The sequence below is a fragment of the Mycobacterium sp. GA-1199 genome, from assembly GCF_001500045.1.
GTDB lineage: Bacteria > Actinomycetota > Actinomycetes > Mycobacteriales > Mycobacteriaceae > Mycobacterium.
Window position 1 is genome coordinate 339505 of the sequence record NZ_LQIX01000012.1, and the last position, 113265, is coordinate 452769.

General features: G+C 66.4%; 115 protein-coding genes, 4 tRNA genes, 1 pseudogene and 1 riboswitch (2 of these 121 cut by a window edge). Of the genes and pseudogenes, 61 read left to right on the forward strand and 59 right to left on the reverse strand.

The features are described 5' to 3' along the window. The 3 genes in view from AU198_RS10675 to AU198_RS10685 are tightly spaced (each overlapping or abutting the next) and all read left to right on the forward strand, a layout consistent with a single transcriptional unit that may run on beyond the window. Positions 1 to 627, forward strand: the final stretch of a protein-coding gene (locus tag AU198_RS10675) for an alpha/beta hydrolase (protein ID WP_064348059.1). It extends 1098 nt beyond the left edge of the window; the window shows 627 of its 1725 coding nt (coding positions 1099-1725); its start codon lies off the left edge, out of view; the stop codon is at positions 625 to 627. Next, positions 627 to 1250, forward strand: coding sequence for an Rv0804 family intramembrane glutamic endopeptidase (locus tag AU198_RS10680; RefSeq protein ID WP_064348060.1), 624 nt, complete (start codon positions 627 to 629; stop codon positions 1248 to 1250). Before AU198_RS10675 ends, AU198_RS10680 begins: the two co-directional genes overlap by 1 nt. Next, positions 1247 to 2038, forward strand: coding sequence for an SDR family NAD(P)-dependent oxidoreductase (locus tag AU198_RS10685; RefSeq protein ID WP_064348061.1), 792 nt, complete (start codon positions 1247 to 1249; stop codon positions 2036 to 2038). Before AU198_RS10680 ends, AU198_RS10685 begins: the two co-directional genes overlap by 4 nt. 4 nt (positions 2039 to 2042) lie before the next feature. On the opposite strand, the gene AU198_RS10690 is transcribed toward AU198_RS10685, so the two are convergent. Then, positions 2043 to 3251 carry an MCE family protein gene (locus AU198_RS10690; RefSeq protein WP_064348062.1) on the reverse strand — a complete coding sequence of 403 codons (1209 nt, stop codon included), beginning with the start codon at positions 3249 to 3251 and terminating at the stop codon, positions 2043 to 2045. A gap of 16 nt (positions 3252 to 3267) precedes the next feature. Between AU198_RS10690 and AU198_RS10695 the strand changes: the two genes are divergently transcribed. Together AU198_RS10695 and purF are read left to right on the forward strand one after the other, a co-directional pair. Then, a complete protein-coding gene (locus AU198_RS10695) occupies positions 3268 to 3654 on the forward strand; it encodes a sterol carrier family protein (protein ID WP_064348063.1) in 387 nt (128 codons plus the stop codon). Between the two features lie 139 nt (positions 3655 to 3793). Beyond that, on the forward strand, positions 3794 to 5323 hold the full coding sequence (gene purF, locus AU198_RS10700; RefSeq protein WP_064348064.1) for an amidophosphoribosyltransferase: 1530 nt from the start codon (positions 3794 to 3796) through the stop codon (positions 5321 to 5323). 13 nt (positions 5324 to 5336) lie between these two features. Here the strand turns inward: purF and AU198_RS10705 are convergent, their stop codons facing one another. Together AU198_RS10705 and AU198_RS10710 are read right to left on the reverse strand one after the other, a co-directional pair. Beyond that, on the reverse strand, positions 5337 to 6293 hold the full coding sequence (locus AU198_RS10705; RefSeq protein ID WP_064348217.1) for an NAD(P)H-binding protein: 957 nt from the start codon (positions 6291 to 6293) through the stop codon (positions 5337 to 5339). Positions 6294 to 6318: 25 nt separating this feature from the next. Further along, positions 6319 to 6762 (reverse strand): cupin domain-containing protein, encoded by a 444-nt coding sequence (locus AU198_RS10710; RefSeq protein ID WP_064348065.1) that lies wholly within the window; start codon positions 6760 to 6762, stop codon positions 6319 to 6321. 108 nt (positions 6763 to 6870) lie between these two features. Between AU198_RS10710 and purM the strand changes: the two genes are divergently transcribed. Next, positions 6871 to 7944: a phosphoribosylformylglycinamidine cyclo-ligase gene (gene purM / locus AU198_RS10715; RefSeq protein WP_064348066.1), complete on the forward strand. Its 1074-nt coding sequence runs from the start codon at positions 6871 to 6873 to the stop codon at positions 7942 to 7944. Positions 7945 to 7947: 3 nt separating this feature from the next. Here the strand turns inward: purM and AU198_RS10720 are convergent, their stop codons facing one another. Both AU198_RS10720 and ygfZ read right to left on the reverse strand, forming a co-directional pair. After that, on the reverse strand, positions 7948 to 8127 hold the full coding sequence (locus AU198_RS10720) for a DUF3073 domain-containing protein (RefSeq protein ID WP_064348067.1): 180 nt from the start codon (positions 8125 to 8127) through the stop codon (positions 7948 to 7950). 122 nt (positions 8128 to 8249) lie between these two features. Further along, on the reverse strand, positions 8250 to 9323 hold the full coding sequence (gene ygfZ / locus AU198_RS10725; RefSeq protein ID WP_064348068.1) for a CAF17-like 4Fe-4S cluster assembly/insertion protein YgfZ: 1074 nt from the start codon (positions 9321 to 9323) through the stop codon (positions 8250 to 8252). A 51-nt stretch (positions 9324 to 9374) separates the two neighbouring features. Between ygfZ and AU198_RS10730 the strand changes: the two genes are divergently transcribed. Next, entirely contained in the window at positions 9375 to 10262 is an 888-nt protein-coding gene (locus tag AU198_RS10730; RefSeq protein WP_064348069.1) for an aminodeoxychorismate lyase, read from the forward strand. Between the two features lie 330 nt (positions 10263 to 10592). After that, the gene (locus AU198_RS10735; RefSeq protein ID WP_064348218.1) at positions 10593 to 11438 is read left to right on the forward strand and encodes an ABC transporter substrate-binding protein; all 846 of its coding nucleotides are present in this window, start codon (positions 10593 to 10595) and stop codon (positions 11436 to 11438) included. On the opposite strand, the gene AU198_RS10740 is transcribed toward AU198_RS10735, so the two are convergent. The 8 genes from AU198_RS10740 to lmeA all read right to left on the reverse strand — a co-directional run bounded on the left by AU198_RS10740 (position 11435) and on the right by lmeA (position 15713). After that, complete coding sequence (locus AU198_RS10740) at positions 11435 to 11746, reverse strand: hypothetical protein (protein ID WP_064348070.1); 312 nt, start codon at positions 11744 to 11746, stop codon at positions 11435 to 11437. The two genes, AU198_RS10735 and AU198_RS10740, sit on opposite strands and share 4 nt — an antisense overlap. Further along, complete coding sequence (locus AU198_RS10745) at positions 11746 to 12375, reverse strand: heme-binding beta-barrel domain-containing protein (RefSeq protein ID WP_064348071.1); 630 nt, start codon at positions 12373 to 12375, stop codon at positions 11746 to 11748. The genes AU198_RS10740 and AU198_RS10745 overlap by 1 nt, the downstream gene beginning before the upstream one ends. Positions 12376 to 12593: 218 nt before the next feature. Further along, entirely contained in the window at positions 12594 to 12896 is a 303-nt protein-coding gene (locus AU198_RS10750; protein ID WP_059098314.1) for a DUF1416 domain-containing protein, read from the reverse strand. 1 nt (position 12897) lies between these two features. Next, the gene (locus tag AU198_RS10755; RefSeq protein WP_064348072.1) at positions 12898 to 13731 is read right to left on the reverse strand and encodes a sulfurtransferase; all 834 of its coding nucleotides are present in this window, start codon (positions 13729 to 13731) and stop codon (positions 12898 to 12900) included. A gap of 36 nt (positions 13732 to 13767) precedes the next feature. Then, positions 13768 to 14259, reverse strand: a complete 492-nt coding sequence (locus AU198_RS10760) for a DUF4395 domain-containing protein (RefSeq protein ID WP_064348073.1) — start codon at positions 14257 to 14259, stop codon at positions 13768 to 13770. 97 nt (positions 14260 to 14356) lie between these two features. Next, positions 14357 to 14473 carry an Ms5788A family Cys-rich leader peptide gene (locus AU198_RS26895; protein WP_353612086.1) on the reverse strand — a complete coding sequence of 39 codons (117 nt, stop codon included), beginning with the start codon at positions 14471 to 14473 and terminating at the stop codon, positions 14357 to 14359. A 5-nt stretch (positions 14474 to 14478) separates the two neighbouring features. Then, positions 14479 to 14901 (reverse strand): thioredoxin family protein, encoded by a 423-nt coding sequence (locus AU198_RS10765; RefSeq protein WP_064348074.1) that lies wholly within the window; start codon positions 14899 to 14901, stop codon positions 14479 to 14481. Beyond that, positions 14898 to 15713: a mannan chain length control protein LmeA gene (lmeA, locus tag AU198_RS10770; RefSeq protein WP_231744627.1), complete on the reverse strand. Its 816-nt coding sequence runs from the start codon at positions 15711 to 15713 to the stop codon at positions 14898 to 14900. Before lmeA ends, AU198_RS10765 begins: the two co-directional genes overlap by 4 nt. Positions 15714 to 15873: 160 nt before the next feature. Here lmeA and AU198_RS10775 point away from each other — a divergent pair, with 160 nt between their 5' ends. From AU198_RS10775 to pstB, 6 genes are all read left to right on the forward strand, one after another. Beyond that, complete coding sequence (locus AU198_RS10775) at positions 15874 to 16653, forward strand: winged helix-turn-helix transcriptional regulator (RefSeq protein ID WP_064348220.1); 780 nt, start codon at positions 15874 to 15876, stop codon at positions 16651 to 16653. After that, positions 16650 to 17543, forward strand: coding sequence for a mycothiol synthase (gene mshD, locus AU198_RS10780; protein ID WP_064348075.1), 894 nt, complete (start codon positions 16650 to 16652; stop codon positions 17541 to 17543). The genes AU198_RS10775 and mshD overlap by 4 nt, the downstream gene beginning before the upstream one ends. Before the next feature lie 124 nt (positions 17544 to 17667). Then, positions 17668 to 18792 carry a phosphate ABC transporter substrate-binding protein PstS gene (gene pstS, locus AU198_RS10785; RefSeq protein WP_064348221.1) on the forward strand — a complete coding sequence of 375 codons (1125 nt, stop codon included), beginning with the start codon at positions 17668 to 17670 and terminating at the stop codon, positions 18790 to 18792. A gap of 48 nt (positions 18793 to 18840) precedes the next feature. Then, positions 18841 to 19884 (forward strand): phosphate ABC transporter permease subunit PstC, encoded by a 1044-nt coding sequence (gene pstC, locus AU198_RS10790; protein ID WP_064348076.1) that lies wholly within the window; start codon positions 18841 to 18843, stop codon positions 19882 to 19884. Beyond that, on the forward strand, positions 19881 to 20795 hold the full coding sequence (gene pstA, locus AU198_RS10795; protein WP_064348077.1) for a phosphate ABC transporter permease PstA: 915 nt from the start codon (positions 19881 to 19883) through the stop codon (positions 20793 to 20795). Before pstC ends, pstA begins: the two co-directional genes overlap by 4 nt. A 9-nt stretch (positions 20796 to 20804) precedes the next feature. After that, complete coding sequence (pstB, locus tag AU198_RS10800) at positions 20805 to 21581, forward strand: phosphate ABC transporter ATP-binding protein PstB (protein WP_064348078.1); 777 nt, start codon at positions 20805 to 20807, stop codon at positions 21579 to 21581. Between the two features lie 15 nt (positions 21582 to 21596). Here the strand turns inward: pstB and phoU are convergent, their stop codons facing one another. From phoU to AU198_RS10820, 4 genes are all read right to left on the reverse strand, one after another. Beyond that, positions 21597 to 22265: a phosphate signaling complex protein PhoU gene (phoU, locus tag AU198_RS10805; protein WP_064348079.1), complete on the reverse strand. Its 669-nt coding sequence runs from the start codon at positions 22263 to 22265 to the stop codon at positions 21597 to 21599. Positions 22266 to 22359: 94 nt separating this feature from the next. After that, entirely contained in the window at positions 22360 to 24462 is a 2103-nt protein-coding gene (locus AU198_RS10810; RefSeq protein WP_064348080.1) for an LCP family protein, read from the reverse strand. Positions 24463 to 24647: 185 nt separating this feature from the next. Continuing rightward, on the reverse strand, positions 24648 to 25808 hold the full coding sequence (gene dusB, locus AU198_RS10815) for a tRNA dihydrouridine synthase DusB (protein WP_082690954.1): 1161 nt from the start codon (positions 25806 to 25808) through the stop codon (positions 24648 to 24650). After that, on the reverse strand, positions 25805 to 26803 hold the full coding sequence (locus AU198_RS10820; RefSeq protein WP_064348081.1) for an acyl-ACP desaturase: 999 nt from the start codon (positions 26801 to 26803) through the stop codon (positions 25805 to 25807). Before AU198_RS10820 ends, dusB begins: the two co-directional genes overlap by 4 nt. A 211-nt stretch (positions 26804 to 27014) precedes the next feature. Between AU198_RS10820 and AU198_RS10825 the strand changes: the two genes are divergently transcribed. The 3 genes from AU198_RS10825 to AU198_RS10835 all read left to right on the forward strand — a co-directional run bounded on the left by AU198_RS10825 (position 27015) and on the right by AU198_RS10835 (position 28593). Beyond that, positions 27015 to 27473: a PASTA domain-containing protein gene (locus AU198_RS10825; RefSeq protein ID WP_231744628.1), complete on the forward strand. Its 459-nt coding sequence runs from the start codon at positions 27015 to 27017 to the stop codon at positions 27471 to 27473. Between the two features lie 123 nt (positions 27474 to 27596). After that, entirely contained in the window at positions 27597 to 28022 is a 426-nt protein-coding gene (locus AU198_RS10830; RefSeq protein ID WP_231744629.1) for a hypothetical protein, read from the forward strand. Positions 28023 to 28176: 154 nt separating this feature from the next. Further along, complete coding sequence (locus AU198_RS10835; protein ID WP_064348082.1) at positions 28177 to 28593, forward strand: hypothetical protein; 417 nt, start codon at positions 28177 to 28179, stop codon at positions 28591 to 28593. A gap of 7 nt (positions 28594 to 28600) precedes the next feature. Here AU198_RS10835 and AU198_RS10840 read toward each other — a convergent pair whose 3' ends face one another. Further along, positions 28601 to 29185 carry a TetR/AcrR family transcriptional regulator gene (locus tag AU198_RS10840; RefSeq protein WP_064348083.1) on the reverse strand — a complete coding sequence of 195 codons (585 nt, stop codon included), beginning with the start codon at positions 29183 to 29185 and terminating at the stop codon, positions 28601 to 28603. A 70-nt stretch (positions 29186 to 29255) separates the two neighbouring features. On the opposite strand from AU198_RS10840, the gene AU198_RS10845 reads away from it, so the two are divergent. Both AU198_RS10845 and AU198_RS10850 read left to right on the forward strand, forming a co-directional pair. Then, positions 29256 to 30287: an oxygenase MpaB family protein gene (locus tag AU198_RS10845; protein ID WP_064348084.1), complete on the forward strand. Its 1032-nt coding sequence runs from the start codon at positions 29256 to 29258 to the stop codon at positions 30285 to 30287. Positions 30288 to 30667: 380 nt separating this feature from the next. Next, entirely contained in the window at positions 30668 to 31108 is a 441-nt protein-coding gene (locus AU198_RS10850; protein ID WP_064348085.1) for a hypothetical protein, read from the forward strand. Positions 31109 to 31419: 311 nt separating this feature from the next. On the opposite strand, the gene AU198_RS10855 is transcribed toward AU198_RS10850, so the two are convergent. Then, a tRNA-Lys gene (locus AU198_RS10855) sits at positions 31420 to 31495 on the reverse strand. A 122-nt stretch (positions 31496 to 31617) separates the two neighbouring features. Here AU198_RS10855 and AU198_RS10860 point away from each other — a divergent pair. The 3 genes from AU198_RS10860 (at position 31618) to AU198_RS10870 (ending at position 31919) form a co-directional block, all read left to right on the forward strand. Further along, a tRNA-Glu gene (locus AU198_RS10860) sits at positions 31618 to 31690 on the forward strand. 33 nt (positions 31691 to 31723) lie between these two features. After that, a tRNA-Asp gene (locus AU198_RS10865) sits at positions 31724 to 31800 on the forward strand. 42 nt (positions 31801 to 31842) lie between these two features. Then, a tRNA-Phe gene (locus tag AU198_RS10870) sits at positions 31843 to 31919 on the forward strand. Positions 31920 to 31952: 33 nt separating this feature from the next. Here the strand turns inward: AU198_RS10870 and AU198_RS10875 are convergent. Together AU198_RS10875 and AU198_RS10880 are read right to left on the reverse strand one after the other, a co-directional pair. Continuing rightward, the gene (locus AU198_RS10875) at positions 31953 to 32717 is read right to left on the reverse strand and encodes an AmiS/UreI family transporter (protein ID WP_082690955.1); all 765 of its coding nucleotides are present in this window, start codon (positions 32715 to 32717) and stop codon (positions 31953 to 31955) included. Continuing rightward, the gene (locus AU198_RS10880) at positions 32702 to 33451 is read right to left on the reverse strand and encodes a cysteine hydrolase family protein (RefSeq protein ID WP_064348086.1); all 750 of its coding nucleotides are present in this window, start codon (positions 33449 to 33451) and stop codon (positions 32702 to 32704) included. Before AU198_RS10880 ends, AU198_RS10875 begins: the two co-directional genes overlap by 16 nt. A 247-nt stretch (positions 33452 to 33698) precedes the next feature. Here AU198_RS10880 and AU198_RS10885 point away from each other — a divergent pair, with 247 nt between their 5' ends. Beyond that, complete coding sequence (locus tag AU198_RS10885) at positions 33699 to 34538, forward strand: SDR family NAD(P)-dependent oxidoreductase (RefSeq protein ID WP_064348087.1); 840 nt, start codon at positions 33699 to 33701, stop codon at positions 34536 to 34538. Here AU198_RS10885 and AU198_RS10890 read toward each other — a convergent pair whose 3' ends face one another. The 3 genes from AU198_RS10890 to AU198_RS10900 are packed head-to-tail and all read right to left on the reverse strand — an operon-like array spanning position 34539 to position 36305. Further along, the gene (locus AU198_RS10890) at positions 34539 to 35327 is read right to left on the reverse strand and encodes an MBL fold metallo-hydrolase (protein WP_064348088.1); all 789 of its coding nucleotides are present in this window, start codon (positions 35325 to 35327) and stop codon (positions 34539 to 34541) included. Continuing rightward, positions 35324 to 35782 carry an ester cyclase gene (locus tag AU198_RS10895; protein ID WP_064348089.1) on the reverse strand — a complete coding sequence of 153 codons (459 nt, stop codon included), beginning with the start codon at positions 35780 to 35782 and terminating at the stop codon, positions 35324 to 35326. The genes AU198_RS10890 and AU198_RS10895 overlap by 4 nt, the downstream gene beginning before the upstream one ends. Before the next feature lie 28 nt (positions 35783 to 35810). Beyond that, positions 35811 to 36305: a DUF2834 domain-containing protein gene (locus AU198_RS10900; protein ID WP_064348090.1), complete on the reverse strand. Its 495-nt coding sequence runs from the start codon at positions 36303 to 36305 to the stop codon at positions 35811 to 35813. 72 nt (positions 36306 to 36377) lie between these two features. Here AU198_RS10900 and AU198_RS10905 point away from each other — a divergent pair, with 72 nt between their 5' ends. From AU198_RS10905 to AU198_RS10915, 3 genes are read left to right on the forward strand one after another with little or no spacing between them, the layout of a single operon-like run. After that, on the forward strand, positions 36378 to 36974 hold the full coding sequence (locus tag AU198_RS10905; RefSeq protein WP_064348091.1) for a TetR/AcrR family transcriptional regulator: 597 nt from the start codon (positions 36378 to 36380) through the stop codon (positions 36972 to 36974). Positions 36975 to 37022: 48 nt separating this feature from the next. Next, positions 37023 to 38585 (forward strand): phytoene desaturase family protein, encoded by a 1563-nt coding sequence (locus AU198_RS10910; protein WP_064348092.1) that lies wholly within the window; start codon positions 37023 to 37025, stop codon positions 38583 to 38585. A 40-nt stretch (positions 38586 to 38625) separates the two neighbouring features. After that, positions 38626 to 39609, forward strand: a complete 984-nt coding sequence (locus tag AU198_RS10915; protein ID WP_064348093.1) for an NAD-dependent epimerase/dehydratase family protein — start codon at positions 38626 to 38628, stop codon at positions 39607 to 39609. Between the two features lies 1 nt (position 39610). Here AU198_RS10915 and AU198_RS10920 read toward each other — a convergent pair whose 3' ends face one another. The 3 genes from AU198_RS10920 to AU198_RS10930 all read right to left on the reverse strand — a co-directional run bounded on the left by AU198_RS10920 (position 39611) and on the right by AU198_RS10930 (position 40689). Continuing rightward, on the reverse strand, positions 39611 to 39799 hold the full coding sequence (locus AU198_RS10920) for a hypothetical protein (protein ID WP_064348094.1): 189 nt from the start codon (positions 39797 to 39799) through the stop codon (positions 39611 to 39613). A 29-nt stretch (positions 39800 to 39828) separates the two neighbouring features. Further along, positions 39829 to 40182: a UBP-type zinc finger domain-containing protein gene (locus tag AU198_RS10925; RefSeq protein WP_064348095.1), complete on the reverse strand. Its 354-nt coding sequence runs from the start codon at positions 40180 to 40182 to the stop codon at positions 39829 to 39831. Between the two features lie 63 nt (positions 40183 to 40245). Continuing rightward, positions 40246 to 40689 (reverse strand): nuclear transport factor 2 family protein, encoded by a 444-nt coding sequence (locus AU198_RS10930; protein ID WP_064348096.1) that lies wholly within the window; start codon positions 40687 to 40689, stop codon positions 40246 to 40248. 32 nt (positions 40690 to 40721) lie between these two features. Here AU198_RS10930 and AU198_RS10935 point away from each other — a divergent pair, with 32 nt between their 5' ends. The 6 genes from AU198_RS10935 (at position 40722) to AU198_RS10960 (ending at position 48102) form a co-directional block, all read left to right on the forward strand. Continuing rightward, positions 40722 to 41162: an SRPBCC family protein gene (locus tag AU198_RS10935; protein ID WP_064348097.1), complete on the forward strand. Its 441-nt coding sequence runs from the start codon at positions 40722 to 40724 to the stop codon at positions 41160 to 41162. Between the two features lie 38 nt (positions 41163 to 41200). Further along, on the forward strand, positions 41201 to 41641 hold the full coding sequence (locus AU198_RS10940) for an SRPBCC family protein (protein WP_064348098.1): 441 nt from the start codon (positions 41201 to 41203) through the stop codon (positions 41639 to 41641). A gap of 91 nt (positions 41642 to 41732) precedes the next feature. Beyond that, positions 41733 to 44348 (forward strand): helix-turn-helix transcriptional regulator, encoded by a 2616-nt coding sequence (locus AU198_RS10945; protein WP_064348099.1) that lies wholly within the window; start codon positions 41733 to 41735, stop codon positions 44346 to 44348. Between the two features lie 99 nt (positions 44349 to 44447). Continuing rightward, positions 44448 to 44759, forward strand: a complete 312-nt coding sequence (locus AU198_RS10950; RefSeq protein WP_064348100.1) for a hypothetical protein — start codon at positions 44448 to 44450, stop codon at positions 44757 to 44759. 119 nt (positions 44760 to 44878) lie between these two features. Continuing rightward, complete coding sequence (locus AU198_RS10955; RefSeq protein ID WP_286141453.1) at positions 44879 to 45520, forward strand: ABC transporter ATP-binding protein; 642 nt, start codon at positions 44879 to 44881, stop codon at positions 45518 to 45520. Beyond that, positions 45520 to 48102: an ABC transporter permease gene (locus AU198_RS10960; RefSeq protein WP_064348101.1), complete on the forward strand. Its 2583-nt coding sequence runs from the start codon at positions 45520 to 45522 to the stop codon at positions 48100 to 48102. Before AU198_RS10955 ends, AU198_RS10960 begins: the two co-directional genes overlap by 1 nt. Positions 48103 to 48114: 12 nt before the next feature. On the opposite strand, the gene AU198_RS10965 is transcribed toward AU198_RS10960, so the two are convergent. The 5 genes from AU198_RS10965 to AU198_RS10985 all read right to left on the reverse strand — a co-directional run bounded on the left by AU198_RS10965 (position 48115) and on the right by AU198_RS10985 (position 60456). Beyond that, entirely contained in the window at positions 48115 to 49434 is a 1320-nt protein-coding gene (locus AU198_RS10965) for an acyltransferase (RefSeq protein WP_064348102.1), read from the reverse strand. 4 nt (positions 49435 to 49438) lie between these two features. Further along, positions 49439 to 50776, reverse strand: coding sequence for a cytochrome P450 (locus tag AU198_RS10970; protein ID WP_064348103.1), 1338 nt, complete (start codon positions 50774 to 50776; stop codon positions 49439 to 49441). 75 nt (positions 50777 to 50851) lie between these two features. Continuing rightward, positions 50852 to 54106 carry an AAA family ATPase gene (locus AU198_RS10975; RefSeq protein WP_082690956.1) on the reverse strand — a complete coding sequence of 1085 codons (3255 nt, stop codon included), beginning with the start codon at positions 54104 to 54106 and terminating at the stop codon, positions 50852 to 50854. 6 nt (positions 54107 to 54112) lie between these two features. Further along, the gene (locus tag AU198_RS10980; protein WP_064348104.1) at positions 54113 to 57274 is read right to left on the reverse strand and encodes an AAA family ATPase; all 3162 of its coding nucleotides are present in this window, start codon (positions 57272 to 57274) and stop codon (positions 54113 to 54115) included. 8 nt (positions 57275 to 57282) lie between these two features. Then, positions 57283 to 60456, reverse strand: coding sequence for an ATP-binding protein (locus tag AU198_RS10985; RefSeq protein ID WP_064348226.1), 3174 nt, complete (start codon positions 60454 to 60456; stop codon positions 57283 to 57285). Positions 60457 to 60598: 142 nt separating this feature from the next. On the opposite strand from AU198_RS10985, the gene AU198_RS10990 reads away from it, so the two are divergent. Both AU198_RS10990 and AU198_RS10995 read left to right on the forward strand, forming a co-directional pair. Further along, positions 60599 to 61681 (forward strand): CaiB/BaiF CoA transferase family protein, encoded by a 1083-nt coding sequence (locus AU198_RS10990; protein ID WP_064348105.1) that lies wholly within the window; start codon positions 60599 to 60601, stop codon positions 61679 to 61681. 55 nt (positions 61682 to 61736) lie between these two features. Next, positions 61737 to 62177, forward strand: coding sequence for an SRPBCC family protein (locus AU198_RS10995; protein ID WP_064348106.1), 441 nt, complete (start codon positions 61737 to 61739; stop codon positions 62175 to 62177). A 62-nt stretch (positions 62178 to 62239) separates the two neighbouring features. Here AU198_RS10995 and AU198_RS11000 read toward each other — a convergent pair whose 3' ends face one another. Beyond that, positions 62240 to 63412, reverse strand: a complete 1173-nt coding sequence (locus AU198_RS11000; protein WP_064348107.1) for a pyridoxal phosphate-dependent aminotransferase — start codon at positions 63410 to 63412, stop codon at positions 62240 to 62242. Between the two features lie 200 nt (positions 63413 to 63612). On the opposite strand from AU198_RS11000, the gene AU198_RS11005 reads away from it, so the two are divergent. The 4 genes from AU198_RS11005 to AU198_RS11020 all read left to right on the forward strand — a co-directional run bounded on the left by AU198_RS11005 (position 63613) and on the right by AU198_RS11020 (position 69786). After that, positions 63613 to 64824, forward strand: coding sequence for an acetyl-CoA C-acetyltransferase (locus tag AU198_RS11005; protein ID WP_064348108.1), 1212 nt, complete (start codon positions 63613 to 63615; stop codon positions 64822 to 64824). A gap of 21 nt (positions 64825 to 64845) precedes the next feature. Continuing rightward, positions 64846 to 66990 (forward strand): 3-hydroxyacyl-CoA dehydrogenase NAD-binding domain-containing protein, encoded by a 2145-nt coding sequence (locus AU198_RS11010; RefSeq protein ID WP_064348109.1) that lies wholly within the window; start codon positions 64846 to 64848, stop codon positions 66988 to 66990. Between the two features lie 96 nt (positions 66991 to 67086). Continuing rightward, a complete protein-coding gene (locus tag AU198_RS11015) occupies positions 67087 to 68295 on the forward strand; it encodes a cytochrome P450 (RefSeq protein WP_064348110.1) in 1209 nt (402 codons plus the stop codon). Positions 68296 to 68304: 9 nt separating this feature from the next. Further along, positions 68305 to 69786 (forward strand): class I adenylate-forming enzyme family protein, encoded by a 1482-nt coding sequence (locus AU198_RS11020; protein ID WP_082690958.1) that lies wholly within the window; start codon positions 68305 to 68307, stop codon positions 69784 to 69786. Here the strand turns inward: AU198_RS11020 and AU198_RS11025 are convergent. Continuing rightward, a complete protein-coding gene (locus AU198_RS11025) occupies positions 69783 to 70208 on the reverse strand; it encodes a pyridoxamine 5'-phosphate oxidase family protein (RefSeq protein WP_064348112.1) in 426 nt (141 codons plus the stop codon). The genes AU198_RS11020 and AU198_RS11025 overlap by 4 nt on opposite strands. A gap of 46 nt (positions 70209 to 70254) precedes the next feature. After that, complete coding sequence (locus tag AU198_RS11030; RefSeq protein ID WP_064348113.1) at positions 70255 to 70464, reverse strand: hypothetical protein; 210 nt, start codon at positions 70462 to 70464, stop codon at positions 70255 to 70257. Between the two features lie 314 nt (positions 70465 to 70778). Between AU198_RS11030 and AU198_RS11035 the strand changes: the two genes are divergently transcribed. Next, on the forward strand, positions 70779 to 71771 hold the full coding sequence (locus AU198_RS11035; protein WP_064348114.1) for an LLM class F420-dependent oxidoreductase: 993 nt from the start codon (positions 70779 to 70781) through the stop codon (positions 71769 to 71771). A gap of 21 nt (positions 71772 to 71792) precedes the next feature. Here the strand turns inward: AU198_RS11035 and AU198_RS11040 are convergent, their stop codons facing one another. After that, a complete protein-coding gene (locus tag AU198_RS11040; RefSeq protein WP_064348115.1) occupies positions 71793 to 72383 on the reverse strand; it encodes a hypothetical protein in 591 nt (196 codons plus the stop codon). Positions 72384 to 72526: 143 nt separating this feature from the next. Between AU198_RS11040 and AU198_RS11045 the strand changes: the two genes are divergently transcribed. Then, positions 72527 to 72871 carry a cupin domain-containing protein gene (locus AU198_RS11045; RefSeq protein ID WP_064348116.1) on the forward strand — a complete coding sequence of 115 codons (345 nt, stop codon included), beginning with the start codon at positions 72527 to 72529 and terminating at the stop codon, positions 72869 to 72871. An 18-nt stretch (positions 72872 to 72889) separates the two neighbouring features. Here the strand turns inward: AU198_RS11045 and AU198_RS11050 are convergent, their stop codons facing one another. Further along, positions 72890 to 74539, reverse strand: a complete 1650-nt coding sequence (locus AU198_RS11050) for a DNA repair helicase XPB (protein WP_064348227.1) — start codon at positions 74537 to 74539, stop codon at positions 72890 to 72892. A 113-nt stretch (positions 74540 to 74652) separates the two neighbouring features. Next, positions 74653 to 76911, reverse strand: a complete 2259-nt coding sequence (locus tag AU198_RS11055) for a helicase-associated domain-containing protein (protein WP_064348117.1) — start codon at positions 76909 to 76911, stop codon at positions 74653 to 74655. A 65-nt stretch (positions 76912 to 76976) separates the two neighbouring features. Between AU198_RS11055 and AU198_RS11060 the strand changes: the two genes are divergently transcribed. Genes AU198_RS11060 through AU198_RS11075 form a run of 4 tightly spaced genes read left to right on the forward strand, consistent with a single transcriptional unit; the run spans position 76977 to position 78546 of the window. Further along, the gene (locus AU198_RS11060) at positions 76977 to 77168 is read left to right on the forward strand and encodes a hypothetical protein (RefSeq protein ID WP_174523753.1); all 192 of its coding nucleotides are present in this window, start codon (positions 76977 to 76979) and stop codon (positions 77166 to 77168) included. Continuing rightward, positions 77169 to 77645 (forward strand): cyclic pyranopterin monophosphate synthase MoaC, encoded by a 477-nt coding sequence (moaC, locus tag AU198_RS11065; protein WP_082690959.1) that lies wholly within the window; start codon positions 77169 to 77171, stop codon positions 77643 to 77645. Continuing rightward, on the forward strand, positions 77645 to 78121 hold the full coding sequence (locus AU198_RS11070) for a MogA/MoaB family molybdenum cofactor biosynthesis protein (protein ID WP_064348229.1): 477 nt from the start codon (positions 77645 to 77647) through the stop codon (positions 78119 to 78121). The genes moaC and AU198_RS11070 overlap by 1 nt, the downstream gene beginning before the upstream one ends. After that, entirely contained in the window at positions 78118 to 78546 is a 429-nt protein-coding gene (locus tag AU198_RS11075) for a molybdenum cofactor biosynthesis protein MoaE (RefSeq protein ID WP_064348119.1), read from the forward strand. Before AU198_RS11070 ends, AU198_RS11075 begins: the two co-directional genes overlap by 4 nt. An 18-nt stretch (positions 78547 to 78564) precedes the next feature. Here AU198_RS11075 and AU198_RS26805 read toward each other — a convergent pair. The 4 genes and pseudogenes from AU198_RS26805 to AU198_RS11095 form a co-directional block, all read right to left on the reverse strand. Beyond that, positions 78565 to 79730 (reverse strand): annotated as a pseudogene (locus tag AU198_RS26805) (transglycosylase family protein). Positions 79731 to 79739: 9 nt separating this feature from the next. Beyond that, a riboswitch (cyclic di-AMP (ydaO/yuaA leader) is annotated at positions 79740 to 79923 on the reverse strand. Between the two features lie 250 nt (positions 79924 to 80173). Continuing rightward, the gene (locus AU198_RS11085; protein WP_064348120.1) at positions 80174 to 80443 is read right to left on the reverse strand and encodes a MoaD/ThiS family protein; all 270 of its coding nucleotides are present in this window, start codon (positions 80441 to 80443) and stop codon (positions 80174 to 80176) included. Positions 80444 to 80457: 14 nt separating this feature from the next. After that, entirely contained in the window at positions 80458 to 81510 is a 1053-nt protein-coding gene (gene moaA, locus AU198_RS11090; protein ID WP_064348121.1) for a GTP 3',8-cyclase MoaA, read from the reverse strand. Then, positions 81507 to 81911, reverse strand: a complete 405-nt coding sequence (locus AU198_RS11095) for a YccF domain-containing protein (RefSeq protein WP_064348122.1) — start codon at positions 81909 to 81911, stop codon at positions 81507 to 81509. The genes moaA and AU198_RS11095 overlap by 4 nt, the downstream gene beginning before the upstream one ends. A gap of 151 nt (positions 81912 to 82062) precedes the next feature. On the opposite strand from AU198_RS11095, the gene AU198_RS11100 reads away from it, so the two are divergent. Next, positions 82063 to 82473: a cold-shock protein gene (locus tag AU198_RS11100; protein ID WP_064348123.1), complete on the forward strand. Its 411-nt coding sequence runs from the start codon at positions 82063 to 82065 to the stop codon at positions 82471 to 82473. A gap of 87 nt (positions 82474 to 82560) precedes the next feature. Beyond that, positions 82561 to 83577 carry a glutathione S-transferase family protein gene (locus tag AU198_RS11105; RefSeq protein WP_064348124.1) on the forward strand — a complete coding sequence of 339 codons (1017 nt, stop codon included), beginning with the start codon at positions 82561 to 82563 and terminating at the stop codon, positions 83575 to 83577. A gap of 24 nt (positions 83578 to 83601) precedes the next feature. On the opposite strand, the gene AU198_RS11110 is transcribed toward AU198_RS11105, so the two are convergent. After that, complete coding sequence (locus AU198_RS11110) at positions 83602 to 84084, reverse strand: DUF2771 domain-containing protein (RefSeq protein WP_064348125.1); 483 nt, start codon at positions 84082 to 84084, stop codon at positions 83602 to 83604. Beyond that, positions 84081 to 85664: an MFS transporter gene (locus AU198_RS11115; RefSeq protein WP_197416092.1), complete on the reverse strand. Its 1584-nt coding sequence runs from the start codon at positions 85662 to 85664 to the stop codon at positions 84081 to 84083. Before AU198_RS11115 ends, AU198_RS11110 begins: the two co-directional genes overlap by 4 nt. A 211-nt stretch (positions 85665 to 85875) precedes the next feature. Here AU198_RS11115 and AU198_RS11120 point away from each other — a divergent pair, with 211 nt between their 5' ends. Beyond that, positions 85876 to 86637: a DUF3027 domain-containing protein gene (locus AU198_RS11120; RefSeq protein WP_064348127.1), complete on the forward strand. Its 762-nt coding sequence runs from the start codon at positions 85876 to 85878 to the stop codon at positions 86635 to 86637. Between the two features lie 57 nt (positions 86638 to 86694). Here the strand turns inward: AU198_RS11120 and AU198_RS11125 are convergent, their stop codons facing one another. After that, a complete protein-coding gene (locus tag AU198_RS11125) occupies positions 86695 to 87147 on the reverse strand; it encodes an SRPBCC family protein (protein WP_064348128.1) in 453 nt (150 codons plus the stop codon). 24 nt (positions 87148 to 87171) lie between these two features. Beyond that, positions 87172 to 87411: a DUF2530 domain-containing protein gene (locus AU198_RS11130; RefSeq protein ID WP_064348129.1), complete on the reverse strand. Its 240-nt coding sequence runs from the start codon at positions 87409 to 87411 to the stop codon at positions 87172 to 87174. 42 nt (positions 87412 to 87453) lie between these two features. Here AU198_RS11130 and AU198_RS11135 point away from each other — a divergent pair, with 42 nt between their 5' ends. Together AU198_RS11135 and AU198_RS11140 are read left to right on the forward strand one after the other, a co-directional pair. Further along, a complete protein-coding gene (locus AU198_RS11135; protein ID WP_231744632.1) occupies positions 87454 to 88305 on the forward strand; it encodes a TrmH family RNA methyltransferase in 852 nt (283 codons plus the stop codon). A 5-nt stretch (positions 88306 to 88310) separates the two neighbouring features. Continuing rightward, a complete protein-coding gene (locus tag AU198_RS11140; RefSeq protein ID WP_064348231.1) occupies positions 88311 to 88583 on the forward strand; it encodes a DUF2537 domain-containing protein in 273 nt (90 codons plus the stop codon). 15 nt (positions 88584 to 88598) lie between these two features. On the opposite strand, the gene sepH is transcribed toward AU198_RS11140, so the two are convergent. Both sepH and serC read right to left on the reverse strand, forming a co-directional pair. Beyond that, a complete protein-coding gene (gene sepH / locus AU198_RS11145) occupies positions 88599 to 89420 on the reverse strand; it encodes a septation protein SepH (RefSeq protein ID WP_064348130.1) in 822 nt (273 codons plus the stop codon). 187 nt (positions 89421 to 89607) lie between these two features. Then, positions 89608 to 90720: a phosphoserine transaminase gene (gene serC, locus AU198_RS11150; RefSeq protein WP_064348131.1), complete on the reverse strand. Its 1113-nt coding sequence runs from the start codon at positions 90718 to 90720 to the stop codon at positions 89608 to 89610. A 167-nt stretch (positions 90721 to 90887) separates the two neighbouring features. Here serC and AU198_RS11155 point away from each other — a divergent pair, with 167 nt between their 5' ends. The 3 genes from AU198_RS11155 to AU198_RS11165 all read left to right on the forward strand — a co-directional run bounded on the left by AU198_RS11155 (position 90888) and on the right by AU198_RS11165 (position 94211). Then, positions 90888 to 91349 (forward strand): CAP domain-containing protein, encoded by a 462-nt coding sequence (locus AU198_RS11155; RefSeq protein WP_082690960.1) that lies wholly within the window; start codon positions 90888 to 90890, stop codon positions 91347 to 91349. Positions 91350 to 91508: 159 nt separating this feature from the next. Then, positions 91509 to 92525, forward strand: a complete 1017-nt coding sequence (locus tag AU198_RS11160) for an AurF N-oxygenase family protein (RefSeq protein WP_064348132.1) — start codon at positions 91509 to 91511, stop codon at positions 92523 to 92525. A gap of 9 nt (positions 92526 to 92534) precedes the next feature. Beyond that, positions 92535 to 94211 (forward strand): FAD-dependent oxidoreductase, encoded by a 1677-nt coding sequence (locus tag AU198_RS11165; protein ID WP_064348133.1) that lies wholly within the window; start codon positions 92535 to 92537, stop codon positions 94209 to 94211. A 5-nt stretch (positions 94212 to 94216) separates the two neighbouring features. Here the strand turns inward: AU198_RS11165 and AU198_RS11170 are convergent, their stop codons facing one another. The 3 genes from AU198_RS11170 to AU198_RS11180 all read right to left on the reverse strand — a co-directional run bounded on the left by AU198_RS11170 (position 94217) and on the right by AU198_RS11180 (position 96600). Next, positions 94217 to 94672 carry a VOC family protein gene (locus tag AU198_RS11170; protein WP_064348134.1) on the reverse strand — a complete coding sequence of 152 codons (456 nt, stop codon included), beginning with the start codon at positions 94670 to 94672 and terminating at the stop codon, positions 94217 to 94219. 195 nt (positions 94673 to 94867) lie between these two features. Then, a complete protein-coding gene (locus AU198_RS11175; protein ID WP_082690961.1) occupies positions 94868 to 95485 on the reverse strand; it encodes a maleylpyruvate isomerase N-terminal domain-containing protein in 618 nt (205 codons plus the stop codon). Next, positions 95482 to 96600, reverse strand: a complete 1119-nt coding sequence (locus AU198_RS11180; RefSeq protein WP_064348135.1) for a citrate synthase 2 — start codon at positions 96598 to 96600, stop codon at positions 95482 to 95484. Before AU198_RS11180 ends, AU198_RS11175 begins: the two co-directional genes overlap by 4 nt. A 116-nt stretch (positions 96601 to 96716) precedes the next feature. On the opposite strand from AU198_RS11180, the gene pdxH reads away from it, so the two are divergent. The 5 genes from pdxH to AU198_RS11205 all read left to right on the forward strand — a co-directional run bounded on the left by pdxH (position 96717) and on the right by AU198_RS11205 (position 101528). Beyond that, positions 96717 to 97346, forward strand: coding sequence for a pyridoxamine 5'-phosphate oxidase (gene pdxH / locus AU198_RS11185; RefSeq protein ID WP_064348136.1), 630 nt, complete (start codon positions 96717 to 96719; stop codon positions 97344 to 97346). A 122-nt stretch (positions 97347 to 97468) separates the two neighbouring features. After that, a complete protein-coding gene (locus AU198_RS11190) occupies positions 97469 to 98119 on the forward strand; it encodes a TetR family transcriptional regulator (RefSeq protein WP_064348137.1) in 651 nt (216 codons plus the stop codon). Between the two features lie 97 nt (positions 98120 to 98216). After that, the gene (locus AU198_RS11195) at positions 98217 to 99524 is read left to right on the forward strand and encodes a citrate synthase (RefSeq protein ID WP_082690962.1); all 1308 of its coding nucleotides are present in this window, start codon (positions 98217 to 98219) and stop codon (positions 99522 to 99524) included. A 140-nt stretch (positions 99525 to 99664) separates the two neighbouring features. After that, complete coding sequence (locus AU198_RS11200; RefSeq protein ID WP_064348138.1) at positions 99665 to 101122, forward strand: MFS transporter; 1458 nt, start codon at positions 99665 to 99667, stop codon at positions 101120 to 101122. After that, a complete protein-coding gene (locus AU198_RS11205; RefSeq protein ID WP_064348139.1) occupies positions 101112 to 101528 on the forward strand; it encodes a MarR family winged helix-turn-helix transcriptional regulator in 417 nt (138 codons plus the stop codon). Before AU198_RS11200 ends, AU198_RS11205 begins: the two co-directional genes overlap by 11 nt. On the opposite strand, the gene AU198_RS11210 is transcribed toward AU198_RS11205, so the two are convergent. After that, positions 101525 to 103093, reverse strand: a complete 1569-nt coding sequence (locus tag AU198_RS11210; protein WP_082690977.1) for a phytoene desaturase family protein — start codon at positions 103091 to 103093, stop codon at positions 101525 to 101527. The genes AU198_RS11205 and AU198_RS11210 overlap by 4 nt on opposite strands. Next, the gene (locus tag AU198_RS11215) at positions 103090 to 103338 is read right to left on the reverse strand and encodes a DUF2630 family protein (RefSeq protein ID WP_064348140.1); all 249 of its coding nucleotides are present in this window, start codon (positions 103336 to 103338) and stop codon (positions 103090 to 103092) included. The genes AU198_RS11210 and AU198_RS11215 overlap by 4 nt, the downstream gene beginning before the upstream one ends. Before the next feature lie 22 nt (positions 103339 to 103360). Here AU198_RS11215 and AU198_RS11220 point away from each other — a divergent pair, with 22 nt between their 5' ends. Then, positions 103361 to 103744: an FKBP-type peptidyl-prolyl cis-trans isomerase gene (locus AU198_RS11220; protein ID WP_197416079.1), complete on the forward strand. Its 384-nt coding sequence runs from the start codon at positions 103361 to 103363 to the stop codon at positions 103742 to 103744. A gap of 1 nt (position 103745) precedes the next feature. Here the strand turns inward: AU198_RS11220 and AU198_RS11225 are convergent, their stop codons facing one another. From AU198_RS11225 to AU198_RS11250, 6 genes are all read right to left on the reverse strand, one after another. Beyond that, a complete protein-coding gene (locus AU198_RS11225; RefSeq protein WP_064348142.1) occupies positions 103746 to 105089 on the reverse strand; it encodes a HAMP domain-containing sensor histidine kinase in 1344 nt (447 codons plus the stop codon). Further along, entirely contained in the window at positions 105089 to 105799 is a 711-nt protein-coding gene (prrA, locus tag AU198_RS11230) for a two-component system response regulator PrrA (protein ID WP_197416093.1), read from the reverse strand. Before prrA ends, AU198_RS11225 begins: the two co-directional genes overlap by 1 nt. Positions 105800 to 106049: 250 nt before the next feature. Next, positions 106050 to 106850 (reverse strand): DUF4097 family beta strand repeat-containing protein, encoded by an 801-nt coding sequence (locus tag AU198_RS11235; RefSeq protein WP_156431554.1) that lies wholly within the window; start codon positions 106848 to 106850, stop codon positions 106050 to 106052. A gap of 65 nt (positions 106851 to 106915) precedes the next feature. Further along, a complete protein-coding gene (locus AU198_RS27015) occupies positions 106916 to 107446 on the reverse strand; it encodes a DUF6197 family protein (protein ID WP_502689278.1) in 531 nt (176 codons plus the stop codon). An 18-nt stretch (positions 107447 to 107464) separates the two neighbouring features. After that, positions 107465 to 108109: a response regulator gene (locus tag AU198_RS11245; protein WP_064348145.1), complete on the reverse strand. Its 645-nt coding sequence runs from the start codon at positions 108107 to 108109 to the stop codon at positions 107465 to 107467. Beyond that, the gene (locus AU198_RS11250; RefSeq protein WP_064348146.1) at positions 108097 to 109383 is read right to left on the reverse strand and encodes a sensor histidine kinase; all 1287 of its coding nucleotides are present in this window, start codon (positions 109381 to 109383) and stop codon (positions 108097 to 108099) included. The genes AU198_RS11245 and AU198_RS11250 overlap by 13 nt, the downstream gene beginning before the upstream one ends. A gap of 171 nt (positions 109384 to 109554) precedes the next feature. On the opposite strand from AU198_RS11250, the gene AU198_RS11255 reads away from it, so the two are divergent. From AU198_RS11255 to AU198_RS11265, 3 genes are all read left to right on the forward strand, one after another. Further along, positions 109555 to 110343 carry an alpha/beta fold hydrolase gene (locus AU198_RS11255; RefSeq protein ID WP_064348147.1) on the forward strand — a complete coding sequence of 263 codons (789 nt, stop codon included), beginning with the start codon at positions 109555 to 109557 and terminating at the stop codon, positions 110341 to 110343. A gap of 553 nt (positions 110344 to 110896) precedes the next feature. Beyond that, complete coding sequence (locus AU198_RS11260; RefSeq protein WP_064348237.1) at positions 110897 to 111319, forward strand: MmpS family transport accessory protein; 423 nt, start codon at positions 110897 to 110899, stop codon at positions 111317 to 111319. A gap of 1 nt (position 111320) precedes the next feature. After that, positions 111321 to 113265, forward strand: partial view of an MMPL/RND family transporter gene (locus AU198_RS11265; RefSeq protein WP_064348148.1) — the 5' portion only. 935 nt of this gene lie beyond the right edge of the window; only the first 1945 of its 2880 coding nucleotides appear in the window; its start codon is at positions 111321 to 111323; its stop codon lies off the right edge, out of view.

Genomic DNA, 113265 nt, shown 5'->3' on the forward strand with positions numbered 1-113265 from the left:
TGGGAACAGCTTCCGGAAGACCGGCGGCCCAAGCTGGTGCTCTACGGAGAGAGCCTCGGTTCGATGGCCGGCCAGGGTGCGTTCGACTGGCTCCCCGACATCTCGCGCATGGGCTTCTCCTCGGTGTTGTGGGTGGGCCCGCCGAACGCCAGTCCGCTGTGGAGGGCGATCACCGAGCGGCGTGATCCCCGAACCCCCGAAGTCGAACCGCGCTACGACAACGGCCGGACCGTGCGCTTCTCCCAGGCCACCGATCCCGCGCAGATCGCGAAGGTGGCCACCACGCCGTGGGTGGGCACGCGCGTGTTGTTCCTGCAGCACCCCTCCGATCCGATCGTGTGGTGGTCGACCGACCTCCTGTCCACCCGGCCCGACTGGTTGCGCGAACCGCCCGGCATCGACCGCACCGCATCGATGCGGTGGTATCCGATCGTCACCTTCGGGCAGGTCGCCGCCGATATGACGAATGCGAGTTCGGTGCCCGGCGGCCACGGCCACAACTACGGCGATCTCGTTCTCGACGGGTGGGCGGCGGTCGCGCCCCCGCCCGGATGGACTCCCGAGGACACCGAACGAATCCGTACCGCGCTGACCAAGACCGAGTCCGAGGACGGACCCGAATCCTGATGCGTAAGGCTGAGTTTCGTGCCGCCGCGATCGCGGTCGTGCTGGTGGTGTGGAGCTTCGTCGCGCCCAGGGTGCGATTCCACCCGATGTGGAATGCCGCGCTGGGTGCAGGCGTCTACGCGCTCGCGCGCCCGCCGCTCGGGTTGCGCCCGCCCGCGCTGTGGTCGGGCCTGCGCTACGGACTGGCCGTCGCCGTGCCGATCGCGCTGGGGGTCGCCGTCGCCACCGCGATCCCGTCGGTGCGGCGCGGAATGGCTGCCCGGGAACTGCCCGAGCATCCGGTGCGGTGGATGGCGCTGCACATCCCGATCGGCACCGTCTGGCCCGAGGAGGTCGCCTACCGCGCGACGTTGGGCAACGCCGCCGAGACCGCATTCCAGCCCGCAGGCGGGCGTCTGCTGCAGTCGGTGGCATTCGGTCTCTGGCACATCATGGACGCCCGCATCACCGGCAACCCGGTCCTGGGCACAGTCCTGTTCACCGGCGTCGCGGGCTGGTTGTTCGGCTGGTTGCACGCGCGGTCGGGCAGCGTTGTGGCGCCGATGCTGGCGCACTTGGCCGCCAACGAGGCCGCGGCATTGGCGGCGCTGACCGTGCAGCGGCGCATAGAGTCTCGGTCATGAGCACATCGGGGCGGGCCCGTTCACGGACCTTCGTCGTGACCGGTGCGGCGTCGGGCATCGGCCTGGCCACCGCGAGACGCCTGCTCGCCGAGGGCGGCACCGTGATCGGCACCGATGTGGTCGAGCCGCGACAGAACCCCGGTGACGGGTTCGAGTTCGTCGGCGCCGACGTCACCGACGAGCGCGCGGTCGACGGGGTCTTCGCCGCGGTGAGTGGTCGACTCGACGGTGTCGTGCACGCGGCGGGGGTGGCCGGCGGCGGGCCCGTTCACCTGCTCGACCGCGCCGAGTGGGACCGTGTCATCGCGGTCAACCTCACGGGGACATTCCTGGTGGCCAAGGCCGCCCTGGCGATGATGATCGAACAACCGCGGGCGGGCGGTGAGCGCGGGTCGATCGTCACCTTGGCCAGCGTTGAAGGGCTGGAAGGGACGGCAGGCGGCAGCAGCTACAACGCCGCCAAGGGGGGCGTCGTGATCCTGACCAAGAACATCGCACTCGACTACGGCCCCAGTGGTATTCGCGCGAACGCCATCTGCCCCGGTTTCATCGACACCCCGATGCTCGAAAGCGTGATGGGTCTCGAGGGTATGGAGGGACCGCTGCAGTCCATCACCGAAGAACATGCGCTGCAGAGACGCGGCAGACCCGACGAGATCGCTTCGGTCGCAGCATTTCTCGTCTCACCCGATGCATCGTTCGTCACCGGTCAGGCGATCGCGGTCGACGGCGGCTACACCGCCGGGCGCGACCACGGCGTGGTGAGACTGTTCGGATTCCCCGACTGAGTTCTCAGGGGTTGATGGTCAGATCTCCGATCTGGCGGCCCCACACGTACTCGATGAACATCGGCTGGCCGAGCTCGATGTGGTTGTACGGCGCGATGCTGGCGCCGGTGTCCATCACCAGGTAGGGCGTCGGATAAAGGTCGTGGGTGATGTCCTGCCAGCAGCCCGGGCGGCCTCCCGGTCCGCCTGTCGCGTTGATCCGCGGAAGGTTGTCCGGATAGATGTACGGGTTGCCGGCGCCGGCGAGGGCGCCACCGCCGCCGGTCAATGAATATCCATTGCCGCCCAACGTCTTCGCCACCCGAGGCTGCACTTCGGCGTACTTGCGGATGGAGCACAGGATCGCGGGGCTGTGGTGATCGAACAACTCCGCCGTCGGCACCAGATCCGCGGCGCCTCGCACGAGGTAAGGGCCGCCGCGTTCGATGGTGTCGGCGGCCACGTCGGCGAAGCCGAGCGCGGCCATCAGCGCGGTGTCGACGTCGGCGCGGTGCTCGTAGAATGTGCGCGCGGACGCTGTGGCGTCCCGCAGCCCGTCCCACAGGTCCACCGACGCGTCGGCGTAGACCTCGGCGAGATCGGCCAGCAGGCGAGTGTCCGTGCGGATGAGCGGCATCCGTGCGTTGAGGTCGGCGAGGATCCGGTCGCCGTTCAGCAGCGATTCACCGAAACCGTCGCCGCCGAGGCCGCTGAGCGCCTCCGCGGTCGCCGCCAACGTCTGGTTCAGCTTGATCGGGTCCACCTTCTCGGCCAGTGCGATGACCGTCTCGAACACCGTGTTGAACTCGGTGGTCACCGCGGACGCCTCGATCACGGCTCCGGCCGAGATATTTTGTGGGAAAGCATCGGTGGGTGATTCCAGCGAGATGTACTTGTTGCCGAACACGGTGGTGGCCCGAATCTCGGCCATCACGTTCGCCGGAATGCGTTGCAGGTAGCGCGGATTGACGTCCAACGACAAGTGCGCCAGCTTATCGTCAATGCTGTCGACATGGGAGATTGCGCTGACCCGACCGATCTCGACACCGTTGTAGGTCACCTTGGCTCCCCGTTCGACCACCAGACCCGCGCGCGGTGACACCACGGTCAGTTGCGCTTTGCGGCTCAGGTCGCCGCGGAACTGGAGGTAGAGCAGGCTCGCCGCGACCGTCGCCGCGAGCAGCAGCACCGCACCGGCCACCTTGTACGGCGGCTTGTGACGGTCGACAAACACTTTGAGACAGTAGGTTATGGCCGCCCGTCATACAGCCGATCCGGCGAAGACCCGCGCCGCGGTGGCGGCGCTGGCGGACTGGCTGCGCAATGACTCGCACGCTGCACCGTCGCGCACCGACCTCGGCGAGGCGGTCCGGTTGACGGCGCGCACGCTCGCGGCATCGGCACCGGGTTCCAGCGTGGAGGTTCGTGTGCCGCCGTTCGTCGCGGTGCAGTGCATCGAGGGCCCTGTGCACCGGCGTGGCAACCCGCCCAACGTCGTCGAGACCGATCCGCGAACCTGGCTGCTGTTGGCCGTCGGCCTGATCACCGTGGCCGACGCCGCCGCGGAGGGAACGCTGGTGATGTCGGGCTCCCGAGCCGGCGAGATCGCCGACTGGTTACCTGTGCTGCGGCTCTGACCGATGACGGTCACCGGAATTACGTCGGTCACGACCACGACATCAACGTGTCCCACGACACGCCCCACAACGTCGTTGCCGTTCACAGATGCCCGTAGACTCGTGGAATCAGCCACCCTCCCCTCGGAGCAGCCCTATCGTGACCGGCGAGCAGACGGATACGGATAACGAACCCCGCGAAGAGTGCGGCGTATTCGGCGTCTGGGCGCCGGGTGAAGAGGTCGCCAAGCTCACCTACTACGGCCTTTATGCCCTGCAGCATCGCGGTCAGGAGGCCGCGGGCATCGCCGTCGCCGACGGCTCGCAGGTGCTGGTCTTCAAAGATCTGGGCCTCGTGAGTCAAGTGTTCGACGAGCAGACGCTGGCCGCGATGGAGGGCCACGTCGCGATCGGGCACTGTCGCTATTCGACGACCGGGTCGACCACGTGGGAGAACGCCCAGCCGGTGTTCCGCAACACGTCGGCCGGCACCGGCGTCGCCCTGGGACACAACGGCAACCTCGTGAACGCGGCCGAGTTGGCGGCCCGGGCCCGCGAGGCCGGACTGCTCGACACCAGGGGCGCTCCGGTGGCGACCACCGACTCCGACATCCTCGGCGCCCTGCTGGCCCACGGCGCGGCCGATTCGACGCTCGAGCAGGCCGCGCTGGAACTACTGCCCACCGTCCGCGGCGCGTTCTGCCTCACGTGGATGGACGAGAACACGCTGTATGCGGCCCGCGACCCTTACGGGGTCCGGCCGTTGGCGTTGGGGCGGTTGGACCGCGGTTGGGTCGTCGCGTCGGAGACCGCGGCGCTCGACATCGTCGGCGCCTCCTTCGTCCGCGACATCGAACCGGGTGAGCTGCTGGCGATCGACGCGGACGGGGTGCGCTCCACCCGGTTCGCCAGCCCGGAGCCCAAGGGCTGCGTCTTCGAATACGTCTATCTCGCACGGCCGGACAGCACGTTGGCAGGCCGATCGGTGCACGCGACGCGCGTCGACATCGGGCGCAGGCTGGCCAGGGAGATGCCGGTCGAGGCCGACCTGGTGATCGGCGTGCCGGAGTCGGGCACGCCCGCGGCGGTGGGCTACGCGCAGGAGTCCGGAATCCCGTACGGCCAGGGCCTGATGAAGAACGCCTATGTCGGGCGCACGTTCATCCAGCCGTCCCAGACCATCCGGCAGCTCGGCATCCGGTTGAAGCTGAATCCGCTCAAGGAGGTGATCCGCGGGCGGCGACTGATCGTCGTCGACGATTCGATCGTCCGCGGTAACACCCAGCGCGCCCTGATCCGGATGCTGCGGGAGGCGGGGGCGGTCGAGGTGCACGTGCGCATCGCATCCCCGCCGGTGAAGTGGCCCTGTTTCTACGGCATCGACTTCGCCACCCCGGCGGAGCTCATCGCCAACGCCGTCGACGACGAGAACGAGATGCTCGAGGCGGTGCGTCACGCCATCGGCGCCGACACGCTCGGCTACATCTCCAAGCAGGGCATGATCGCGGCCACCGAACAGCCTGCCTCGCGGTTGTGCAGCGCGTGTTTCGACGGCAAGTACCCGATCGAGTTGCCGGGGGAATCGGCGTTGGGCAAGAACGTGATCGAACACATGCTCTCGACCGCCGCCAAGAGCGGTATCCCGCTGCAGTCCGGCAACGACAACGTCTCGGCGCTTCGCCGCCCCTGACTGCCGCCCGTAACTACCGCCCGACGTGTGCCCAGTGGGGATCGGTCGGTAACGGTCCGCGCTCCAAGGCTTTGGCCACCGCCTCCCGGTAACCGGTGAGACCACCGCTGGGCGGCGCGATGACGTCGTCGATGTCGTGCTCGGCCATCACCGCGTCACACTCCAACGACTCCACCAGCGGCCGGGCCAGCCCGCCGGGAAGCGGGGTCACCAACCCGATCCACCAGCTTGCGATTGTCGGTGTGAGCCAAGGCAATACGACCATCACACGGCGTCGCCGTCCCGACACCTCGGCGTAAACCTGCATCGCCTCGCCGTACTCGAACACGTCCGGCCCGCCGATGTCCCACGTGCGCGACGTGGGCACCGGCGCCGTGGCGGCCTCCGCCAGATAGTGCAACGCATCGTCGATTGCGATGGGCTGGATCTTGTTGTGCACCCACTTCGGCGTGGTCATCACCGGCAGGCGGTTGGTCAGGTGGCGGATCATCTCGAACGACGCCGAACCCGCGCCGATCACGATTCCGGCCTGCAGAACCACGGTCTCGATGCCCGAGTCGAGCAGGATCTGGCCGACGTCGGTCCGCGACTGCAGGTGCGGGGAGAGGTCGGCGCCCGCGGGGTGCAGCCCGCCCAGGTACACCAGTCGCTTGACGCCCGCATCGCGGGCCGCGGCCACGACGTTGCGGGCCGAGCGCGCCTCCTCCTCGACGAAATCGGGCGAACTGCCCATCGAATGCACCAGGTAGTAGACGACGTCGGTATCGGTGAATGCATCTCGCAGCGAGTCGGCGTCCCCGAGATCACCTCGCGCCACCTCGACCCGGTCGCGCCACGGAACGGCGTCGAGTTTGTCGGGGTTGCGGGCCAGTGCACGCACCACGTGGCCGCGGTCGAGCAACGCGGGCACCAACCGGCCACCGATGTAGCCGGTGGCTCCCGTCACCAAGCAACGGATGTCGTCAGTCACCTCGCCGGGATCGCCGGTTTGGACGTCAGGCAAACCCACAACCGGGATCGGGCATGTCCACCGACAGCGGGGTGCCCGTGGGTTTGATGTAGAGCACCCACATCACCAACGGCGTCGGGCCCAGGTTGCGGCCGATGTGCACGTTGCCCCGACCGCTGGCCTCGGTGATGGGCGCACCCGGCGGGTACACGCCGTCGGGCGCGCAGTTGGCCGCGGCGTCGTGGGTGAGCGTGCCTTCGCGGATCACCCCATACACCCGGCCGTCGTGATAGTGCCAGCCGGTGCTGCCGCCGGGCGCGATGGTGATCTCGCGGGTGACGTAGTCGACCCCGTCGACCGTCGCCTCCGACAGTGTCCTGGCCTGGACGCCGGACGCCGGTGTCGCCGACGCGGCGGCCGAACCGAACAACGCCGACGCGACCGTCACCGACGCGCACAGGGTGGACGCGGACCAGCGAACTGTTGTCATGAGCGGTCAGATTGGCACACCGCCGGGAATCGCGCGACATCGCGTCCGCAGCCGCGACGGCCGAAGGCGGTTACCGCAGCGCGGTGAACACCGGTAGCCTTTACCGCGATGACCGAACGTGCCGAACCTGCAGGCATCTCCTACGCGTCGGCCGGGGTCGACATCGAAGCCGGTGACCGCGCCGTCGAACTCCTCAAACCGCTCGCCGAGAAGGCGACCCGCCCCGAGGTGCGCGGCGGGATCGGCGGCTTCGCGGGACTGTTCGCGCTGCGCGGTGGCTACCGGGAGCCCGTACTGGCCTCGTCAACTGACGGCGTCGGTACCAAGCTGGCGGTGGCCCAGGCCATGGACAAACACGACACGGTCGGAATCGATCTGGTCGCTATGGTCGTCGACGATCTCGTCGTCTGCGGGGCCGAGCCGCTGTTCCTGCAGGACTACATCGCGGTGGGCCGCACGGTCCCCGAGCGGATCAGCGAGCTGGTGGCCGGCATCGCCAACGGCTGCCTGCAGGCCGGGTGCGCGCTGCTCGGCGGTGAGACAGCCGAACATCCGGGTCTGATGGCGCCCGACCACTACGACATCTCGGCGACCGGGGTGGGCGTGGTCGAGGCCGATGACGTGCTCGGTCCGGATCGGGTCAAGCCCGGCGACGTGCTGATCGCGATGGCCTCGACCGGCTTGCACTCGAACGGATACTCGCTGGCGCGCAAGGTGTTGCTCGAGATCGACCGGATGAACCTGGCGGGCCATGTCGAGGAGTTCGGTCGCACGCTGGGTGAGGAGCTTCTGGAGCCGACCCGGATCTACGCCAAGGACTGCCTGGCGCTGGCCGCCGAGACCCAGGTTCGCACATTCTGCCATGTCACCGGCGGCGGGTTGGCCGGAAACCTCGAGCGGGTGATCCCGCACGGGCTGGTCGCCGAAATCGACCGCGGCACCTGGACTCCCGCACCCGTGTTCGCGATGATCGGGCAGCGCGGTCGCGTCGAGCGCGTCGAGATGGAGCGGACGTTCAACATGGGTGTCGGCATGGTCGCGATCGTCGCGCCGGAAGACACCGACCGTGCTCTGGCGATCCTGACTGCGCGCCACTTGAACTGCTGGACGCTGGGAACGGTCAAGAAGGGCGGTAAGGACGGCCCCCGAGCCGAACTCGTGGGTCAACACCCACGTTTCTAGGGGTCAGCGGCGCCAGTCGTCCTCGTCGACCCAATCGTCGGCCACCGGATCGGTGCCGTTCAGGTCGTTCTCGGAAGCGCCCGACAGCTCTTGCTGAAGCCGCTTTAAATCGGTCTGCGGTGAGCTGTATTTGAGCTCACGAGCAACCTTGGTCTGCTTTGCCTTCGCCCGGCCGCGGCCCATGGGGGGACCCCCTCGCGCAATAACGGAGCGGCCCAATTGGTAGGCGGCTCCGATCTGATCTGTCTTTTATCGTCCTGCCGACACTTTACCGTGCCTGGCCCCGCGGCGCTGGCAGGCCCTCGTCACGGCCGTGCGCCGCCCCGCAGCTGTTCGACCGCTCGCCGCCCGGCACCTGCGACATCGGGCGGCGGCAGCGAGTCCGCATCGATGACGGCGGGCGAGCCGTCGACGGTCAATTCGGTGTCCGCCGGCAGGCCGCGTTTGAGCAGCGCCAACGCCACCGGCCCCTCGTCGACGTGGTCGACGACGGTGCCGAGGCGGCCGACGGCCCGGCCTCCGGCCAGCACCGGGTCGCCGGTGGCCGGTCGGTCGCTGGCACCGTCGAGGTGCAGCCGGACCAGCATTCGGGGCGGTTTGCCCAGGTTGTGCACCCGCGCGACCGTCTCCTGTCCGCGGTAGCAGCCCTTGTCCAGATGCACGGCCGGGCCGATCCAGCCGACCTCGTGCGGGATCGTGCGCTCATCGGTGTCGACCCCAAGGCGTGGCCGCAGGGCCGCGACACGGTGCGCCTCGTAGGCCCAGACTCCCGCGGGCCGGACTCCGGCATCGGTGAGCCGTCGCCACCACGGTTGCACCTGGACGCGGGGGATCACGAGGTCGAGTTCACCGTCGGCGAGCCGACGCAGGAAGCCACCGTCGGCGAGCGCGACGGCCGTCTGTTTCGCCGGTAGCGAATCGACGCCGAGCGCGTCGAGCAACTCCCGGTCACCCAGCCGCGGCCCGAGAAGGGACAACACCGCCATATCCGCGGCCTCCACCGCGACGTCGGACCAGAACACCATCTTGCGCAGGTAACCGAGCAGGGGCTCGCCCCGCGACGGTTCGGTGTCGAGATAGGTGATGTCACCGAGTTCGGTTTGTACCCAGTGATCTTCGACACGACCCTGCCCGTCGAGGCTGAGATTCTCGGTGACGGCGCCGTCGGGCAGCTCGCTGACGTGTTGTGTCGTGAGGCTGTGCAGCCACGTCTTGCGCTCGGCGCCCGTCAGCGTGAGCACGGCACGATGCGAGCGGTCCACGACGACGGCGTCCTCGGCGGCGGCCCGTTGTTCGCCCAGCGGATCGCCGTAATGCCATACGGCGCCGGCATCGGGTCCGGTGTCGGGAGCTGCGACGGCGGGTCCTGAAGATGTCACAGGTCAACTCTACGTTCGGCGGTGACCGGTCCGCGGCTACGCTGTGGGCCCATGGCTGGCGATTCCGGGGTCGTGGTGACCTTAGACGGGCGGTTGCACGACCCCGCGGCGCCGCTGCTGCATGCCGACGACCTGGCGGCGGTCCGCGGCGACGGGGTCTTCGAGACGCTGCTGATCCGCGATGGCCGGCCGTGCCTGCTCGACGCCCATCTGTCGCGGCTCACGCAGTCGGCGCGCCTGATCGACCTTCCCGACCCCGACCTGTCGCGCTGGCGTTCCGCGGTGTCGGTTGCCGTGGCCCAGTGGGCCTCGCAGACGGGCGAGGAGGGTGTGCTGCGGTTGGTCTACAGCAGGGGCCGGGAAGGCGGCTCGCCCCCGACCGCGTTCGCCACGGTCGGGGCGTTACCCGCGCGAGTGACCGAGGTGCGGCGAAACGGCCTCGCCGCGCTGACCCTGGCGCGCGGACTCGCGTCCGAGGGCACCGGCGAGATACCGTGGCTGCTCGCGGGCGCCAAAACGCTTTCGTACGCGGTGAACATGGCCGCGCTACGGCATGCCGAGCGCAACGGCGCGGGTGACGTGATCTTCGTCGGCACTGACGGTTTCATCCTGGAGGGCCCGCGCTCGACGGTCGTCATCGCTGCCGAGTCCGCTCCGGGCGCAGGCGATATCGCGTTCTTCACTCCACCGCCGTGGTTCCCGATCCTGCGGGGCACCACGCAGCAGGCGCTGTTCGAGGTCGCCCGCGACAAGGGTTACGACTGCGACTACCGCTCGCTGCGGCCTGCGGATCTGCTTGCGGCGCAAGGTGTCTGGTTGGTGTCGAGCATCACTTTGGCGGCCCGGGTGCACACCCTCGACGGCACGCCGTTGCCGCCGAGTCCGTTGGCGGGCGAGTTCGCCGAACTGGTCGACGCCGCTATCGTGCACGATCGCTGAACGCTGAATCGCCCGAAATCCGGTTGTCGCCGCTTGCCTGCGCGGGTAGCGTCGCCCGTACACAGGAGAGGAGGTGGTCCGAGATTTTGAGTGACTTATGGACTTGTGAGGTGGCTGCGAGCTAGCAGCGCCAGGGGATGAGCGCACAGCTCTTCGCGTCCTGCGCGCGCTGGCGAATTCCCCGCAGTCACCCGGCCCCCGAGCCCCTCGGTTTTGTCCGCCAGGAACACACGGCTCGGGGGCCGCCCCATTTCCTGATGGCCGAATCGGTAGCGAACCGTTGCACGCCTGGACTCGCGCTCATCCGGACACCGGGCGATGATGCGGCGCATGCGCATCGTCAAGAAGCTCGGCGTGCTGCTGGCGGCCCTCGCGACCATGACGGCATGTGCGCCCACAGCTGAGCCCTATAGCTCGGCGAGCCTGCAAACCTGTCACAAAGACAGACTGGCGACCCTGTACAAGGGAATCTTCACCTTCGGTACCGATCGGCCGGTGTACCCGCCGTGGTACATGGGCGACAACCCGGCCAACGGGGAGGGCTTCGAATCGGCGCTCGCGTACACCATCGCGAACCGGCTCGGTTACGCCGCGACCGACGTGCGGTGGGTGCGGGTGCCTTTCGGCGAAGCCATCGCCGCCGGCGCCAAATCGTTCGACGCCAACCTGAACCAGTTCTCCATCACCGAACAGCGCAGGGCCGCCGTCGACTTCTCGACGCCGTACTTCGACGTGAACCAGGCCGTCGTCACCGTCAAGGGATCGCCTGCGGCCGATGTGAGAAACCTCGACGACCTCAAGACGCTGCGGTTGGGGGCACAGGTCGCCAGCACCAGCCACACCGCCGCGCTGGCCGTCGGCGGTACGAAGGCGGTCGAGGTGTACAACACCAACGGCGATGCGAAGCTCGCGCTCTCGGACGGCGAAATCGACGCGCTGATCGCCGATCTGCCGACCGCGTTCGCGGTCGTCGGCGAGTTGCGCGACGGAATGATGGTCGGCCGACTACCCGCCGGCGACCAGGCCCCGGAGCAGTTCGGCCTGGTGCTCGCCAAACGCAGCGGCTTGACCGCCTGCATCTCCTCGGTCGTCGACTCGCTACGCGACGACGGCACGCTGGCGCAGTTGCGCAGCCAGTGGCTGGCCGAGGCGGTCAAGGCCCCGCAACTGGCTTAGCCGGCGGGCCCCGGCGCGAACGTCGCGCACGCCTGCATGGCCTCGTTCCAGGTCTCGGCATCGACGCCGGGAGGCGGACCGGCGACCGGCCCGGGCGCTGCCGGTACGCCGTGCTCGTCAAGACACTGCGCCAGCGAACCGTGACCCGCAGGAGCCTCGGACGTGGTGGGCTGGGCGGGGGCCCGGGACGTGGTCGTCTGGGCCGGGGCTTGTGAGGTGGCGGGCTGCTGCTCGGCCGGTTGCTCGGAGGCGCAACCTGCGAGGGCTGCGGTCGCGGCAAGGCAGGCGACGACCATGATGGCGCGCATCAGCCGGCGAACCTCGACAGCCGGGCCGATAGGTGGGGGACCAGGCCGCCGTCGGCGTCGACCCGCTCCTCGACGTACGCGAGATCGCCGCCCTCGACGATGCCGTACAGCCGTTTGGCGCCGCCGACCAGCATCCCGGACTTGCTGCGCGCCAACGCATCGGTGACCAGCTCCCACGACGACTGGGAAAGGGGGCGGCCATAGAACAGTTCGATATAACCCGCGGAATGGGCCAGCAGCAGTTCGATGGCCTGGGACTCGGAAGGATCTGCAGGATCGTTGACGAAGCGCCAGAAACCGGACTCGCGCAGTGTGTGCGCCTCGAAGTCGCCGGACTCGCTGAGCCGCCACGAGCGCGCTTCCCAGATCAGGTAGTCGCTGCCGTCGTGGGAGACCACGATCTGCTGGCCGAACCGGTAATCGCCGTCGGCGCCGCGGCCCTCACCCTCGCCGCGCCAGACACCGACGAGCGGCAGCAGCGCCAGAAGCGCATCGTTGAGGTTGGCGCCCTCGCGCAGATTGGCGGTGTCGGACGGCGCGGGAAGATCGCCGAAAACCGGGATGTTGCGCGCGGCCGTCGTTTTCGCTCGTTCTGCCGCGGCCGCTACTGCGTCGTCTCCGGACGTCACGACTCGTCGGTGATCAGCCGGTACACCGCGTACAACGCGAACCAGGTGATCACCAGGGTCGCGGCTACGAGCAGGAGTTCGAAGAACAGCACCACGGGCACGAGTCTAGTCGGCCGCGGTAGGCCGACTGCGTCGGCCCGGGGCGTCGAAACTGAACTCGTGTGCGAAGTCCGCGCGGGTCGTCGCCCACAAGTTCAGTTTTCGAGCTTTTTAAGGCGTCAGGCGACCTTGACGTCGACCTCGTGGATGCCCGCACCCGACGGCGCGACGACGGCATCGCCGTTGCCGACCTTCGACAGCGCGCGCAGCGTCCACGTGCCCGGCGCGGCGAAGAACCGGAAGTCGCCGGTGGCCGACGCGACCACCTCGGCGGTGAACTCGTCAGAGCTGTCCAGCAGGCGCACGAACGCGCCGCCGACGGCCTGTCCCGACCCGTCCACGACGCGGCCGGTGATCACCGTCTCCTTCTCCAAGTCGACGCTGGCGGGCAACGTCAGGCCTTGTTTCGGGGCAGAGCACATATCAATTTCCCAACTCGATCGGGGCCCCCACCAGGGAGCCGTATTCGGTCCAACTGCCGTCGTAGTTCTTCACGTTCTTGTGTCCGAGCAGCTCCTGCAGCACGAACCAGGTGTGCGACGAGCGCTCACCGATCCGGCAGTAAGCGATGGTCTCCTTCTCACCGTCCAGCCCGGCCTCGGCGTACAGCTTCTCCAGCGCCTCATCGGACTTGAAGGTGCCGTCGTCGTTGGCCGCCTTGCTCCACGGAACATTGATGGCGCCGGGGATATGCCCGGGTCGCTGGCTCTGCTCCTGGGGCAGGTGCGCCGGCGCCAGGATCTTGCCGGAGAACTCGTCGGGGGAACGCACGTCGACGAGGTTCTTGTTGTTGATCGCGGCGATCACCTCGTCACGGAAGGCGCGGATGCTGTTGTCGGGCGCCTTGGCGGTATAGGTCGTCGCGGGCCGGTTCGGCACCTCGGTGACGAGCGGCCGGCCGTCGAGCTCCCACTTCTTGCGGCCGCCGTCGAGCAGCTTGACGTCCTGGTGCCCGTACAGCTTGAAGTACCAGTAGGCGTACGCGGCAAACCAGTTGTTGTTGCCGCCGTACAGGACCACGGTGTCGTCGTTGGAGATGCCGCGCTCGCTCAGCAGCTTCGAAAACTGTTGCTGATCAACGAAATCGCGACGTACCGGATCTTGGAGGTCGGTCTTCCAGTCGATCTTCACGGCGCCCTCGATGTGGCCGCCGTCGTAGGCGCTGGTGTCTTCGTCAACCTCGACGAACACGATGTTCGGTGCGTTGAGATTGCTCTCGGCCCAGTCGGCCGTGACCAGGACATCGGAGCGTGCCATAGGGGAAATCCTTTCGGTTACTTCAGGTTTGGAGTTCTATGCGGGTGATGGTGCGCTCGTGTTCCTTCGGACGCGCGCGACGAATGGGTAGAGCCGGCAGCCCAGGCAGATGCCGAAGGCCGCATTGAGGAACGCCGCCACCAGCGCGAAGGCGGTGGCAACCAGACCGAGCAGCCCGAGGCCGGTCGCGAACCCGATGACGCCGGCCACCGCGAAGACCAGCCCGACGAACTGGGCGAACTTCAGCGGCGCCACCGGTTCCTTCTCGCTGACGGGCCCCAGCCGCGGCGCGACGAAACGGGCGAAGACCAGGCCGTAGGGATGCGACCGCGGCCCGCGCCCTGCCCCGATGGCGAACACCGCGGCCTGGGCGCCCAGCACAGCCGCCGAAGCCGCCGGGCTCACCGGCCACAGCAGCAGGGTCGCCACCAGCACGACGGTGGTGAGCCATGCGCTGAACCGCGGCCCACGCACATCCACCTGGTCGGGCGTTCGGGCTCGTGTCCTCGACGTATCTGTCGCTGGCATTCATGTGCTCCTGTTGCGGTCATCGGGTCGGGCTGGGCTGAGACAGGAAGGACCACATGGGTCGCTCCCGAGTGCGCGCGAAGAAGGGCGCGGCTACTCAGCAGCTGCAACAACAACAGCAAGAACCCGCGACGCGGCACAGATCGACTGCGCGGCGCTTGGTGAGCATCGGCTCGAGGCGGGCGGACACGCCGGACAGCTTACCAATGGACACGGTGATCAAGCCAACAGCGGTTCCAAAGCCGAGTGCAGGTCAGCGGCCTTGGGGACGCCGTGGGTCCGGTAGCGGGGGCGGCCGTCCCTGTCGAACAGGATGGTGGTGGGCAGCGAGAGCACCGAAAGACGCCGCGCCGCCTGCGGGTTGGCGTCGATGTCGATCTCGAGGTGCGCCACCGCGGGTAGCTCCGCGCAGACCTGGTCGACGACCCTGCGCACTGCGGCGCACGGCCCGCACCACTCGGCGGAGAAGTGCACGATCGTCGGTCCGGTCGAGGACAGGCCGAGGTCGCTGGTGTCGACGTTTGCCGCCTTCTCGCTCGCCGTACGCAGGCCCGATCGAAGCGCGAGCAGCCGCCCGATCACATAGGCGACGCCGAGCGCCGCAATGAGGACGGTGATCGCCAGCACCCAGGAAGAGCTCATGACAGATGGAACTCGGTGAGCGCGACGGATACTCCCTCGGCGATGCCCTCGATGATGATGTCGGAGCCTCGCGCCCCCTGCGCCGTCGGCGCCAGCCCGAACGGCAGCTTCTGACCGGGCAGGCTCGCGGTGAATGCGGCCAGGACGGCGTCCTTCTTGTCCTCGGGCACCTCCTGATCAGCCGTGCCAGGGCCGGTCAGCACGCCGGTTGCCGTCATCACCAGCGTCGTCTGGTCGGGCCCGGCGACCTCGAGGTCCACTGCGATGCTCACCCTGTCGTGGAAGTCGGCTTTGGCGGGTGTTCCGGTGAACACCACGCCCTTGTTACTGGAGATACCCGATTCGGTGGTGCCGCCCGTGGCGTCGTTGCTCTCTCCGGTCGGCGCCTCGACCAACAGGTCCGGGATGTCCATGAACCGGCCCAGATGTGTGGAGTCGATGATGATGCGGCTTTCGGCCTTGCCGACCTGCAGCGTGGCGTCGGGCCCGACGAGCCACGAATCGCCGGGCAGATCGATCTCGTGCAGCGTCGCCTCCAATGACGCCTTGCCCACCACGCGATTGTCGACCCCGTTGGCCCTGATCTCGACCTCGTCGTAGTGGCGGTCCATCGCCTGCGTGGTGAACGGGAACCCGAGGATCGCCACGGACGGGTCGTGTTGCAGGTCAGCGGCGGTACGCACGCTTCTGGCCAGCCGGTATTCGGCGTAGATCGCCGCACCGAAATCGGCCCCGACGGCGCACAGGGCGACCGCCAGCACCGTCGCCAACACCCCGAGCAGCAGCTTGCGCACCCGCACATTCTGGCCCACGGCGGGCTCAACGTGCCGTTCGACGCAGCTGATGAGCGGGTTGCGCGCTATCGTTAGAAAACCATCGTCCCGGTAACGGGCGTATGTCGAGCATGAATCTGGGAAGTCACCGACCGACAAAGATGTCCAGGCGAGGTCCCTATGGCTGTTGGAGGGCCAGTTGGATCTACTGCTACTGACAGTCGACCCACACCCTGAGTCTGTGCTGCCGTCGCTGTCGCTGCTCGCTCACACCGTGCGGACCGCACCGACCGAGGTCTCGTCGCTCTTGGAGGCGGGCAGCGCCGACGTCGCGATCGTCGACGCACGTACCGACCTGGCCGCGGCTCGCGGGCTGTGCAGGCTGCTGGGCACGACCGGCACCTCGGTGCCCGTGGTGGCCGTCGTCAACGAAGGCGGCCTGGTGGCCGTCAACGTCGAGTGGGGTCTGGACGAGATCATGCTGCCCAGCACCGGCCCCGCCGAGATCGACGCGAGGTTGCGGTTGCTCGTGGGCCGCCGCGGCGGGGCGGCCAATCAGGAGAACGTCGGCAAGATCAGCCTCGGTGAACTGGTGATCGACGAGGGCACCTACACCGCCCGCCTTCGCGGTCGCCCCCTCGACCTGACCTACAAGGAATTCGAGCTGCTCAAGTACCTGGCCCAGCACGCCGGCCGGGTGTTCACCCGCGCGCAGCTGTTGCAAGAGGTGTGGGGTTACGACTTCTTCGGCGGCACCCGCACGGTCGATGTGCACGTGCGGCGGTTGCGGGCCAAGCTCGGCCCCGAATACGAATCGCTGATCGGCACCGTGCGCAACGTCGGCTACAAGGCGGTCCGCCCCGCACGCGGTCGTGGACCCGCCCCGGACGTCGCGGTGCCCGACGACATCGACAGCGTGGGCCTCGAGACGCCGGGCGGTATCGCCGAAGCGTTGGCCGACCCGTTGCGAAGCCCGTGACGGAACTTGCCTGGCGAACCGCACTCTCCGGCGACGAGCAACGTCGCATCCGTGAACTGATCAAATCCGCCACAGCCGCCGACGGCGTCGCCCCGGTAGGCGAGCAGGTGCTGCGGGAACTGCCGCACGACCGCACCCGCCACCTGGTGGCCTCCGACGACGAGGACATCGTCGGTTATCTGAACCTCGCCGAGGACGGCGAGTCCGCGATGGCCGAGGCGGTCGTGGATCCGCGATCCCGGCGTCGCGGGATCGGCGCGGCGCTGGTGCGCACGGGTCTCGCCGAGGGCGGAGGCGACGCGCGAGTGTGGGCGCACGGCAACCTGGAGGCGGCGCGGGCGACCGCGGCCTCCCTCGGGCTGACCGTGGTGCGCGAACTCCTCCAGATGCGGCGTCCGCTGACCGGCCTGCCGCCGACACCGACACCCGACGGTGTCCGCATCACCACGTACTCCGGTCCGCAAGACGACGCCGCGCTGCTGCGCGTCAACAACGCGGCCTTCGTCTGGCATCCCGAGCAAGGCGGATGGACCGAGGCCGACATCGCCGAGCGCCGCGGCGAACCGTGGTTCGACCCGGAGGGGTTGTTTCTGGCTGTCGACGAGGACACCGACGAGGTGCTCGGATTTCACTGGACGAAAATCCACGACGCCGACCTCGGTGAGGTCTATGTCGTCGGCGTCGACCCGTCGGCCCAAGGGCGCGGGTTGGGTGCGGTGCTGACACTGACGGGGCTCCATCACCTCGCCGGGCGACTGTCGGGCAGTGCCGATCCCACCGTGATGCTTTACGTGGAGGCAGATAACTCGGCGGCGGTGAACACCTACCGAAAGCTCGGCTTCACGGTCTTCTCCGTCGACGCCGCATACGCGCAGCGCTCGGAGCGCTAGCTGGGAAACCACGGTGAACCAACTGAACGTGTTCACCGGCCGTTCACCTGTGATCCGCGAAGCGTCCACCGGCGCCGCATACGTTGCCAGGGAGTTCAAGCCGCCAAATTCGAAAGTGGGATTCGTGAAGCTCAACCTCGGCAAGACCCCGTGCAGCCCGCTGCTGACCACGCTTTCGGTGGCCGCGATCGCGGCGTTGACCCTGTCCGCGTGTGGCAGCGACAACAACGCTCCGACGACGGGCAGTAACGGGGCTGCATCCGCGGCCGAGTGCGGCGGCAAGAACTCTGTCACGGCCGAGGGTTCGACGGCTCAACAGAACGCCATCGCCGAGTTCAACAAGGTCTGGGGTCAGCACTGCCCGGGTAAGAACCTGTCGTACAACCCCACCGGATCGGGCGCGGGACGCGAGCAGTTCATCGCCGGTCAGGTCGACTTCGCCGGATCGGATTCGGCTCTGTCGGGCAATCAGGTCCAGCAGGCCGCCGAGCGCTGCGACGGCAACCCGGCATGGAACCTTCCGCTGGTCTTCGGTCCAGTCGCGTTGGCCTACAACATCGAAGGTGTCGACAAGCTGGTTCTCAACGCCGATGTGCTCGCGAAGATCTTCCAGGGACAGATCACCAAGTGGAACGATCCCGCGATCGCGGCACTCAACGACGGAACCAACCTGCCGGACCGCGACATCACGCCGATCTACCGGTCGGACTCCTCGGGCACCACCGACAACTTTCAGAAGTACCTCGCTGCGGCGGCCCCCCAGAGTTGGACCAAGGGCGATGGCAGCGAGTTCCAGGGCGGTGCCGGTGAAGGCGCCCAGAAGTCGGCAGGTGTCGTGCAGGCCGTGCAGGCGACCGGCGGAGCGATCGGCTACGTGGAGAAGGGTTTCGCCGAACAGGGTGGTGTGCCGTTCGCCCAAATCGACAGTGGGGCAGGCGCGGTCGAGCTGACCGACGAGTCGGCCAAGAAGGCGATCGATGTTGCGACGTTCGCCGCGGAAGGCAACGATCTGGCGTTGGACCTGGACTCGTTGTACGGGACGAAGGAGCCGGGCGCTTACCCGTTGGTGCTCGCCACCTACGAGATCGTCTGCTCGAAGGGCTACGATCCCGAAACCGCCGCGGCGGTCAAGTCGTTCCTCACGATCTCGGCCAACGACGGTCAGCAGAACCTCTCGCCCGCGGGCTACGTGCCGCTGCCGGACCGCTTCAAGGAGCGACTCCTGACGTCCATCGAAGCGATTGCCTAGTTTCGTGGCGCGCCGCCGGGGATACGGTGAGGATGGGTCCTTGGACCGATGACCGATAGGCTCGAGGTGACAATCCCCAATCCGTCCGACGCGGGATCGGGTGAAGCACTCGCTTCCCCCTTTCCCGAGCCGACTCCGATAAGCAGCGACCCGTCGAGGAACGCCAAAGAGCGTGTCGGCGACCGCATCTTCCGCGGGCTGGCGGAGGGCTCGGGCGCCTTCATCGTCGCGCTGATCGTGGCGATTGGAGCGTTCCTGCTGTGGCGGGCGATTCCGGCGCTGGCACGCAACGAGGAGAACTTCTTCCTCTACGGCGGCACCTGGAAGACCACCGACACGTCGGCGATGCACTTCGGCATCCTCGACCTGCTGCAGGTGACGGTGTTCGTGTCGGTGTTCGCGCTCGTTCTGGCGATGCCTGTGGCCCTTGGCATCGCGATCTTTCTGACCCACTACGCGCCGCGGCGGGTCGCGGGTCCGCTGGCGTACATGGTCGACCTCTTGGCGGCGGTGCCGTCGATCATCTACGGCGTGTGGGGACTCTACGTTCTGGCCCCGGTGTTGAAACCGGTTGCGTTGTGGCTGAACGAGAACCTCGGCTGGCTGTTCCTCTTCAAGACCGGGACGGCGTCGGTGGCAGGTGGCGGGACGATTTTCACGGCGGGAATCGTGCTGGCGGTGATGATCCTTCCGATCATCACCGCGGTCACGCGCGAGGTGTTCATTCAGACACCACGAGGCCAGATCGAGGCGGCGCTGGCCCTGGGTGCCACACGTTGGGAAGTGGTGCGCACGACCGTACTGCCCTTCGGGATGTCCGGGTATATCAGCGGGGGCATGCTCGGTCTCGGTCGTGCGCTGGGCGAGACCATCGCGTTGCTGATCATCCTGCGCGGAACGCAGCAGGCCTTCGGATGGTCGCTGTTCGACGGCGGCTACACCTTTGCGAGCCTGATCGCCGCCACAGCAAGCGAATTCAACGACCAGTACAAGGCGGGCGCCTACATCGCCGCCGGCCTGGTGCTGTTCGTCTTGACGTTCGTGGTGAACTCGCTGGCGCGTGCGGCGGTGGCCGGGAAGGCGCAGAAATGACGTCGACGCTGGACCGGCCGGTCAAAGCGACCACCTTCCAGGGGGTGAGCCTTCGCCGCAAGATGACCAACAACGTTGCGACGATACTGGTCACACTGAGCGTTCTGATCGCCCTGGTTCCGCTGCTTTGGGTGCTTTACTCGGTGATCGCCAAGGGGTTCAACGCGCTGACATCGCCGGTCTGGTTCACGAATTCACAGGCGGGCATGACGGCGTTCCAGGCGGGCGGCGGGGCGTACCACGCGATCGTGGGCACGCTTCTGCAAGGCCTGGTGTGTGCGGCCATCTCGATTCCGATCGGGGTGTTCGTGGGGATCTATCTCGTCGAGTACGGCGGCGGAACGCGATTCGGCAAGGTGACGACGTTCATGGTCGACATCCTCACCGGCGTACCGTCGATCGTTGCGGCGCTGTTCATTTACGCGCTGTGGGTGGCGACGTTCGGATTCCCGCGGTCCGGCTTTGCGGTGTCGCTGTCTCTGGTGCTGTTGATGATCCCGGTCATCGTGCGCGCGACCGAGGAGATGCTGCGCATTGTGCCGATGGACCTGCGTGAAGCCAGTTACGCCCTCGGCGTGCCGAAGTGGAAAACCATTGTCCGCATTGTGATTCCGACCGCATTATCGGGCATTGTCACCGGGATCATGTTGGCGCTGGCACGCGTCATGGGTGAGACCGCACCGTTGCTGGTCCTCGTCGGCTACTCGCAGGCGATGAACTTCGACATGTTCGACGGCTTCATGGGCTCGCTGCCCGGCATGATGTACGACCAGACCTCGGCGGGTGCGGGCGCGAATCCCGTTCCCACTGATCGGTTGTGGGGCGCGGCCCTGACCCTGATCCTGCTGATCGCCTTACTCAACGTCGGGGCGCGATTCTTGGCGAAGCTCTTCGCCCCCAAGAAGGTTTAGGAGTTTTCGATGGCCAAGCGCTTGGATCTCAAGGACGTCAACATCTTCTACGGGGCGTTTCACGCCGTGGCCGATGTCTCGCTAGCGGTTCCGCCACGCAATGTGACCGCCTTCATCGGCCCGTCGGGCTGCGGAAAGTCCACGGTGCTGCGAACGTTGAATCGCATGCACGAGGTCATCCCCGGTGCGCGGGTCGAAGGCTCGGTGTTGCTCGACGGCGAGGATATCTACGGTGCCGGCGTCGACCCGGTGGGTGTGCGCAAGACGATCGGCATGGTGTTCCAACGTCCGAATCCGTTCCCCACCATGTCGATTCGCGACAACGTGGTCGCGGGCCTCAGATTGCAGGGTGTGCGCAACAAGAAGACACTCGACGAGGTGGCCGAACGGTCTCTGCGCGGAGCCAACCTGTGGACCGAGGTCAAGGACCGGTTGGACAAGCCCGGCGGCGGATTGTCCGGTGGTCAGCAGCAGCGGCTGTGCATCGCCCGGGCGATCGCGGTGCAACCTGACGTGCTGTTGATGGACGAGCCGTGCTCGGCACTCGATCCCATCTCCACGCTGGCGATCGAGGATCTGATCGCCACGCTCAAGCAGGACTTCACGATCGTCATCGTCACGCACAACATGCAACAGGCCGCACGGGTGAGCGATCAGACCGCCTTCTTCAACCTCGAGGCGACAGGTAAGCCCGGCCGGCTCATCGAGATCGACGACACCGAGAAGATCTTCTCCAACCCGTCGCAGAAGGCCACCGAGGACTACATCTCCGGGCGCTTCGGCTGAGCCCCAACACCCGCGTCAGCGCGACGCCGGGATGTCCACTTCGGCGGGGTGCTTACCGGTGACCTGGAAGATCACCCGCCGGGCCACCTCGACGGCGTGGTCGGCGAACCGCTCGTAGAAGCGGCCGAGCAGGGTCACGTCCACCGCGGCCGCCACGCCGTGCTTCCACTCCCGATCCATCAACACCGTGAACAGGTGGCGGTGCAGATCGTCCATGGCATCGTCTTCTTCTCCGATGCGCGCGGCCTTCTCCGGGTCGCGGGTCACCAGGACCTCCTGGGCGCTGTTGCCCAATTCCACAGCGAGACGGCCCATCTCGGCGAAGTAGCCGTTCACCTCTTCGGGCAGCGCATGCTGAGGATGGCGGCGACGGGCGATCTTGGCGACGTGCAGTGCGAGCGCACCCATACGGTCCACGTCGGCGACGATCTGGATCGAGCCGACGATGGCCCTAAGGTCGCCCGCGACCGGCGCCTGCAGCGCGAGCAGCACGAACGCCGACTCCTCGGCCCGTGCGCTCATCGCGGCGATCTGTTCGTGATCGGTGATGACCTGCTCGGCCAGCACGAGATCGGCTTGCAGCAGGGCCTGGGTGGCGCGTTCCATCGCCGCGCCCGCCAGCCCGCACATCTCCCCGAGCTGGGTGGTCAGAGCCTCCAACTGCTCGTGATACGCAGTACGCATGCATCCACCCTACGGGCATCGTCACCGAAACGGCATGAAGCGAGCGGTGAACGAAAGGTGAACCCCACCTGCTGAAACGCCGTGACCGGCGCGATCACTCGCAGCTGGTGTCGGCTGCGTTCGTGACCGCGAGATCCTCAGGGAGCTGTGTCGGGGTGCTCCTGGTTCCGCGCACGACGTGTACCTGGACCGGAGACCCGCTCGGTGACGGCGGGGTGACGGTGCGGAAATCGCTGCCCAACACCACGCGCACGGTGTCGCCCATCCCCGCGGTTCGCTCCACCTTGGCGTTGGCGAAGGACGAGGCCACCGTCGCCGCCGCCTCTTCGTTGCCAGCTGAGAAGAACACGGTCGTCGAATCCAGCGGGCCGGGGTAGTCGTCGGGGGAGGTGACGTTGAAACCGTGGGTCTGCAATTCGCTGGCCGCCGTCGCGGCGAGACCGTTCTCCCCGGTTGAGTTGGACACCTGAACCGTGATGTCGGCCGGATCGGTGGTGACCGCGTCGACGAGCTCACCTGACGGTGCGGCGTCATGGGTCGGCGCGGCGGACTCGGGTTGGGCGGTGGTCGACGACTCGGGCGTCCCGGGCACCGGGGTGTTGTCCGCGTTCTTCTCCTCAGGCAGCGGATCGTCGTTGATGATCGCGTCGAAGATCGCCCGGGTGTCTTCCTCGCGCAGGTGCTCGTTGCCGTACTCGTCCATGTAGCCCGTCGTCGGGACGGTCAGGAATGTGATCCGGCCCGCGGCGATGCCCTGAACCGACTGGCCGAGCGTGACGAGGTCCTTGGTATCCATGTTGTCGACATAGCTGTCGTTGATGAACATGTTGACCACGTTGTTGAGCTTCGACAGCGAGAAGAACACCTCTTTGGAGATCATCGAGCGCATCAGCGACGACAAGAACAGCTGCTGACGTTTGATACGTCCGTAGTCGCCGTTGGTCTCGGTGGTCACCTGGCGGGCGCGCACGTACTGAAGAGCCGTGTGTCCGTCGACGATCTGCCGGCCCGCGTGCGGGAGTATCGTTCCGAGTTCGTAGTCCTCGAGCGGCATGGTGCTACACACCTCGACTCCGCCCAGGGCGTCTACCATCTTGGAGAAACCCGCGAAATCCACTGCCATGAAACGGTTTATCGAAAGGCCGGACATCTTCTGGATGACCTTGACCAGACACTTCGGGCCGCCGACGGCGTAAGCCGAGTTCAACTTGTACTCGGTGTAGACCTCCTCGGCCCCGTACATCGGCGAATCCGGGTCGGTGATCGGACCGTAGTTACCGGTCTGGGGATCCCACGGCTCGCACTTCATCGGTTCGATCGCGAGGTCGCGCGGGAACGACACCGCCACAACCCGTTCCCGGTTCGCCGGGATGTTCACCAGCATCACGGTGTCCGAGCGCGCCCCCGCAGCGTCCTCGGTGGTGCCGGCACCCATGTCGCTGTTCTCGCCGAGCCGGCTGTCCACACCGACGATCAGGAAGTTCTCGTCACCGAATTGCGCGTTGGGGTCGAGGATGTCGCGGGAATCGGGGTCCAGCGCGGAGATCCGGTTCATCATGTTGTTCTTCGCCGACTGCCACTGCCAGGCCCCGCCGGTCAGCGCGAGTGCGAGCACCGCGATCAGCGCGGCAAGCGCGCGTCCGGCGATCAGCGTGCGGCGCCGACGCCTACGGGGCTTCGATGGCCTGCGCGCGGTGACCGCATGGGCCGCGGGCACCCGCGCGGGCCTGCGCACGAGCGCCAGGTCGGGCAGTTCGGCATCGGCGTGCACGACAGGCAGGATCTCGGTGTCGCAGTCGTTGTCTCCGCTGTCGGCGGGCGGCTCCGACTCGTACAGCGGCTCCGGCTCGTACAGCTCCGCCTGTTCGTCGGGCACCGCCGCGATGATCTCGGTGGGCGGCGCCGGTGGTGTCGGCGGTTCGGGTTCGCGGCGGCGACGTCGACGGCGCAGTTCCGGCGGCACCGCGTTGTCGCCGGACAGTTTCGCGATGAGGTCGGCGACGGTCACGCCGTCGGTGTGGTTACCGGTGGACTCGGCCTCGTTGGCGTCGGCCTCCGACGAGTTGGGCCGGTGATGAATGTCCGCGCGCTCCCATGGCGCGGCGCCCGGAGCGGGCCGTTGGCTGCGGGTCAGCCACCGGTTGTCGCCGTCGGTGGGGTCGGGAGGGCCAGGAGTGGCGTTATCGCCGTCACTCATGTCCTACCGGCCTCCGACTCTTTGCATGTGCAGCTCAGGGGCGAACACGGTGCCGCGCGCCATTGCTACAGCACCTGGGTGACTCCGCGACGGGAGCGCATTACGAACGAGACTCATATCGTACTGAGACATCCTGAGAGATGTGATGTCAGAGTCGTCTCAGGACGGAGACGACTGGGAGACGGCTATCCACCGGAGTGCATGACCTCGGCACCGGCGGGCACTGTGCAGTCGTCGGGATCGGTCAACCAGCCCTCGGGCAGTGCTACCGCCGCGGCCGAACCCTGGCGCCCGCGGGGACCGGTCGCGGCGTCGGGGAAGGGCACATCGGCATCGAGTCTGCCGAGCAGTTCCTCGAGCTCGGCAAGCGATTTGACCAGGGCCAACGCCCGTCGGAGGTCGGCGCCGGCGGGAAATCCGTGCAGATACCAGGCGACATGCTTGCGGATGTCGCGCATGCCCTTGTCCTCGCCGAAATGGGCCGCCAGCAGTTCGCCGTGGCGCACGATGATCGACGCCACCTCGCCGAGCGTGGGCGGTTCGGGTGCGGGACGTCCGGTGAACGCGGCCGACAGTTCGGCGAACAACCAGGGCCTGCCCAGACAACCGCGCCCGATCACCACGCCGTCGCATCCGGTGGCCGACATCATCGCCAGCGCGTCGGAGGCTTCGAAGATGTCGCCGTTGCCCAAGACGGGCACGTCGGTGACGTGGTCTTTGAGCGCCGCGATCTGGTCCCAGTCCGCCTTGCCGGAGTAGCGCTGAGCCGCGGTCCTGGCGTGCAGGGCCACTGCCGCGGCGCCCTCCTCGGCGGCGATCCTTCCGGCGTCCAGATGGGTGCGGTGCGCATCGTCGATCCCAATGCGGAACTTCACCGTCACGGGAATGTCGGTGCCTTCGGTCGCGCGGACCGCCGCGGCGACGATCTGCCCGAACAGCCTGCGCTTGTACGGCAAGGCAGCACCCCCGCCGCGCCGCGTGACCTTGGGCACCGGGCAGCCGAAGTTCATGTCGATGTGGTCGGCCAGCCCTTCGTCGACGATCATCTTCGCCGCGGCGTAGGTGTTCTGTGGGTCCACCGAGTACAGCTGCAGCGAACGCGGGGTCTCGTCGGGCGCGAACGTCACCATGTGCATGGTCCCCGGATGCCGCTCGACGAGGGCGCGCGCGGTCACCATCTCGCACACGTACAAGCCGCTGACCGTGCCGGCTTTGGTCAGCTCGAGTTCGCGGCACAGGGTGCGGAACGCGACGTTGGTCACACCGGCCATCGGCGCCAGTACGACCGGGCTGGGGAGCCGTATCGGGCCGATCAGCAGTTCGCGCTCGTCGGCCAGGACCGTCATGAGGGCGAGGAGGCCAGGACCTTCTTCGCGGAGAGCTTCTCGGCCTTGCGCGCCTCGCGCTCGAGGCGACGCTGCTTGGATTCCTCGAACTTCTGCGAGGCCTCCTCCAGCTCCTCGACGAGCACACCGAGGTCGTCGCGCATGCGCGCGGCCTCGCCGGTGAAGTCTTCGCGTTCGAAGATCCGCCACTTCTTGAGCACCGGCATCACCACGTCATCGAGGTGGATGCGTGGATCGTAGACGCCGCCGACGGCGATGATGACGGCCTTGCGGCGGAACTCCGGAACCGTGTAGCCCGGCATCTTGAAGTTGCGCAGCACGCGGTGCAGGCAGTGCATCGCCTGGTCGGGCGCGATGTCGAAGCCGGCCTCACTGACGTCCCGGTAGAAGATCATGTGCAGGTTCTCATCGGCCGAGACCCGCGCCAGCAGCTGGTCGGCGACGGTCTCGTTGCAGGCCTTACCGGTGTTGCGGTGCGAGACGCGGGTCGCCAACTCCTGGAAGGTCACGTAGATGACCGAGTCGAAGAGGCTCTCCGCGAAGAGGTCGCCCTGCTGGTTCTGGCCGGGGGAGAAGCCGCGGGTGACCTGCTCGACGCGCAGCTGTTCCAGTTGTACGGGGTCGACCGAACGGGTGACCACGAGGTAGTCGCGCAGCGCGATGCCGTGCCGGTTCTCCTCGGCCGTCCACCGGTTGACCCACTGCCCCCAGGCGCCGTCCATGCCCATGTTCATCGCGATCTCGCGGTGATACGACGGCAGGTTGTCCTCGGTCAATAGGTTCTGGATCATCGCGACCTGCGCGACTTCCGACAGCTGAGACTGCTCGGGATCCCAATCCTGGCCGCCCAGTGCGTAATAGTTCTTGCCGTCGGACCACGGGATGTAATCGTGCGGATTCCAGTCCTTGCGCATCGACAAGTGACGATTGAGGTACTTCTCGACGACAGGCTCGAGCTCATGCAGCAGATGTAGGTCGGTCAAGTTCTCGTGCATTGATCCTTACTCCTTCTCGCGTGCGAGAGCCCCACCCAATTAATTATCTGTACCCGTTGGTTGCACTCAATATATCTGTGTCCCCCGGTGACATCAAGTTCCGGGAACGTGTCCCAACCGCCACTTGAGGCGCATCTGTCGTTGTAGTATCCCGGTCGGGCAAACATCTAGGCCCTGAATTCGGCATCACTGGAGACTCGGAGGACGGGCGTTGCTCAAGCTGCGGCATCTGTGGGCAGGCGCGGCGGTTGCCGCGGTAGCGGCGGGTACCGCACTGGTGGGAGCGGGCCAGGCAGTTGCGGTCCCCGACGTCGTCGACCGCCCCTATAAGGACGCCAAGAAGATCATCCAGCAGTACGGCGGCAACGCCGTGGTCGCGACGCGGGTCGGGAGCAGCGCCGACGAAGGCAACTGCCTGGTGACGAACGCGTGGGATGCCGCGGTCCGCCGGCCGAACTCGCGGGGCCGCCCGGTCTCCAACAGCGATGTCATGGTGGCGTTGAACTGCAATGCCGCGCTTGCCGCGCCCGGGGCGCCGGGCAACTCCGCGATGAGCCCGGTCGGCCGCGACGCCAAGGCCGAGCAGCAACGTCGGCAGGCGAAGGCGGCGCGCGAGGCGGCGATGCTGGAAGAACAGGAATTGGCCGCCCCCGTGACCCCGAACAACTGAGTCCTCGCAGGTCCGGGCCTTTAAAACCAGCGCTTCGCTCCGGTGGCGATGTATACCGAACCGCAATAGACTGCCACCAGCGTTAACGCGGCGGTCATCGCCCGGACACGGAGGTTGGGGCACGTGCAGAAGATCATCTCCATCGGTTTCACGTCGGCGATGGGTGTTGCCGCCGCATCGGCGGTTCTTTTCGGCTCGGGCACCGCCTCGGCCGCTCCCAGCGTCGTCGGCATGAAGTACTCCGACGCTCAGGAACAGATCGAGAACGCCGGTGGCAGAGCGGTGGTCGCCGCTCGGGTCGGTGACAAACTCGACCTCGGCGATTGCATCGTCACCAACATCTGGGACTCGTCGTTCCTGCGGATCAGCCAGGCCGACGAGAGCGAGATGTCTGTGGCGTTGAACTGCGCCGGCGAGTATGCGACCGCCACCAATCCTGGTGCCTCCGTTGCCAATCCGCTCGGGCGCGCGGCCAAGTCCAAGGCCGAAGAGGAAGCCGAGAAGCAGGAACTGTCAGAGCTGGAATCGCCCGTCACGCCCGACAATTAACGCAGTCTTCATAGTCCGCAACGGTTTTCACCCGGCGTCAACGTCAGCGCATCCCTCCGTTCACACAACCCCGTGAAGGTGGCGTGGAATCCACGCCCGGGGTGGACGCAGCACGTCATCCGCCCCGGAGCACACTCACAGAGGCGGGCGGACCATGCGAAGACGAATGTTGGGGATCGGCGCGGTCGGTGCCGCGGTGTCGGCGATGGCGCTGTTGGGCACGGCGACGGCGGTGGCCGCCCCGGACGTCGTGGGGCAGACCTACTCTGATGCGGTCTCGGCCATCGAGGAGGACGGTGACACGGCCGTGGTCGCCGCCCGGGTGGGGGACAAACTCGACCTCGGCGATTGCATCGTCACCAATGCGTGGGACGCGTCGTTCTTGCGCATCGCCGAGTCCGGCAGCCAGGTCCACCTGGCGCTGAACTGTGCGGGTGGGTATGCGACGGCGACGAATCCCGGTGCGTCGGTGGCCAATCCGCTCGGCCGGGAGGCCAAGTCCAAAGCCGAGGAGGAAGCTGCCAACGAGGAGCAGGAGGAACTGGAAGCGCCGGTCACGCCCGACGAGTAGCCCGGTCCTAGTAGCTCGACACCCGGCCGAGCAGCATTTCGACGCAGTAGTCGATGAAGTGCTCTCGCGTGGCGGTCAGCCTGCCGTTGAGGTAGGCGGTGAACAGCGCGGTCAGGGCCCCGATCAGCCCGGTGGCCACCATCGCCGCCCGGTCGGGATCGGTGATGCGGGTGAGCTTGCGCTGCAACAGCTCGATGAAGCTGGGCATCCACTCGGCACCTGAACGCGTCAGCACCGGTTCGCTGGCCGGCGCGAGCAGCAGCACCCGGCCTCGGGTCGGGTCGTCGACCATCAAGGCGACGAACCGCTCGACGGCGTCGCGCGGGGTTTCGGCCGACGTCAAGGTGGACATGGCTTTTGCGCAGACGTCGTCGTACACGGCACGGACGAATTCGTCGCGGTCGGCGAAGCTTTCGTAGAAGTAGCGCTCGGTCAACCCGGCTGCCCGGCACACGGCGCGGACGGTCAGGGACGGGCCCTCGGCGGCGCCGAGAAGCCCCACTCCTGCGGCGATGAGTTCGTCGCGGCGAAGCACCTGACGGTCCTGCAGCGGCACGCCCGACCATCGGCCCCGTCTTTGACCCGAAGGCACATCCCTCCTAAGCTCGGCATGACAACGCCCGTAGTCAGAAATCCTGCTACCTCCGGACGGAAGTACACCAGTGACTCAAGATACGTCTGAAACGTGCCCCGTGTCGCGGGAGCGCCAGCTGTCCGAAGGGCAGGGGGACGCGTCCTCGCTGGCGGCGGGCTGTCCGGTGACCTCAGGCGGTTACGACGCGCCGCCGCCGCTGGGCCCCGACTCGCTGACGTGGCGGTACTTCGGTCAGTGGACCGGCCTGTTTCAGGGCACCTGGGCGGGCTCGATGCAGAACATGCACCCGCAGTTGGGCGCCGCCGTGCAGGAGCACTCGATCTTCTTCATGGAGCGGATTCCGCGGCTGCTGCGTTCGATCTACCCCATCGGCGGGGTGGTCTTCGACGGCGATCGTGCACCGAAGACGGGCGCGGAGGTCCGCGATTACCACATCAGCATCAAGGGCACCGACGAGCGCGGCCGACGATACAGCGCGCTGAACCCCGATGTCTTCTACTGGGCGCACGCGACGTTCTTCAAGTCGACCCTGCTGGCCGCCGAGAAGTTCGGTGGTGGACTGACCGAGGACCAGAAGCGGCAGTTGTTCGACGAACACATCACCTGGTACCGCATGTACGGGATGAGCATGCGGCCGGTGCCCAAGACGTGGGAAGAATTCCAGGCGTACTGGGATCACATGTGCCACAACGTCTTGGAGAACAACTGGGCGGCCCGGGAGGTGATGGATCTCTCGACGATGCCCAAGCACCCGTCGCTGGAGTGGATCCCGGACCCGTTGTGGCGGCTGAACCTCCAAGTGATGCAGCGCTTTCTGACGTTCATGACCGTCGCCCTCTACGATCCGCCGGTTCGGGAGTTGATGGGCTATAGCTGGTCACCCCGCCAGGAGTGGCTGCACCGTCGTTTCTGCGATGTCGTGACGCTGGCCACCAAGGTGTTGCCCAAGCGGTGGCTGATGCACCCGCGCAAGCGTTCTGCGATCGACCGCGCGACAGGTCGGCTGCCGGTGGACGCCCCGCTGGTCGAGACGCCGGCGCGCAACCTCCCACCGGTCGAGTACCGCGGTCAGCCGCAGTTCTACTGTCCGCAGGTCTGATTCAGGCTCTGTGCTGCGCCGACTCCCGTCGGTGGTCCACCGTCAGCAGAAGTCTCTGCCTCGCCCGCTGTCCGGGTCACCCACACCGCTTTGAGTGGCGAAACGGCGCAATCACTGGGCGCGCCTCATCGGGTACTTGTTGTTGTGGAGTCGGGCTGACCGACCAACTTGCGCCGCCCTAAGTAGTCGGCTTGCTGAGGCCGCGAAAGTGCAGTAGTCCGATACTGCAGGCCACTCGCTCGAGTCACCGCACCATGACGTCTGTCGCAGTTTGATCGGCGTCAGGAGCGGTCCAGCAACGGTGATTCGTCATCGTCGGGATTGGGCGCTGCCGAACGAAATGCGCACCCTGCACACCAAGAAAGGTGACGTGAACCGACATGATGAAGAAACAAATCGCAGCCGCCCTGCTTGTGACGCCATTACTTTTCTCGGTCCCGGCGCAGGCGGAGCCGTGCGACGCTGGATGCACGTGGACCAATCAAGTCAATTCCCTGACTACGGCCTACAACGCGAAGATCATCGACCTGATCAAACAGCGTGACGCAGGAGTCATCAGCAAGACTGAATACGCCAGCCAACTTGCTGCTGCAAAGGCGACGTTCAAGGCAGATATAAAGGCAGCGAACAATCAGCTGACGGCAGCACTGAAAGCACAAATAAGCTCCGCCCCAGTCCCCAAGCTCGCCCCGGCATCCGAGCCCGCCCCCGCAGCCCCTGCCGACAAGCCCGACAAGGTGGACAAGCCGGCCAAGGCTGACAAGGTGGACAAGCCGGCCAAGGCCGACAAGGCCGACAAGGCCGACAAGGCTGACAAGTAACGAGCAGCCGCTGAACCGTGTCGGGTCGGGAACCGTCGCCAAGCCCACACGGGGAATCGGTTGGCTCACGGTGAGCGCTGGTACCAAGGTGGCCGGCGTGCCGTAGCGAGGATCGGTGCGCAAATTCAGGCTGATGTGGTCTGCCCCGTGAGTGGCACCTACTCCGACGGTCCGAGGGCTACGATTCCAGCGGTCCCTCGACACCAGCGCGCCACGGCGTTCCACCAGCCAATACTGGTCCGCTTGCGGACTGGAAGTATCTGCCCCTTGTCAAAGGGGAAGCCTCGAAAGGCAGTTTGAGGTAGGACTTCTGGTGCCCCCACTAGGACTCGAACCTAGGACCTGCGGATTAAAAGTCCGTAGCTCTACCAACTGAGCTATAGGGGCGCGATGGACAGGATACTGGGTGCCCCGCGTCGCCCTCGTTTGAGGATTCGGGTTCCGATAACCTAAGCTATCGAAGCTCCCAACGTCATCGCGTTGCGAGTACCCCGGAGAGATTCGGCTGGGCCCCCTTCGTCTAGCGGCCTAGGACGCCGCCCTTTCAAGGCGGTAGCGCGGGTTCGAATCCCGTAGGGGGTACACGCAGCGACCCGTACGATGGGACGCAAGCAAGGCCCTGTGGCGCAGTTGGTTAGCGCGCCGCCCTGTCACGGCGGAGGTCGCGGGTTCGAGTCCCGTCAGGGTCGCCATTGCGGCGAGGCATCTGGGTTACGCCCGAGCGGTGCCTTCCGGGCCAGGTAGCTCAGTTGGTACGAGCGTCCGCCTGAAAAGCGGAAGGTCGCCGGTTCGATCCCGGCCCTGGCCACCAACTCTCGTGAGCTCGTCGGCGACCGTTGGGTTGTCACCGCACAACGCGACCGGCGGCTCCGGTTTCCCGAAGCCGCCGGCTCTTCTCAGTTGCAGTTACACCGGTTGCGGCACGGTGGGCTCCCTGTCGGGCGGGCACGACCTCGACCGGGACAGGCGCAGAGACCGACGCGGGTTTGTCCGCCCGTGCGGTGCGCCTGGCAAGGACCGTCGACAGGGCGACGCCGGCCCCGAGGGCGGCAAGAGCCGCGACGCCGGCCACCGGTGACACCGACCAGGCGCCGTTCAACAGGAAGATCGCCGGCAGCGTGCACGTCGGGATCCCGAGCAGGATCAGCACCCACCCGGTGAAGTGGCCGAGGTCGAACGACCCGACCCGGCTGATCCCCAGACCGAGCAACACGAAGAACAGCGTCCACATGACTGCCCACGTGGCCCAGATGACCGCGAACACCGGATCGGTCCCGATGCTTTTGACCGCATGAAACAGTGCGATCGCGGCGACGAACGCGCTGTACCAGCCGAACCCCTGCGGCTCGAGATCGTAGATCTGGATGAGCCCGAACCACAGATAGGTGAACCCGAACAGCAGGCTTGGCCACGTCCCGTTGACGACACCCGCGTCGCCGCCGGCCTGCACCAGGATCAGCGTGGGCAGAACGACCTGCGCCGCGCCGACGAACAGGTTGAGCGGCGCGGCACTTCTGGGTTTGACGATCCCGATGGAGACCAGGCCGTTGACGAACAGGACGACGCCGACGAGGAGCAGGCCCACGTTGCCCATCAGCGGCCCACCCATCCCACGAACTGATCCGAGGAGATCACCGGCGCGAAGAATTCGTTGATGCGGCCGAACGCCGCCGGCTCCTGATCGGGACGCGCGGCACCGGTCGCGTCGCCGATGATGATGGGCAGCAACCCGTGGTCGCGCGCGGCGCGGGCGTTGCCTTCGATGCACCAGTCGAGGTGGATTCCGGTGATGACGACGACCTCGATCTTCTGCCGGATCAGCGCACCGGGCAGGTCGGTGCCGACGAACGCGGTCTGAAGCGCCTTTTCGTAGAGTTCGTTGTCACCGGGCTCCACCAATTCGCGCAGCTCGTCGACAAGGGCGTTGTCCCAGGCGATCTGCTCGGGTGTCGCGTCGATGTGGCCGGTCCAACTCTCGTACTGGACGCGGTCGAAGGCCGTCTGTGGATAGTCCTTGCGGAACACCGAGAAGCCGATCCAGTTGAACGACAGGAAGTTCGGTGCTTTGCGCGCCGCCCGTACGGCCTTCACCGTCGCGTCGAGACTGCCGCGCAGCGCGTGGCCTTCGGCGTACTGCACGCCACCCGGCTTGTAGAGGGAATTGGACTGGCTGACCGACAGGAAGGCCGCCGGTCGGCTCAGGATCTCGCGGAAGTCGAGCTTCTGCCAGTGTGCGGCCAGGGGAGGGATGGAGTCGACGTTGGTGGGCGGGAAGTCCGCGGGATCGAGCGGGACCGGCTCCAGGGGAGTCAGCCGCGAAGGGGTGTCGATGGTGGCGGTCAAGGTCTTTACTTTCTCGTGGGTGGACAGGTTCCGGGAGCGGTGAAATATCCACGGCCCCGGGCATTTACAACGAGGAAACGTGCGCACCGTGATCGTCCCACGGGGAGAAGCCCGGCCAGACACTTAGAATCGGCGCGAGTTCATCGCGTCTCGTCCGCGAATGCGCGAATGAACCGCCCTTGTCATATGCGGTACCTCCGCGTACCGTATCGGTACCTCGGTGTACCAGAAAGGCGGGCAGTCCACCATGAGCAAGCAGCGTAGGACGATCAGCGGTCGTACCGCGGTCATCACCGGCGCGGCATCCGGCATCGGACGCGCACTGGCGCAGCGGCTCTCGTCGCACAGCTGCCCGGTGGCCATCGCCGACGTCGACGAACAGGGCCTCAAGGAGACCGAGGCGTCGTTGCGGGGCCCGGCACTGTTGCGGGTTCTGGATGTCAGCGATGCCGAGGCGCAACACGACTTCGCCGCCGAGGTGCGGGCGTGGGCACCCGAACCGATCGGGGCGGTGTTCAACAACGCGGGCGTCGCGCTCGGATCAACCGTGCTCGACGCCGTGGTAGGTGACGACGACTGGTTGTGGAACATCAACTTCCACGGTGTCGTGAACGGCACCCGGGCGTTCCTGCCCATGCTCGTCGAGCAGGACGAGGGCGTGATCGTCAATACGTCGAGCGTCTTCGGTTTGGTTGGTATGCCCGGCCAAAGCGCATACTGCTCAGCGAAATTCGCGGTTCGCGGGTTCACGGACTCGTTGCGTCAGGAGCTGCGTGGGACCGGCGTGTCGGCGGTCAACGTACATCCCGGCGGCGTGAACACCAACATCGTGCGCAACGGGCGGTTCCACGAAGAGGCGGGCGGACCGACCAAGGAGCAGGTGGTCGAGGAGTTCGCGGCGATGACCAGAACCCAGCCCGACAAGGCGGCGGAGATCATCCACCGCGGTGTGGAGGCGGGTAAGGCCCGGATCCTCGTCGGTCCGGACGCCTACATGTTCGACGCGCTGGCCCGACTCGCGCCAACGCGCTACTTCGACGTGCTCGAGCGCCTGCAGGCATCCCTTCGTAAGCGCGCCGCCCGCTAGCTAGGCGGTCTTCTTCGCGTAGGCCAGCAGCCCCGGATCGTGCGCGCACAGCAGTAGCAGGTCGGGTTCGCCGCGGCGGTACAACTCGGCCAGCCGAGCGTGGTTGTCGCGCACCTGTTTACGGTCAAACGCTGCGACCTTCTCGAACGCGCCGAGGACAGGGGCGATCCGCCCCGGGCCGCCGATGGTGTCGGGATGGTAGAACGCGTCCCCGCAGTGCAGCAGCCAGCGATGACCCGCGTCGACGGCCACGCAGGCATGCCCGCGGGTGTGGCCGGGCAAGGACATCAGCACGATTCCCGGCGAGACTTCGGTCAGCTCCTTGGCCGCGGCGAACCCGCGCCACTTCTCCCCGGCGGGGGTGTGCTCGACGATCTTGGGACCGTGCTCCCACTGGGCCGATCGGAACCGGAAGCGTTCGCCCCGTGTCGGCGGGTGCATCGCCCCGAGTACTTCGGCTGCGGTGCAGTGGATTTCGGCGTGGGGAAAGTCGGAGATCCCGCCGATGTGGTCGATGTCAAAATGCGTGACCACGATGTGGCGGACGTCCTCGCGACGAAAGCCCAGTCGTTCCACCTGCCGGACGGCGGTCTCGTCGGGGTCGAAGAACGGCCGAAAGAGGCGGCGGGTGGGGCCGGTTCGGCGCGCCCGCTCCCGACAGTCGGCCAGCCCGTATCCACTGTCGACGAGCACCAGCCCGTTGTCGGTCTCGACGAGCAGCACATGGCAGACCAGCACGGGAACGCCCCATGGATGCATTGATCCACAGTTGAGATGGTGAACCTTCACGAAGCGGCTCCGGTGAGCAGCTCGGTGCGACCGATCTGGGTCACGAGGCTCGCGGAGTCGAAGTAGATTCGCTCGTTGACGATGCGGTCGTCCTCGAAGAAGAACACTGCGGCCACCGGTACGCGGAACGCCTTGCCCGTCGGTGGCAACCCGTAGAACTCGCCCAGATTCGTTCCGAGCAGGTCGAACTCGACGATCACGGCGTCGTCGGCGACATGGAACCTGACGTTGTCGTGGCGCTGATCGGGGAACGCCGTGCGTGTGCTCCGGTAGTAGGCCATGACCTCGTCGTCGCCGTCGAAGACTTGGCCGGTGGCCATGATCTCGTAGTGAGGCCGTCCCCCGGACTCGTTCTTGAACGTCGCGAGGGTGGCGTCGAACTCCTTGGTGACCTCGGTGTCCATGTGCACACGGATCACCTCGAGCCGTCGTTGGCGCAGCGCGTCGGTGACCATGCAACGCACTGTACGGCCGCGCGCGTCGTCAGGCTGGCGACTTGACCTTCGCGGCGATCGACTGATGCCGGTGTTGCCGCTCGATTGTCGCCAGATAGAACGCCCAGGCGAATGCCGAACTGGCGAACAGGATGAAGCCCAGATACAGCCAGGCGTGTTTGACGTCGCGCCTGCGACCGTCGACAAGCAACCACGCGGGGAACAACAGCAGGCTCATGATCGTGTAGTCCTGGCTGGCCGAACTGGCAGCCGGGTTGTCGTAGCCCAGCGCGATGAACTCCGACCAACTGCCGGGGCCCCATACGAAGTTGTGCAGCCCACCCGCCGGCGCATACTCGGCCACGAACTGGTTGTTGAAGTAGTAGCCGAGGATGACCGAGGCGACGCCGACGACGTAGTAGAACAACTCGAGCTTGGTGACCCGGGGACCCGACGGGTAGCGCGCGAAGATCGCGGGATTCGCCTTGACGATGACGGCCAGCGTGGCGAACCCGAGGACAAGGTGAATGATCAACGAAACCATGATCGGAGTTTCTCACCACCGGGCACAGTTTTGTCAATATTGACATAACTAGATTCGGGTACTTTCATGCACATGCCCCGTCCGGCCCAGACCGCGCGCAGTGAGCGCACCCGCGAAGCGCTGCGTAAAGCGGCGGTCGTACGGTTCCTCGCGCAGGGGGTCGAAGAGACGTCGGCCGAACAGATCGCGGCCGATGCCGGTGTGTCGTTGCGAACCTTCTATCGCCACTTCGCGTCCAAACACGATCTGCTGTTCGCCGACTACGCCGGGCTGGACTGGTTCCGCTCGGCGCTGGCCGCCCGCGACCCCAAGGAGCCGATCATCGAGGCGGTGCACAGCGCAATCATGGCCCGCCCGTATGACGACTGGGCCGTCGCGCAGACCGCCGCCCTGCGCGCACAAGAACTCGAACCCGGCCGGGTGGTGCGGCACATGCGCCAGGTGGAAGCCGACTTCGCCGAGGTCATTGCGGAGCACCTCGCCGAGGGTCTTCAATCCGACGTCTCCACCCACGAGCGGATGCGAATCACGGTCACCGCCCGGTGCATCGCCGCCGCGGTCTTCGGCGCGATGGAGGTGTGGATGCTCGGCGACGAGCGCTCGCTTCCCGAGCTGTCACGGCTGACCGGGGAGGCCTTGCGCGCCTTGGCCGACGGCATCGCCGGCTGACGTTTTGTCATTATTGACAAAACTCGGGAGGGGTGCCAGCCTCACCCCATGAGCGACTTCGACGCCATCGTCATCGGTGCCGGGCACAACGGATTGACCGCGGCCACCGTGCTGCAGAAAGCCGGTGTGCGCACCCTCTGCCTGGACGCGAAGCTGTACGCCGGAGGCATGGCTTCCACGGTCGAATTGTTCGACGGGTTCAAATTCGAGATCGCCGGCTCGGTGCAGATCCCGACGTCGGCGGTGGTCAGCCGCGAACTCGGGCTCGACTCTCTGCCGACCGTCGACCTCGACGTGATGTCGGTGTCGCTTCGAGGCGTGGGTGACGAGCCGTTGGTCTACTACACCGACCCGGTGAAACTCCTGACACACATCAACGAGGTACACGGCGCAGAAGCCGTCAACGGCATGGCCGGGTTGATGGCATGGTGCCAGGCGCCCACACGGGCGTTGGGCCGGTTCGACGCGGGCCGGCCCCCGAAGTCGCTCGATGAGATGTATGCCTGTGCGACATCCGAATTCGAGCGCTCGACGATCACCGACCTGTTGTTCGGCTCGGTCACCGACGTGCTCGACCGCTACTTGCCGGACAAGGAGAAGAACGGTGCGCTGCGCGGCATGCTGTCGCTGCTGGCATGCAACACCACCTACCGGGGGCCGGCCACCCCGGGGACGGCCGCGGCCCTCGCGTACGGCTTCGCCGTTCCCGACGAGAACGCGTTACTTGTCAAAAAGCTCCGAGGCGGTATCGGAGCCCTCACGTCGCATCTGTGCGACACATTCATCGCCAACGGCGGAGAACTGCGGTTGCGTAGCAAGGTCGTGGAGGTCACGGTCGCCGACGGCAGGGTCACCGGAGTGCGGCTCGAGGACGGCACATCGCTGTCGGCGTCGATCGTCGTCTCCGGCGTCGCACCCGACCTGACGGTCAACGGCCTCGTCGACCCCAACGCGGTCCCTGCGGATGTGCGGGACCGCTTCTCGCGCCTGGACCACCGGGGCAGCTATCTGCAGATGCACTTCGCACTCGACGGCATTCCGCAGTTCGCGCCGCCGTATGAGTTGCTGAACGATCCCGCCATGCAGTCCAACATCGGAATCTTCAGCACTCCCGAGGAACTCCAACAACAGTGGGAGGACGCCAGGCGCGGCGTCGTACCCGCGGACCCGGCGATCGCATTGCAGATCCCGTCGGTGAACGACCCCGGCCTGGCGCCGCCGGGCAAGCATGCGGCCTCGGCGTTCTCGCTCTGGTTCCCGATCTCGGACGGCGAGCACGGCTACGGCGAGATGAAGGTCGAGATGGGCCGACGTGTGATCGAGAAGATCACCCGGCTGACCCCGAACTTCGAGAGCCTCATCCTGCGGCACACGACGTTCACGCCCAAACACATGGGCACCATGTTCGGTGCGCCGGGAGGGGACTACTGCCACGGGCTGATCCATCCCGACCAGATGGGCCCGAACCGGCCGGGACCCAAAGGCTATGTCGACCAGCCCATTCCGATCGACGGGCTGTACCTGGGCAGCGCCGGTTGCCACGGCGGTCCCGGCATCACGTTCATTCCGGGCTACAACGCGGCCAAGCAGGCGCTGACCGATATGTCCTAAAGGCTGTTTCCGACCCGTCCGCACCGGGAATGCGGCGCGCATGGGAATCACGGTGGCGGTGACGGGGCCGACGGGTGAGATCGGCAAGTCGGCGGTGGAAGCACTGGAAGGCGTCGCGGAGGTCGACGAGATCATCGGGATGGCTCGTCGGCCGTTCGACCCGGCCGAGCACGGTTGGTCGAAGACGACGTACCTGCAGGGCGACATCCTCGATCGCGAGGCCGTCGACGCGCTGGTCGGGCGCGCCGACGTCGTGGTCCACCTCGCGTTCATCATCATGGGTTCGCGGGAGGAGAGCGCCCGGATCAACCTGGCCGGTACCCGCAATGTCTTCGAGGCGACGGTGGCGGCTGCGCGTCCGCGGCGGCTGGTGTACACGTCGTCGGTCGCCGCCTACGGATATCACAGCGACAACCCGGTTCCGCTCACCGAGGACGTGCCGCCGCGCGGGTCACCCGAGCACTACTACTCCGAGCAGAAGGCCGAGTGCGAGGCGGCGCTGGCCGACATCGTGGGCGGTTCGTCGTTGGAGGTGTATGTGCTGCGGCCCTGCATCGTCGCGGGACCGAAGGCGCCCGCATTGGCCGACAACATGCCGTGGACCCGGCTGCCCGGTCCGGTCAAGCGCCTATCCGACGCCGTTCCGCTGTTGAAGACACCGGTCCCGGATCCCGGCATCCCGTTGCAGCTGGTCCACCACGACGACGTGGCGGCCGCGATCGCGTTGGCCGCCACCACGTCTGCGGAGCCGGGCGCCTACAACATCGCGGGCGACGGGCTGATCACGGTGAGCGACGTGGCCCGCGAACTCGGCGCCCGCCCGGTACGGGTACCCAAGGTCGCCGCGACCGCAGCGTCCGGTGTCGTCGCCCGGCTGCCGTTCGTCCCGTCCGCGCTGGAGTGGGTGCACATCGGCCGCACGTCGGTGGTCATGGACACCAGCAAGGCGAAGAGTCAGCTCGGTTGGGAACCGAAATACACGTCAGCGCAGACGCTTACGGAGTTGGCCGACTCGCTGCGCTGAGTCACTGGGTGTGATCGCCGGTGTCGGCGGGGCCGCTCGGCATCGCGCCGCCCTCATCCGACCAGTCGACGCCTTCCTCTTCGGTGCCGTCGGTGCCCCTGGCCGGGTCGCTCTGCACATCGTCGTCGGCGTTGGCGGACCCGGCGTCGGTCTCGGCGGTGTCGGGGTTGTCCTTCTTGTCGTCGCTCACCGGCGTTGGATACCCGCCGAGCCGAGGTTTCAGTCTCTGCGAGCGCGCAGCTGCGCTGTCCAATCCGCGGGCACCCTCCCGCGTGGACCGGGGGCGGTTTGGTCGTGGGGCCGCGACTCGGGCGCGGCGAGTCGTGGCCCGTCGTAGTACTCGTTCGTGGCGTAGTTCCAGAACCAGTCCTCACCCGGTTCGAACGAGCGGATGACCGGATGTCCCGTCTCGCGCCAGTGCGCCGAAGCGTGCCGCGCCAACGAGTCGTCGCAGCACCCGATGTGACCGCATGCCGCACATCGACGCAGATGCACCCACCAGCCGCCCACTGCGTCGCACTCGGAACACCCGGTCCCGCTCGGCGGAACGGACGGGTCCACTGCAGCGTCCATGGCCGGAGCCTACCTACGATCGCATGCTCACAGCAGCCGAATTGTCTTGCGGTTGCGGCGATTCTAGCGGGCCATCGTCGAATTCGGTGCGCTCCAATCGGTGGACACGAACCGATGGCGGATCAACCAGTCGTCACCGACCGGCGCGAACACGTCGCGGTAGCGGCCGTAGTGGTCGAGGCCGATCTCGGTGAACACCGTGAAATAACAGGAGACCCGCGCCTCATCCGGCGTCACATCGGTGAATTGGACGTTCGTCACGTTGTGACGCACGATGCGCTTGACGTCCGACTTCGAAGCGGCCGCGTTCGGCGCCGCGACGGCACCGCCCAGATAGTCCACGATCGCGGCCCGGCCCCGCGCGGGTTCGGTGCCGCGCACCTCGAGCACGCCGTCCTCGCAGAAGGCGGCTGCGAGTTCGGGCAGCCTCATCGCATCGCCCGACCAGTTGTACCGGGCGAGGGTGTCCCTGATGCGTTCCCGTGCGCAAAGCTCCCAAAGTTCCATGCGGTCAACCGTAACCGGGCTAGGGTCGCGACATGGCTACCAGCGATTCCCGCGAGGTCGTGATCGACGCGAGCCCGGCCGAGATCCTCGACGTCATTGCCGACGTCGAGTCCGCCCCCGACTGGTCCCCCCAGCACCAGGGCGCCGAGGTCCTCGACAGAGACGCCGATGGACGGCCCGGCCGCGTACGGCTGAAGTTGAAGACCATGGGTATCTCCGACGAGCAGGTCGTGCAGTACACCTGGGGTGAGAACGCGGCCGGCTGGACGCTGATCGAATCCAGCCAGCTCAAGACGCAGAGCGCGTCGTACACCCTGACACCCGACGGCGACAAGACCAAGGTCCGGTTCGAGATCACCGTCGACCCCGCTGTACCGATTCCGGGCTTCGTGTTGAAGCGCGCGATGAAGGGCGGGCTGGAGGCCGCCACCGACGGTCTTCGCAAACAGGTCCTCAAACTCAAGCGGAGCTGACCGGTTTCGACGCGCGCAGGGTTGGCAATCAATCCGGCATGGCTGTCACCGAAACTCGCGAGGTCGTCATCGAGGCGACACCTCAGGAGATCCTCGACGTGCTGACCGACCTCGAATCGCTGACCGAGTGGTCCTCGGCGCATCAGGAGGTCGAGGTCCTCGAACGCGACGACGAGGGGCGGCCCAGCAAGTCGCGTCAGGTCGTCAAGATCGTCGGAATCTCCGACGAGCAGGTTCTCAACTACACCGTCCACGACGACGGTGTCGGCTGGACTCTGGAGAGTTCGAAACAGCAACGCGCGCAGCAAGGTCGGTACACGCTCACCCCCGACGGCGATACCACGAAAGTTCGCTTCGAGCTCATGGTCGACCCGCTGGTGCCGTTGCCCGGCTTTCTGATCAAGAAGGGCGCCAAAGGATTGATGGAGACGGCGACCGACGGACTGCGCAAACGAGTACGTCAGGTCAAGAGCCGTTGACCGGTCGAGCCGGCTGACCGAAGTCGGCCGTCGGGAGGCCGAACTCGCGAATTCTCCGCGTAGCGGGCTACACGGCTCCTAGGCTCATGGCGTGCGTTTGTCGTGGCCGTTAATTGGGCGCACACAGGAATTGCGAACGATCGCGACCGCTATCGCGGCCGCGGATGTTTCCGGGGTGCTCATATGCGGTTCAGAAGGGGTCGGCAAAAGCCGGATCCTCCGCGAGGCGTTGGCGGAAGCGGCGTCGGCAGGCTTTGAGACCTGCTGGACAGCCGGTGCCTCCTCGGCCAGACCCGTCCCGCTCGGCGCTTTCGCGGCCTGGGCTCCTGCGGGTACCACGGACACCCTTGCGCTTCTGCGTGGAGTCATCGAGGCCCTCGCCCCGGCTTCGCCCGCCCACACTTCGGTTCTCGGTGTCGACGACGCGCACCTGCTCGACGACTTGTCGACCTTCGCCGTGCACCAGGTCGTGCAGCGCGGCGCCGCCAAGGTGATACTCACCGTTCGCGACGGCCAACCTGTTCCCCCGTCCGTTCAAGAAATCTGGGCGACCGGCGAATTCGTGCGACTGGTTTTGCGGCATCTGTCGTTGGAGGAAACGACCACGTTCTTGACGGCAGTATTGGGGGGCCGGCTTGACCCTGATGCCGCTTCACGACTTTGGATGCTCACCCGCGGCAACGTTCTCTATTTGAGGAATATCGTCGAGCAGGAAGTTGCCGACGGCCGGATCCTGTCACGGGATGGGTCGTGGCGCTGGGTTGGTGATGCCGTCATTCCGGCGGGCTTGGCTGAGCTCGTCGAATCCCGCATCGGAGTCCTTCCTGAACCCGTCGCCGATGTGATCGACGTGGTCTCTGTGGCAGAGCCGATCGACCTGGGGGCGCTCACGCGGATCACCGATGTGGCGGCCGTCGAGGAGGCCGAAACCCGCGGGTTGATCGCGTTGGAGCCTGCAGGCGGTGACATCGAGGTAAGAGTTGCGCATCCGCTCTATGGTGAGGTCCGCCGAAGACGTGCCCCACTCAGCCGACTGCGGCGTTTGCGTGGTGCAGTGGTAGCGGAACTCGCGGCGTCGACGGACGCTGACGACATTCGCGTCGTCGTGCGCCGCGCCGCATTGAGCCTCGACTCCGACCTCGCGCCCGACCCCGCGCTACTGGTCAGGGCGGCGTACGGTGCCGTCTGGCTGGGTGACCTCGCGCTCGCGGATCGGCTCGCCGAAGCAGCAACTGACTGCGGAGCGGGGCCGGAATCGAACTTCGTTCGCGCGCACGCCCTGTCCTGGCTGGGGCGCGGTGAGGATGCAGAGGCTTTGCTTGCCGGAATCGACACCAGCCAACTGACCGATCATGACCGCGCCAAACTCGCCTTTCTTCGGTCCAGCAACCTTCTGTGGGCGCTCGGTGATCCCATTCGCGCGAAGGCACTCGTCGACGACGTGCCACCGAGTACGACTGCCGCCGCCCGCACGTACCTCGACGCCTTCCTCACCGTCTACTGGTTCGCAATGGATCAGCCGGAGAAGGCGCTGGACGCCTCGAAAAGGGTTGCGATACAGGATATCCCTGTTGTCGGCGCCGAAATTGCCTGGGCGCTTGCCCAGATCTGCGCGGACGCCGGACGGACCACTGAAGCGATCGCATACGCGGATGCCGGCTATGCGGTCGCGACTCGCACTCTCGACGCGCCACAGATGAGGTTCAACATCGCGGACGCAGAAGTCAGTGCGTTGCTTCTCGGTGGCCTCGTTCACGACGCGACGGCGGTAGCCGAGCGGACCCGCGAACAGGCTGCCGACCTGCCAGGCGTTGCTCAACTGCTTGGTGCCGCGGTGGCTGGCCGGGCCGCGCTCGGTGCCGGCGATCTGCACAGCGCATGTGCACTGCTGGAACAGGCCGTCGAAGGGCTGCGCGCAGTACACCCAAACGGGTGGGGGTACCGCTACCGCATCCCTCAGGTGACTGCACTGGCGATGCGTGGCATGGCTGCGGATGCCGGCGCTGCTTCGGCCACGTTGGCCACGATGCCGCGCCGCTTCCGCTTCCTGTATTACGACCAGGCTCTGATGCGAGCGTGGCTAGCCGCCAGCCAGGGCGCAGTCAGCGAGGCGATTGCAACGATGGTGTCAGCCGTCGAGCGGGCCTGCGTCGAGGGGCAGTTCGCCGCTGAGGTGCTGTGCCTTCAAACCGCCACGCAGTTCGGCTACCGCGGTGGCGGGCCACGGCTTCGCCAATTGAAGTCACTGGTTGAAGGACCTCGCGTCGGCCTCGCCGCGCGATTCGCCGAAGCCTTGGACAACGGTGATCCCGGCGAGCTCGCGTCGGTGTCAGAGAGTTTCGAGCACATCGGCGATCCCGTAGCCGCATTGGACGCGGCCGCTCACGCTGCCCTGGCATACCGTCGGGAAGACAAGCGCGGATCGGCGCTGAGCTGCGTGACGCGCGCCGCCGCACTGGCCGAGCGGTGCGGTGCGAGTACCCCCGCGTTTCGTCGGGCCGCCGAGCCCCTGCCTCTGACCGATCGCGAAGAGGAGATCGCGATGATGATCGGCGAGGGACTGTCCAACCGCGCCGTCGCCCAGCGACTGACCCTGTCCGTGCGCACCGTCGAAAGTCACATCTACCGGGCAATGGCGAAGACCGGAACCACCAGCCGCGAAGAGCTGGGCGCGCTGTTGTCTCGAGGCACGTCGTCTAAGTACTGACACTCGCGACCCCTGAAACTGCAGTGGCGATCTACTGCGCTCGTCATGACGCCGGGAGCCGACGATCGACTGAACACCACGCCGAGCGGGAGGCATGAGATGTCAGTTTTGTTCACAGCGACCGCCGAGTCCCGGAAAGAGATCAAGGCGATCGAGCATGTCGTCGACAAGACCGGCCACCCGCCGGTGATCATCACCGAGAGCGAAGTGGCCTTCAGCACGGCAGCCGCCACGTTGTTGCCACGAACAGAGCCCGCGCACGGCCTGGTCGCCTCCGTGCGAGCGATACTGTCGAGCCACGCGCACGATGTGGTGTCGGCAGAGGACCATCTTCCGCCGCGACACTATCCAGCCCGTCGCGAGGCTTTCCTCGAGTCCGCCGCGATGGCGCGTGAAATGCGAAGGCTGTGACTTTGTTCCGAAGCGGGCTCCCCGCAGACTCCGCCCCACGCGAATTTTGCGACGACCCGTTTGCGCCGGTACTGAAGCTGCAGGGCGTCACCAAGACTCACCGTAGGGGTGGCGAGTGGGTGCACGCGCTGCGTGGTATCGACTTGTCCTTGGCTGCAGGCGAATTCGTCGTGGTGACCGGACCATCTGGGTCTGGTAAGTCGACCCTCCTGCACGTCGCCGGTGGTCTGGACAGGCCCGACAGCGGCACGGTGGCCGTGGCCGGGGAAGATCTCTGGAAGATAAGGAGTGGTGCGCGCGCCGCCTTCAGGCGGCGCAACCTCGGATTCGTCTTCCAGTTCTTCAACCTCGTGCCGATGCTCACCGCGGTTCAGAACGTGTCCTTGCCGCTGGTGATAGACGGCATGGCGACCCGCGCCGCAGACGCCCGCGCAGAGGAGCTACTGCACAGGGTTGGACTCGGCGACCGGGCCGGGCATCTTCCGACGGAATTGTCGGGTGGGCAGATGCAACGCGTGGCCGTGGCGCGCGCCTTGGTGGCCCGGCCGTCCATCATCCTCGCCGACGAGCCGACGGGAAACCTGGATCGCCACTCGTCAACCGAGGTCTTGGAACTCATGCGCTCCCTGGCGGACGAAGATGGTGCGGCCGTCGTGATGGTGACACACGACCAGTCAGCGGCATGCTACGGCTCCCGCGAGCTACACCTTGTCGACGGCTGCGCCTACGCCGCCGACACCGCGTCCGACGGGAACGGGTGATGCGTCGGCTGGGCGCTGCGTGGGTGTCGTTTCGGCGGATTCACCTCGCCGCGTTGATAGCCGACTGGCGCCGGACGGTGTTGAGCGTGATCGGTGTCGCGCTCGGAGTGACGGTGGTTCTCGCCGTCCTGATGCTCAAATCGGAACTCCTGCGCCCATTCGAGGCATTCGGCCCGTCGCTCACTCATGCCGCCGGCGTCGAGGTGGTCGAAATCACGCCGAAGGTGAACGGGCGCTTGCCGATCGAGACGGTCAGCCGGCTGCGCTCGGAGGTGGCAGGTGCGGAGGCGGTCGTCCCGGTGGTCGCGGGCTTGACACCCGTGGACATCGCCACCCAGCTTCGCCCGCCCGAAACATCACCCCAAGGGTTCTTTCTGCTCGGTGGGTCGTGTCAGATCGAGCTGTTGGTCGGCTCATTCAATTGCGAGCAGCGGGCCCGTGATACCACCACCACAGACGGCCCAGGGGTGCCGTTGCAAATTCCGACGGTTATCGCCGAGCGGCATGGTTTACAGCTCGGTGATGAGTTGCGCATCCCGGGTCTGCCCCCGGGGTCCGCGCACCTCGCCTCGACGTTTCCGGAGTTCGACCGGGTCGAGGGCATCAACGACGGCTACGTGCTGTTCGCGCCGTCGGAGGAGATTGCCGCGCACCTGCTCGGCTCGCCCGGATACGCCACGGCCGCTTTCGTCCTACCGAGGCCGGGCATCGAGAGATCACAGATCATCACCGCGGTCGACCACGTGATCGCCGGCATCGCCACGGCTGGTCCGCCGCGGCCCCACCTCCCCGCCGTTTTTGAGAACGCCACGCAGACCTTCAACCTGACCGCGTTCGCCGGAATCCTGATCGGCCTGCTCATTTCGGTGAACACCATTCTGCTGGCCGTCGAGGACCGGCGGGCGGTGATGGGGACCATCGGCGCCATCGGCGCCAAGCCGCTCGGGTTGTTCGGGAGGATGTTGGGCGAGGGCGCCGTGGTGGGTTTCCTCGGGGGACTGGTCGGCGTTGCGCCGGGTTTCCTGCTGGGGACATATCTTGTGAACCGCTTCGGGCGGTCCATGCTGGCCGGTTCCGGTGGCACGATCGCTGCGCACTTCAGCCCCAGCATGATTGGGATCGGTGCCCTCGCCGGGACGGTCTCGGGCATCCTGGCGATGACCGGACCGGCCCTCAAATTGGTTCGCGAGGGACCGTTGGCGTCGATGGCGAGTGTCGGTGGGGCGCAGCGCGCCCGGACGGTCCCCAGGTGGCTGCTGATCGCCGGGGTGTGCTCGCTGGCGACCGCCATCGTCGTGTTGACGATCTTCGAGCGCGGATCACTGCCGCTCAACGCGGGCATCTACGGCATGACGATCGGCTTGTGGGGGGTGGTGTTGTTGACAGCATGGGCGGCTCCGCGTGGCGCAGGGCTGATGATTCCACTGCTTTCGAGCGCACATCCCGTTGGCGGGCGGCTGCTGGGAGCCGACATGCGGCGATACGCCGTATTGTTCGCACTGTCGGCCGCGCTCCTTGCGCAGGGCGCCAGTTCGGCCATCAGCTCACACAGCATGCAACTGCTCGGAACCACGCAGTTAGCAGAAGAAAAGGCCGACCGACTGCCCACGGCCTTGTTGATCGCTGCCCAATCGGTGCTCGATCAGCGGGACAGTCAGATCGCTGACGCAACCTTCGACCGGGTGACTCTCGCCGCCGACGGGCGAAGTGTGACATCGCGTTGGCGATCGACGATCTCGTCAGGGACACTGTCACGGCTGGTCATCGGCGTCACCCCAGGTGATTGGTACAGCAGGGCGCTGTATCAGCCGACGGGTGATGACTTCTGGTCGGCTCTACGCGACGGGGAGATCGGGCTGAGTCAGATTGCGGCCGGCCGGCTCGGTGCCGTAGCTGGCAGCATTGTCGAGTTGCCGACCGTCGCGGGGCCGAAACAATTCCGGGTCGCCGGGACTTTTCAGCCACGCATGGTGAACGACGCCGCGGTGGGCGACATCGTGCTGGTCTCTGACAGCGTGGCTCGTACGGATTGGGCAGCCGTGCGCGATCAGATCGCGGTGAACTATCCGTCCGCCGCCGCCGCAACCGCTCACCGCGCCGATGTGGTCGACGTCGGCGCCGGATTGCAGGTGTACGACAATCAGAAGTGGCGCTCGGAAGCCACAGCCGGTCTCACCCGATTCCTGAAGCCCTTCACGATCTCGGGATACGTCGTGATGGGTGCCGCCGGCTTGAGTTTGTTGAACGTGTTCGTGTTGGGACTCGTTCAGCGCAAGCGTGAGCGAGCTGCGTTGCGCGCGATCGGAATGACCGCCGGCCAGGAACAGACCGTGATCATCGCCAACGCCGGCCTGCTCGGCGTACTGGTCGCCGGGCTCGCCGTCCTCGGGGGAGCGGTCCTGACGTATCTGTGGTCGCTGGGCTCACCGGTGTACTACGGCATCAAGATCGAATGGGGCCTGCCGCCACTGGCGTCGGGGACCGGGGTAGCAGCAGTGTTTCTTCTCGTCATGGCGGCGGCGGTGTATCCCGTCATCCATGCGCGGCGGCTGGAGACGGTCGAGGTGTTGCGAAGCAGTTGACCGCGCCAGGCGCTAGCCGTGGACTTCGCGGTGCAATCGTGGAATGTCGTCGCAGATCCGCCGGAACCGGTGCATGTATGCCCGAATCAGGGGGCTTGACATTGCCTGAAACTCTCTGGGCGGCAAGCTCATCTGAAAGACCAGTCCGCGGCCGTCGATCCCTTCCATGATGGCGCCGAGTCCCGCAACGGGTAGTTCCATCAACAACGTGCAATAGGACGTGAAGGTGTCTTCGAACTGGATGCGATAAACGCCGAAGTTGCTCAGGTTCGTGATGAGTGGGTTCCACCGGGCCGGATTGAAGGCATTGGTGACACAACGAGCGGCCTGCCATGCGTTGGCGGCATCCAGGAACTGTTGGTTGATGCGCATATCGCAGTGTTCGTCGGCGAAGTGGTCCACGCTGTGGCGGATGCGCTCGGCAATTGAACGTGCGGCCTCTTCACGTCGTAAGTCCACGTTCAGCGTCGTGACGATATTACCGAGGAGCATGGGATCGAGGCCGCAACGATGCCGTGCATTCACGACGACCGCCAGAGTGCGGCGATCCACCGCGGGATCCGCCATCATGAGAGCTGCCGAGATATGTGCGCACACAACGTCGTTCGCTGACAGTCGCATGCATTCCCCATATTCGTCGCGCATGCGTACGACCTCGTCTTCTCCGAAGTAGAAGCCCACAGTCCGTTGCTTTCGCGCCTCCCTGGCCAGGTACCGCGCACTACGCGCTATTTCTGCCACCCCGAGACAACGCACCCCGGGCTCCCGAGCGCCATCGGCAGGCAGATGCTCGTCGAGGTAGGCAGCGCGGTCTTCTACGATCAACGGCTCAGCGAGGGGTTTGTCGGCGGCGGTGGCGGCCCAGGCATTCATGAAGTGCATCAGCGTCTGCATGTCGCCGATGGCGTGATGCCACGAGAGACCGATCGCAGTCGCATCGTCCGCAAGGTGGGTGACACGCACCCTGCAAAGCGGACCCCACCCCCAGCGAGCCGTAACGCCGTTCACCGGGTCGATGAGCCACCGTCCGTTGTCTGCTGACACCGAACCGATCGCCTGACGCAGCGTGCGGTCAGATGACACAGAGGTGACGGGCACACCCTGCCCCGAACATCGAATTCCCATCCGACCGTCGATCAGGGCGAGCCGCCCTGCGAAGAGCGGATAGCTCGTGAGCGCTTGCGCAAGTGCACGGGTGAGCGCAGTGGTGTCGAGAGCCCGCTCAAAGAAGAAGACGATATGGATAGCCAGGTTCGCCACAATGGCGTCGCCGACATTGCAGCGGATCTCGAACCGCTGTACGTACGTTGGTTTGATCAACTGTGTCGACACCGGTCTACGTTCGACGGTTCACAACCACGCGGCCGCCGCGCCTGGGAACATGGGCGACTCCACGGAAATACGACTTCTCATCGGCGGAGGCGTCGGTCTGTATCTGGAAGTGTTGCAGCACCGTCCGCAGCACGATGTCCATTTCGGTGATCGCGAAATCCGCGCCGATGCACCGGCGTGCGCCACCACCAAATGCCAGCCATTCGGGTGCCGCCGGCCTGGCGCCACCGAAGCGATACGGGTCGAAACGCTCGGCGTCCGAAAAGACGTCCGGATTCATGTGCAGGTCGGCAATGCGCACGAGCACCGTGCGACCAAGAGGAATCCGCCACTCACCGAGATCGAAGTTCGGCGCACTGACCCGGCGACCGATCACATCGAGCACAGTGCGGACTCGCAACAATTCGAGAATCGTGGCCCGACGAAAAGCGCTGCCCCCCTCGTCGACTTCTTTCACAAGATCAGCCAGCACGATCGGATGGCGCCGCAACCGCTCGAATGTCCAACTCAGCGCTGACGCGGTCGTTTCGTGGCCCGCGCCGATGAAGGCCAACAGTTCGTCGCAGATATCCTGCCGCGGCATCGCGGTTCCATCATCGCGCATGCTGCGCAGCAACAACGCCAGGGCGTCCGCCCGCTCGCCGAGACCCGGATCGGCCTCGGCTTCCTCGATCAGCGTGAATACGATCCGGTCGAATGCTTTGTGCAATTCATCGAGCTTGCCCCACGGAGTGTGGCGTCCAGTCCGAAATCGCGGTGCCGGCACGAATGCCACCCGTTGCCCTAGTTTCATGAAGGGCGGAACGATGTCACGAAGTTCGTCGAGTCCCGCCCCATCAGTGCCGAAGAGGGTCCGCAAGATCACGTTCAAGGTGATCCTGTTCATCGGTTCGAGGGTCCGGATTTCCTTGCCCCCAGGCCACGTCGCGATCTCACGCAGTGTTTCGTCCTCGATGACCTTCTCGTAGCTCTTGAGGCTCTTACCGTGGAAAGCCGGTGCGAGAAGCCGGCGGCGTTCGCGATGCCGACTGCCGTCGAGTGCAAATATCGACCCGGGTCCAAACAGATTACTCAGATTCGGCTGCACGTTGACCAGTCGATCGGCACTCGCAGTGCACACCGACCGCACCAGAGCCGGGTCTGACACGACGACGGACCGACCAAAGAATGGGACGTTCAATTCGAACAGGCGTCCGTGTTGTCTGATCCACTTGCGCATTGCCTTGCGCCGGAACACAGCGAATTCAAGGCCCTGCAGGAGTTTTGGTGAGCGGACCTGCGGTGGTTTCAACCGGTCCGGCGCCGCCGTTCCGATCGGGTCGGCCATGGCGAGGTCGGTCATGCGGCCCCCTGGTTCGATGAAGCTATCGTCAAGGGCAGCGTCGCTCGTGTGGGATGAAACGGTCGCAGTAGTGCACTACTGCACTGTGCCCCTGGCCGAAGTGGTACTACTTAGCCCGGAAACCGGATCTGTCACCGCTTTGTTGCCGACCGATTCCGCGGCATCCATCTCGTCGGCCCAGGCGAGGTGTCCTTCGAAGCCAAGCGATTCCGCAAGCCCCCGATAGCGATTCACCAAATCCCGGTATACAGCTTCATTGCCGTGGGCACGCGACAGCAGAGCCCGCAACCGCAACAGGGTGATGGCAATCATTGCCGAATCGTCGTCGGCCTGCCGGTCAGCCAATCGGTTTATCGCACGTTGGGCTTCGGCCAAATCGCCTTCGGCGCCACGCTCGACCAGCGCCTCCACTAGGAAGCTGGTCCCGAGGACGTCCCACCCGAATCGTCCTGCGTGGCGCAGCTCGTCTGCGGCTTGCCGGATCATCGGAATGGCGGCATCGCAATCGCCACGCCTGGCCCTTTCACGGGCAGCCAATACCTCGGCGACCGGGACCAGCGAGGGCGCGCGACGGGGCAGCCACACATCGCGGGCGTGCGTCAGCATTGCCAATCCGCGATGACGGTCGGTCGCGTCGTCCTGATACAGCAGCGCGACGCCTAGATTGAACTCGGCTCCGACCAGTGCGCGATCGTTGCCGGATGCCTCGGCGATCTGCACCGTTTCCTCGACCGCTCGCCTCGCGGACTCATCGGCTAGGAGGACGCCGTAGGGTATCGCCACAGCGAAAGTCCAGGCGACCACGAAGCCGAAAGTTGCTGGGTCGCTGTTTCGGCCCATCGCGAGGGCGTCGTCCAAGTCCTGCCGCCATCCGGCATGGCCCAGCCACCACCGGCTCAGACCGCGAAATGCCACCGCAATCGCCAGCGGTGATCCCAAACCAAAGGCGGCGCCTTTGGTGGGGTCCCCGGCAGCCAGGTTGATGACGGTTTCCGACCACCGCAAGATCTCGCCGAACTTGGCGACGTTGAACCAGTTGACGAACGCTACGAATGACAACCCGATGGTCAATGTGGGATCGCCGATCGACTCGAGCAGCGCCATCTGTTCAGACGCCAGTCGCGACCCTTCGTCAGGGCGCCCGGCGTACAGCAGTTCACTTTCCAGTCCGGTCATGGCGATGGCGAGCGACACTTTGTCTCCGGCCGCGTCGCACATCTCCCGCAGCTCCGCGAAGCGGCCGCGGCTCTCATCCACCGCTCGGGCTTGCCAATCGGTGGCACACAGCATTGTGGTGGGGGCGATGCGTTTCGACAGTTTCTCGGGTTCTTCGTCGGGTAAACGGTCGGCGATGCGGCGGGCCCGCTCCCAGCTGACTCGGGCGGCGTGGATGTCGCGGTTGGCTGACCATGCGGCAGCGCGCATGTGCCAGGCGTATGCGGCATGGACCTCGCCGGCGGCTTCCAGGTGTTCGGCGATCAGGGCAGCGTTCTGCTCGGTTGCTTCCGGGTTCCAGGATTCGAAGATCGTTGCCAAGCGCCGGTGCCATTGCGCCCGATTGGTTTTCAGCTGTGATTCGTAGGCCACCGCGTGAATCAGCGGATGGCGGAAGGCGTACTCGGCGCTCGGGGTGAACCGCACCTGATCGATGAGGTCGACCTTGAGGAGTTCGTCGAGCACCGCATCGATGTCCAACGCGGCGAGCAGGTCGGCGTCAAAGCGGACGCCGATCACCGACGCCGCATGGAGGGTTTCCTTCGCTCCGACCGTCAGCCGGTCGATGCGCGCTTCGATAGCCGCCTGCACCGTGGCAGGCACCGCGACCTCGTCGATATCCGTGTGACAGGAGTAGTCGCCGAACTCTCCGCTCAGCGCGCCCCTCTGCGCCAATTCGCGGACCATCTCCTCGGCGAAGAACGGGTTGCCCTCCGCGCGCTCGGCGATGATCGGGACCAGGTCGACGACCGAGGGATCCGAGCCCAGCAGCTCGTTGATCAGGGCCGCGCTATCCGAATCTCTCAATGAGCCAAGCGCTACAGTCTGCGCGCCGTGCACATGCATCAGCGCGCCGTCGTACTCGGGGCGTGCGGTGATCAGCACGACCGACGGTGTGCGCGGGATGACCGCGAGGAGATCGGCGATCAGCGATTCGCTGACGTCGTCGATCCAGTGCACGTCCTCGAGGACGAGCAGTGTCGGTTCGGTCCGCGTCAGTGACGCGGTGTTGATCAGTGCGGTCAGTCGGCGCCGACGCGCGTCCGGATCGATCTGGGGCGGTTGCACGTCCGGGTCGGCGATGCCGAGCAGGTCATCGAGCAGTAGCAGATCTTGCGGGTCGGCACCCGGAAATTGCGTCCGTACCTGGCTTCTGGCGGCATCACCTGTGAGGTCGGTGACCCCCATCTCTGCGCGCAATAGGTGGGCCGCCACATGGAAGGGCACGTCGCTGGTGTGTGACTCGCAGAAGGCCCACAGCACTTCGAGCCTGCGGGCGGCGGCCAGCGCCGCCATCTCCCGGGCCAGCCGGCTCTTGCCGATGCCCGGCGGACCAACAACAGACGCCACAACGCCGCGGCCGGCGATCGCGCGTTCCATGAGGGCGGCGAGAGCGGCAAGTTCCCAATCCCGCCCGACGAGTCTGGCCTCGGCGCGCGCGACAGCTCCGTCCCGCGGGTGGATCGCCAGCAGCAGCCGTGCGCGCACGGGTTCGTCAGCGCCTTTGATGTGCACGTACTCGGGATCGGCCAGCACCGTCGTGTGTTCGACCAGCCGGGCGGTCGACTCGGAAAGCATCACCCCGCCCGGGGGCGCCACCGATTCCATGCGCTGGGCCAGCCCGACATGTTCACCGGTCGCGGCATATCCCAAAGTTCCCGATCCGATGTCACCGGCGATCACCTCACCTGAATTCAGTCCTATCCGTACGCGCAGATCGACACCGTCGCGGTTCCGCACCTCGTCAGCCAGTCGCCTGGCTTCGTCCTGGATAACCAGTGCGGCCAGGCATGCGCGGAATGCGTGATCCTCCAATGCGATCGGGGCGCCGAAGATCGCCATCACCCCGTCGCCGGTGTACTCGACAATCCCACCGTAGCGGCGCACCACCGTCGCCGAGCGCTCTGCAAGCTCCGACATGATCCCGCGATATCGTTCCAAGTCAACGGTGGCCGCGATGACCATCGAACGCACCACATCGGCGAACAACACCGTCACCTGTTTGTATTCGGCCGTGTCGGTCGCCGGGGCAGTGGGAGCGCCGCATTCATCGCAGAACTTGGCGCTGTGCCGGAGTTCGGTCCCGCATGACTTGCATGCCACGTCCGTCGTCATGGGTTCTCACATCGCTTCGGCCATGGCGATATGTCCCTCGAAGCCAAGCGATTTGGCCATCGTCCGATAACGGCTCAACAGCTCTCGATAGCCGTCGTCACCCCGGGCGCGTGCTAGCAAGGTCCGCAGCCGCACCAGCGTGATCTCGACCATCGCCGAGCCGCGATCGGACCACAGCTCAGCCATTCGCTCGGTAGCTTTCTCGGCTTCGGCCGAATCACCCTCGGCGCCACGCTCTAACAGCGTCTCCACCAGTACGCGGGTGCTCCATACGCCATAGGAAGAGCCCGAAGGGAGCAGCTCATTGACTGCTTGGCGCATGGCTGCGATTGCAGCGTCAAGCTCGCTGTACCTTGCCATTTCCAGGGCGCTCCACAGCTCGGTGACCGGAACGAGGAAGGGAACGGATTGGCGCCACATGTCCCGGGTTTGAACCATTCGCTCCAATCCTCGGTGGTGATCAGCCGCGGTATCCCGGGTCAGCAGCGCGACCCCCAGCGTGTACTTGGCCATGCTGAGTGCGACATCGTTGCTGGTTCCCTCGGCTGCCCGCATTGCCTCGTTACTCGCTTGCAATGCGGCATCCTCGGATCGAAGCACCCCATGCTGTATCTCCAGACCGTAGGTCCACGCGACGACACACGCCAGGGTCGTTGGGTCGCTGTTCCGGGCCGTCGCGACGGCATCGCGGTGGTCTTCGCGCCAACCGGGAAGGCCCAGCCACCACCGAGCCGCGGCCCGCCATGCCAGCGCACCCGCCAGAGGTGAACCAAAACCGAAGGTGGCACCCTTGACGGAGCCACCGGCGGCAAGGTCGATGACGGTTTCCGACCACCGCAAGACCTCGTCGTATTCACCGGCAACGCCCCACACCGTCAACGCCATGACGGACAGACCAATGGTCAGGTCCGGATCGCCGATCGACTCGAGCAGTGCCATCTGTTCGGAAGCCAGACGCGACCCCTCACGCAAACGCCCGCTGTACACGCTCTCGGTGGACAGACCCGTCATGCCGATGGCGAGCGAAACCTTGTCCCCGGCCCCGCTGCACATCTCCCGCAGCTGTGCGAAGCGGCCCTGGCACTCCTGTACTGCTCGGGCTTGCCAGTCGGTGGCACACAGCATCGTGGTGGGGGCGATGCGCTTTGACAGTTTCTCCGGCTCGACGTCGGGCAACCGGTCGGCAATGCGGCGGGCGCGCTCCCAGCTGACCCGGGCGGCGTGGATGTCGCGGTTGGCCGACCACGCGGCGGCGCGCATGTGCCAGCCGTATGCAGCAACGAGTTCGCCGGCGGCCTCCAGATGTTCGGCGATCAGTGCCGCGTTCTGCTCGGTTGCCTCCGGGCTACACGATTCGATGGCGGCGGCCAGGCGCCGGTGCCACTGCACGCGATCGGTTTTCAATTGTGATTCGTAGGCCACCGCATGAATCAGCGGGTGGCGAAAGGCGTACTCAGCGCTGGGAGTGAACCGCACCTGATCGATCAACTGGACGCTGAGTAATTCATCGAGAACCGGATCGATGTCCAGCGCGGTGAGCAGGTCGGCGTCGAAGCGCGCGCCGATCACCGACGCCGCATGGAGGGTTTCCTTCGCTTTGGCCGTCAGCCGGTCGATCCGGGCTTCGATGGCTGCCTGCACCGTGGCCGGCACCGCAACCTCGGCGACATCCGTTCGACAGGCGTAGTCGCCGAGTTCGCCGGTGAGTGCGCCACGCTGGGCCAATTCGCGGACCATCTCCTCGGCGAAGAACGGGTTGCCGGTGGCCCGCTCGGCGATGATGGGAACCAGGTCAGCGACCGTGGGATCCGGACCCAGCAGCTCATTGAGGAGCGTCGCGGTGTCCGAGTAGTCAAGTGAGGCAAGCGCTATGGTTTGCGCGCCGTGCACATGCATCAGCGCGCCCGCGTACTCTGGGCGGGCGGTGAGCAGCACGACCGAGGGTGTGCGGGGAATGACTGCAAGGAGCTCGGCGATCATTGACTCGCTGACTTCGTCGATCCAGTGGACGTCTTCGAGGATTAGCAGTGTCGGTTCGGTGCGTGCCAGTGACGCGGTGTTGATCAGTGCGGTCAACCGGCGCCGGCGCGCGTCGGGGTCGATCGCGGGCAGCGGCGCGTCCGGGTCGGCGATTCCGAGCAGATCATCGAGTAGCAACAGATCCTGTGGGTCGGCGCCGGCAAACTGCGTGTGTGCACGATTGCGGGCCGCATCATCATCTAGGTCGGCCACGCCGGTCCCGGCGCGCAACAGGCGTGCCACCACACTGAATGAAATTTCGCTGGTGTGTGACTCGCAGAAGGCCCACAGCACTTCGAGTCCAAAAGCGGCCGCCTGTGCGGCGACCTCTCTGGCGACTCGGCTTTTGCCGATGCCCGGTGGTCCGACTACGGACACGACACTGCCGCGGCCCCCGATCGCTCGATTCACCATCGCTTCGAGCGCGGCCATCTCCCAGCCCCGTCCGATCAGGCTCGCCTCGGGACGTCTGATCACATCGTTGCGCGGGCTGATGCTCAGCAGCTGGCGTGCACGCACGGGTTCGTCAGCGCCTTTGATGTGTACCCATTCCGGTTCGGCCAGCACGGCGAGGTGTTCGACCAGGCGGGCGGTCGACTCCGAGACCATCACCCCACCCGGCGGTGCTACGGATTCCATGCGCTGGGCCATCCCGACGTGTTCGCCGGTGGCGGTGTAGCCCAAGCTCGCAGGTCCTGCGTCGCCGGCGATGACCTGACCCGAGTTCAGCCCCACCCGCAATCGCAGCTCGACACCATCATGGCTTCGCACCTCGTCCGCCAGTCGCTGGGCCTGTTCTTGGATGGCCAGTGCGGCCAGACATGCGCGAAACGCGTGATCCTCCAACGCGATTGGTGCGCCGAAGATCGCCATGACCCCGTCGCCGGTGTACTCGACGACTCCGCCGCCGTAGCGCTGCACCGCGGCTGCGGCGCGTTCGACCAGATCGGTCATGATCTCGCGCAACCGCTCCAAGTCCAGCGCGGCCGCAATGTGCATCGAGCGCACCACATCGGCGAACAACACCGTCACCTGTTTGTACTCGGCCGTGTCGGTCGCCGGGGCAGTGGGAGCGCCGCATTCATCGCAGAACTTGGCGCTGTGCCGAAGCTCGGTCCCACATGACTTGCATGCCACGTCCGTCGTCATGGGGGTTCTCACATCGCTTCGGCCATGGCGATATGTCCCTCGAAGCCAAGCGATTTGGCCATCGTCCGATAACGGCTCAACAGCTCTCGATAGTCGTCGTCACCCCGTGCTCGCGCCAGCAGCGTACAGAGCCGTAGTAGCGTGATCTCCCGCATCGGCGAACCGTCTTCTTCCCAGAAGGCCCTCAACCGATCGATCTCGTATTGGGCCTCGGTCAGATCAACCTGGGTGCCACGTTCCAGCAGCGTCTGCGCCAGAACGCTAGTGGCCCAGGCGCCATAGAAGAGGTGCTCTGCCTGGCGCAGCTCATTGACGGCTCGGCGCATCACCGGTATGGCTGCATCGCGGTCGCCGCGCCTGGCCGTCTCCAGGGCGTCCCACACGTCTGTGACCGGGATGAGGAAAAGGGCGCGCCTGCGCAGCCATATGTTGCGCGTCTGCGTCATCAACTCCAGCCCGCGCCGGCGGTCGGCCTCGGCATCCTGATTCAGCAGCGCGACAGCCAACGTGTACCCGGCCAAGCCCATTGCGCGGTCGTTGCTCGCCCCTTGAGCGCTGTGCACCGCCTCCTCGCCTGCCCGCAGCACGGAGTCATCGGCCCGAAGCACGCCGTACAGCATCGCGTGACTGTAGGTCCAGCACACGGCACCCGAGAGGGTTTCCGGGTTGCTGCGTCTTGCCATCGCGACAGCGTCGTGGAGGTCTTGACGCCATCCGGGGCGGCCCAGCCACCACCGAGCAGTGCCGCGCCATGCCAACGCGATCGCCAGCGGTGATCCCACACCGAATCCGGCACCCCTGGCCGGGTCACCGGCCGCCAGGTCAACGACCGTCTGCGACCATCGCAAGACCTTCCAGAATTCACCAACGCCGAACCAGTTCACGAACGCAATGGGCGCCAGACCCATCGTCGTGGCGGGATCACCGATCGACTCGAGCAGCGCCACCTGTTCAGACGACAGTCGCGCGGCCTCACGGTGGCGCCCGGCGTAGCAGAGCTCGGTGGCAGGCCCGCTCATGCCGATGGCGAGCGAGACCTTGTCCCCGGCTGCGTCACACAACTTTCGCAGCTCTTCGAAGCGGCACCGGCTTCCCTGAACCTCTCGGGCCTGTAAGTCAGTGGCACACAGCATGGTTCGCGGGGCGATTCGCATCGCCATTCTCTCGGGGTTGTCGGCCGGCAGAGTATCGGCGATCCGGCGCGCTCGTTCCCAACTGAGCCGCGCGGCGACCAGATCGCGGTTAGCGAACCATGCACCAGCACGCATGTGCCAGCCGTATGCCGCGTGCAGCTCACCAGCGGCCTGCAAATTTTCGGCGATCAGCGCCGCATCTTCGTCCACCGAACCCGACGCACGTTGCTGGATCGCGGTGGCGAGGCGTTGGTGCCATCGGGCGCGATCGGTTTTGAGCTGTGATTCGTATGCCACCGCGTGGATGAGCGGATGTCGGAAAGCGTATTCAGCACTGGGGGTGAACCGCACCTGATCGATCAGCTCGACGCCCAGGAGTTCCTCGAGCACCGCATCGATGCCCAGCGCATCCAGTAGTTCCGCGTCGAAGCGCGCGCCGATCACCGACGCCGCATGCAGGGTTTCCTTCGCTTTGGCCGTCAGCCGGTCGATCCGGGCTTCGATGGCTGCCTGCACCGTGGCCGGCACCGCGACCTCGGCGACATCTGCGCGACAGGCGTAGTGGCCGTGCTGGCCGGTGAGTGCGCCGCGCTGGGCCAATTCGCGGACCATTTCCTCGGCGAAGAACGGGTTACCGTCCGCGCGCGCGGTGATGATCGGAACCAGGTCAGCGACCGTGGGATCCGGACCCAGCAGCTCATTGAGGAGCGTCGCGGTGTCCGAGTAGTCAAGTGAGCCAAGCGCTATGGTCTGGGCGCCGTGCACGTGCGTCAGTGCGCCGTCGTACTCGGGGCGGGCTGTGATCAGTACGACCGAGGGTGTGCGTGGGATGACTGCAAGGAGCTCGGCGATCATTGACTCGCTGACTTCGTCGATCCAGTGCACGTCTTCGAGGATTAGCAGTGTCGGTTCGGTGCGTGCCAACGATGCTGTGTTGATCAGTGCGGTCAACCGGCGACGGCGCGCGTCAGGGTCGATCGCGGGCAGCGGCGCGTCCGGGTCGGCGATGCCGAGCAGATCATCGAGTAGCAACAGATCCTGTGGGTCGGCGCCGGCAAACTGCGTGTGTGCACGATTGCGGGCCGCATCAACATCATCTAGGTCGGCCACGCCGGTCCCGGCGCGCAACAGGCGTGCCACCACATGAAAAGGCACGTCGCTGGTATGCGACTCGCAGAAGACCCACAACACTGCAAGCCCTCGTCGCGCTGACGATGCCGCCACCTCCCTGGCCACTCGGCTTTTGCCGATGCCTGGTGTGCCGACCACGGCCACCACACGGCCGCGGCCCCCGATTGCACGCTCGACCATCGCCTCGAGCGCGGCCATCTCCCATCTGCGACCGACCAGGCTCGCCTCCGGACGTCCGAGCACACCGTTGCGCGGGCTGATGGCCAGTAGCCGGCGTGCGGGCACAGATTCTTCGGAACCTTTGATGTGCACATATTCCGGGTCGGCCAGCACCATGGTGTTTTCGACCAGGCGGGCGGTCGATTCCGAGACCATCACCCCACCGGGCGGCGCGACCGATTCCATCCGTTGTGCCATCCCGACGTGCTCGCCGGTCGCGGCGTAACCCAGAGTTCCCGACCCAATGTCACCGGCGATTACCTGACCCGAGTTGAGGCCCACCCGCAGCCGTAGATCGATGCCGTCGCGGTGCTGGACGTCGGCGGCCAGCCGACTAGTCTCCTGCTGAATTGCTAGTGCCGCCAGACATGCTCGAAAAGCGTGATCCTCCAACGCGATCGGTGCGCCGAAGATTGCCATGACCCCGTCGCCGGTGTACTCGACGACTCCGCCGCCGTAGCGCTGCACCGCCGCTGCGGCGCGTTCGACCAGTTCAGTCATGATCTCGCGCAACCGCTCCAAGTCGAGCGCAGCCGCAATGTGCATCGAGCGCACCACATCGGCAAAAAGCACCGTCACCTGCTTGTACTCCGCCGCCTCCGGCGCAGCCGATAGCCGTACCCCACACGCTGCGCAGAAGCGGGAACCGTCGTGTGGGACCGCCCCGCACGACCGGCATACCTCTGCTGCCGACGTCAATGCCACACCGCCGATCCGGGCGGTGCGGGATTCCACCGCCCGATTCGGAAAGCGTATGACCTCGCGTCGCCCGGATGCGGCGAAATTGACGTATGGGACAGTGACCTCGCTGCCATCGAGTACGCGAGTAGCCTGACCTGCCATGACGGTTGCGGGACCTCTTGTGGGGGTGAGGGTCATCGAACTCGGCGGCATTGGCCCTGGACCCCACGCCGGAATGGTGCTGGCCGATCTCGGCGCCGACGTGGTCCGCGTGCGCAGGCCCGGAGGCCTACAGATGCCGCCGGAGGACGTCGATCTGCTGCACCGCGGCAAGCGTGTCGTCGACCTGGACATCAAGAAGGACCCCGCTGCACTGCTCGATCTCGTCACGAGGGCCGACGTGCTCATCGACGCGTTCCGACCCGGCACTTGCGAGCGGCTCGGCATCGGGCCCGACGACTGTACGGCGGTCAACCCGCGGCTGATCTTCGCGAGGATCACGGGCTGGGGCCAGGGCGGCCCGCTCGCGCATACCGCGGGTCACGACATCAACTACCTGTCGCAGACCGGTGCGCTGTCGGCGATCGGATACCGCGACCGGCCGCCGGTCGTACCGCTGAACCTCGTCGCCGACTTTGGCGGCGGCTCGATGCTCGTGCTGCTGGGCATCGTGGCCGCGTTGTACGAACGGGAGCACTCCGGCCGCGGTCAGGTGGTCGACGCGGCGATGGTTGACGGCGTGTCGATGTTGGTTCAGGACATGTGGACTGTGAAGTCGATGGGCACCCTGAGCGACGAACGCGAGTCGTTCCTGCTCGACGGCAGCGCCCCGTTCTACCGCACCTACGAGACCGCCGACGGCAAGTACGTGGCCGTCGGCGCCATCGAACCGCAGTTCTACGCGCAACTGTTGACCGGTCTCGGCCTGAATGCCGATGCGCTCCCTGCGCAGATGGACAGAGAGGCGTTCCCAGAATTGCGCAGGCTGTTTGCCGAGCGCTTTGCGCGCAAGACCCGCGACGAATGGGCCGACATCTTTTCGGGCACCGACGCGTGCGTCACGCCGGTACTGACATGGACCGAGGCGTCGCGCAGCGACCACTTGCGTGCGCGGTCAACGTTGGTGCATGCCAACGGGGTCGACCAAGCCGCCCCGGCGCCCCGGTTCTCCCGAACCCCTGCCGGTCCTGTCGCGGCGCCTCCGCAGGGCGCGACTGTCCTAGTTGATATTGACTGGCAATAGTTATTTGCTAGAAAAGGCCATGCGCTAGGCAGTCGAGTTAGCTACGATTTGCCGCATGGCTGTGCAGGCTTCGAGGGAAGTGGTATTCGAGGCGCCCAAGGACGCGATCATGGACGCACTCGCCGATATCGACGCCGTGCCCACGTGGTCGCCCGTGCACAAGCACGCCGAGGTGCTCGACCGACATCCCGACGGCCGTCCGCATCACGTCAAGGCGACGTTCAAGATCATGGGCGTCACCGACAAAGAGTTCCTCGAATACCACTGGGGCGACGACTGGGTGGTTTGGGATGCCAAGGCGACGATGCAGCAACGCGGGCAGCACGGGGAGTACAACCTCACCCCGATCGGCGAGGACCGCACCCGCGTCCGCTTCGACATCATCATCGACCTGGCAGCGCCGATTCCGGAGTTTCTTCTTCGCCGCGCCAAGAAGATGGTGCTCGACGTCGCGACCGAGAATCTGCGGCGCCGGGTGATGGCCGCCGCCACGTGAGCCCAGTGTTGGGTTATGTCGCGCTTCTTGGCTCACCGCGTGACACAACCCGACATTCGCCGTTAGTGGCGGCGCAGCACCTGAAGCCGACGGATCGCCTCGTCGAGAGTGTCGTCGCGTTTGCAGAACGCGAAGCGCACCAGGTGGTTCCACGCACCGGTGTGTTCGGCGCCCGGATCGCAGAACGCCGACATCGGAATCGCCGCCACACCCGCACGATGCGGTAGGTCGGCGCAGAACGCGGCGCTGTCGCTGAATCCGAGCGGACGCGGATCGGCGCACAGGAAGTAGGTGCCGAAGCTCTCGTGCACCTCGAAGCCGAGGTCGGCCAGCGCTCCACCCAATCGGTCGCGCTTGCGCTGCAACGACTCCCGCAGCGCGGCGACCCACGCGTCCTCGTTGTCGAGCGCATGCGCCACCGCGGGCTGGAACGGTGCGCCGCCGACGTAGGACAAATACTGCTTGGCTGCGCGCACACCCGCGATGAGATCGGCTGGGCCACATGCCCACCCGATCTTCCAGCCGGTGACGTTGAACATCTTGGCCGCGCTCGAGATCGTGATCGTGCGCTCGGCCATGTCGGGGTAGTTTGCCAGCGGCAGATGCCGTCGGCCGTCAAAGACCAGATGCTCGTAGACCTCGTCGGTGATCACGAGCAGATCGGCCTCGACCGCCAGTTCGGCCAGCGCGCGCAGTTCGTCGTCGCCGGCCACCATCCCGGTGGGGTTGTGCGGCGAGTTGACGATCAGGGCTTTGGTGTTGGGTGTGACGGCCTTTCGCAGCCCGTCGACATCGATACGAAAGCTGTGCCCGTCCTGAATCATCGGAACGGCGCGGCGTTGGCAGCCCGCCATGGCGATGACCGGGGAGTAGGAGTCGTAGAACGGCTCGATCAGCAGCACCTCGGAACCCGGTTCCACGAGTCCGAGCACGGCGGATGCGATCGCCTCGGTCGCGCCGACCGTCACCAGCACCTCGGTGTCCGGGTCGTATTCGGTTCCGTACGCGCGCTTGCGCTGGGCCGCGATGGCCTCCCGCAGCGGCGCGATACCCAGGCCGGGCGGGTATTGGTTGGCGCCGTCGGCGATCGCTTTCTCCGCGATCTTGAGCATCTCGGACGGACCGTCCTCGTCGGGAAAGCCCTGCCCGAGGTTGACCGCGCCGATGCGCGCAGCCAGCGCCGACATCTCGGCGAAGATCGTCACCGCGTACGGCTGCAGCCGTCTGACTGTCACGGTTGTCGAGCGTAGTGCTGCGGCGAACGTGGGTTACCGGCACGCAATTCGCGAGGCGGATCGTGTGTCGGTAACCCACGTTCGGCGGGACGAGGCTGCCCAACCAACAGGTTGGCCGAGGCTGTTAGGCTGCGGGGCAGAGGACTACCGTCCGGATGGACAGGCATCCCCGCAACCCAATCTGAACAGGAAATATCTTCATGTCTGAAGAAGCCTTCATCTACGAGGCGATTCGTACGCCCCGCGGCAAGAACAAGAACGGCGCGCTCAACGAGGTCAAGCCGGTCAACCTGGTCGTCGGCCTGATCGAGGAGATCCGCAGCCGCTACCCCGACCTCGACGAGACGCTGATCAGCGACGTCATCCTCGGGTGCGTGTCGCCCGTCGGCGACCAGGGCGGCGACATCGCCCGGACCGCAGCGCTGGTGGCCAACCTGCCCGAGACCACCGGCGGGTTCCAGCTCAACCGGTTCTGCGCCTCGGGTCTGGAGGCCGTCAACACCGCCGCCCAGAAAGTGCGCTCCGGCTGGGACGACTTGGTGCTCGCGGGCGGCGTCGAGTCGATGAGCCGCGTCCCGATGGGCTCCGACGGCGGCGCGTGGGCCAGCGACCCCGAGACGAACTACCGCATCGGCTTCGTCCCGCAGGGCATCGGCGCCGACCTGATCGCCACGATCGAGGGCTTCTCCCGCGAGGACGTCGACCGCTACGCGCTGCGCAGCCAGGAGAAGGCCGCCGCGGCGTGGTCGGGCGGTTACTTCGCCAAGTCGGTCGTGCCGGTGAAGGACCAGAACGGACTGGTCATTCTCGACCACGACGAGCACATGCGCCCCGACACCACGCTGGAGGGCCTCGGCCAGCTCAAGACCGCGTTCGACGGCGTCGGCGCGATGGGCGGGTTCGACGACGTGGCGCTGCAGAAGTATCACTTCGTGGAGAAGATCAACCACGTCCACACCGGCGGCAACAGTTCGGGCATCGTCGACGGCGCCGCGCTGGTGCTCGTCGGCAGTGAAAGCGCGGGGACGTCGCAGGGCCTGACGCCGCGGGCGCGCATCGTGGCCACCGCCACCAGCGGCGCCGATCCGGTCATCATGCTCACGGGCCCGACGCCGGCCACCCGCAAGGTGCTCGACCGCGCCGGCCTCACGGTCGACGACATCGACCTGTTCGAGCTGAACGAGGCGTTCGCCTCGGTGGTGCTGAAGTTCCAGAAGGACCTCGACATCCCCGACGAGAAGCTCAACGTCAACGGTGGCGCCATCGCGATGGGCCACCCGCTGGGCGCCACCGGCGCCATGATCACCGGAACCATGGTCGACGAGCTCGAGCGTCGCAATGCGCGGCGTGCGCTGATCACGCTGTGCATCGGCGGCGGCATGGGCGTGGCCACCATCATCGAACGAGTTTGAGCGCGGGTTTAAGGAATAGACATGGCAGAGAACACCATTCAGTGGGATAAGGATGCCGACGGCATCGTCACCCTGACGCTGGACGACCCGACCGGCTCGGCCAACGTGATGAACGAGCACTACACCGAGTCGATGCACAACGCGGTCGAACGCCTTGTCGCGGACAAGGATTCGATCACCGGCGTCGTCATCACCAGCGCGAAGAAGACCTTCTTCGCCGGCGGTGACCTCAAGGGCATGATCAACCTCGGCCCGGACAACGCGGCCGAGGCGTTCGCCACCCCGGAGGCGATCAAGGCCGACCTGCGCAAGCTCGAAACGCTGGGCAAGCCGGTCGTGGCGGCCATCAACGGGGCCGCGCTCGGCGGCGGCCTGGAGATCGCGCTGGCCTGCCACCACCGGATCATCGCCGACGTGAAGGGCGCCGTCGTCGGCTTCCCCGAAGTGACGCTGGGCCTGCTGCCCGGCGGCGGCGGTGTCGCCCGCAGCGTGCGGATGTTCGGCATCCAGAAGGCCTTCATGGAGGTGCTGAGCCAGGGCACTCGGTTCAAGCCCGGCAAGGCCAAGGAGGTCGGCCTGGTCGACGAACTCGTGTCGTCGGTCGAGGAACTGGTGCCGGCCGCCAAGGCGTGGATCAAGGCCAATCCGGATAGCCACACCCAGCCGTGGGATGCCAAGGGCTACAAGATGCCCGGCGGCACGCCGACATCGCCTGGCCTGGCGAGCATCCTGCCGTCGTTCCCGGCGCTGCTGAAAAAGCAACTCAAGGGTGCGCCGATGCCTGCGCCGCGGGCGATCCTCGACGCGGCCGTCGAGGGTGCGCAGGTCGACTTCGACACCGCGAGCCGCATCGAGAGCCGTTACTTCACCCAGCTGGTGACCGGGCAGACCGCCAAGAACATGATCCAGGCGTTCTTCTTCGACCTGCAGGCCATCAACGGCGGCGCGTCGCGACCCGACGGTATCGAGCCGGTCAAGATCAACAAGATCGGGGTGCTGGGCGCGGGCATGATGGGCGCGGGTATCGCCTACGTGTCGGCCAGGGCCGGCTTCGACGTCGTGCTCAAAGACGTCAGCATCGAAGCGGCCCAGAAGGGTAAGGGCTACTCCGAGAAGCTCGAGGCCAAGGCGCTCGAGCGGGGCAAGACCACCCAGGAGAAGTCCGACGCGCTGCTGGCCCGGATCACGCCCACGGCGGACCCGAAGGACCTCAAGGGCGTCGACTTCGTGATCGAGGCCGTCTTCGAGGACCAGGACCTCAAGCACAAGGTGTTCCAGGAGATCGAGGACATCGTCGAGCCCAACGCGCTGTTGGGGTCGAACACCTCGACGCTGCCGATCACCGGTCTGGCGACCGGCGTGAAGCGTCAGGAGGACTTCATCGGCATCCACTTCTTCTCGCCGGTCGACAAGATGCCGCTGGTGGAGATCATCAAGGGCGAGAAGACCTCCGACGAGGCGCTGGCCCGGGTGTTCGACTACACGCTGGCCATCGGCAAGACGCCGATCGTGGTGAACGACAGCCGCGGCTTCTTCACCAGCCGCGTCATCGGCACGTTCGTCAACGAGGCGCTGGCGATGCTCGGCGAGGGCATCGCGCCGGCAAGCATCGAACAGGCCGGCTCGCAGGCGGGCTACCCGGCCCCACCGCTGCAGTTGTCCGACGAGCTCAACCTCGAGCTGATGCACAAGATCGCCGTCGCCACCCGCAAGGGTGTGGAGAGCACGGGCGGCACCTACGAGCCGCACCCGGCCGAGGCGGTCGTCGAGAAGATGATCGAGATCGGCCGTCCGTCGCGGCTGAAGGGTGCCGGTTTCTACGAGTACGCCGACGGCAAGCGCGTCGGGCTGTGGCCGGGGCTGGCCGACACGTTCAACTCGGGCAGCACCTCGATCCCGTTGCAGGACATGATCGATCGCATGCTGTTCGCCGAGGCGCTGGAGACCCAGAAGTGCCTCGACGAGGGCGTGCTCACCTCGACCGCCGACGCGAACATCGGCTCGATCATGGGTATCGGATTCCCGCCGTACACCGGTGGTTCGGCGCAGTTCATCGTCGGCTACCAGGGTCCCGGCGGGGTCGGCAAGGAGGCCTTCGTGGCCCGTGCCAAGGAGCTCGCTGCCAAGTACGGCGAGCGGTTCAACCCGCCGGCGTCGCTGACCTGACTCAAATGGGGCCGAGCGCTCACCCTTGTACGGTTTCCGCCGGAGGATTCGTACAAGCGTGAGCGCTCGCCGCTTTGACGGGCGTACTGTCCGGGCATGGCGCAGTCGACGCTGGTGTTCGACCCGTTCTCGCAGGCGTTCTTCGACGACCCTTATGAGGCCTATCGGTGGATGCGAACGGAAGCGCCTGTCTACTACAGCGAGCAGTACGACTTCTACGCGCTGACCCGGCACGCCGACGTCGCCGCCGCGTTCAAGGATCCCGCGACGTACTCGTCGGCCTACGGAGTCGACCTGTCGATGGTGCGGGCAGGCGGACCGCCACCAGACGTTCGGCTGCTGCAGTTCATGGACCCGCCCGAACACCGGCACATGCGCAGCGTGTTGAACAAACTGTTCACCCCGCGGGCGATCCAGGCGCAGCGACCTCGGATCACCGCGATCATCGACAAGTACCTGGGTGCCATCGACGGAGACGAGTTCGACATCGTCCGCGACTTCACCGCGCCGTTCCCCGTCGAGGTGATCACGACGTGGCTCGGGGTGCCCGACGATCACGTGCAGCACGCGCGTCTGTGGACCGACGCGTCGATGCGCCGCGAGCCCGGCCAGATCGAAACCGACGAGGCGGGCAAACAGGCGGTCGCCGAATCGGTGGCGTACTACTACGACTGCGTCCGACAGCACCGGGCGCATCCGCGCGACGATCTGTTCACCTTGCTGATCGACGCGGAGATCACGCGCGACGACGGCACCACGTCTCATCTAACCGACATCGAAATCGTCGGGTTTGCACAGCAATTGGGCGGAGCGGGCGCCGAGACCGTGACGAAGCTGCTCGCCAGTGCGGTGTACTTGTTCGCCCACCACCCCGAGCAGTGGGCCAAGCTGATCGACGACCCAGGGAAGATCCCCGCGGCGGTCGAAGAACTGCTGCGGTATGACAATTCGGTGCAGTACGACGTCCGCCGCTCGATGCGTGACGTCACGCTGCACGGTGTGACGATCCCGGCGGGCAAGCCGGTGTTTCTGATGCTGGCCTCGGCCAACCGGGACCCCGAGGCGTGGACCGACGCCGATACCTTCGACATCGACCGCAACCGCACGGAAGCGCAAAACCTCGGCCTCGGATACGGCATCCACAGCTGCCTCGGCGCGGCGCTCGCCCGGACGGAGAGCGCGATCGCGCTGGAGAAACTGCTCGCCTTCATGCCGCGGTACGAGGTCGACTACGACCGGTGCACCCGTGTGCACATGACCAACGTGATCGGCTGGAAGAACGTCCCTGTACGCGTGATTCGCTAGATTGGCGCCGTGTCGGAAAGCTTCACCGCCGAATTCGCGGCCGGGCTGGCCCGCTACGGCGACAACCCCTGTATCGAGTTCGAAGGACGCTGGTACAGCGGCGCCGAGGTGACGGCGTATGGCCGTGTCATCGCGCAGGCGCTACGAGACGCCGGGGTCGCCGACGACGCCCCCGTCGGCCTCGTGGTCAGGAACCGCCTGCCGCACGCGGCGGCGATCGTCGGATTCCTCGCCGCGGGGCGCACGGTGTCGATGATCTATTCGTTCCAGTCGCCGGAGTCCATCGGCCGCGACATCGAAACGCTCGGCTTGTCGGCGATCGTCGCCGACGCCGAGGACTGGACCGCGCCGGTTGTCGACGCCGCACGCCAGGCCGGCAGTGCGGGTCTGTCGATATCGGGGCGTCATCCGACCGTGACCGCAGTGCCAGGTCTGGAACGCCGCTCTCCCCAACGTACCCATGCTGAGGCCGAACCCGGTGTGGCACTGCAGATCTTGACCAGTGGCACGACGGGGCCACCGAAGCGGCAGTCGATCAAGACCGCGGTGCTCGAGCGTACGGTCTTCAGCGTCACCAGCGGGGAGGCCGCACCGGCCGAGGCCCCGCCGGAGCTCGCCTATTGGCAGTTCGGCGGCATCGGGGTGTGCCAACTGATCGCCGGGGTTTACAACGGCAGGCGCATCGCGATGCTCGAGCGGTTCAGCGTCGCCGACTACGTGGATCTGGTGAAGCGGCACCGCATCACGCGTTCGGGTGTGCAGCCCGCCGTCATCCGGATACTGCTCGACGCCGACGTCGCCAAGGAAGATCTCGCGTCGCTGGACTTCCTCATCAGCGCGTCGGGACCGCTGGATCCCGAGACCCGCGACGAGTTCGAGGCCAAGTACGGCATTCCGATTGTGCTGGCCTACGGCGCAACGGAATTCGCGGGCTCGCTGTGCGCGTGGACTCCGGAGATGCAACGTGAATTCGGCTCGGTGAAACGCAACAGCGTCGGCAGGGCCCTGCCCGACGTCGAGTTGCGCATCGTCGACCCGGAGACCGGGGGCGAGCTTGCCGCCGGCGAGCATGGCCTGTTGGAGGCCAAGGTCGCGCCGATCGGACCGGACTGGATCCGCACCACCGACATCGCCTCGATCGACGCCGACGGCTTCGTCACCTTGCACGGAAGGGCCGACGGCGCGATCAATCGGGGTGGGTTCAAGATTCTCCCGGAAACCGTTCGGCGCGTATTGATCTCGCATCCAGCCGTCCGCGACGCGTGTGTGGTCGGTGTGCGCGACGCACGCCTGGGCGAGGTGCCGGTCGCGGCCATCGAAGTGTCGCGGGGGCTGCCGGTGCCCTCCGATGATGAGCTCGCCGACCTGGTTCGCCGGTCGTTGCCGGTGTACAACGTCCCGGTGGCATTCGCGGTCGTCGACGAACTGCCACGCAATCCGGCACTCAAGGTGAGCCTGCCCGCCGTCGCCGCGCTTTTCGAACCGCGTTAGAGAGCCCCTAGATCGGCCGACAGCCAGTGCCGCGGCTTCATGAAGATCACCACGCTGTCGCCGTGCTCGCGGCGGGCGTATTCCAGGTACGCGTCGACCTTCTCGGGTGGCAGATAGCGTTTGGTGACTTCGACGAGTCGCTCGTCGGTGCCGGGTTCGATGCGGCTGACCGGACCGTCGACCGCCACGTACCGGACCGTCGGCTCGAGGCGCTGGACCATCAGCGTGAACTCGCCCTGGCTCTCGATGAGTCGGTGCTTACGAGAGCCGTCGCCGGTGAGCACCCACGCGTCACCGCCGGGCGAGTACTGGTACCAGACGGGAACCGTCAGCGGGCCACGCTTGTCACCCGCACCGACCGACAATGCGGCGACATGGGGTTCGGCCAGAAATTGTTCGCGTTCGTCTTTCGACAGGGCCATGACGTCAGGCTAACGCCGGCCTCCGACAGAATTCCGGGATCGAGCCTCAGGCCCCGACTCTGGAGAAGAACGCCATCGTGACGATGCCGATGGCGATCGCGACGGGCGTCTGGCCCATCGCTGCCGTGCTGACGATTCCCGCTATCGCGGCGATCGCGATGACCGCCAGTAGCAGAACAGTGAACCACCGAACATGCACCGCGCCGCCGGGACGCACGGGATGCGCCTTGAACCCGTCGATCGGGTCACGACCCACGACCGCCTCCTCATTCCTGTGTCTCACGTCACACGTTCCGCTCTATGTGAGCCACACCATACAACAGAAATCGGGGGTCGGCGAAGCGTGTCGAGCTTCCCGAGCGGCCTTCGGCGCTCAAGACGCCCGCCCCTTCTTCGTCGCGAGACGTTAACGCCCAGTACGGGACTCATGGTGAGCGCAGCTAACTGATGCCTTTCGCGCCCTGGCGGCAATGCGGTAACGAAGCCGCGTCCCGCGGCCGCACACCGCGACCGACGCGCTCTTCCGACCTGCTGCCCTTCCGGCCCCAGGTAGGCCTAGAGTCGGGTGCCATGCGCTTCGGACTGTTCATCCCGCAGGGGTGGCGACTGGACCTGATCGACATTCCTCCGGCAGAGCAGTGGGCGGTGATGCGCGATCTCGCCGTGTACGCCGACGGCAGCGACGCGTGGGATTCTCTGTGGGTTTACGACCACTTCCACACCGTTCCGGTGCCCACTGCGGAGGCCACTCACGAGGCGTGGACGCTGATGGCCGCTTATGCCGCGACGACCTCGCGCATCAAGCTCGGCCAGATGTGCACGGCGATGAGCTACCGCAACCCTGTCTATCTGGCCAAGGTCGCCGCGACCGCCGACATCATCTCCGGGGGCCGCATCCAGATGGGCATCGGCGGCGGCTGGTACGAACACGAGTGGCGGGCTTACGGTTACGGATTCCCCACGGCCGGGGTGCGGTTGGGGCGCCTCGACGAGGGCGTGCAGATCATGCGCGACGCCTGGCGCGACGGAACGGTCACCTTCGACGGCAAGCACTATCAAGTCGCCGGAGCGATTGTGCAGCCGAAGCCCCTGCAGGAGAACGGGATTCCGCTGTGGATCGCCGGCGGCGGGGAGAAGGTGACGCTGCGCATCGCGGCGAAGTACGCCCAGTACACGAACTTCACTTGCGAGCCAGGCGGTTTCACCCACAAGTCACAGGTGCTGGCGGACCACTGCCGTGACGTCGGCGCCGACTACAACGCGATCGTGCGCTCGGCGAACTTCAACGCGGTGATCGGCGATTCGGAGTCCGACGTCAAGGAACGCATCGCGAGGCTGCGCGCCCGTCAGGTCACCAGAGCCGATGAGGCAGCGGTCGACGCAATGCTGAACTCCGTGTCCGCGCCCGAATCGGCAAGCGGCACACCAGAACAGGTCGTCGAGAAATTGGAGACGATGCGCGAGCTTGGCTGTGAGTACGCCATCCTTTACTTCCCGGAAGCCGCGTACGACCGCTCGGGTATCGAACTGTTCGAAAAGCAGGTGATTCCCGCCCTGAGCTGAGGCACTACGGCATATGCCTGATCACGGCGTCGGCGGAATCGGACCCTCGGGTGGAACCGCCGGGTTGGGCGGGGGAGTGTCGTAGTACCCGGGCGGCGGTGGGCCGTCCAGTGGGTAGTAGCCGGGCGGCAGCGGTGGACCGCCTTCGGCCGGCGGCGCAACCGGCGGGCCGTTGGAGTCGGGGGCGTTCAGCGAGGTGTATCCCGGCGGTAACTGCGGTGCGGGTCCCGCGCTGGGCGGTGGCGGGGCACCGACCGGCGCCTGGCCCGGCGGCAGCTGGGCGAACCCATACGGGTCTTGGGCCTGGCGCCAGGCATCGCGGAGGAAACCGAGCGGACCCGGACTCGAACCCTGCCCGTACTGCGCGTTCGGAATCTCGGGAACGGGGGGCGCGCCGACGGGCGGAGGCGCGGGCGGCGGGTCGCCCGGGGCCACCGGTGCGGCGTAGGGCTGGCCCGGCGCCGGCGGCGCCCCGGGCGTCCCGGGAACGGGCGGGACCTCGGGGTCCGCACTGGCCAACCCGGCCGAAGTCAGGGCGCCCAGGCCGACGGCGACGCCGACGAGTCCGAACTTGACCGCCTGGACGGACATGGCGCGACGGCGTCTGGTCATGGGTAAGCAGGCTAGCGCCTCACGGCCTGGGGCGCTGATTTACGACGGTCCCGATGCGGCCGCTTGCGGCGGATGCGCCGTCACTAAGATTGGCATCTCTGCTGAATTGCGAAAATCGACCAGCCCTCGACAGGAAGCCCGCAATGAACAAGACCTCGCTGACCGCGCTCGCACGTGAGCAACTCGAGACGGCCCGCGCCGCCAGTAGCGGACGCAGCGCGCACACGGTCTACGGCGGCCACGAGCATTCGCTGCGTCAGACGCTGATCGCGTTGACCGGCGGCTCCGAGCTGGCCGAGCACGAGACGAACGGGGAAGCCACGCTGCAGGTTCTGCACGGCCGGGTACGGCTGACCCACTCATCGGCCAACTGGGAAGGCTCCGAAGGCGACCACCTCGTCGTGCCGAAGGACCGGCACGGCCTGCAGGCGATCGAGGACTCCGCGATCTTGCTGACGGTGTCGAATCCGGTGGGCCCGCATGTCTAGGGCGAACCCGCCGCGACTCTAGATGGCGGGGCCCAACAGGTCGTCGGCGTCCTTGATGACGTAGCCGTAGCCCTGCTCGGCGAGGAATCGTTGACGGTGCGCGGCGTATTCGGCGTCGAGGCTGTCGCGGGACACCACAGAGTAGAAGATCGCGCCGCCGCCGTCGGCCTTGGGCCGCAGCAGCCGGCCCAGCCGCTGCGCCTCTTCCTGGCGGGATCCGAAGGTCCCCGAAACCTGCACGGCCACACTGGCTTCCGGCAAATCTATCGAGAAGTTGGCGACCTTCGACACCACCAGCGTCGAGATCTCACCGCGCCGAAACTGATCGAAAAGCACCTCGCGCTCCGCGGTTTTCGTGGAGCCCTGGATGACCGGCGCGTCGAGCTCTCGGCCGAGTTCCTCGAGCTGGTCGAGGTAGGCGCCGATCACCAACGTCTGCTCACCCTTGTGCTTGTCGAGGATCGACTTGACCACCGCGATCTTGGTGTGCGCCGTCGAGCACAGCTTGTAGCGCTCGTCGGGTTCGGCCGTCGCATACAGCATGCGCTCGTTGTCGGTCATCGTGACCCGCACCTCGACGCACTCGGCGGGCGCGATCCAACCCTGCGCCTCGATGTCCTTCCACGGCGCGTCGTAGCGCTTCGGCCCGATCAACGAGAACACGTCACCCTCACGGCCGTCCTCGCGAATCAGGGTGGCGGTCAAGCCGAGTCGACGACGCGACTGAAGATCGGCCGTCATCCGGAACACCGGTGCGGGCAACAGGTGTACCTCGTCGTAGATGATCAGCCCCCAGTCGCGGCTGTCGAACAACTCCAGGTGCCGGTATTCGCCCTTGGTGCGACGCGTGATCACCTGATAGGTGGCGATGGTCACCGGGCGGATTTCCTTGCGCTCGCCGGAGTATTCGCCGATTTCGTTCTCGGTGAGCGAGGTCCGGTTGATCAGCTCCCGCTTCCACTGCCGCCCGGCGACGGTGTTGGTCACCAGGATCAGCGTGGTCGCCGAGGCCTTCGCCATCGCGGCGGCGCCGACGAGCGTCTTGCCCGCACCGCACGGCAGCACGACGACCCCGGATCCACCCTCCCAGAACGACTCGGTGGCCATCTGCTGGTAGTCGCGAAGGTGCCAGCCGTTCTCCGCGAGGCTGATCGGATGCTTTTCGCCGTCGACGTAGCCCGCGAGATCCTCAGCTGGCCAACCGATCTTGAGCAGCATCTGCTTGACCCGGCCGCGCTCACTGTTGTGCACCAGGACGGTATCGTCATCGATGCGCGCGCCCAGCATCGGCGCGATCTTCTTGTTGCGCAGCACCTCCTCGAGCACCGCGCGGTCCAGGCTGACCAGGGTCAGCCCGTGAGCCGGATGCTTGACCAGTTGCAGACGCCCGTATCGGGCCATGGTGTCGACGATGTCGACCAGCAGCGGCTGGGGCACCGCGTAGCGGGAGAACGACACCAGCGCGTCGACGACCTGTTCGGCGTCGTGACCCGCGGCACGCGCGTTCCACAGCGCCAGCGGGGTTATCCGGTAGGTGTGGATGTGTTCGGGCGCACGCTCGAGTTCGGCGAACGGGGCGATCGCGGCACGCGCCGCCCCCGCCTGCTCATGGTCGACCTCGAGCAGCACCGTCTTGTCGGACTGCACGATCAGGGGGCCGTCGGTCATTCCGTCCATTATCCAGAACCCCCGGACGCCCCACCCGCGAGCGACCGTGTCTGCCCGCCGACACACCGGCCGAGCTGGGCATTCCGCGGTCGCTCGCGACGGTGCGCGGTGCGCTACGACTCGTCGGTGGCTACCACGGAGGTGATGCGGTGGATCGCGAAATCGCGGACCCGCCCCGACGCCGGGTCGTAAGCCGTCAGCTGCCCGCCCCGCACGTTGATCGGCGCGACGACACGCTGGGTCGCCACTCCGGCGGGATCGACGTAACCGATCACGACGGAGGCCTGCGCAATGGCCGCATCCTGCAACTGGGTGATGGCGACGGCCGGGTCGAGTCGCTGATACGCCGACGGCATGGCGGCCACCTTGCGCAGCACGGCGACGATCGCGCCAAGCGTCTGGCTGGTGGGAGCGGGGGCGAGTCGGTAGCTGCGCCGTCGCCCCGCCGGGGCGGGTACCCGCGCGCCGCGGGCGCGGATGTCGACGATCGTGCCGGTCGAGTCCTCGGCCGCCGGCGCGAAGCCGGCCTGTCGCAGCGCCGCGAGCACGTCGGCGATCGGCGCCTGCGACACCGCGACGGTGGGCGCGAGCAGGCGCATCTCCAGCGACTCCGTCGCCGGTGCGCCCACCGCCTGCGCGAGCAGCGCCGCGTCCTCGCACCGCACGAACGACGCCGCCATGCCGACACGCAACTGACCATGCCTGCGGGCGACATCGTCGATCAGATACGTCAGGCCTTGCGGCACAGGCGTTTTCGAGTAGCGTTCGAAGAAGGCGTGCAGTTCGCCCGCGGTGCGGCCGGTGTCGAGCGCCCGGCGGATCGACGGCTCGCTGATCCGGTACACCATCGCCGCGCCCGCCGATTCCACGCTCGCCACCGCGGCCAGTTGTTCGGCCAGGTCTCGCTGCAGCGGGCCGGGAACGACCACCGTGAGGTCGGCCTGCAACAGGAAATGGTCGATCGGCGTGGGCAGCACCTTGTCCATCGCCTTGACCACGTCGTCGGGTGAAGCGTCGGCGAGCAATGTGCGAGCCGGGGTGGCGAGCGCACCACGGCCCACCAGGCCCAGCGCATGCGCCTCGGTCAGCAGGTCTCCGACCGGCCCCGGCTGCAACCGGGGCCCCCAGCGCGGCCTGCGCCAGATCATCGCCCGCGACGCTTCGGCTGCGTCGACACCCGCGCCGGGAGGCAGGCTTGCCAGCACCTCCAGGAGAAGTCGCCTGTCCAGCGGAGCGGCGGTGGAGAACAGCGAATCCGACAGCGCCGCATAGGGTTTGCCGTCAGGACCGCGGTTGCCGACCAGGCTCGGCCGCCCGGGCAGCTCCAGCCAGGTTGTCGCAAGCAGATGCCATTTGACCGCTGTCGGTGATTCGACGAACCGGTCGGATGAGACCGTCGGCGCCCAGTACGGGCCGTCACCGGCTTCGGGTTCGGGTTCGGGCATGCCCGCCGAGATGAGGCCTGCGCCCGCGGTCACTTCGAGGATCAGCCCCAGGCGGCGATCGTCGATGCCGGTGGCCTTGGTCAGCCGTTTGACGTCACGCACGCCGAGACCGCCGCTGCGCAACTCGGGAACCGGTGTGGCGCTGAGTGTTTCGAGAACCACCTCGACTTCCCGAAGAAGGTCGAGCGCGGCGCCCGCGGCCACCGCGTCGGCGTCGGCCGCCGTCGTCGTGGACACCACCGGGTCGGGTTCGGTCAGCTGCAGTGGACCCGGCAGTTCACCGCGCAACACCTGGCCGACGAGCCGCGGCAGGATCACGGTGTCCGCATCGACCTGGCGCAGCAGCCCGGCTGCCAGCAGCCGCTGCACCGGGCGATCCGGCGGCGTGCCGGGCGCGGCGTCGCGGGTGCGGCCCACGGGCGAGCCCTCGAGCAACTTCTGCAACAGCTCGGACTGCGCCTCGTCGAGCGCCTCCAGTCGGGCCGCGATGTCCTGTGGGTCCGCCGCGTTGTCTTCGACCGTGGCCTGTCCCGGATACCACGGCAAGGCCGCGACGGCTTCGCCCGCCACCCGGACCGCCGCCTCACCCCACACCAGCCCACGGTCGCCCAGGTCGTCGACGGCCTCGGCGACGGCCGCTTCGGGGGCTCGGTCGCCGATGAGCTCCAACAGTTTGGTGACCGGAACGGCGGTCGTGTCGGCGTGCAGCACCAGCAGCGCGTCGAGCACGGCGAGCCGCAGAAAGTCGAGGTCGTCGGTGGCGGCCTTGACCGACTGGCGGGCCTGTGCGCGGGCCGCCAGCGCAGCGATCGACCCCGGTGGCGGTTGGGTCAGGTCGGGCCGCAACTCCAGCAGCCGGATGAGCCGGTCGTCGGGGAGATCGGCCAACCAGGCGGCGAGGGGGAGGCCTGGTGCGTTCTCGGTCATTGCTGACCAGCGTAAAGGAGTGTGGCGGTGTCGCCACCGGCCGAGTCGTTTGCCACAATGTGGGCGTGGCAGACAACAAAGGGAAGAAGCGGTACGTCGATCCGGGCTGGCCAGAGATCGACGGTGACGACGACCACGCGGTGAGCGAGCTGGCCACCGACCGTACCGGCGCGCTGTCGCCCTTCGGCGAGATCACGTTCCCGCTTCCCGCGGACGAACTGCCGTACGTGCACGCGGTGACGGTCGTCAACAAGTAGGTGTCCGAACGCGCGCGCCTCTCACACGTCGACGAGACCGGCGCGGCGCACATGGTCGACGTCACGGCGAAGGACGTCACCAAGCGCACCGCCGTCGCGGCCGGAACCCTCCGCACCACGGCCGACGTCGTCGCGTTGATCGCGTCGGGAGGCCTGCCCAAGGGTGACGCGCTGGCCACCGCCCGCGTCGCGGGCATCCTGGCCGCCAAACGCACCAGCGACCTCATCCCGCTGTGCCATCAGTTGGCGCTGACGGGGGTCGACGTCGATTTCGAGATCGGCGACGCCGCGGTTGACATCACGGCGACGGTGCGCAGCACCGACCGCACCGGCGTCGAGATGGAGGCGCTGACCGCGGTGAGCGTGGCCGCATTGACGCTCTACGACATGATCAAGGCCGTCGACCCCGCCGCCCGCATCGACGACATCAGGGTGCTGCGAAAAGAGGGCGGCAAGACCGGCACGTGGACCCGCTGATGCCGTCGGGTCGGGTCGTCATCGCCTCCACACGCGCCGCCGCAGGCGTCTACGAGGACCGCAGCGGACCGATCGTCGTGGACTGGCTCACCGGCCGTGACATCGAAACCCCGGCGCCCGTGGTGGTGCCGGACGGCGACGCGGTCGCCGATGCCATCTCCGCGGCGGTCGACGACGGGGTCGACGTGGTGATCACGTCAGGCGGCACGGGGATCTCGCCGACGGACCGGACCGCCGAGGCCACCGCCGCGCTGGTCGACTACCAGATTCCGGGCCTGGCCGACGCGATCCGTCGGGCCGGTGAGGACAAGGTGCCGACGTCGGTGCTGTCGCGCGGAGTGTGCGGGGTCAAAAGCCGCACGCTGATCGTGAACCTGCCCGGATCGCCCGGCGGCGTCAAAGACGGGCTGGGCGTACTCGACCGCGTTCTCGAGCATGCGCTGGATCAGATCGGTGGAAAGGACCACTCGCGATGACGGCCGTGGTGCTGCGCGCGGACCTCTGCGACCAGACCATCGATCCCGCCGAGCACGAAGCCCTGGTCGCCAACGCCTCGGCTGGTGCGGTGGTGAGCTTCGCCGGCGTCGTACGCGACCACGACGGTGGGCGTTCTGTGCTGCGGCTGGAGTATTCAGCGCATCCATCGGCGCCGCAGACTCTTGCGGAGGTGGCTGCCGAGATCGCCGCGGATGCCGAAGGGGTACGGGCCATCGCGGTCAGCCACCGTATCGGAGCACTCGAGATCGGCGATGCGGCGCTGGTGGCCGCCGTCGCGGCCGATCACCGCGCGGCGGCGTTTAGGACGTGCGCACGACTGGTCGACGTCGTCAAGGAGCGGCTCCCGGTGTGGAAGCACCAGTTCTTCGCCGACGGCTCCGACGAATGGGTGAACTCCGCGTAGAAGCCGCTCGCGTGATGGTCAGGCAGGCGGCAGCGGTGCGTCGGGTGCCGGTGCAGCCGGAAGGTTCGGCGCCTGGCCGCCCGGCGCATCCGGTGTGGTGAGCGGACGCTGGGTCAGCGCGAGCAGCGCGTCCTTGCCGGTGATGTCCTGCGTCTGGATCGCGTGCCAGATCTCCTTCAAGTAGGAGACGTTGGGGCTGTCGGTCCCGGCTTGTGCACGGTCGACGGTGGTCCCCGCCGGCAGGTTCTCCGGGCTCGCGAGATGCGGAACGCCGGCGTCGGCCACGACTGGTTCGGCGGCCGGCGCGGGTGGGGCCGGCGGCATCTGCGGGGCGGGCTGCAGCGCCGCGTCGACGGGCAGCGACCACAGCTCCGGCTGCTGACCCGGCACCGGCATATCCGGTGCGACGTCCCAGTTGGCGACGGCCTGCGCATCGACCGGGGGCGCCTCGGGCACCGGTGGGGCCAACGGATCGAACGGCGCGGGCGGTGCCTCCGGAACGGGGGCGGCCAGCGCGTCGAACTGCGCGGGTGCGGGCGGCGCTTCAGGCGCGGGGGCCGGAGCGGGCGGTGCTTCGGGGACCGGGGCGGCCAACGCGTCGACCGGCGGTGTCGGGGACCGGGTGCGGCCAGCGCGTCGACCGGTGCGGGTGGAGGCGGCGGAGCGAACGGGTCGCCCGGAGGCGGTGGCGGAGGCGCGGGTGCGGCCAGCGCGTCGACCGGCGCGGGCGGCGGCGGAGCGAAGGGGTTGAACGGCGGCGGTGGCGGAGGGAGCACGTTGTTCACGGCGTCGATCGCGTCGTCAACGACGGTGCGCGGCGTCGCACCCGACAATCCCTTACCGCACGTCGGCCACGCACCCTTGCCCTGGCTGGCGAGGACGCGTTCGGCGACGGCGATCTGCTCTTCCTTGGTGGCCAGGTGCGCGGCGGGTGCGTACTCACCGCCGCCGTGACCGGTCCACGTGCTCGGCGCGAACTGGAGCCCGCCCTGGTAGCCGTTGCCGGTGTTGATGGCCCAGTTGCCGCCGGACTCACAGCTGGCGACTCGATCCCATTCGCCGTCGGTGGCGGCGTGGGCCTGGCTGGCGAGAGCAAGGCTTCCGGTTCCGAGTACAGCGCCCGTGAAGGCGACTTTCGCGACGCTTACAGCCGATGAAGCGGGCTTGCGGTGCCGTCCACTCATAGGTGCGTTCGGTCCTCTCTTCGGCGCCCACGAGGTCAGCTGTCGGGTTCGGGCTGGAGAGGTATTGCCCGGCCGTGTCGCACAACGCGATTCGGCTTCACCCCAAGGAACCGATCGGCTCCAGGTCCGTCTTTGACTCGGCGGACCGGTTGGGTCCCCCGCCTCCATCCAAGTTGTTCGTCGGTATCCCGTGCGCCAACGGATGGAGCTCGGCGCGGTTGGCCACGGCGGGCCAGTCGGTGTGAGGTCGACCGGCTTGGGACTGAACCGTAACGGCTCGTATTGACCGCGTCATCTTTTGCCGATTACGGCGTTTTCCCCTCCGGCAAATCTTAAAAATCCTCTAAATGCCCAGCAGTTTTCGGCGTTCCCGCAGGACTAGCGGGCGCTCAATCGCGCCGTAGCCAGGTTGTGATCATTCCGTGATGTGACGGAAATCACCGTTATCCGCCGGCGAATGGGGGAAGAACATCGACGGTTTGAGCGTCGCGAAGCGCGACGTCGTCATCGCGCACGGCGATGCCGTCGCTCAGAAAAGAGCAGCGTTTCAACACTTTCGCGAGATTCTCGTCGCGCTCACTCAGTTGCCCGACGAGTTCGGCGAGCGTCGTTCCGGGCCGAAGCCGAATCGTCTCCTCATCGTTACCGGCGGCGGCCCTCGCGGCCGCGAAATAGCGGACGTTCACCGCCACCGTGGTTGTTGTCGCCGTCATTGCTTCCTTTTGACTCATCCGCCGATCGCACTCATCGGCCGATCGGGCTGTACGAAGTTCGGATCGTTGATGCCGTGGCCCGCCGCTTTGGCCCACATCGCCGCGCGCCACGCGGCCTCGACGTCGGCGTCGTCGGCGCCCGCGCGCATCAGCCGTCGCAGGTCGGTCTCCTGCTGCGCGAACAGGCAGTTGCGGACCTGGCCGTCGGCGGTCAGCCGGGTGCGGTCGCATGCGGAGCAGAACGCATGTGAGACCGAGGCGATGATGCCGACCTTGCCCACGCCGCCGTCCACGCGCCACAGCTCGGCCGGCGCCGAGCCGCGCGGGGCGGTGTCCGGGGTGAGGTCGAAATGCTGTCGCAGGGCGGCCAGCACATCGTCGGCGCCGATCGCCTTGCCGCGCTGCCACTCGTGGCCGGCGTCCAGCGGCATCTGCTCGATGATGCGCAACTGATAGCCGTGGTCGAGGCAGAACCGCAATAGCCCGACCGCGTCGTCAAGGCCGGTGACCGGGTCGAGGACGGCGTTGACCTTCACCGGGTCTAGGCCCGCGGCCTTCGCGGCTCGCAGACCGGCCAGCACATCGGGGAGCCGGTCTCGACGGGTGATGGCGGCGAACCGCGAGGAGTCGACGGTGTCCAGTGACACGTTGATGCGGTTCAGCCCGGCCCGCTTGAGTCGTTCAGCCCGCTTGTCGAGGCCGATGCCGTTGGTGGTCAGCGTGATCTCGGGCCGGGGTTGCAGCGCAGCCGTCGCGGCGACGACGTCCTCGAGGTGGCGGGCGACCAGGGGTTCGCCGCCGGTGAAGCGCACGCTTCTGACGCCGAGCCGCGTCACCGCGATGCGCAGCAGGCGGGTCAGCTCTTCGGGCCGCAGCAGCCGCTCCGAGGGCAACCAGTCCAGGCCTTCGGCGGGCATGCAGTAGGTGCACCGCAGGTTGCAGCGGTCGGTCAACGACACCCGCAGGTCGGTGGCGACCCGACCGAAGGTGTCGATCAGCGGTCCGTCGGCGGGTGCGGGAGAGGACTGTGCGGCGGCAGAGGGCACACCGAGATCGACGACGGTCACGCGAACGCCCGCTCGGGGTTATTCGCGGCGTCGACGGGCACGATGTCCTTGCCTAGCGGCATCAACGAGACCGGGATCAGCTTGAGGTTGGCCAGCGCCAGCGGGATGCCGACGATCGTGATCGCCATCGCCACCGCCGTGATGATGTGTTCGAGCGCCAACCAGACGCCGAACAGGATGACCCAGATGACGTTGCCGACCAGTGCGCCCGGACGTGGCCCCGGTTTGTCGACGACGGTGCGACCGAACGGCCACAGCGTGAACGCCGCGATGCGCAGAGCAGCGAACCCGAACGGGATCGTGATGATCAGCACGAAGCAGATCAGCGCCGCCAGCAGGTAGCCCAGCGCCAGCCACAGGCCGCCGAACACCAACCAGATGATGTTGAGTATCAATCGCATATGCGCGCTTCTTCTCCTCCAGCGGTGGTCTTCAGCCTACCGATAAGGGGGTGCTGGCGAGGTAGAGGTCAGAGTAGGATCGAGCAGCACGCGTCCCGGCGCATTCGGGGCGCTTTCCTTTTGTAGGTACAACGACGAGCGGGTGAGACCAGTGCCGACCGGCAGGGTTAAGTGGTACGACGCCGAAAAGGGCTTCGGGTTTTTGTCCCAGGAGGACGGCGAGGACGTCTACGTCCGATCGTCGGCGCTTCCCTCCGGTGTCGAGACCCTCAAGGCCGGGCAGCGCGTGGAGTTCGGCATCGCCGCGGGCAGACGCGGGCCGCAGGCGTTGACGGTGACGCTCATCGACCCGCCGCCGAGCCTGTCGCGCACGCGCCGGGAGGCTGCCGCCGCCGAGCGCAAGCACTCACCCGACGAGTTGCACGGCATGATCGAGGACATGATCACGCTGCTCGAGAGCGCTGTGCAGCCCGAACTGCGCAAGGGTCGCTATCCGGACCGCAAGGCCGCCCGCCGGGTGTCCGAAGTGGTACGGGCGGTCGCCCGCGAACTCGAGAATTAACTCTCTTAAGCGCCGAGTGTCGGGTTGATCGACACCTGAGCCGCGACTGCGTGCATCAACCCCACTCTCGGCGGGCATGCTGGTGCCATGGCATACGTCGCCGACAAATCCGACTCGGGTGGCGAGTTCAACCGCGACACCAAATACATCGGCACTCGTATCACCGCCGATGGCCGCGACGGGTATCCCGTGGAACCCGGCCGCTATCGGCTCGTCGTCGCGCGGGCCTGCCCGTGGGCCAACCGCACGATCATCGTGCGACGGCTGCTCGGACTCGAAGACGCGCTGTCGATCGGCTTCTGCGGGCCCACCCACGACCAGGACAGTTGGACGTTCGACCTCGATCCTGGCGGCGTCGACCCGGTTCTCAAGATCCCCCGGCTCAAGGACGCCTACCTCAAACGCTTCCCCGATTACGACAAGGGCATCACGGTCCCTGCGATCGTCGATGTGCCGACCGGTGAGGTCGTCACCAACGACTTCCCGCAGATCACGCTCGACTTCTCCACCGAGTGGACGCAGTACCACCGCGACGGCGCCCCGCAGCTCTACCCCGAGAAGCACCGCGACGAGATCGACGAGGTGGCCCAACGCATCTACACCGAGATCAACAACGGTGTGTACCGGTGCGGGTTCGCGGGCTCTCAAGAGGCTTACGACAAGGCCTACGACCGCCTGTTCACAGCGCTCGATTGGCTCGAGGACCGGCTGGCCGACCAGCGATACCTGGTGGGCGACACCATCACCGAGGCCGACGTGCGGCTGTTCACCACGCTGGCGCGCTTCGACCCCGTCTATCACGGGCACTTCAAGTGCAACCGTCAGAAGCTTTCCGAGCTACCCGCGCTGTGGGCCTACGCCCGCGACCTGTTCCAGACACCGGGTTTCGGCGACACCGTCGACTTCGTACAGATCAAGCAGCACTACTACATCGTGCACACCGACATCAACCCGACGCAGGTCGTGCCGAAAGGACCGGATTTGTCCAACTGGCTGACACCGCACGGTCGAGAAGCCTTGGGCGGCAGGCCGTTCGGAGACGGGACACCGCCCGGCCCGACGCGCGAGGGCGAACGGGTGGAGCAGGGTCACGGCGCCGAGTGACGCCGGCTCAGCACCACGGAAGGCTCAGGACCAGACCGTGCGCACCGACCACTCGGCGTGCGGAGCCGGCACCTCTTCGTCGTCGATGCGGACCAGCGTGGGCAGCAGCACGGCGAGCCCGGTGAGTTTGCCGCGCCGCGGGTCGACGGTCGGAATGGTCACCGCCAGTCGCGTTCCCGGGCGAAACTCCTCGACGACGTCGCCGCCCTCGTACTGACGCAGCAGCACCCACGGCGCCCGAGCGATCGCCGGCGGCAAAGACAGCTGCACCGCGTCGCTCTCGATGACCGGCAGTTCGCCCTGGTCCTCGAAAACCTCACACTTGGTGGGGTTGAGCACCTCGCAATAGCGGTACGGGCCCACCCGCACGAGGGTCCCATGCGAATACGCGCTGATCTCAGGGTATTTCGGCGCATCGTCGTCGCTGCTGAGCCACCAGACGAGGACACCGGTACCCACCGACGCGAGGATCACCACCGCGACGAGCGCGGCGATCATGCGTTTCACTCGTGCGCCACCGCCGCGGTGTTCGTGCGTGCGCCCTCCTGCTCGGCCAGCACGGGTCGGTTGCCGCCCAGACCCGGAATGAGCGAATCGCCGCGATAGCTCACCACGGTCTGCGCCAGGCCGAGAATCAGCACCGAGGTGATCGCCGTGAAGCCCACCCACAATTCGGTGTAGACCAGCACGCCCACCGCACCGCCCGCGACCCAGGCCAACTGCAGCACCGACTCCGAGCGGCCGAACGCCGAGGCGCGCGACTCCTCGGGCAGGTCGTCCTGCAGCGACGCGTCCAGCGAGGCCTTACCGATCGCGCTCGCCCCCGACGTGAGCAGCGTGGCGATCGCCGCCACCAGCAGATCGCCGGCCAGCGCGGCGGCCAGCGCCGCGAGGGTGACGACGATAGTGCAGCGCACCACCACCTGCGCCGGACGGCCCAACTTGAGGCGCGCGCTGGTGAAGTTGCCCGCGAAATTGCCGACGGCCGCGGCCGCGCCGATCAGTCCGAGGATGCGCAGCTGCTCCCACCCGCTGGCGTCGTGAGACTTGGCGACGAACGCCGGATACAGGAACAGGAAGCCCACCATGACCTTGATGGTGCAGTTACCCCACAGTGCGGCGATAGTGTTGCGGCCCAAGGGTTGGCGCGCCGATTTCGTCGGTGGCACGTGATCGCCGCGCCGCAGTTCGCCCGTGCGGCCGTGGTAGCTCAGCGTCGCGGGCACCTCGCCCTCGGTGACCTCGACCCATTTCGGAATGCGCATCGACAGGGCCACGCCGGCCACCGACACCGCGACGATCACGTACAGCGCGCCCGGCATCTCGAACAACTTGAACAGGTACTCCGCACCCGCGGCCACCGCGCCGCCGACCATCGTACCGCCGAGTAGGCCGAAGGTGGTCAGCCGCGAGTTCACCCGCACCAGGTCGATGGTCGGCGGCAATACCCGCGGGGTCACCGCGCTGCGTAAGACGCTGAAAGACTTGGACAGCACCATCATTCCGAGCGCGCACGGGTACAGCACCCACGAGGGGAAGCTTCCGGTGACACCGTCGTAGTTGGCGATCAGCACCACCGCGAGCGCCGTGCGCAACCCGAACGACGTGGCCAACGCGACGCGGCGGCCGTGCTGCAGCCGATCCAGCGCCGGTCCGATGAGCGGGGCGATCACGGCGAACGGCGCGATCGTGATCAACAGATACAGCGCGACCTTACCCTTGCTCTCCCCGGAGGCCGCCGCGAAGAACAAGGTGTTGGCCAAAGCGACCGCCATCGCGGCGTCGACGGCGAAGTTCGCGACCACCGGCCACGTCAGCGCGGTCAGCCCGGACTTGTCGGCGCCGTCCGCGGTCGCGGCCCGGTGCACCAGTCCGTACATCCTGGAGCCCATCTCGCGGCTGCGCTGGGCGGCCACCCGTGTGACGGTGACCTTTTCGCCTGCGGCGCCGCCCATCCTGTGCGGGGATGGCATGGCACCGAATTCGCGGGTGGGCTCATCGAGCGGAGGCAACCAGCGGTTGGCGCTGGGCGTCGGTCCGCTGCGCCGGGGTCGACGGTAGCTCGGATCGCTCGGGTAGTTCGCCATCCCCGGGTGTTCATCGCTCCACCGGTCGTCACCCCAGCGGTCGTCGGCGGGCGGTCGTGGTGGGTGGTACCGAGGGTCGCGCCGACCCGCAGAGTCTCGGGGGTCACGACGCGGTCCGGTCACGATGTCGATTCTCCACCATCGAAGCGGTAGCGGGCGTGCAGCCAACCGGTGTGGCTGCCGGTTAGCCGGTCAGGCAGTATTGAGGGCGATGGAAAGCGTGACCGAATCCGCCGAGCGGCCGGATCTGGAGGCGGTACTCCTGGGCGCCGTCGACGACGCACGTGCGGCGATCGTCGAGTTCAGCGGCGAGGACACCGTCGGTGAATACCTGGGTGCCAGCTTCGAGGACCCGACCGCGGCCACGCACCGCTTCCTCGCCGACATGCCCGGTTACCGCGGCTGGCAGTGGGCGGTCGTCGTCGCCGCGTGGCCCGGCGCCGACCACGCCACCATCAGCGAGGTGGTGCTGGTGCCAGGGCCGACGGCGTTGCTGGCGCCGAAGTGGGTGCCGTGGCAGGACCGTGTTCAGCCCGGCGATCTGGGCCCGGGCGATCTTCTCGCCCCGCCCCCGGACGACGCCCGTCTGGTGCCCGGCTACCTGGCGACCGGCGACCCGCAGATCGACGACGTAGCTCTCGAGGTGGGTCTGGGCCGTCGACAGGTGCTCAGCCAGTGGGGCCGCATCGATGCGGCTCAGCGCTGGCACGACGGCGACTACGGTCCCGGTTCGGCGATGGCGCGCTCGACACGGCGCGTCTGCCGCGACTGCGGGTTCTATCTTCCGCTGGCCGGTTCACTGGGCACGATGTTCGGCGTCTGCGCGAACGAGTTCTCCGCCGACGGTCACGTCGTGGACTCCGAATACGGTTGCGGCGCACACTCGGACACGCCGCAACCCGCGGGTGGCGGATCCCCGCTCTACGACCCGTACGACGACGGCGTGCTCGATCTGACCGAGCCGGCCGACTGACGTTATTCGTCGGACTTCTCAACGCGGCTCGTTCCTCGCCGCTTGATCGTCGTCCGACTAGCTTTCGGCCGCGGCCTTGATCCGCGCGAGCGACTCGTTCATGCCCTCGACGAGTTCACGTTCGAAACTGGGCACGCCGCCCATCACCGCGTTGACCAACATCGTGGACACCGGCTTGACCCCGTTCTCCGCATGGCGGGTCTCCACCAGCCGGGTGCCGGTCTCGGTGGGTTCGAGTTCGTAGCTCCACACCGTGTTGTTCTCGTTGACCCGGAACGCCAGCTTCTTCTCCGGGATCACTTCGATGATCCGGCTGGTGGTGGGCCACACCAGGAACTTGCGCCGATTGAGATTGATGGTCCGCGCGCCCGGCTGCAGCGGACCGAACGTCTTCATGAGCCGGCACTGCGGGCTCCATCGCGGCATGTTCTTGAGGTTCGAGACCAGTTCCCACACCTTCGACACCGGGGCGTTGATCGTCGTCTCGGCCTGCAACAGCGGCGCTGCCATTGCGCCCTCCCGTCTCATCCTGTTTTACGTGAGTCCGCTCTGAGCCCCGCGCGATCCGCGACGCACGGCGTGACGTTGCCACAACCAGATCCCCGTGCCAAGGGCGCCGACGCCCAGCCCGGCCACCGTGTACGGCCGCCACTCGTGTAGACCGGTCACCGTGAACGCCAGGATCGCAGCGACGACCCAACCCGCCGCGATCGCGACGATGACGGGCCACGGCTTGAGCAGCTTGCCGGGCAGCGGGGGCGGTTGCGGGGTCATCGCTATGAAAGGTAGCCCACCGCGCGGGGGTGCCGGCCAAGCGTGACCGTGACAGCCACCGTGATCGACGTCGCCGATCCGTCCGATCCGCGACTCGACGACTTCCGCGATCTCAACAGCGTCGACCGCAGGCCCGACCTGCCCACCGGCAAGGGGCTGGTGATCGCCGAGGGCGTGCTGGTGGTGCAACGCATGCTGGCCTCGCGGTTCGTCCCGCGCGCGATGATGGGCACCGACCGCCGGCTGCAGGAACTCGGGGCCGATCTGGCCGGTGTCTCCGCCCCGTACTACCGCGTGCCCGCCGACGTGATGGCCGAAGTGGTGGGTTTTCACCTCAACCGCGGCGTACTGGCGTCGGCCTCGCGGCCGGGGGAGTTGACGGTCGCCGAGGTGCTCGATGGAGCGCGTACCGTCGCCGTCCTCGAGGGCGTCAACGACCACGAAAATCTCGGCTCGATCTTTCGCAACGCGGCCGGTCTCGGTGTCGACGCACTCGTGTTCGGCACCGGCTGCGCCGATCCGTTGTATCGGCGCGCAGTCCGGGTGTCGATGGGACATGCGCTGCTCGTGCCCTATGCATGGGCGCAGTCGTGGCCGGATGATCTGGAGTTGTTGCGCGACAATGGGTTTCGACTGCTGGCGATGACGCCCGCCGCTACCGCACGCATCCTGGCCGAGGCGATGTCGGACGTCGTCGACGACAAGGTGGCGATCCTCGTCGGCGCGGAGGGTCCGGGGCTCACGGAGCGGACGATGCGTGCCGCGGATCTTCGGGTGCGGATCCCGATGTCGCGGGGAACCGACTCGCTCAACGTCGCGACAGCCGCCGCCCTGGCGTTCTATGAGCGAGTTAGATTGGGCACCGGCGACATTGAGCGGAGCGACGCGGAGTGAATGAGATGGCCGACGACTCGACACCGTGGGCGATGGGGCTGACGGTGGCCGGATTCGTGGCGGCGGTGATCGCGGCCGCGATCGTCGTGCTCAGCCTCGGATTGCTGCGATTACACCCATTGCTGGCGATCGGACTCAACTTGGTCGCGGTCGGCGGCCTGGCCCCGACGGTGTGGGGGTGGCGTAACCGGCCGGTGTGGCGATGGTTCGTGCTGGGCTCCGCTGTCGGGGTCGCCGCCGCGTGGCTAGTGGTGCTCGCCGTCGCGCTCAGCGGCTGACCTGGGCGTGGAAACTCAGCGCTGACCGCTGGACCGAACGCCCAGCAGAACGTCCTCCCACGCCGGGACCGCCGGCTTGGCCTTACCTCTGCGAGCCTTGGCCGGCTTCGGTGCGACGGGCTCCGGCTCGGGCTCCGCTTCGGGCTGCGGATCCGGAGCGGTGACCTGCACCGGCGGCTCGATCGGAAGCGTCGGTTCCTCGACCTCGGCCGCAGGCTTTGGCAGCGCGGCGACCGGGCGCAGTGGGCGCGAGAAGTTCGGATCGATCAGCTCGGACGCCGCGTCGTCGAACGCCGTCACGGTCCCACCATGGGCGCCGGGGGTGAACCGGAAATGCGCGACGTTGTCGGACATCCCCGCCTGCCACGCGAGCTGTACGGTCCAGCGGCCGTCCTCGTTTCGCCACGCATCCCACGTCGGGGCGTCGGGGTCGAGCCCGCGCGCGATCAACGCCGTCGTGACGGTCTCCAAGAGGGTCAGCACCGACGGACCGTCGGGCAGCACCGGGTGCGCGGCCGTTGCCAGTTCGGCGGCGCGCGAACGCTCGAGCAACACCGGGTGTGCGAATCGCTCGACACGGGCCACGTCGACGCCCGACGCCTGGGCGACCTGCTCGACGGACGCGCCCGCCCTGATGCGTGACTGAATCTCTTTGGGGCGCAACACGTTGTGAACCTCGGCCTCGTCTCGTATCTGGCTCGAACCCATCTGGTCACCTCGAACGGCGGCCCGCAACCGGTCGTCGCGCCGCAGCGTGAATTTCTCGCCGGAGCCGTCGGCCTCGCAGATGATTCGTTTGCCGTCCACATCGAGTCCGACGACTTTGAGTTCTCGCATGGCGACCTCCTCCGGGCTAGCGCAAAGCCCGATCAACCGGACACTACTGCGTTATCCGCTCGTTACCTGGTAGGACACGCGGAGACAGGAAGCCGGCTAAAGCCGCGCCCCGGCTGTCGGTCGCGGCTAAAGCCGCTCCCCGGCCTGTTGGTCGCGGCTAAAGCCGCTCCCCTGCTGTCGGTCGCGGCTAAAGCCGCTCCACCACCCAGTCGATGCACGCGGTGAGCGCGCTGACGTCCTCGGGATCGACGGCCGGGAACATCCCCACCCGGAGCTGGTTGCGGCCGAGCTTGCGATAAGGCTCGGTGTCGACGATGCCGTTGGCTCGCAGCGTCTTGGCAACGGCGCCGGCATCGATGTCGTCGTTGAAGTCCACGGTGCCGACCACCTGCGAGCGCAACCCCGGATCCGCGACGAACGGCGTGGCGAACGCCGCGGCCTCGGCCCAGGAATACAACCGCTGCGACGATTCCGCCGTGCGCTTGACCGCCCAGTCCAGGCCGCCGTTGTCCAGCAACCAGTCCAGCTGCTCGGCCAGCAGGATCAGCGTGCCGATCGCCGGGGTGTTGTACGTCTGGTTCTTGAGGCTGTTCTCGATCGCGATCGGCAGCGACAGGAACTCCGGAACCCAGCGCCCCGCATCCGCGATGGCCTCGACGCGGGCGAGCGCGGCCGGCGACATGATGGCGATCCACAGGCCGCCGTCGCCTGCGAAGTTCTTCTGCGGAGCGAAGTAGTAGACGTCGGATTCGGCGATGTCGACCGGGAGCCCACCCGCCGCCGACGTCGCGTCGATCGCGATCAACGCATCACCCGACCCGTCGGGGCGCTGCACCGGGACCGCGACACCCGTCGAGGTCTCGTTGTGCGCCCAGCCGATCAGGTCCACCGAAGGATCCGACGTCGGCTCCGGTGCGCTGCCCGGGTCCGCCTTGACGACGACCGGATCGCCGACAAACGGGTTCTTGGCGACGGCCGAGGCGAATTTCGCGCTGAACTCCCCGTAGGTCAGGTGCAGCGAGCGCTTGTCGATCAGACCGAACGCCGCCGCATCCCAGAACGCGGTGGTGCCGCCGTTGCCGAGGATCACCTCGTAGCCGTCGGGCACCGAGAACAGCTGGCGCAGCCCGTCGCGCACCCGGCCGACCAGATTCTTCACCGGCGCTTGGCGATGCGACGTACCGAACAGGTCGCCGGCGGCGGCCAGCGCCGCCAGCTGTTCGGGCCGCACCTTGGAGGGGCCGCAACCGAAGCGGCCGTCACGCGGTTTGAGGTCGGCGGGAATCGTCAGCTGGCCCATGCGGTCAACAGTAATGACCGCGCCGGTGCTCTTGCCGCGGGGATGGAAGGCAAGAGAACTCTAAAAAGTGGGTAAACGGCCGATATAGAGACCTCGCCGTGTCCATACTGTGACCTGTCGGGGACTGCGGATCGAGCCGGGGGCACGTGGACAGTCGAAGCAGAAGCATGAAGGTGATACCGGCCTGCGCAGCAGCGTTGGCGCTATTCAGCCCGGCACTCGCGATCCCGGCCCACGCTGACGACGGCGACGCGCTGTTGGGCGAGGTCAACGCCGCCCGCGCGGCCAACGGCTGCGGCCCCGTCGCAGCCAACCCACAGCTGACCGCGGCCGCCGCGCGTCAGGCCAACGACATGCTGGCCAACAACGTACGCAGCCACACCGGCTCGGACGGGTCGTCCGTCGGCCAACGCATCACCGCGGCCGGCTACACGCAGTACGAGAACGTCGGCGAGATCATCTTCTGGAGCACCGGTGTCAACGGTGTCCCGGCCGCGGCCGTCAACTGGTGGATGAACAGCCCGGGACACCGCGCGATCATCACCGATTGCGGCATGACCGAAGCCGGGTTCTCGGTGGCGCGCGCCGGTAATCGGGCCACCGCAGTGGGCGAATTCGGCACCAAATAACCCCCAACCCTTCTTCCCGATATGTGAGCGCGATCACACGTCGCGTCGAAACGGCCGGTGTGACACATCTCGCTTCCGGGTATGTTCAGTACGTAGTACCTGCGGTACCGTTGTTGGACATCAGAGGCGCGAATGTAAACCTCAAAGGGGAGGCTGAGAATGGCCCGGACTCGTATGGTCAGGCGCTGGCGTCGCAACATGGAAGTCAGCGACGACGCCGAGTACGTCGACACGCTCATGACGCTGTCCGAAGGTTCGGTGCGGCGCCACTTCAATCCGTATACCGACATCGACTGGGACTCCCCGGAGTTCGCGGTCATTGAGAACGATCCGCGCTGGGTGTTGCCCGCTACCGACCCGCTCGGTGGACATCCCTGGTATCAGGCCCAGCCGCTCGAGCGGCAGATCGAGATCGGGATGTGGCGGCAGGCCAACGTCGCCAAGGTCGGGTTGCAGTTCGAGATCATCCTCATCCGCGGCCTGACCAACTACGCGTTCTGGGTGCCCAACGGCTCACCCGAATACCGGTACTGCCTGCACGAGTCGGTCGAAGAGTGCAACCACACGATGATGTTCCAGGAGATGATCAACCGCATCGGCGCGGACGTGCCCGGCATGCCGCGGATGCTGCGCTGGCTGTCGCCGTTCATCCCGCTGATCGCCGGGCCCCTGCCGATCCCGTTCTTCTTCGGCGTGCTCGCCGGCGAGGAACCGATCGACCACACCCAGAAGAACGTGCTGCGCGAGGGCAAGGAACTGCATCCGATCATGGAGCGGGTGATGGCGATCCACGTCGCCGAGGAAGCGCGCCACATCTCGTTCGCCCACGAGTATCTGCGCAAGCGCCTGCCGCATCTGAATCGCCGGCAGCGGTTCTGGCTGTCGTGGAACGTGCCGATCATCATGCGGGTGCTGTGCCAGGCGATCATCGTGCCGCCGCGGTCGTTCTGGCGTGAGTTCGACATCCCGCGCTCGGTGCGCAAGGAGCTGTTCTTCCGCGCGCCCAAGTCGCGGCAGTTCCTGCGCGACATGTTCGGCGATGTCCGGATGCTCTGCCACGACACCGGACTGATGAACCCGTTTGCGAAACTCGTGTGGCGGCTCTGCAAGATCGACGGTCCGCCCAGTCGTTACCGCAGCGAACCGGCTCGCCAGCACGTGGTCGCTGCCGCGTAGGGAGCGCCTGTGCCGCATGTGATCACCCAGTCGTGTTGTAGCGACGGGTCCTGTGTCTACGCGTGCCCGGTGAACTGCATCCACCCGACGCCCGACGAACCCGGCTTCGCGACCGCCGAGATGCTCTACATCGATCCGGTGGCGTGCGTCGACTGCGGTGCGTGCGTGTCGGCCTGTCCGGTCGGCGCGATATCGCACGATTCGAAGTTGACGCCTGCGCAGCTTCCGTTCGTCGAGTTGAACGCCGCGTTCTACCCCGAACCGGACGGAAAGCTGCCGGCGACGTCGAAGCTGGCGCCGGTGATCGAGGCGCCGGTGGTCTACCCACGCTCATGCGGACCGCTCACCGTGGCGATCGTGGGATCGGGACCGGCGGCGATGTACGCCGCCGACGAGCTGCTCACCCAAAAGGGTGTGCGGGTCAACGTCTTCGAAAAGCTGCCAACGCCATACGGTTTGGTGCGCGCCGGCGTCGCACCCGACCATCAGAGCACCAAACGCGTGACCAAACTGTTCGACAGAATCGCAGCCCAACCGGGATTCACCTTCTACCTCAACGTCGAGGTCGGCACCGACGTCACTCACGACGAGCTGCTCGAGCACCACCACGCCGTGCTCTATGCGGTCGGAGCGCCCAACGACCGCCGGCTCGACATCGCGGGAATGAACCTGCAGGGCACGGGCACCGCCACCGAGTTCGTTGCGTGGTACAACGGCCACCCTGATTTCGACTGCCTACCGGTCGATTTGAGCCATGAGCGGGTTGTCATCGTCGGCAACGGCAACGTCGCTCTCGATGTCGCGCGAATCCTCACCACGCCACCCGACATCATTGCGGCCACCGATATCTCAAATCACGCGCTCGCCGTGCTCCGCGACTCGAAGGTGACCGAGGTCGTGATCGCGGCGCGGCGCGGGCCCGCGGACTCGGCGTTCACACTGCCCGAGCTGATCGGATTGACTTCGACATGCGAGGTGGTGCTCTCGCCTGAGGACCACGAGTGGGTGGAGCGCGAGATGGCCACCACCGAGGATCGCCTGACCCGCAACAAGTTGGAGGTATTGAGCAAGCTCGGCGACACGTCCGCACCGGTGGCGCGGCCGCGTATCCGGCTGGCCTATCACCTGACGCCGAAGCGCGTCATCGGCGACGCCCGCGCCGAGGCGATGGAGTTCACCGTCACCGGCGCCGACGAGGTTCGGCGGGTCGACACCGGGCTGGTGTTGACCTCGATCGGCTACCGCGGCAGGCCGATTCGCGGGCTCCCCTTCGACGAGTCAGCGGCGATCGTTCCCAACGACGGCGGCCGGGTAGTCGACCCGCAGGCAGGTGTTTCCGTGCAAGGCAGCTACGTCGCGGGATGGATCAAACGCGGGCCGACGGGGTTCATCGGGACCAACAAGTCGTGCGCCGCTCAGACCGTGCACAATCTGGTCGCCGACTACAACGACGGCAGGCTGCGCGACCCCGCGCACAAGCCGGCCGCCCTCGACAAGCTGGTTCGCAGCAGGCGACCCGACGTGGTCGACTCCGCGGGGTGGAAGGCGATCGACGCCGCCGAGGTCGCCCGCGGCGGTGAGGAAAGGCCGCGCGTCAAGTTCACCGCGGTCGCCGACATGTTGACCGCCGCGGCCGACGCCCCGGTGCCGCTCGGCCGACGCCTATTTGCCGGCCTGCGCCGCTAGCTCCGTCACTGGTGCTGCTTGATCGCCTCGTCGATCTCCTCCTGGCTGACCTCGCGCATCGGCTGGCCCATCGACCACAGATGCCCGAAGGGGTCCCGAAGCTCGCCGTAACGGTCCCCCCAGAACATGTCGTCGAGCGGCATGACGACCGTCGCGCCCGCGTCGACGGCCCTCTGGAACCTGGCGTCGACATCGTCGACCGTCAAGTGAATGGTCACCGGCGAGCCGCCGAGCGCTTCCGGCGTCACCGACTTGCCGTCGTTCATCTCCGGGAAGTCGTCGTTGAGCATCACCAAGGCCCCGTTGATGCGCAGCGCGGCGTGAAACAGTCGCTTGCCGTCGGGTCCGGGTACGCGGCCGAGTTCCTCGGCGTCGAACGCCTTGACGTAGAAGTCGATGGCCGCAGCGCCATCGCTGACCGTGAGCATGGGCGACACCGTGGGCTGAAAGTCGATAGCCATCAGAAGAGCTCCTCTCGAATAGGTTGCGTCCCGCGAACGGGGTCGTCAGTACCGACCGGGCGCGTGCACGCAATTCATCGGTACACCGGCCATGCAACCACCGCCCACCGACAAGCCTTAGCGGGTTGATCGCACGCATGGCATGAGGGCAATCAACCGCTTAGTGCGCCCAGCCCCCGCCCCTGGGACGCGAAATCAGACGATCGAGAACGACGGCGGCAGGCTGTCGCGGCCCGTCAGCGCCATCAGCACCGTCTCACCCTGCTGCTCGGCCGCCATGCGCGCCGCCAACACCAACGCCTCCTCCAGCACCGAACCCGGCAGCGTGAACGAAAGATCAACGGCGCGTGCGATGTCCAGGCTGTGCACGGCCAGCTCGAACGTCCGCGTCGGCAGATAGGTCCGCAATCGGATGCCCAACCCGCCGAGCACCCGGATCAACGGGTCGCCCACCGTCTCCAGCCGCGCGAGCGCTCGGGAGACGAGGTCGGCCACGGCTGCCGCCGGGTCCTCACCGAGGTTGCGTCCGGCTTGCCGCCCGCGCTCGGCCACGTCGGCGGGGTCCAACCCCAGCGCCGTCGGGTTCACCCGCGCGTAGTACTCCTGCGGCGTGGCGATGTCCTCGCGGTCGGCGGGCGTCTCGAGGTAGGTGAGCACCGTGGTCAGCGAGCGCGACGTGTGCCCGACAAGCGAGCGCAGATCCCAGTCGCCCAGACCGGGACCCGACCACGCGTCGGCGGGAATGCGGCCGACCAGGTCCGCGAAACTGTGCGCCGCCGAGGCGAACGTCTCCAGGATCGAGGGCGCAGTCACGACCGGACGACTTGGTCCCAGCCCTCGACCGACTCGGGGCTGCGCGGCTCCGGGCCGACGTAGATCGCCGACGGACGCACCAGCTTGCCGAGCCGCTTCTGCTCGAGGATGTGTGCACACCATCCGGCGGTGCGCCCGCAGGTGAACATCGCCGGCATCATCTTGGTCGGCACCTGGGCGAAGTCGAGGATCACCGCCGCCCAGAACTCGACGTTGGTCTCGATGGCGCGGTCGGGTCGCCGCTCCCGCAGTTCGGCAAGGGCGGCCTGCTCGAGCGCGGCGGCGACCTCGTAACGCGGCGCCTCGAGACGCTTGGCCGTCGCCCGCAGCACCCGGGCCCGCGGATCTTCGGCGCGGTACACCCGATGCCCGAAGCCCATGAGCTTCTCGTTGCGGTCGAGGATGCCCGTGACGACCGAGCGGGCGTCGCCCGTCTTCTCGGCCTCCTCGATCATCGGGATCACCCGAGCCGGTGCGCCGCCGTGCAGCGGCCCGCTCATCGCGCCGATCGCGCCTGACAGGGCGGCCGCGACGTCGGCGCCGGTCGACGCGATCACGCGGGCGGTGAAGGTCGAGGCGTTCATACCGTGCTCGGCGGCGCTGACCCAGTAGGCGTCGATGGCCTCGACGTGACGGGGATCCGGATCACCCTGCCAGCGAGTCATGAATCGCTCTGTCACCGTGGAACATTCGTCGATGGTGCGCTGCGGGACCGCGGGCCGATAGATCCCGCGCGCGGACTGCGCGACGTAGGAAAGCGCCATTACCGAGGCCCGCGCGAGGTGCTCGCGGGCCGTCGCGTCGTCAATGTCGAGCAGCGGGGGATAGCCCCAGATCGGGGCCAACATCGCCAGACCGGCCTGGACGTCGACGCGCACGTCGCCGCTGTGGATCGGCAGCGGAAACGGTTCAGCGGGCGGCAGACCGTTGCCGAACTTGCCGTCGACCAGCAGCGCCCACACGTCGCCGAAGGTCACCCGCTGGTTGACCAGATCCTCGATGTCGACGCCGCGGTAGCGCAGTGCGCCGCCGTCCTTGTCGGGTTCGGCGATCTCGGAAGTGAAGGCGACGACGCCTTCGAGGCCGGGTACGAAGTCTTCGGGCACCGCGCTCATGGCCAGATTCTTGCACCTCTCGATCGGTGCTCATCTGGCGGTTGCTGACACGACGGCAGCCGATGTGGGCGTAGCGTTGTCGCGTGGCGGAGGTAGGCCCAGAACACTTGGCGAGGATGCGGGTGGAATACGGTTCTGCGGAAAAGGACGGCAGTCCCGATCTGGATGTCGATTGGTTGGCCGACGGCTGGGTTACGTTGCTGCGCAAGTGGTTAGCCGATGCCGAGCGCGCCGGTGTCGCAGAACCCAACGCCATGGTGGTCGGCACGGTCGACAGCCGCGGGCGGCCCGTCACCCGGTCGGTGTTGTGCAAGAGCGTCGACGACACGGGCATCACGTTCTACACCAACTACGACTCCGACAAGGGCGAGCAGCTGGCGGCGACGCCGTACGCGTCGGCCACCTTCCCCTGGTATCTGACCGGGCGCCAGGTCCACGTCCGCGGACCGGTGAGGAAGGTGTCGGCGGAGGAGACCGCCGAATACTGGTCGAAGCGACCGCGTGGGTCGCAGTTGGGTGCCTGGGCGTCGTACCAGTCGAAGCCGATCGCCTCGCGCGCGGCACTGCTGGAGCAACTGGCCGAGGTGACGCGGCGCTTCGAAGCCCACGACACGGTGCCTGTGCCGCCGAACTGGGGCGGCTATTTGATCGCCGCCGACGTCGTTGAGTTCTGGCAGGGCCGGGAGAACCGGGTGCACAACAGGATTCGCATTCAGGACGGCCGCATCGAGCGGCTGCAGCCGTAGCGCCGAGCCGATTCCATTGATTCGCTGTGCCTTTTACAAGATCACAAACATTCACGTCGTGGGTCTATCTCATTGGTCAATTTCTTAGCTCACTCATAGGTTCGACCGTTAGGATCGCGTTCGTGCCTGACGGTAGGGGGGCGCGGACTATCGGGCTGCGCGAGCGCAAGAAGCAGCGCACGCGTGCGACTCTCATCGACGCCGCCGTGGAACTGTGCAACGGGCAGGGTTTCGACAACACCACCGTCGACCAGATCGCCGCGGTAGCCGACGTCTCACCGCGCACCTTCAGCAGGTACTTCCCGACCAAGGACTCCATCGCACTGGCTCTGGTCGATGAAATCGTCGACCAAGTCGCCGTCGAGCTGGCCCGCCAACCCCCCGAGCTGAACCACTTCGAGGCGATCCTGCGCGCCTACGTCGCAATGGCTCGGGCGTCGAAACATGCCAGGCCTGGCGAGCTGACGGCCGAGCGGGTCTTGTGTATCACCCGGCTCGTTCTGTTGTCGCCGGCGCTGCGGCAGGTCACCGTTGAGTTCCGCGGCAACGCCGTTGAAGCCGTGTTGGCCAAGCGGATGGGCGTCACCCTGGATGATCGCCGAGTCCGGTTGGCATCTTCGACCTGGGGAGCGGTGATCGTTACCGCGCTCAATGATGCGGTGCAGTTCAGCGGGGATCCGTCACAGGTGACCATCGACGACCTGATCGAGCGCTTGGAGACGGTCTTCGCGGAGTTCACCGGCCTGTTGGGTAATCTGCGGCTGCCCGTCTGAGCAAGTGACCGCCCCCGGCGGGGCACGCCTGCCGGAATGGGACTACCTTTTGTAGGAGCAATGTCCGAATACTCCCAGCAGCGACGAAGGGAACCTCGTGGCCGATAACGCGAAGAGTGGGGAAGGGCAAGCCACCCTCTCCTACCCCGGTGGCACGCTCGACCTTGACATCGTTTCCGCCACCGAAGGCGCTGATGGCATCGCGCTGGGGTCACTTCTGGCGAAGTCCGGTTACACGACCTTCGACGAGGGCTTCGTCAACACCGCATCGACCAAGAGTGCGATCACCTACATCGACGGCGACGCCGGCATCCTGCGTTACCGCGGCTACCCGATCGAGCAGCTCGCCGAGAAGTCGAATTTCATCGAGGTCAGCTACCTGCTCATCTACGGTGAGCTGCCCACGAAGGAAAAGCTCGCGGAGTTCACCACGCGGATTCAGCGGCACACGCTGCTGCACGAGGACCTCAAGCGGTTCTTCGACGGCTTCCCGGCCAACGCCCACCCGATGCCGGTGCTGTCGAGCGCGGTCAACGCGCTGTCGACGTACTACGAGGATTCGCTCGACCCGTTCGACGACAACCAGGTAGAGCTGTCGACCATCCGGCTGCTGGCCAAGCTGCCGACCATCGCGGCCTACGCCTACAAGAAGTCCGCGGGCCAACCGTTTCTGTACCCGGACAACTCGCTGACGCTGGTCGAGAACTTCCTACGGATGACGTTCGGCTTCCCCGCCGAGCCCTACGAGGTCGATCCCGAGATCGTCCGCGCGCTGGACATGTTGTTCATCCTGCACGCCGATCACGAGCAGAACTGCTCGACGTCGACGGTGCGGCTGGTCGGCTCGTCGCAGGCCAACCTGTTCACGTCGATCTCCGGTGGCATCAACGCGTTGTGGGGCCCGCTGCACGGCGGCGCCAACCAGGCGGTCCTGGAGATGTTGGAGAAGATCCGCCAGGCCGACTTCGACGTCCACGAGTTCATCAAGAAGGTGAAGAACCGCGAGGACGGCGTGAAGCTGATGGGCTTCGGTCACCGGGTCTACAAGAACTACGACCCGCGCGCGCGCATCGTCAAGGAGCAGGCCGACAAGATTCTGGGCAAGCTCGGCGGCGACGACGAGATGCTGGACATCGCACGGACTCTCGAGGAAGCCGCGCTCACCGACGACTTCTTCATCGAGCGCAAGCTCTACCCGAACGTCGACTTCTACACGGGTGTGATCTACCGGGCGATGGGCTTCCCGACGCGCATGTTCACCGTGCTGTTCGCGCTCGGCCGGCTGCCCGGTTGGATCGCGCACTGGCGGGAGATGCACGACGAGGGCAGCGGCAAGATCGGCCGCCCGCGCCAGGTCTACACCGGTTACACCGAACGCGACTACAAGGACGTCAACAGCCGCTAGGTGAGCGGCCATCGTCGGCCGAACGTGGGTTACCCGCACGTTCTGGACGCCCGGAGCGTGACGTAACCCCACACTCGACGTCGCGTATCTCACTGGCAGATGCCTTGCCGGCCGAACAGTTGTAGTTTCACAATTGTTGGGTGAATGAAACCGTCGTCCGGTCATCCCCCGCTTCGCGGGGGCCCAGAGCGGCTCGGCGTAAGGCCATCATCTTGGTGACCTGCTGCCTGAGCCTGCTGATCGTGTCGATGGACGCGACCATCGTCAATGTCGCGATTCCCAACATCCGCGCCGACCTCGACGCCACCGGGTCCCAGCTCCAATGGGTGATCGACATCTACACGCTGGTGTTGGCCTCGTTGTTGTTGTTGTCGGGAGCGGCTGCGGACCGGTTCGGTCGGCGGGGCACGTTCCAGCTCGGGCTGACGGTGTTCGCGGTCGCGTCGCTGCTGTGCAGCCTGGCGCCGAACATCGAGACGCTGATCGCCGCACGCTTACTACAGGCGATCGGAGGATCCATGATGAACCCGGTCGCGATGTCGATCATCACGCAGGTGTTCACCGGGCGGGTGGAACGAGCGCGAGCCATCGGCGTATGGGGTGGCGTGGTCGGCATCTCGATGGCTGCGGGGCCGATTGTCGGCGGTGTGCTCATCGAGTGGATCAACTGGCGCGCGGTGTTCTGGATCAATCTGCCGATCTGCGCGGTGGCGATTCTGCTGACCGTCATCTTCGTCCCGAGATCCAAGTCGCTGACAATGCGCGACGTCGACCCGGTCGGACAGGCCCTCGGCATGGCGTTCCTGTTCGGCCTCGTCTTCGTACTCATCGAAGGCCCGGTCATGGGGTGGGCAGATGTTCGTACGATCGCCGTGACGGTCGGCGCGGTCGCCGCCTTCGTTGGCTTTCTGGCTTACGAAGCGCGCAGGCGGGACCCGTTCATCGACCTGAGGTTTTTCCGGAGTATCCCGTTCGCGTCGGCGACCATGATCGCGGTGTGCGCGTTCGCGTCGTGGGGTGCCTTCCTGTTCATGATGTCGCTGTACCTGCAGGACGAGCGTGGCTTCTCGGCGTTCCACACGGGGTTGATCTATCTGCCGATAGCCGTTGGGGCGCTGGTGTTCTCGCCACTGTCGGGCCGGATGGTGGGGCGGTTCGGCGCGCGGCCGTCGCTGTTGATCGCCGGGACGCTCATCACGGCGGCGACGGTCATGCTCGCTCAGCTGTCGGCGTCGACGCCGGTGTGGCAACTGCTGGTGATCTTCGCGGTCTTCGGTATCGGGTTCTCGATGGTCAATGCGCCGGTGACCAATGCGGCGGTCAGCGGAATGCCGACCGACCGGGCGGGCGCCGCGTCGGCGATCGCGTCGACCAGCAGACAGGTCGGAGTGAGTGTCGGTGTGGCGCTGTGTGGTTCGGTTGCGGGCGGCGCGCTGGCCGCGACGGGTCCCGGCTTCGCCGAGGCCGCCCGCCCGCTGTGGCTGATCTGCGCGATTCTCGGGGTGGTGATCATCGTCCTCGGCTTCTACTCGACCTCCAGACGAGCGTTGCGGTCGGCCGATCGGCTGGAACCGTTGGTGGCGACCGATGTCCGGTAAGCGTGTGGCCGACGAGGCGTGGCGGGCGATGGCGGCCTTCGTCGTCGAGAACCACGACAGCTGGAAGCGGGCGGTCGTCGAGCAGTCCGGGCTGCCGTTCAGCAGGGTGCGCATCCTGCGACGGTTGAGCCGACGGCCGATGACCGTGAAGGAGTTGGCGCAAGCGGCAACCGTCGACGCGCCGGCCGCGACCGTCGCGGTCAACGACCTTGAAGGGCGCGGGCTCGTTGTGCGTCAAGTTGATCCGGCCAACCGCCGGTGCAAACGGGTGTCGCTCACCGATGCGGGACGCGCCATGGTGGCCAGGATCGACGCGATCGACGACCCGGCGCCCGACGCCATGGTGAACCTGGACCAAGCTGATCTCGAGGCGCTGCGTCGCATTGTGACCAAGATGCGGTCTTAGCCCTCCAACACCGCCATCGCGGCATTGTGCCCGCCGATCCCCGATACTCCGCCACCCCGACGTGATCCCGACCCGCACAGGAGGATTCGGTCATGCGCGGTCGCCACACCCCACCGTTGAGCCGGGGTGTCGAGTGGCTCGTCATTCTCGGCGAACGGCCACGCCAGCCCACCGTGAAAGATGTGCCCACCAGTCATACCGAGCGAGTGTTCGAGGTCGACGGTGGTCTTCGTCTCAATGCACAGCCGGCCCGCCGAGTCCTCTATCAGCACGTCCTGAATGGGTTCGGCCAGAACGGAATTCAATGAACTGAGTACCGCCGATGTCAATGTGTCCCGCATCCGATCGGGGTCACCCGACGACACCAGGTGGTGAGGGGTGTGCAGACCGAACAGGGTCAGCGTCTGCGCACCAGCGGCGCGAAGTTCATCGGACAAAATCGACGGGTCGGTCAGCGAGTGGCAGTAGATCTCACACGGCAGCGGGTCCGGTACCAGGCCGTCGGCCGCTCGCAGATATGCCGAGTCCAACTCACTGTACGTCTCGTTGATGTGGAAGGTCCCGCCGAATGCCTGCTCCGGTGTGGCGGTCTGGTCGCGCAACCGCGGTAGGCGCTGCAGCATCAGGTTCACCTTGACCTGCGCACCCGGCGTCGACTCCGGCGGCTGCTCACCCAGCAAGCCCGCCAACACCGTGGGCGTCACGTTGGCCAGTACCACCTCCCCGTGTACGGAGTGGTCGACGCCATCGCAGCGGTACCGCACTTCACCCTCTGGGTCGAGAGCGTATACCTCAGTGCCGCAGGTGATTTCGGCACCTGATCCGGTTGCAGCGGCTGCCAGCGCACCGGTGACGGCGCCCATCCCGCCGATCGGCACGTCCCAGTCTCCGGTTCCGCCACCGAGCAGGTGGTAGAGAAAGCAGACGTTCTGAATCAACGACGGGTCGTCGAGGCGGGCGAACGTTCCGATCAACGCGTCGGTGGCCATCACACCGCGCACGACGTCGTTGTCGACGACAGAGGTAATCCCGTGCCCGATCGGCTCGTCGACCATCGACCGCCACACGGCTTCGTCATCCACGAGAGCACGCGCCTGACTACGCGTCAGAAGCGGTTGCAGCAGCGTCGGCCATAGTCGCTCGACGAGGCCACCGCACCGGCGGTAAAACTCGGCGAACCGCGGCCCGTCGTCGGCCGCGCCGATTGCGTCGAATGTTGACGTGGGGCCGATCAGCAGTCCGGTGCGTCCGCCGGTCGCTGGGTCGGGCGTATAGGACGAGTAGCGACGACGCACCAAGCGCACCCGCGCGCCGAGGTCGTCGACGATCCGTCGGGGCAACAGGCTGACGAGGTAGGAGTACCGCGACAGTCGGGCGTCGATTCCTTCAAAGGCGTACGCGGATACCGCCGCGCCGCCGACATGGTCGAGGCGCTCCAGTACCCGTACCCGGCGACCCGCCTTCGCCAGATAGGCCGCCGCGACGAGGCCGTTGTGCCCGCCGCCGACAATGACGGCGTCGTATGTCGCCTCCGGAGCGGCTCCGGGGGCGTAGCTGGGACTCAGTTCAGGTAGCCCTCGACCTCGTCGGGCGGACGCACTTCGGCTTCCCGCGGATCGCCGCCGGTCTCCCGCAGGGCACGGCGCTGCCGCAGCAGATCCCAGCACTGGTCGAGCTGCACCTCGACGGCCTTCAACCGGCGATGCTCCTCGGACTCGTCGATCTCGCGGTTCTGAAGCTTGGCCCGCAGATCCTGCTCCTCGGCGACCAGCCGGTTGACCTGGTCGAGAATGTCTTGATCTTTGGTCACAGCACCAGTCTGCCCGACTACCGTGAGTGCGGTGACGTCAAGTTCAGGGCAGAAGCCCGAAATCGAGTTCCCCGACGGCCCTCCGCCCACCGAGTTGGTGATCACGGACCTGGTCGTCGGCGACGGTGCCGAAGCGGTGCCCGGCGGCAACGTCGAAGTGCACTACGTCGGCGTGGAATATGACACCGGCGAGGAATTCGACAGCTCGTGGAACCGGGGAGAGTCGATTGAGTTTCCGCTACGTGGCCTCATCCAGGGTTGGAAGAACGGCATACCGGGGATGAAGGTCGGCGGTCGTCGACAGCTGGTGATCCCGCCGGAGCAGGCCTACGGTCCCGCCGGCGGTGGGCACCGACTGTCCGGCAAGACGCTGATATTCGTCATCGACCTTCTGGCGACGCGCTAGCTCACTGGTGGCCGGGCAGGCGCAGCAGCAGTCGAGCGCCACCTAGCGGGCTTTCCTCCAAAGAGGCTGTGCCGCCGTGTAATTCGGCCTGTTGGGCCACCAGCGCCAGGCCAAGCCCGGAACCCGACACCGACGCCGTCGATCCCCGAGAGAACCGTTCGAACACGATCGAGCGTTCCTCCTCGGGGATGCCGACGCCGTCGTCGTCGATCGCTATTTCCACACCCGCCCGTGAGCTGACCGCCGACAGTTGCACCCGCGTAGCACCGCCGTGCTTCACGGCGTTGGCGATCGCGTTGTCGACCGCCAGGCGAAGGCCAGCGGGCAGGCCCACGATGATCACCGTTGGTGCAGGCACCAACGACACGTCCAGGTCCGGGTAGACCCGCATCGCGTCGTGTGCGGCGCGGTCCAGCAACTCCGTGATGTCGACGGGCACGTGGTCGTCCGCGGTCGACAATTCACCCTGCGCCAGCCGCTCCAGTGCGCCGAGCGTCGCCTCGATGCGCGACTGCGTGCGGATCACGTCGTTGACCACCTCTTTGCGCTGGTCCTCTGGCAGGTCGAGGGTGGACAGCACCTCGAGGTTGGTCCGCATCGCGGTCAGCGGGGTGCGAAGTTCGTGGGCGGAGACCGAAGCGAAGTCGCGCGCCGACGCCAGCGCGGCCTTCGTCCGGTCCTGTTCCTTCCACACGCGTTCGACCAGACCCTTGACCGCCTCGGCGATCTCGACAGCCTCCGTCGCGCCGCGCACTTCGACGTCGGGGTCCTCGTCGCCGGTGTCGATCTGACGGGTCTGCCGCGCCAAACTCTTGAGCGGGCGCACCGCGAATGCGGCCAACACCCATCCAAACACCGTGGCTGCGCCGACGGCGAACACACAGATGATGATCACCCGTCGGTGCAGGTTGTTGGTGTCGGCGATGGTCGCGTCGTAAGTGGCGCCGACGGCCACCGACATCGGTCCGGGGTAGTAGGGGATGTCGACGGTGCGGACTCGGTAACGCACACCATCGACATAGGTGTCGGCGTAGCCGGGTGGCAGCTGCGGGAGGACGACATCGGAGTTGGACGTCACCTCGTCACCGCGGTGCACCGTGATGACCGCATCCTGGTTGGTCGGTGACTTCGGAATCTCGTCCAGACCCCGCGGCAGGAACGGGATCGCGAAGCCGGCGGCCTCGTCGAGCCGGCGGTCGAGGCGCTCTTTGCGGTCATTGGTGATGCCGACCCAGACGACAGTTCCTACGATGACGACGACGATCGCCGCCCCGATTGCGGTGGCCAACGCGACGCGGGTTCGCAGCGAGGGGGTTCGGCGGAAGATCCGCGACAGCAGAGACATCACTGAGTTCGGAGCACGAATCCCACTCCGCGCACGGTGTGCAGCAGCCGGGGAGCGCCGCCCGCCTCGAGCTTGCGGCGCAGGTAGCCGATGAAGACGTCGACGACGTTGGTGTCGGCGGCGAAATCGTAGCCCCAGACGAGCTCGAGCAGCTGTGCGCGCGACAGCACGGCGGTCTTGTGCTCGGCCAACACGGCGAGCAGGTCGAATTCGCGTTTGGTCAGGTCGACGTCGACGCCGTTCACGCGGGCGCGGCGGCCGGGGATGTCGACCTCCAAAGGCCCGACCTGGATGGTCTCCGAGGAGAAGGTCGCGGTAGACCCGCGCCTGCGCAGCAACGCCTTCACCCGTGCGACCAGTTCCTGCAGTACGAACGGCTTGACCAGGTAGTCGTCGGCTCCGGCCTCCAGGCCGGCGACCCGGTCGTCGACCGAGCTGCGCGCCGACAGCACGCAGACCGGCACGTCGTTGTCCATCGCGCGTAGCGCCGTGACCACGCTGACGCCGTCGAGCACGGGCATGTTGATGTCCAGGACGATCGCGTCGGGCCGGGTCTCGGTCGCGCTGCGCAGGGCCTCGGCGCCATCCACCGCAGTGGCCACTTCGAACCCCGATAGCCGTAGACCCCTCTCGAGCGAGGCGAGTACGTCAGGGTCGTCGTCGACCACGAGAACCCGAGGTGAGCCTCCGCCACTGTCCATGTAGCCAATATTGCCTGAAGTCCTCATCGGATCGCGGTAAGCCGTGCGGACGCGAGCTGCGCCACCGCGCGGTGAGTGCGGAGCTGACTCGCGACGCGGCACCGCCCCGACTGAGTGCGGCCTGCGTCATCGGCTCGGATGCCGACTTGACTTCCGGGTGCTTCCCGCCGGTGAACGGTTTGCCGCACTCTCCTCCAATCTTTGCTGAGGCGGACCGATCATTGCTGTGGCGGCAAGCCAGTGCGCTGTGCCGGGTGTCTCATCGATTCTGGGTGATGTCCACATTGCCGCTCGTCGAACGGGCGGTCACCTCTGCGGCGTCCAGGTCCGTGGTTTGAGGCACAGTCACAACCACTCGGCCGTGGGGTCCCGCGGATTCAGCGCTTATGCGATACGGTGCCGGGCCAGGCAATCCCAGAGTCACCTGGCCTGAGCCGACCGCTTCGGTAATTCGCGGAACCGCACGAAATTCGACTGAGATGCGGCCGGATTCGGTTATCGCCCTGAAGGATTCGGTGACGGCGATCCTTGTTCCAGTGTTGATGTCTCCTCTTCGGACGGCGATATCAATCACGCGTGCCGAGCCGCTGAGTGTGACGGCGCCGGTATCGGTTTTGACCGTCAGTTGATCGACGTCTGCCTCGCTCGTGATCGAACCGGTTCGGTGAGTGACCGTCACGCGCAGGTCTCTCGCTACGTCTGGAGGAAGGATGACCTTGATTTCCCCAGGGTCGGCACCTATGGGAAAAGGAAGCCCCGATGCGCCGCCGCCTAGATTGACCCGGCTGCCCAAGGCATCGTTCGCGATTGTCAATCGCGTGTTAGCGGCCCGTATGAGTACGCGTAGATCTACACGTGGCCGGTCGGCATCGGCCTCGGTGATGAGGCGAACGCCTATCGGTACGTCACCAGTGTCCAGGGCTAATGTCCGCAGGCCGGTCGGTAACTCGCGTGAGTCGGTGACGACCCGACTCGTCCCGAGCCCGACAGCGAGCGTCCCCAGACCACCGACCGCGAGGAACGCCACCGAAGACGCAATGAGGACGAGCACCACGCGCATCGCGATACGGAGCCCGCCCGCCCTCAGGGGCGGGCGGGGAGTCGACACGTTGGGGACTGCCATGCTTAGGCGGGCGCGAAGGGGGGTGTCTCCGTCCGACGCGGATGCGGAACATAGCTGCTCCGGTCCATCGACGTGGCGGCCCGCTTCAGCGTGAGCACCGCGTCCGTCTTGGTGGTGTGCGCATCATCGTTGTAAGCCTGCAGGCTCAGCCACCCCGGTGCATCGACGGAGTTGGCGATCTGCAGGAGAAGACTCTCCAAGCGATCGATCTGTGCCTGCGCGGCGTAGGGCAACGTGGACTGCCAGTAGCCTGCGGCCACCCGTAGCGCCCCACCAAGGCAGAAGCTGCACGGGGTTGCTCCGGGTTCGGTCCGTACCACGTAGCCACCTCCGCCAATGTGCTTGGTGCGCTTCCGTACCCATCCGCCTGTCATGGTCGTGCTCGGGTGAACCTCACATCCCTCGGCATCCCGGCAGTAGGTGCCTTGCGTCCACCCGCCGTCAACCTCGATGAGCGCCAAGGCGTCCTCGATAACCTCTCGGTCTGTCTTCATTGTCAGCCGTTGATCGGCTGGGGTCCCTATCGTCGTCATGGTTTCTATCCCTTCTCGTTAAGACTCGAGGTAACGCAGAACCGCGAGGACACGGCGGTTTCCGGTGTCGTCGGGCGCAAGCCCCAATTTCGTGAAGATGGAGGCGATGTGCTTTTCCGCGGAACCAGTCGAAATGTGCAGGGTCGCGGCGATCGCAGAGTTCGTCCGACCTTCGGCCATCAGTTGCAGGACGTCGCGTTCGCGAGGGGTCAGCTGATCCAGCGCGCTCCGACGATGCGATCGCGCCAGGATTTGGGACACGACCTCCGGGTCGAGAAGAGTTCCACCGCCGCCCACGACGGACACGGCGTCCAGGAACGCCGGGACGTCAGCGACGCGGTCCTTGAGCAGGTAGCCGAAGCCGCGGGTGTCCGAGGTGATCAGGTCGGATGCGTAACGCTCCTCGACGTAGTGCGACAGAACCAACACGGGCGACTCTGGATTCTGGCTCCGCAACTGCGCGGCGGCACGAATTCCCTCATCGGTGAACGTCGGAGGCATCCGTACATCGACGATCACAAGATCCGGCTTTACGTCGTTGACCAGGCAAAGCAGATTCGACGCATCAGTGACACTCGCTACCACCTCGTGGCCGGCGTCGACGAGAATGCGTTCGACACCTGCGCGCAGTAACGCAGAATCCTCGGCGATCACGATGCGCATGGCAGCACCGCCGTGACAGTCGTGGACCCGCTGACCGGACTGGTAACCGTGAATGTGCCGCGGGCCGCGCGCACTCGATCGGCCAGACCACGCAGGCCGGTTGCGGTTGCGCTGTCCGTGATCTGCGCGCCGCCGCGGCCGTCGTCGAACACCGAGACGTGGAGCTTGTCTTCGGTCTGGTCGAGGCGCACCGTCACGACGGCCCGCGAAGCCTGTGCGTGCCTGGCTACATTGGTGAGCGACTCGGCGACGACGAAGTACGCCACAGCTTCGGTCTCCTCCGGAATGCGCCGCGGCAGGTCGATATCCAGCGTTGTCGGGACGGCGGCTCGATGCACCACCGCTGAGAGCGCGGCGTCCAGCCCTCGATCGGAAAGGATCGTCGGGGCGATACCACGCACGACGTTGCGTAGTTCCACCAGAGCGGTTTTCGCGTCATCGTGGGCCTCGGCGATCAACGCCTTCGCGGCAGACGGATCGTTGTCCAACTTGGTCTGTGCGAGGCCGATCGTCATCGCCAGCGAGACGAGGCGCGGCTGCACGCTGTCGTGCAGGTCGCGCTCGATTCGGCGTCGCTCGGCCTGCGCCGAGGAGACCGCACCCATTCTGGCATCGGCGAGGGCGTTCACCTCGTCTTGCAATATCGCGGTTGGCGACGACGAGAGCAGCCAACGGTCGAGTTGCGCGTCGAGAATGGGCGCGAATACCACAATGGCTGCGGCGACCGCCAACGCGACCACGGCCAGCGGCCACGCCAGCGCCGGTGGCAGGAAGGACAGACCCGCGTCGTCATCGCTGCGACTTATGGCGATCGTCGCTGCCGGCGCCAGTAATCCGAACGCCAGCAGCACGAACGCCAGGCCACCGGCGACAAAGTCGTAGACCATCCGGAGAAGGTGGTGCGCGCAGCCCTTCCAGAACTGAGCACTGCTGAGATCGAGCCACAACTGGTGGACCCAGCGTTCAAAGCCCTTGTAGGGGGACTCTTTTCGTGGTGGCACCGGAATGTTCATGCCGAATACGGCTTCGCTTCGCAGACGCTCCAACCACTGTGCGCCGCGCATCAGATACACGAATGCGACCACGGCGACCAAAAACCCGACCACCGATGGGATTGTTGCGACACCGACCAGCACGAGCATGCTCGGTAACCACAGCCACACGATGGCGAGCACCGCGCCTACGATGAGCGACGCGCTGGGTAGGAAACCGATCCGCCGACGCGCTGGTGGCGAGGCCGTACCGGCCGGGACCGGCTTGACCTCTTGGTTCATGACTGTGACCACACCATCAACGTACGGAACGCCGAGGTGGGCCGAAACGGCGTTGACCCGACAAATTAGGGGGGGTTAACCCCCACATCGCCCCGCTGTGAGCGCACCGCAGCTGCCCTTCAGCTTACGCCGGGAGGGTATCGCGGCACGTCGCCGTAGTACCGTCCCAACGTGCTTGATTTGGCCTACGAAGACCGAGGCGACGGAGATCCGGTCCTTTTCATCGCGGGCCAAGGTGGCCTCGGACGCACATGGGATATCCATCAGGTGCCGGCATTCCGCGCAGCGGGTTACCGCGTCATCACATTCGATAACAGGGGCGTCGGCGCAACGGCAAATGCCGAGGGATTCACGACGGCGACCATGGTGGCTGACACCGCGAACCTGGTTGAAAAGCTGGGTATTGCCCCCGTTCGGATCGTGGCCACCTCGATGGGGTCCTACATCGCTCAAGAACTGATGCTCGCCCGGCCTGATCTTGTGACTCAGGCAGCATTGATGGCCACCCGAGGACGCCATGACCGGGCGCGGGAGTTTTTCCGCGCGGCCGAACGCGAATTCGTCGATGCCGAAATCGAGCTTCCGCCCCGCTACGCGGCGAAACTGCGCCTGCTCGAGAACTTCTCGCCGAAGACCCTGAACGACGACAGAGTCGTTGGCGACTGGATCGAAACCTTCACAATGTGGCCGACGAAGTCGGCACCCGGGGTTCGCGCCCAGTATGGGGTGGCGCCAGAGACCGATCGGTTGCGTGTCTACAAGGTGATCACTACGCCGGTGCTGGTACTGGGATTCGCCGACGACCTCGTGATGCCGCCGCATCTTGGCGCCGAGGTGGCAGCCGCTTTCCCGAACGGACGGTACCTCGAAATCGCGGACACCGGCCACCTGGGCTTTCTCGAGCGGCCCCAAGCGGTGAACTCGGCGATTCTGGACTTCTTCGCCCACGGTGGTGGGTGAGGCCCGGATGGGCTGGAAGGTCAGACACAGTCATGGCCACCAGCAGCCGTCACGGGCAAATGCGTAGTCCCGCAGTCGATCACGCTGACAGTCTGTTGAGTCCCGCAGAGGCACCGGATCGGTCGGCACCCAATATTGCCTCCGGAAAATTGCTGAACAAAGCGTGACCGGCGTTACCGAGTTCTTCGAATTCGCTTCCGCATGCGACCGGCGAGAGGTACAGTCCGCAACGCTCGTCAACGGCTGTGGTGCGACTTGTCGGCCGGAGCCCAATTTGTATACCGTGCGGGAGCGCGGGAGACCATGCATTACGATCGCGTATCGCGTTGGGAACGGGGAGATTGTGGAGGCCGACGGCATGCTTTACTCGTCGACATCGGGTTTTGCTCCCCGAGGCGCTGCAAGTTTGCCGTGACTCCGACACGGCGAGCGTGGGATCTTCCAGGTAATCCCAGGGTCGCCGTCTGGCGTGTCGCGGCAATGTGTAGTTGCATGTTCGAGCGCTGGTAGCGACGGACATGGAGACGGACGGAGGGGATTCGCGATTTTCAGGATCTTTAAGCGGTTGTGGATCCCGCTGCTCATTCTCGTGGTGATCGTCGCGGGAGGCTTCACCGTGTCGCGGCTGCGTACCGTCTTCGGCTCCGAAAATCGTCCTTCGTACGCCGAGACCGCAATCGAGGAGCAAGAGCCGTACACCACCAAAGAGCTCGTCTATGAGGTGTTCGGACCTCCCGGAACAACGGCCAACATCAGTTACTTCGATCCCGACTCCGAGCCGCAGTATGTCGAGGGAGCAAGTCTGCCCTGGTCGACGACGTACGACCTCTCAGGTGCGGCGATCGTGGGCAACTTGGTCACTCAGGGTACCGGCGGCAGCATCGGCTGCCGCATCATCGTGGACGGCGAGGTCAAGGCGGAGCGGACCAGCCAAGGAGTGAACGCATTCACTTATTGCCTGGTGAAGGCCGCATGATATGACGATCGCTCCGGTACGCCGTAAGCCGCCATTCGTCGCACGGTGGATCTACCGGCTTGCGCCGGCCGTCATCCTCGGCTGGATAGCGATTGCCGTAATTCTCAGCACCGGCGTCCCGTCGCTGGAACAAGTGGAGCGTGAAAACGCGATAACACTCACTCCGAACGACGCCCCGTCGTTCAGAGCTATGCAGCGAATGGGCGAGCTGTACGGCGAGTCGCAGTCCGACAGCGTGGCGATGATCGTCCTAGAGGGCGAGGAGCCGCTCGGCGACGAAGCGCACGCTTACTACGACGAGTTGATCCGGCAGCTAGAGGCGGATCGCCAGCACGTTGAATACGTTCGTGACTTCTGGGGGGACCCGCTCACAGCAGGCGCTGCACAGAGCGCCGACGGTAAGGCCGTCTATGTCCAAGTAAATCTCATGGGCAACCTCGGGCAGGCGGAGTCGAACGAATCGGTTGACGCCATCCGGGACATCGTCGATGCCTTACCGGCCCCGCCTGGCGTCAAGGCGTATGTCACCGGGCCGTCTGCGTTCGTGGCGGATCTGGGAACAAGCGGAAACAGGACGGTCTTCCTCGTCACCGCGACGAGCATCTCTGTGATCTTCTTGATGCTGCTGCTTCTCTATCGGTCGATAGTCACCGTCATCGTCTCGTTGCTGATGGTGGGGATTCAGCTCCAGGTCGCCAGGGGATTTGTCGCCTTCCTCGGCGATATCGGGGCGGTCAATCTGACCACGTACGTGGTCAACCTATTGGTGTCACTGGTAATCGCGGCTGGAACAGACTACGGAATCTTCTTTTTCGGGCGCTACCACGAGGCACGCCAGGCCGGTGAGGATCGCGTCGAAGCCTTTTACACCACATACCGCAGCGTCGGTAAAGTCGTTCTCGCGTCGGGCTCGACCATCGCTGGGGCCGTCTTCTGCCTGAGCTTCACGCGTCTGCCGTACTTCCAACCATTGGGCATCCCCGGCTCGGTGGGTGTTTTGGTCGCGGTCGCCGTTGCCTTGACCTTGGTACCAGCGGTAATCGCTCTGGGTAGCCGCGTGGGACTGTTCGAGCCGAAGCGAAAAGTCATCACCCGGCAATGGCGGCGAATCGGCACCGCTGTCGTTCGCTGGCCCGGCCCCATACTCGTCGCGACATTTGCGTTGGCGCTCGTCGGGCTCCTGGCCCTACCGGGATATCGACCCAGCTACAACGACCAGGACACGATCCCCGATTACATCGATGCGAACCAGGGCTTCGAGGCCGCCAAGCGGCATTTTCCGCCCGCGCTCATGATGACGCCCGACGTAGTGATGGTCGAGTCAGATCATGACATGCGCAATCCCGCCGACTTCCTGGTGCTCAATAAGCTCGCCAAAGGAATTTTGGAGGTCCCCGGCGTCGCTCGTGTCCAGAGCCCTACGCGGCCCTCAGGAGAGCCGCTCGAGCACACGACTATCCCGTACATGCTGAGCATGAACCAGGCGAGCCAGATGCAAATGCTGCCATTCCAGAAGGCCCGCATGGACGACATGCTCAAGCAGGCCGAGGAAATGACCAAAACGATAGCGTTGATGAACCGCATGTTTGCTCTGATGACAGAGCTCAACGCTACTACTCACCGCATGATCGCCACCACGCACGAGCTCGAAGAGATCACGAACGAGATGCGGGACAACATTGCGAATTTCGACGATTTCTTCAGGCCCATTCGCAATTACTTCTATTGGGAGCCGCACTGCTTCAACATCCCCATTTGCTGGGCGATCAGGTCGGTATTCGATGTGATCGACGGGTTGGACGAGATCACTGTCACGATGCGCGAACTCGTCACCAACCTTGATCAGCTCGATCTGCTGATGCCCCAATTGCTCGCGCAGTTCCCGCCGATGATCGCGACAATGGAAAGCACGCGGACGATGATGCTGACGATGCACAGCACCATGT

Bases quoted from the DNA above. Each gene is read 5' to 3' on its own strand.
- AU198_RS10680 (WP_064348060.1), top strand. From the start codon at position 627: ATGCGTAAGGCTGAGTTTCGTGCCGCCGCGATCGCGGTCGTGCTGGTG.
- AU198_RS10685 (WP_064348061.1), top strand. From the start codon at position 1,247: ATGAGCACATCGGGGCGGGCCCGTTCACGGACCTTCGTCGTGACCGGT.
- AU198_RS10695 (WP_064348063.1), top strand. From the start codon at position 3,268: ATGGCCGCCCGTCATACAGCCGATCCGGCGAAGACCCGCGCCGCGGTG.
- AU198_RS10710 (WP_064348065.1), bottom strand. From the start codon at position 6,762: ATGACAACAGTTCGCTGGTCCGCGTCCACCCTGTGCGCGTCGGTGACG.
- purM (WP_064348066.1), top strand. From the start codon at position 6,871: ATGACCGAACGTGCCGAACCTGCAGGCATCTCCTACGCGTCGGCCGGG.
- AU198_RS10720 (WP_064348067.1), bottom strand. From the start codon at position 8,127: ATGGGCCGCGGCCGGGCGAAGGCAAAGCAGACCAAGGTTGCTCGTGAG.
- AU198_RS10730 (WP_064348069.1), top strand. From the start codon at position 9,375: ATGGCTGGCGATTCCGGGGTCGTGGTGACCTTAGACGGGCGGTTGCAC.
- AU198_RS10735 (WP_064348218.1), top strand. From the start codon at position 10,593: ATGCGCATCGTCAAGAAGCTCGGCGTGCTGCTGGCGGCCCTCGCGACC.
- AU198_RS10740 (WP_064348070.1), bottom strand. From the start codon at position 11,746: ATGCGCGCCATCATGGTCGTCGCCTGCCTTGCCGCGACCGCAGCCCTC.
- AU198_RS10750 (WP_059098314.1), bottom strand. From the start codon at position 12,896: ATGTGCTCTGCCCCGAAACAAGGCCTGACGTTGCCCGCCAGCGTCGAC.
- AU198_RS10755 (WP_064348072.1), bottom strand. From the start codon at position 13,731: ATGGCACGCTCCGATGTCCTGGTCACGGCCGACTGGGCCGAGAGCAAT.
- AU198_RS10760 (WP_064348073.1), bottom strand. From the start codon at position 14,259: ATGCCAGCGACAGATACGTCGAGGACACGAGCCCGAACGCCCGACCAG.
- AU198_RS10765 (WP_064348074.1), bottom strand. From the start codon at position 14,901: ATGAGCTCTTCCTGGGTGCTGGCGATCACCGTCCTCATTGCGGCGCTC.
- pstC (WP_064348076.1), top strand. From the start codon at position 18,841: ATGACCGATAGGCTCGAGGTGACAATCCCCAATCCGTCCGACGCGGGA.
- pstA (WP_064348077.1), top strand. From the start codon at position 19,881: ATGACGTCGACGCTGGACCGGCCGGTCAAAGCGACCACCTTCCAGGGG.
- pstB (WP_064348078.1), top strand. From the start codon at position 20,805: ATGGCCAAGCGCTTGGATCTCAAGGACGTCAACATCTTCTACGGGGCG.
- phoU (WP_064348079.1), bottom strand. From the start codon at position 22,265: ATGCGTACTGCGTATCACGAGCAGTTGGAGGCTCTGACCACCCAGCTC.
- AU198_RS10810 (WP_064348080.1), bottom strand. From the start codon at position 24,462: ATGAGTGACGGCGATAACGCCACTCCTGGCCCTCCCGACCCCACCGAC.
- dusB (WP_082690954.1), bottom strand. From the start codon at position 25,808: ATGACGGTCCTGGCCGACGAGCGCGAACTGCTGATCGGCCCGATACGG.
- AU198_RS10820 (WP_064348081.1), bottom strand. From the start codon at position 26,803: ATGCACGAGAACTTGACCGACCTACATCTGCTGCATGAGCTCGAGCCT.
- AU198_RS10835 (WP_064348082.1), top strand. From the start codon at position 28,177: ATGCGAAGACGAATGTTGGGGATCGGCGCGGTCGGTGCCGCGGTGTCG.
- AU198_RS10850 (WP_064348085.1), top strand. From the start codon at position 30,668: ATGATGAAGAAACAAATCGCAGCCGCCCTGCTTGTGACGCCATTACTT.
- AU198_RS10875 (WP_082690955.1), bottom strand. From the start codon at position 32,717: ATGGGTGGGCCGCTGATGGGCAACGTGGGCCTGCTCCTCGTCGGCGTC.
- AU198_RS10885 (WP_064348087.1), top strand. From the start codon at position 33,699: ATGAGCAAGCAGCGTAGGACGATCAGCGGTCGTACCGCGGTCATCACC.
- AU198_RS10895 (WP_064348089.1), bottom strand. From the start codon at position 35,782: ATGGTCACCGACGCGCTGCGCCAACGACGGCTCGAGGTGATCCGTGTG.
- AU198_RS10900 (WP_064348090.1), bottom strand. From the start codon at position 36,305: ATGGTTTCGTTGATCATTCACCTTGTCCTCGGGTTCGCCACGCTGGCC.
- AU198_RS10905 (WP_064348091.1), top strand. From the start codon at position 36,378: ATGCCCCGTCCGGCCCAGACCGCGCGCAGTGAGCGCACCCGCGAAGCG.
- AU198_RS10910 (WP_064348092.1), top strand. From the start codon at position 37,023: ATGAGCGACTTCGACGCCATCGTCATCGGTGCCGGGCACAACGGATTG.
- AU198_RS10915 (WP_064348093.1), top strand. From the start codon at position 38,626: ATGGGAATCACGGTGGCGGTGACGGGGCCGACGGGTGAGATCGGCAAG.
- AU198_RS10925 (WP_064348095.1), bottom strand. From the start codon at position 40,182: ATGGACGCTGCAGTGGACCCGTCCGTTCCGCCGAGCGGGACCGGGTGT.
- AU198_RS10930 (WP_064348096.1), bottom strand. From the start codon at position 40,689: ATGGAACTTTGGGAGCTTTGCGCACGGGAACGCATCAGGGACACCCTC.
- AU198_RS10935 (WP_064348097.1), top strand. From the start codon at position 40,722: ATGGCTACCAGCGATTCCCGCGAGGTCGTGATCGACGCGAGCCCGGCC.
- AU198_RS10940 (WP_064348098.1), top strand. From the start codon at position 41,201: ATGGCTGTCACCGAAACTCGCGAGGTCGTCATCGAGGCGACACCTCAG.
- AU198_RS10950 (WP_064348100.1), top strand. From the start codon at position 44,448: ATGTCAGTTTTGTTCACAGCGACCGCCGAGTCCCGGAAAGAGATCAAG.
- AU198_RS10960 (WP_064348101.1), top strand. From the start codon at position 45,520: ATGCGTCGGCTGGGCGCTGCGTGGGTGTCGTTTCGGCGGATTCACCTC.
- AU198_RS10970 (WP_064348103.1), bottom strand. From the start codon at position 50,776: ATGACCGACCTCGCCATGGCCGACCCGATCGGAACGGCGGCGCCGGAC.
- AU198_RS10975 (WP_082690956.1), bottom strand. From the start codon at position 54,106: ATGACGACGGACGTGGCATGCAAGTCATGCGGGACCGAACTCCGGCAC.
- AU198_RS10980 (WP_064348104.1), bottom strand. From the start codon at position 57,274: ATGACGACGGACGTGGCATGCAAGTCATGTGGGACCGAGCTTCGGCAC.
- AU198_RS10990 (WP_064348105.1), top strand. From the start codon at position 60,599: ATGACGGTTGCGGGACCTCTTGTGGGGGTGAGGGTCATCGAACTCGGC.
- AU198_RS10995 (WP_064348106.1), top strand. From the start codon at position 61,737: ATGGCTGTGCAGGCTTCGAGGGAAGTGGTATTCGAGGCGCCCAAGGAC.
- AU198_RS11005 (WP_064348108.1), top strand. From the start codon at position 63,613: ATGTCTGAAGAAGCCTTCATCTACGAGGCGATTCGTACGCCCCGCGGC.
- AU198_RS11010 (WP_064348109.1), top strand. From the start codon at position 64,846: ATGGCAGAGAACACCATTCAGTGGGATAAGGATGCCGACGGCATCGTC.
- AU198_RS11015 (WP_064348110.1), top strand. From the start codon at position 67,087: ATGGCGCAGTCGACGCTGGTGTTCGACCCGTTCTCGCAGGCGTTCTTC.
- AU198_RS11025 (WP_064348112.1), bottom strand. From the start codon at position 70,208: ATGGCCCTGTCGAAAGACGAACGCGAACAATTTCTGGCCGAACCCCAT.
- AU198_RS11035 (WP_064348114.1), top strand. From the start codon at position 70,779: ATGCGCTTCGGACTGTTCATCCCGCAGGGGTGGCGACTGGACCTGATC.
- AU198_RS11040 (WP_064348115.1), bottom strand. From the start codon at position 72,383: ATGACCAGACGCCGTCGCGCCATGTCCGTCCAGGCGGTCAAGTTCGGA.
- AU198_RS11045 (WP_064348116.1), top strand. From the start codon at position 72,527: ATGAACAAGACCTCGCTGACCGCGCTCGCACGTGAGCAACTCGAGACG.
- AU198_RS11050 (WP_064348227.1), bottom strand. From the start codon at position 74,539: ATGACCGACGGCCCCCTGATCGTGCAGTCCGACAAGACGGTGCTGCTC.
- AU198_RS11055 (WP_064348117.1), bottom strand. From the start codon at position 76,911: ATGACCGAGAACGCACCAGGCCTCCCCCTCGCCGCCTGGTTGGCCGAT.
- AU198_RS11070 (WP_064348229.1), top strand. From the start codon at position 77,645: ATGCCGTCGGGTCGGGTCGTCATCGCCTCCACACGCGCCGCCGCAGGC.
- AU198_RS11075 (WP_064348119.1), top strand. From the start codon at position 78,118: ATGACGGCCGTGGTGCTGCGCGCGGACCTCTGCGACCAGACCATCGAT.
- AU198_RS11085 (WP_064348120.1), bottom strand. From the start codon at position 80,443: ATGACGGCGACAACAACCACGGTGGCGGTGAACGTCCGCTATTTCGCG.
- AU198_RS11095 (WP_064348122.1), bottom strand. From the start codon at position 81,911: ATGCGATTGATACTCAACATCATCTGGTTGGTGTTCGGCGGCCTGTGG.
- AU198_RS11105 (WP_064348124.1), top strand. From the start codon at position 82,561: ATGGCATACGTCGCCGACAAATCCGACTCGGGTGGCGAGTTCAACCGC.
- AU198_RS11115 (WP_197416092.1), bottom strand. From the start codon at position 85,664: ATGGCGAACTACCCGAGCGATCCGAGCTACCGTCGACCCCGGCGCAGC.
- AU198_RS11120 (WP_064348127.1), top strand. From the start codon at position 85,876: ATGGAAAGCGTGACCGAATCCGCCGAGCGGCCGGATCTGGAGGCGGTA.
- AU198_RS11125 (WP_064348128.1), bottom strand. From the start codon at position 87,147: ATGGCAGCGCCGCTGTTGCAGGCCGAGACGACGATCAACGCCCCGGTG.
- AU198_RS11130 (WP_064348129.1), bottom strand. From the start codon at position 87,411: ATGACCCCGCAACCGCCCCCGCTGCCCGGCAAGCTGCTCAAGCCGTGG.
- AU198_RS11140 (WP_064348231.1), top strand. From the start codon at position 88,311: ATGGCCGACGACTCGACACCGTGGGCGATGGGGCTGACGGTGGCCGGA.
- sepH (WP_064348130.1), bottom strand. From the start codon at position 89,420: ATGCGAGAACTCAAAGTCGTCGGACTCGATGTGGACGGCAAACGAATC.
- serC (WP_064348131.1), bottom strand. From the start codon at position 90,720: ATGGGCCAGCTGACGATTCCCGCCGACCTCAAACCGCGTGACGGCCGC.
- AU198_RS11155 (WP_082690960.1), top strand. From the start codon at position 90,888: ATGAAGGTGATACCGGCCTGCGCAGCAGCGTTGGCGCTATTCAGCCCG.
- AU198_RS11160 (WP_064348132.1), top strand. From the start codon at position 91,509: ATGGCCCGGACTCGTATGGTCAGGCGCTGGCGTCGCAACATGGAAGTC.
- AU198_RS11170 (WP_064348134.1), bottom strand. From the start codon at position 94,672: ATGGCTATCGACTTTCAGCCCACGGTGTCGCCCATGCTCACGGTCAGC.
- AU198_RS11180 (WP_064348135.1), bottom strand. From the start codon at position 96,600: ATGAGCGCGGTGCCCGAAGACTTCGTACCCGGCCTCGAAGGCGTCGTC.
- pdxH (WP_064348136.1), top strand. From the start codon at position 96,717: ATGCGGGTGGAATACGGTTCTGCGGAAAAGGACGGCAGTCCCGATCTG.
- AU198_RS11205 (WP_064348139.1), top strand. From the start codon at position 101,112: ATGTCCGGTAAGCGTGTGGCCGACGAGGCGTGGCGGGCGATGGCGGCC.
- AU198_RS11225 (WP_064348142.1), bottom strand. From the start codon at position 105,089: ATGTCTCTGCTGTCGCGGATCTTCCGCCGAACCCCCTCGCTGCGAACC.
- AU198_RS11235 (WP_156431554.1), bottom strand. From the start codon at position 106,850: ATGCGCGTGGTGCTCGTCCTCATTGCGTCTTCGGTGGCGTTCCTCGCG.
- AU198_RS27015 (WP_502689278.1), bottom strand. From the start codon at position 107,446: ATGACGACGATAGGGACCCCAGCCGATCAACGGCTGACAATGAAGACA.
- AU198_RS11245 (WP_064348145.1), bottom strand. From the start codon at position 108,109: ATGCGCATCGTGATCGCCGAGGATTCTGCGTTACTGCGCGCAGGTGTC.
- AU198_RS11250 (WP_064348146.1), bottom strand. From the start codon at position 109,383: ATGAACCAAGAGGTCAAGCCGGTCCCGGCCGGTACGGCCTCGCCACCA.